The 110991-nt window shown below is 63.8% G+C and carries 111 protein-coding genes and 1 other RNA gene (2 of these 112 cut by a window edge); 49 read left to right on the forward strand and 63 right to left on the reverse strand.

What is annotated here, in order from left to right; translation table 11 throughout:
- The 8 genes from OA2633_RS15205 to fliQ form a co-directional block, all read right to left on the reverse strand.
- Nucleotides 1–57: the beginning of a hypothetical protein gene (locus OA2633_RS15205; RefSeq protein WP_009801355.1), read on the reverse strand. The gene continues 867 nt to the left of window position 1, outside the view; 57 of the gene's 924 nt are visible here — the first part of the coding sequence; its start codon is at nucleotides 55–57; the stop codon falls past the left edge of the window.
- 66 nt (nucleotides 58–123) lie between these two features.
- Nucleotides 124–564: a nuclear transport factor 2 family protein gene (locus tag OA2633_RS04775; protein ID WP_009801356.1), complete on the reverse strand. Its 441-nt coding sequence runs from the start codon at nucleotides 562–564 to the stop codon at nucleotides 124–126.
- On the reverse strand, nucleotides 564–3224 hold the full coding sequence (alaS, locus tag OA2633_RS04780) for an alanine--tRNA ligase (protein ID WP_009801357.1): 2661 nt from the start codon (nucleotides 3222–3224) through the stop codon (nucleotides 564–566). Before alaS ends, OA2633_RS04775 begins: the two co-directional genes overlap by 1 nt.
- Nucleotides 3225–3394: 170 nt before the next feature.
- A complete protein-coding gene (gene recA / locus OA2633_RS04785; protein ID WP_009801358.1) occupies nucleotides 3395–4477 on the reverse strand; it encodes a recombinase RecA in 1083 nt (360 codons plus the stop codon).
- Nucleotides 4478–4609: 132 nt separating this feature from the next.
- The gene (locus OA2633_RS04790) at nucleotides 4610–7213 is read right to left on the reverse strand and encodes a PAS domain-containing sensor histidine kinase (protein WP_009801359.1); all 2604 of its coding nucleotides are present in this window, start codon (nucleotides 7211–7213) and stop codon (nucleotides 4610–4612) included.
- 139 nt (nucleotides 7214–7352) lie between these two features.
- Nucleotides 7353–8429 carry a flagellar biosynthesis protein FlhB gene (gene flhB / locus OA2633_RS04795; RefSeq protein WP_009801360.1) on the reverse strand — a complete coding sequence of 359 codons (1077 nt, stop codon included), beginning with the start codon at nucleotides 8427–8429 and terminating at the stop codon, nucleotides 7353–7355.
- A 10-nt stretch (nucleotides 8430–8439) separates the two neighbouring features.
- Complete coding sequence (gene fliR / locus OA2633_RS04800; protein WP_009801361.1) at nucleotides 8440–9198, reverse strand: flagellar biosynthetic protein FliR; 759 nt, start codon at nucleotides 9196–9198, stop codon at nucleotides 8440–8442.
- A 5-nt stretch (nucleotides 9199–9203) separates the two neighbouring features.
- The gene (fliQ, locus tag OA2633_RS04805) at nucleotides 9204–9467 is read right to left on the reverse strand and encodes a flagellar biosynthesis protein FliQ (RefSeq protein WP_009801362.1); all 264 of its coding nucleotides are present in this window, start codon (nucleotides 9465–9467) and stop codon (nucleotides 9204–9206) included.
- 204 nt (nucleotides 9468–9671) lie between these two features.
- Here fliQ and OA2633_RS04810 point away from each other — a divergent pair, with 204 nt between their 5' ends.
- Nucleotides 9672–11552 carry a DUF885 family protein gene (locus OA2633_RS04810; protein WP_193371800.1) on the forward strand — a complete coding sequence of 627 codons (1881 nt, stop codon included), beginning with the start codon at nucleotides 9672–9674 and terminating at the stop codon, nucleotides 11550–11552.
- Nucleotides 11553–11773: 221 nt separating this feature from the next.
- On the forward strand, nucleotides 11774–14872 hold the full coding sequence (locus OA2633_RS04815) for a TonB-dependent siderophore receptor (protein WP_009801364.1): 3099 nt from the start codon (nucleotides 11774–11776) through the stop codon (nucleotides 14870–14872).
- A 98-nt stretch (nucleotides 14873–14970) separates the two neighbouring features.
- On the opposite strand, the gene fliE is transcribed toward OA2633_RS04815, so the two are convergent.
- Genes fliE through OA2633_RS04830 form a run of 3 tightly spaced genes read right to left on the reverse strand, consistent with a single transcriptional unit; the run spans nucleotide 14971 to nucleotide 16186 of the window.
- Nucleotides 14971–15285: a flagellar hook-basal body complex protein FliE gene (gene fliE / locus OA2633_RS04820; protein ID WP_009801365.1), complete on the reverse strand. Its 315-nt coding sequence runs from the start codon at nucleotides 15283–15285 to the stop codon at nucleotides 14971–14973.
- Nucleotides 15286–15322: 37 nt separating this feature from the next.
- Nucleotides 15323–15739: a flagellar basal body rod protein FlgC gene (gene flgC, locus OA2633_RS04825; RefSeq protein ID WP_009801366.1), complete on the reverse strand. Its 417-nt coding sequence runs from the start codon at nucleotides 15737–15739 to the stop codon at nucleotides 15323–15325.
- Between the two features lie 30 nt (nucleotides 15740–15769).
- On the reverse strand, nucleotides 15770–16186 hold the full coding sequence (locus OA2633_RS04830) for a flagellar basal body protein (RefSeq protein WP_009801367.1): 417 nt from the start codon (nucleotides 16184–16186) through the stop codon (nucleotides 15770–15772).
- Nucleotides 16187–16302: 116 nt separating this feature from the next.
- On the opposite strand from OA2633_RS04830, the gene OA2633_RS16240 reads away from it, so the two are divergent.
- On the forward strand, nucleotides 16303–16713 hold the full coding sequence (locus OA2633_RS16240) for a flagellar biosynthetic protein FliO (RefSeq protein WP_050752850.1): 411 nt from the start codon (nucleotides 16303–16305) through the stop codon (nucleotides 16711–16713).
- Entirely contained in the window at nucleotides 16710–17486 is a 777-nt protein-coding gene (gene fliP, locus OA2633_RS04840) for a flagellar type III secretion system pore protein FliP (RefSeq protein ID WP_009801369.1), read from the forward strand. Before OA2633_RS16240 ends, fliP begins: the two co-directional genes overlap by 4 nt.
- A 7-nt stretch (nucleotides 17487–17493) precedes the next feature.
- On the opposite strand, the gene OA2633_RS04845 is transcribed toward fliP, so the two are convergent.
- From OA2633_RS04845 to fliL, 5 genes are all read right to left on the reverse strand, one after another.
- Nucleotides 17494–20829, reverse strand: a complete 3336-nt coding sequence (locus OA2633_RS04845; RefSeq protein WP_009801370.1) for a hypothetical protein — start codon at nucleotides 20827–20829, stop codon at nucleotides 17494–17496.
- Nucleotides 20813–21541 carry a MotE family protein gene (locus tag OA2633_RS04850; protein WP_040612481.1) on the reverse strand — a complete coding sequence of 243 codons (729 nt, stop codon included), beginning with the start codon at nucleotides 21539–21541 and terminating at the stop codon, nucleotides 20813–20815. Before OA2633_RS04850 ends, OA2633_RS04845 begins: the two co-directional genes overlap by 17 nt.
- Before the next feature lie 2 nt (nucleotides 21542–21543).
- Nucleotides 21544–21942: a DUF6468 domain-containing protein gene (locus OA2633_RS04855; protein ID WP_009801372.1), complete on the reverse strand. Its 399-nt coding sequence runs from the start codon at nucleotides 21940–21942 to the stop codon at nucleotides 21544–21546.
- On the reverse strand, nucleotides 21939–22973 hold the full coding sequence (fliM, locus tag OA2633_RS04860) for a flagellar motor switch protein FliM (RefSeq protein WP_371262344.1): 1035 nt from the start codon (nucleotides 22971–22973) through the stop codon (nucleotides 21939–21941). The genes OA2633_RS04855 and fliM overlap by 4 nt, the downstream gene beginning before the upstream one ends.
- 136 nt (nucleotides 22974–23109) lie before the next feature.
- Nucleotides 23110–23706 (reverse strand): flagellar basal body-associated protein FliL, encoded by a 597-nt coding sequence (gene fliL / locus OA2633_RS04865; protein WP_009801374.1) that lies wholly within the window; start codon nucleotides 23704–23706, stop codon nucleotides 23110–23112.
- A gap of 264 nt (nucleotides 23707–23970) precedes the next feature.
- On the opposite strand from fliL, the gene flgF reads away from it, so the two are divergent.
- The 6 genes from flgF to OA2633_RS04895 all read left to right on the forward strand — a co-directional run bounded on the left by flgF (nucleotide 23971) and on the right by OA2633_RS04895 (nucleotide 28293).
- Nucleotides 23971–24705, forward strand: a complete 735-nt coding sequence (gene flgF, locus OA2633_RS04870) for a flagellar basal-body rod protein FlgF (protein WP_009801375.1) — start codon at nucleotides 23971–23973, stop codon at nucleotides 24703–24705.
- A 27-nt stretch (nucleotides 24706–24732) separates the two neighbouring features.
- Entirely contained in the window at nucleotides 24733–25518 is a 786-nt protein-coding gene (gene flgG / locus OA2633_RS04875) for a flagellar basal-body rod protein FlgG (RefSeq protein WP_009801376.1), read from the forward strand.
- 14 nt (nucleotides 25519–25532) lie between these two features.
- Nucleotides 25533–26480, forward strand: a complete 948-nt coding sequence (gene flgA, locus OA2633_RS04880) for a flagellar basal body P-ring formation chaperone FlgA (protein ID WP_009801377.1) — start codon at nucleotides 25533–25535, stop codon at nucleotides 26478–26480.
- A 3-nt stretch (nucleotides 26481–26483) separates the two neighbouring features.
- A complete protein-coding gene (gene flgH / locus OA2633_RS04885) occupies nucleotides 26484–27284 on the forward strand; it encodes a flagellar basal body L-ring protein FlgH (protein ID WP_009801378.1) in 801 nt (266 codons plus the stop codon).
- Nucleotides 27285–27292: 8 nt separating this feature from the next.
- On the forward strand, nucleotides 27293–27724 hold the full coding sequence (locus tag OA2633_RS04890) for a hypothetical protein (protein WP_009801379.1): 432 nt from the start codon (nucleotides 27293–27295) through the stop codon (nucleotides 27722–27724).
- A gap of 170 nt (nucleotides 27725–27894) precedes the next feature.
- A complete protein-coding gene (locus OA2633_RS04895) occupies nucleotides 27895–28293 on the forward strand; it encodes a hypothetical protein (RefSeq protein ID WP_156776110.1) in 399 nt (132 codons plus the stop codon).
- 5 nt (nucleotides 28294–28298) lie between these two features.
- Here the strand turns inward: OA2633_RS04895 and dksA are convergent, their stop codons facing one another.
- Together dksA and OA2633_RS04905 are read right to left on the reverse strand one after the other, a co-directional pair.
- Nucleotides 28299–28721: an RNA polymerase-binding protein DksA gene (dksA, locus tag OA2633_RS04900; RefSeq protein WP_009801381.1), complete on the reverse strand. Its 423-nt coding sequence runs from the start codon at nucleotides 28719–28721 to the stop codon at nucleotides 28299–28301.
- A 162-nt stretch (nucleotides 28722–28883) separates the two neighbouring features.
- Nucleotides 28884–29303: a flagellar assembly protein FliX gene (locus tag OA2633_RS04905; RefSeq protein ID WP_009801382.1), complete on the reverse strand. Its 420-nt coding sequence runs from the start codon at nucleotides 29301–29303 to the stop codon at nucleotides 28884–28886.
- 231 nt (nucleotides 29304–29534) lie between these two features.
- On the opposite strand from OA2633_RS04905, the gene OA2633_RS04910 reads away from it, so the two are divergent.
- From OA2633_RS04910 to OA2633_RS04920, 3 genes are read left to right on the forward strand one after another with little or no spacing between them, the layout of a single operon-like run.
- Nucleotides 29535–30638 (forward strand): flagellar basal body P-ring protein FlgI, encoded by a 1104-nt coding sequence (locus tag OA2633_RS04910; protein WP_009801383.1) that lies wholly within the window; start codon nucleotides 29535–29537, stop codon nucleotides 30636–30638.
- A complete protein-coding gene (locus OA2633_RS04915; RefSeq protein WP_009801384.1) occupies nucleotides 30638–30964 on the forward strand; it encodes a rod-binding protein in 327 nt (108 codons plus the stop codon). The genes OA2633_RS04910 and OA2633_RS04915 overlap by 1 nt, the downstream gene beginning before the upstream one ends.
- On the forward strand, nucleotides 30961–31398 hold the full coding sequence (locus OA2633_RS04920; protein ID WP_009801385.1) for a hypothetical protein: 438 nt from the start codon (nucleotides 30961–30963) through the stop codon (nucleotides 31396–31398). Before OA2633_RS04915 ends, OA2633_RS04920 begins: the two co-directional genes overlap by 4 nt.
- A 72-nt stretch (nucleotides 31399–31470) precedes the next feature.
- Here OA2633_RS04920 and OA2633_RS04925 read toward each other — a convergent pair whose 3' ends face one another.
- Nucleotides 31471–34239 (reverse strand): hypothetical protein, encoded by a 2769-nt coding sequence (locus OA2633_RS04925; RefSeq protein WP_009801386.1) that lies wholly within the window; start codon nucleotides 34237–34239, stop codon nucleotides 31471–31473.
- Nucleotides 34240–34351: 112 nt separating this feature from the next.
- Nucleotides 34352–35140 (reverse strand): glycosyltransferase family protein, encoded by a 789-nt coding sequence (locus OA2633_RS04930; RefSeq protein ID WP_009801387.1) that lies wholly within the window; start codon nucleotides 35138–35140, stop codon nucleotides 34352–34354.
- A gap of 131 nt (nucleotides 35141–35271) precedes the next feature.
- Between OA2633_RS04930 and pseB the strand changes: the two genes are divergently transcribed.
- The gene (gene pseB / locus OA2633_RS04935) at nucleotides 35272–36363 is read left to right on the forward strand and encodes a UDP-N-acetylglucosamine 4,6-dehydratase (inverting) (protein WP_009801388.1); all 1092 of its coding nucleotides are present in this window, start codon (nucleotides 35272–35274) and stop codon (nucleotides 36361–36363) included.
- A 3-nt stretch (nucleotides 36364–36366) separates the two neighbouring features.
- Entirely contained in the window at nucleotides 36367–36996 is a 630-nt protein-coding gene (locus OA2633_RS04940) for a pseudaminic acid biosynthesis-associated methylase (RefSeq protein WP_009801389.1), read from the forward strand.
- Here OA2633_RS04940 and pseC read toward each other — a convergent pair.
- The 9 genes from pseC to flbT form a co-directional block, all read right to left on the reverse strand.
- Complete coding sequence (gene pseC / locus OA2633_RS04945; RefSeq protein WP_009801390.1) at nucleotides 36993–38168, reverse strand: UDP-4-amino-4,6-dideoxy-N-acetyl-beta-L-altrosamine transaminase; 1176 nt, start codon at nucleotides 38166–38168, stop codon at nucleotides 36993–36995. The two genes, OA2633_RS04940 and pseC, sit on opposite strands and share 4 nt — an antisense overlap.
- A 123-nt stretch (nucleotides 38169–38291) precedes the next feature.
- Nucleotides 38292–39125, reverse strand: coding sequence for a flagellin (locus OA2633_RS04950; RefSeq protein ID WP_009801391.1), 834 nt, complete (start codon nucleotides 39123–39125; stop codon nucleotides 38292–38294).
- Nucleotides 39126–39328: 203 nt separating this feature from the next.
- Nucleotides 39329–39712: a flagellar protein FlaG gene (locus OA2633_RS04955; RefSeq protein WP_009801392.1), complete on the reverse strand. Its 384-nt coding sequence runs from the start codon at nucleotides 39710–39712 to the stop codon at nucleotides 39329–39331.
- A gap of 127 nt (nucleotides 39713–39839) precedes the next feature.
- Entirely contained in the window at nucleotides 39840–40667 is an 828-nt protein-coding gene (locus OA2633_RS04960; protein WP_009801393.1) for a flagellin, read from the reverse strand.
- Nucleotides 40668–40774: 107 nt separating this feature from the next.
- Nucleotides 40775–41599 carry a flagellin gene (locus tag OA2633_RS04965; protein WP_009801394.1) on the reverse strand — a complete coding sequence of 275 codons (825 nt, stop codon included), beginning with the start codon at nucleotides 41597–41599 and terminating at the stop codon, nucleotides 40775–40777.
- Nucleotides 41600–41710: 111 nt separating this feature from the next.
- A complete protein-coding gene (locus tag OA2633_RS04970) occupies nucleotides 41711–42535 on the reverse strand; it encodes a flagellin (protein ID WP_009801395.1) in 825 nt (274 codons plus the stop codon).
- A gap of 338 nt (nucleotides 42536–42873) precedes the next feature.
- Nucleotides 42874–43701: a flagellin gene (locus tag OA2633_RS04975; RefSeq protein ID WP_009801396.1), complete on the reverse strand. Its 828-nt coding sequence runs from the start codon at nucleotides 43699–43701 to the stop codon at nucleotides 42874–42876.
- 218 nt (nucleotides 43702–43919) lie between these two features.
- Nucleotides 43920–44276, reverse strand: a complete 357-nt coding sequence (gene flaF, locus OA2633_RS04980) for a flagellar biosynthesis regulator FlaF (RefSeq protein WP_009801397.1) — start codon at nucleotides 44274–44276, stop codon at nucleotides 43920–43922.
- A 15-nt stretch (nucleotides 44277–44291) separates the two neighbouring features.
- The gene (flbT, locus tag OA2633_RS04985; protein WP_009801398.1) at nucleotides 44292–44693 is read right to left on the reverse strand and encodes a flagellar biosynthesis repressor FlbT; all 402 of its coding nucleotides are present in this window, start codon (nucleotides 44691–44693) and stop codon (nucleotides 44292–44294) included.
- Nucleotides 44694–44859: 166 nt separating this feature from the next.
- On the opposite strand from flbT, the gene OA2633_RS04990 reads away from it, so the two are divergent.
- Complete coding sequence (locus OA2633_RS04990) at nucleotides 44860–46662, forward strand: tetratricopeptide repeat protein (protein ID WP_009801399.1); 1803 nt, start codon at nucleotides 44860–44862, stop codon at nucleotides 46660–46662.
- On the opposite strand, the gene OA2633_RS04995 is transcribed toward OA2633_RS04990, so the two are convergent.
- A complete protein-coding gene (locus tag OA2633_RS04995) occupies nucleotides 46659–47306 on the reverse strand; it encodes a class I SAM-dependent methyltransferase (RefSeq protein ID WP_009801400.1) in 648 nt (215 codons plus the stop codon). The two genes, OA2633_RS04990 and OA2633_RS04995, sit on opposite strands and share 4 nt — an antisense overlap.
- An 89-nt stretch (nucleotides 47307–47395) precedes the next feature.
- Here OA2633_RS04995 and pseI point away from each other — a divergent pair, with 89 nt between their 5' ends.
- Genes pseI through hisF form a run of 5 tightly spaced genes read left to right on the forward strand, consistent with a single transcriptional unit; the run spans nucleotide 47396 to nucleotide 51945 of the window.
- Nucleotides 47396–48457, forward strand: coding sequence for a pseudaminic acid synthase (gene pseI, locus OA2633_RS05000; RefSeq protein WP_009801401.1), 1062 nt, complete (start codon nucleotides 47396–47398; stop codon nucleotides 48455–48457).
- Nucleotides 48454–49536 (forward strand): DegT/DnrJ/EryC1/StrS family aminotransferase, encoded by a 1083-nt coding sequence (locus tag OA2633_RS05005; protein ID WP_009801402.1) that lies wholly within the window; start codon nucleotides 48454–48456, stop codon nucleotides 49534–49536. Before pseI ends, OA2633_RS05005 begins: the two co-directional genes overlap by 4 nt.
- Nucleotides 49533–50531 carry a spore coat polysaccharide synthesis gene (locus OA2633_RS05010; RefSeq protein WP_009801403.1) on the forward strand — a complete coding sequence of 333 codons (999 nt, stop codon included), beginning with the start codon at nucleotides 49533–49535 and terminating at the stop codon, nucleotides 50529–50531. The genes OA2633_RS05005 and OA2633_RS05010 overlap by 4 nt, the downstream gene beginning before the upstream one ends.
- Before the next feature lie 2 nt (nucleotides 50532–50533).
- On the forward strand, nucleotides 50534–51166 hold the full coding sequence (gene hisH / locus OA2633_RS05015; protein ID WP_009801404.1) for an imidazole glycerol phosphate synthase subunit HisH: 633 nt from the start codon (nucleotides 50534–50536) through the stop codon (nucleotides 51164–51166).
- On the forward strand, nucleotides 51160–51945 hold the full coding sequence (gene hisF, locus OA2633_RS05020; protein WP_009801405.1) for an imidazole glycerol phosphate synthase subunit HisF: 786 nt from the start codon (nucleotides 51160–51162) through the stop codon (nucleotides 51943–51945). The genes hisH and hisF overlap by 7 nt, the downstream gene beginning before the upstream one ends.
- A gap of 331 nt (nucleotides 51946–52276) precedes the next feature.
- On the opposite strand, the gene OA2633_RS05025 is transcribed toward hisF, so the two are convergent.
- On the reverse strand, nucleotides 52277–53008 hold the full coding sequence (locus tag OA2633_RS05025) for a WbqC family protein (protein ID WP_009801406.1): 732 nt from the start codon (nucleotides 53006–53008) through the stop codon (nucleotides 52277–52279).
- 120 nt (nucleotides 53009–53128) lie between these two features.
- Here OA2633_RS05025 and OA2633_RS05030 point away from each other — a divergent pair, with 120 nt between their 5' ends.
- The 6 genes from OA2633_RS05030 (at nucleotide 53129) to OA2633_RS05055 (ending at nucleotide 59297) form a co-directional block, all read left to right on the forward strand.
- Complete coding sequence (locus tag OA2633_RS05030) at nucleotides 53129–54361, forward strand: N-acetyl sugar amidotransferase (protein WP_009801407.1); 1233 nt, start codon at nucleotides 53129–53131, stop codon at nucleotides 54359–54361.
- Nucleotides 54358–55581, forward strand: a complete 1224-nt coding sequence (locus OA2633_RS05035; protein ID WP_009801408.1) for a DUF4915 domain-containing protein — start codon at nucleotides 54358–54360, stop codon at nucleotides 55579–55581. The genes OA2633_RS05030 and OA2633_RS05035 overlap by 4 nt, the downstream gene beginning before the upstream one ends.
- A 2-nt stretch (nucleotides 55582–55583) precedes the next feature.
- Nucleotides 55584–56297, forward strand: coding sequence for a pseudaminic acid cytidylyltransferase (gene pseF, locus OA2633_RS05040; protein WP_009801409.1), 714 nt, complete (start codon nucleotides 55584–55586; stop codon nucleotides 56295–56297).
- Nucleotides 56298–56388: 91 nt separating this feature from the next.
- Nucleotides 56389–57231, forward strand: a complete 843-nt coding sequence (locus OA2633_RS05045) for a MoxR family ATPase (RefSeq protein WP_009801410.1) — start codon at nucleotides 56389–56391, stop codon at nucleotides 57229–57231.
- Between the two features lie 51 nt (nucleotides 57232–57282).
- The gene (locus OA2633_RS05050; protein WP_009801411.1) at nucleotides 57283–58107 is read left to right on the forward strand and encodes a hypothetical protein; all 825 of its coding nucleotides are present in this window, start codon (nucleotides 57283–57285) and stop codon (nucleotides 58105–58107) included.
- Between the two features lie 2 nt (nucleotides 58108–58109).
- Nucleotides 58110–59297 (forward strand): VWA domain-containing protein, encoded by a 1188-nt coding sequence (locus tag OA2633_RS05055; protein ID WP_009801412.1) that lies wholly within the window; start codon nucleotides 58110–58112, stop codon nucleotides 59295–59297.
- A 54-nt stretch (nucleotides 59298–59351) separates the two neighbouring features.
- Here the strand turns inward: OA2633_RS05055 and OA2633_RS05060 are convergent, their stop codons facing one another.
- Nucleotides 59352–59975: a glutathione S-transferase family protein gene (locus OA2633_RS05060; RefSeq protein ID WP_009801413.1), complete on the reverse strand. Its 624-nt coding sequence runs from the start codon at nucleotides 59973–59975 to the stop codon at nucleotides 59352–59354.
- A 102-nt stretch (nucleotides 59976–60077) separates the two neighbouring features.
- Between OA2633_RS05060 and OA2633_RS05065 the strand changes: the two genes are divergently transcribed.
- A complete protein-coding gene (locus OA2633_RS05065) occupies nucleotides 60078–60422 on the forward strand; it encodes a chorismate mutase (RefSeq protein WP_009801414.1) in 345 nt (114 codons plus the stop codon).
- Here OA2633_RS05065 and OA2633_RS05070 read toward each other — a convergent pair.
- Entirely contained in the window at nucleotides 60419–60733 is a 315-nt protein-coding gene (locus OA2633_RS05070; RefSeq protein ID WP_009801415.1) for an Hpt domain-containing protein, read from the reverse strand. The genes OA2633_RS05065 and OA2633_RS05070 overlap by 4 nt on opposite strands.
- A 146-nt stretch (nucleotides 60734–60879) precedes the next feature.
- Here OA2633_RS05070 and OA2633_RS05075 point away from each other — a divergent pair, with 146 nt between their 5' ends.
- Together OA2633_RS05075 and OA2633_RS05080 are read left to right on the forward strand one after the other, a co-directional pair.
- Nucleotides 60880–61146 (forward strand): hypothetical protein, encoded by a 267-nt coding sequence (locus OA2633_RS05075; RefSeq protein ID WP_009801416.1) that lies wholly within the window; start codon nucleotides 60880–60882, stop codon nucleotides 61144–61146.
- A 24-nt stretch (nucleotides 61147–61170) separates the two neighbouring features.
- Nucleotides 61171–61623: a MaoC family dehydratase gene (locus tag OA2633_RS05080; protein WP_009801417.1), complete on the forward strand. Its 453-nt coding sequence runs from the start codon at nucleotides 61171–61173 to the stop codon at nucleotides 61621–61623.
- A gap of 98 nt (nucleotides 61624–61721) precedes the next feature.
- On the opposite strand, the gene OA2633_RS05085 is transcribed toward OA2633_RS05080, so the two are convergent.
- Together OA2633_RS05085 and hppD are read right to left on the reverse strand one after the other, a co-directional pair.
- Complete coding sequence (locus OA2633_RS05085; protein ID WP_009801418.1) at nucleotides 61722–62216, reverse strand: MarR family winged helix-turn-helix transcriptional regulator; 495 nt, start codon at nucleotides 62214–62216, stop codon at nucleotides 61722–61724.
- A gap of 4 nt (nucleotides 62217–62220) precedes the next feature.
- Nucleotides 62221–63285: a 4-hydroxyphenylpyruvate dioxygenase gene (hppD, locus tag OA2633_RS05090; protein WP_009801419.1), complete on the reverse strand. Its 1065-nt coding sequence runs from the start codon at nucleotides 63283–63285 to the stop codon at nucleotides 62221–62223.
- Nucleotides 63286–63436: 151 nt separating this feature from the next.
- Between hppD and maiA the strand changes: the two genes are divergently transcribed.
- On the forward strand, nucleotides 63437–64081 hold the full coding sequence (gene maiA, locus OA2633_RS05095) for a maleylacetoacetate isomerase (protein ID WP_009801420.1): 645 nt from the start codon (nucleotides 63437–63439) through the stop codon (nucleotides 64079–64081).
- Here maiA and OA2633_RS05100 read toward each other — a convergent pair.
- Nucleotides 64078–64467, reverse strand: a complete 390-nt coding sequence (locus OA2633_RS05100) for a gamma-glutamylcyclotransferase (protein WP_009801421.1) — start codon at nucleotides 64465–64467, stop codon at nucleotides 64078–64080. The two genes, maiA and OA2633_RS05100, sit on opposite strands and share 4 nt — an antisense overlap.
- A complete protein-coding gene (locus OA2633_RS05105) occupies nucleotides 64464–65678 on the reverse strand; it encodes a DUF418 domain-containing protein (protein ID WP_040612485.1) in 1215 nt (404 codons plus the stop codon). Before OA2633_RS05105 ends, OA2633_RS05100 begins: the two co-directional genes overlap by 4 nt.
- A gap of 183 nt (nucleotides 65679–65861) precedes the next feature.
- On the opposite strand from OA2633_RS05105, the gene OA2633_RS05110 reads away from it, so the two are divergent.
- The gene (locus OA2633_RS05110) at nucleotides 65862–66182 is read left to right on the forward strand and encodes a hypothetical protein (RefSeq protein WP_009801423.1); all 321 of its coding nucleotides are present in this window, start codon (nucleotides 65862–65864) and stop codon (nucleotides 66180–66182) included.
- 128 nt (nucleotides 66183–66310) lie between these two features.
- Nucleotides 66311–68416 (forward strand): hypothetical protein, encoded by a 2106-nt coding sequence (locus OA2633_RS05115; protein ID WP_009801424.1) that lies wholly within the window; start codon nucleotides 66311–66313, stop codon nucleotides 68414–68416.
- Between the two features lie 76 nt (nucleotides 68417–68492).
- On the opposite strand, the gene OA2633_RS15215 is transcribed toward OA2633_RS05115, so the two are convergent.
- The 5 genes from OA2633_RS15215 to OA2633_RS05140 are packed head-to-tail and all read right to left on the reverse strand — an operon-like array spanning nucleotide 68493 to nucleotide 73243.
- The gene (locus tag OA2633_RS15215; RefSeq protein WP_009801425.1) at nucleotides 68493–69128 is read right to left on the reverse strand and encodes an ABC-type transport auxiliary lipoprotein family protein; all 636 of its coding nucleotides are present in this window, start codon (nucleotides 69126–69128) and stop codon (nucleotides 68493–68495) included.
- Entirely contained in the window at nucleotides 69125–70081 is a 957-nt protein-coding gene (locus tag OA2633_RS05125; protein WP_009801426.1) for an MlaD family protein, read from the reverse strand. The genes OA2633_RS15215 and OA2633_RS05125 overlap by 4 nt, the downstream gene beginning before the upstream one ends.
- Nucleotides 70082–70089: 8 nt before the next feature.
- Entirely contained in the window at nucleotides 70090–70866 is a 777-nt protein-coding gene (locus OA2633_RS05130; protein ID WP_009801427.1) for an ABC transporter ATP-binding protein, read from the reverse strand.
- Complete coding sequence (locus tag OA2633_RS05135) at nucleotides 70863–72017, reverse strand: ABC transporter permease (protein WP_009801428.1); 1155 nt, start codon at nucleotides 72015–72017, stop codon at nucleotides 70863–70865. The genes OA2633_RS05130 and OA2633_RS05135 overlap by 4 nt, the downstream gene beginning before the upstream one ends.
- 50 nt (nucleotides 72018–72067) lie before the next feature.
- Nucleotides 72068–73243: an MFS transporter gene (locus OA2633_RS05140; RefSeq protein WP_009801429.1), complete on the reverse strand. Its 1176-nt coding sequence runs from the start codon at nucleotides 73241–73243 to the stop codon at nucleotides 72068–72070.
- 107 nt (nucleotides 73244–73350) lie between these two features.
- On the opposite strand from OA2633_RS05140, the gene OA2633_RS05145 reads away from it, so the two are divergent.
- From OA2633_RS05145 to OA2633_RS05155, 3 genes are read left to right on the forward strand one after another with little or no spacing between them, the layout of a single operon-like run.
- On the forward strand, nucleotides 73351–74652 hold the full coding sequence (locus OA2633_RS05145; protein ID WP_009801430.1) for a glycosyltransferase family 4 protein: 1302 nt from the start codon (nucleotides 73351–73353) through the stop codon (nucleotides 74650–74652).
- Nucleotides 74649–75371 carry a class I SAM-dependent methyltransferase gene (locus tag OA2633_RS05150; RefSeq protein WP_009801431.1) on the forward strand — a complete coding sequence of 241 codons (723 nt, stop codon included), beginning with the start codon at nucleotides 74649–74651 and terminating at the stop codon, nucleotides 75369–75371. The genes OA2633_RS05145 and OA2633_RS05150 overlap by 4 nt, the downstream gene beginning before the upstream one ends.
- Entirely contained in the window at nucleotides 75368–76471 is a 1104-nt protein-coding gene (locus tag OA2633_RS05155; RefSeq protein WP_009801432.1) for a hypothetical protein, read from the forward strand. Before OA2633_RS05150 ends, OA2633_RS05155 begins: the two co-directional genes overlap by 4 nt.
- Here the strand turns inward: OA2633_RS05155 and OA2633_RS05160 are convergent.
- The gene (locus OA2633_RS05160) at nucleotides 76440–77072 is read right to left on the reverse strand and encodes a class I SAM-dependent methyltransferase (protein ID WP_009801433.1); all 633 of its coding nucleotides are present in this window, start codon (nucleotides 77070–77072) and stop codon (nucleotides 76440–76442) included. The genes OA2633_RS05155 and OA2633_RS05160 overlap by 32 nt on opposite strands.
- Nucleotides 77072–77728 (reverse strand): hypothetical protein, encoded by a 657-nt coding sequence (locus tag OA2633_RS05165; RefSeq protein ID WP_009801434.1) that lies wholly within the window; start codon nucleotides 77726–77728, stop codon nucleotides 77072–77074. Before OA2633_RS05165 ends, OA2633_RS05160 begins: the two co-directional genes overlap by 1 nt.
- Nucleotides 77729–77834: 106 nt before the next feature.
- Here OA2633_RS05165 and pip point away from each other — a divergent pair, with 106 nt between their 5' ends.
- A complete protein-coding gene (pip, locus tag OA2633_RS05170) occupies nucleotides 77835–78809 on the forward strand; it encodes a prolyl aminopeptidase (protein WP_009801435.1) in 975 nt (324 codons plus the stop codon).
- Nucleotides 78810–78880: 71 nt separating this feature from the next.
- On the opposite strand, the gene OA2633_RS05175 is transcribed toward pip, so the two are convergent.
- The 14 genes from OA2633_RS05175 to OA2633_RS05240 form a co-directional block, all read right to left on the reverse strand.
- Nucleotides 78881–80236: a sodium-dependent transporter gene (locus OA2633_RS05175; RefSeq protein ID WP_009801436.1), complete on the reverse strand. Its 1356-nt coding sequence runs from the start codon at nucleotides 80234–80236 to the stop codon at nucleotides 78881–78883.
- 125 nt (nucleotides 80237–80361) lie between these two features.
- Nucleotides 80362–81507 carry a rod shape-determining protein RodA gene (gene rodA, locus OA2633_RS05180; protein ID WP_009801437.1) on the reverse strand — a complete coding sequence of 382 codons (1146 nt, stop codon included), beginning with the start codon at nucleotides 81505–81507 and terminating at the stop codon, nucleotides 80362–80364.
- Nucleotides 81508–81510: 3 nt separating this feature from the next.
- A complete protein-coding gene (gene mrdA / locus OA2633_RS05185; protein ID WP_009801438.1) occupies nucleotides 81511–83388 on the reverse strand; it encodes a penicillin-binding protein 2 in 1878 nt (625 codons plus the stop codon).
- 26 nt (nucleotides 83389–83414) lie between these two features.
- Nucleotides 83415–83921 carry a hypothetical protein gene (locus OA2633_RS05190; RefSeq protein WP_009801439.1) on the reverse strand — a complete coding sequence of 169 codons (507 nt, stop codon included), beginning with the start codon at nucleotides 83919–83921 and terminating at the stop codon, nucleotides 83415–83417.
- Nucleotides 83921–84766, reverse strand: coding sequence for a rod shape-determining protein MreC (gene mreC, locus OA2633_RS05195; protein WP_009801440.1), 846 nt, complete (start codon nucleotides 84764–84766; stop codon nucleotides 83921–83923). The genes OA2633_RS05190 and mreC overlap by 1 nt, the downstream gene beginning before the upstream one ends.
- 78 nt (nucleotides 84767–84844) lie before the next feature.
- Nucleotides 84845–85885 (reverse strand): rod shape-determining protein, encoded by a 1041-nt coding sequence (locus OA2633_RS05200; protein ID WP_009801441.1) that lies wholly within the window; start codon nucleotides 85883–85885, stop codon nucleotides 84845–84847.
- 56 nt (nucleotides 85886–85941) lie between these two features.
- Nucleotides 85942–86733: a TVP38/TMEM64 family protein gene (locus OA2633_RS05205; protein WP_156776114.1), complete on the reverse strand. Its 792-nt coding sequence runs from the start codon at nucleotides 86731–86733 to the stop codon at nucleotides 85942–85944.
- 128 nt (nucleotides 86734–86861) lie between these two features.
- Entirely contained in the window at nucleotides 86862–87851 is a 990-nt protein-coding gene (gene ilvC / locus OA2633_RS05210) for a ketol-acid reductoisomerase (RefSeq protein WP_009801443.1), read from the reverse strand.
- A complete protein-coding gene (gene miaA, locus OA2633_RS05215) occupies nucleotides 87851–88795 on the reverse strand; it encodes a tRNA (adenosine(37)-N6)-dimethylallyltransferase MiaA (protein ID WP_009801444.1) in 945 nt (314 codons plus the stop codon). The genes ilvC and miaA overlap by 1 nt, the downstream gene beginning before the upstream one ends.
- A 9-nt stretch (nucleotides 88796–88804) precedes the next feature.
- Nucleotides 88805–90205 carry a trypsin-like peptidase domain-containing protein gene (locus OA2633_RS05220; protein WP_040613083.1) on the reverse strand — a complete coding sequence of 467 codons (1401 nt, stop codon included), beginning with the start codon at nucleotides 90203–90205 and terminating at the stop codon, nucleotides 88805–88807.
- 159 nt (nucleotides 90206–90364) lie between these two features.
- Nucleotides 90365–91246: a protease modulator HflC gene (hflC, locus tag OA2633_RS05225; protein ID WP_009801446.1), complete on the reverse strand. Its 882-nt coding sequence runs from the start codon at nucleotides 91244–91246 to the stop codon at nucleotides 90365–90367.
- A gap of 3 nt (nucleotides 91247–91249) precedes the next feature.
- Nucleotides 91250–92404: an FtsH protease activity modulator HflK gene (hflK, locus tag OA2633_RS05230; protein ID WP_009801447.1), complete on the reverse strand. Its 1155-nt coding sequence runs from the start codon at nucleotides 92402–92404 to the stop codon at nucleotides 91250–91252.
- 102 nt (nucleotides 92405–92506) lie between these two features.
- Nucleotides 92507–93028 (reverse strand): dihydrofolate reductase, encoded by a 522-nt coding sequence (locus OA2633_RS05235; RefSeq protein ID WP_009801448.1) that lies wholly within the window; start codon nucleotides 93026–93028, stop codon nucleotides 92507–92509.
- A 2-nt stretch (nucleotides 93029–93030) separates the two neighbouring features.
- Nucleotides 93031–93870 carry a thymidylate synthase gene (locus OA2633_RS05240; RefSeq protein ID WP_009801449.1) on the reverse strand — a complete coding sequence of 280 codons (840 nt, stop codon included), beginning with the start codon at nucleotides 93868–93870 and terminating at the stop codon, nucleotides 93031–93033.
- 162 nt (nucleotides 93871–94032) lie between these two features.
- Between OA2633_RS05240 and OA2633_RS05245 the strand changes: the two genes are divergently transcribed.
- Nucleotides 94033–96288: a heavy metal translocating P-type ATPase gene (locus tag OA2633_RS05245; protein WP_156776121.1), complete on the forward strand. Its 2256-nt coding sequence runs from the start codon at nucleotides 94033–94035 to the stop codon at nucleotides 96286–96288.
- A 92-nt stretch (nucleotides 96289–96380) separates the two neighbouring features.
- The gene (locus OA2633_RS05250; protein WP_009801451.1) at nucleotides 96381–96758 is read left to right on the forward strand and encodes a VOC family protein; all 378 of its coding nucleotides are present in this window, start codon (nucleotides 96381–96383) and stop codon (nucleotides 96756–96758) included.
- On the opposite strand, the gene OA2633_RS05255 is transcribed toward OA2633_RS05250, so the two are convergent.
- A complete protein-coding gene (locus OA2633_RS05255; protein WP_009801452.1) occupies nucleotides 96742–97329 on the reverse strand; it encodes a hypothetical protein in 588 nt (195 codons plus the stop codon). The two genes, OA2633_RS05250 and OA2633_RS05255, sit on opposite strands and share 17 nt — an antisense overlap.
- Entirely contained in the window at nucleotides 97329–97658 is a 330-nt protein-coding gene (locus OA2633_RS05260) for a PadR family transcriptional regulator (RefSeq protein WP_009801453.1), read from the reverse strand. The genes OA2633_RS05255 and OA2633_RS05260 overlap by 1 nt, the downstream gene beginning before the upstream one ends.
- Nucleotides 97659–97770: 112 nt before the next feature.
- On the opposite strand from OA2633_RS05260, the gene OA2633_RS15220 reads away from it, so the two are divergent.
- The 3 genes from OA2633_RS15220 (at nucleotide 97771) to OA2633_RS05270 (ending at nucleotide 100434) form a co-directional block, all read left to right on the forward strand.
- Entirely contained in the window at nucleotides 97771–98505 is a 735-nt protein-coding gene (locus OA2633_RS15220; protein ID WP_156776123.1) for a DUF6624 domain-containing protein, read from the forward strand.
- Between the two features lie 31 nt (nucleotides 98506–98536).
- Nucleotides 98537–98893, forward strand: a transfer-messenger RNA (tmRNA) gene (ssrA, locus tag OA2633_RS15765).
- A gap of 212 nt (nucleotides 98894–99105) precedes the next feature.
- Nucleotides 99106–100434, forward strand: a complete 1329-nt coding sequence (locus tag OA2633_RS05270) for a methyl-accepting chemotaxis protein (protein ID WP_162010967.1) — start codon at nucleotides 99106–99108, stop codon at nucleotides 100432–100434.
- Here the strand turns inward: OA2633_RS05270 and OA2633_RS05275 are convergent.
- Nucleotides 100431–102197, reverse strand: a complete 1767-nt coding sequence (locus OA2633_RS05275) for an ATP-binding protein (protein ID WP_083783204.1) — start codon at nucleotides 102195–102197, stop codon at nucleotides 100431–100433. The two genes, OA2633_RS05270 and OA2633_RS05275, sit on opposite strands and share 4 nt — an antisense overlap.
- A gap of 252 nt (nucleotides 102198–102449) precedes the next feature.
- Here OA2633_RS05275 and OA2633_RS05280 point away from each other — a divergent pair, with 252 nt between their 5' ends.
- The 6 genes from OA2633_RS05280 (at nucleotide 102450) to OA2633_RS05305 (ending at nucleotide 108588) form a co-directional block, all read left to right on the forward strand.
- On the forward strand, nucleotides 102450–102908 hold the full coding sequence (locus tag OA2633_RS05280; protein ID WP_009801457.1) for an SspB family protein: 459 nt from the start codon (nucleotides 102450–102452) through the stop codon (nucleotides 102906–102908).
- Nucleotides 102905–103348, forward strand: a complete 444-nt coding sequence (locus tag OA2633_RS05285) for a PaaI family thioesterase (protein ID WP_009801458.1) — start codon at nucleotides 102905–102907, stop codon at nucleotides 103346–103348. The genes OA2633_RS05280 and OA2633_RS05285 overlap by 4 nt, the downstream gene beginning before the upstream one ends.
- Nucleotides 103341–104552, forward strand: a complete 1212-nt coding sequence (locus OA2633_RS05290; RefSeq protein ID WP_009801459.1) for an MFS transporter — start codon at nucleotides 103341–103343, stop codon at nucleotides 104550–104552. The genes OA2633_RS05285 and OA2633_RS05290 overlap by 8 nt, the downstream gene beginning before the upstream one ends.
- A gap of 121 nt (nucleotides 104553–104673) precedes the next feature.
- On the forward strand, nucleotides 104674–106347 hold the full coding sequence (locus tag OA2633_RS05295; RefSeq protein WP_009801460.1) for a methyl-accepting chemotaxis protein: 1674 nt from the start codon (nucleotides 104674–104676) through the stop codon (nucleotides 106345–106347).
- Nucleotides 106348–106541: 194 nt separating this feature from the next.
- Nucleotides 106542–107195: a hypothetical protein gene (locus OA2633_RS05300; RefSeq protein WP_156776126.1), complete on the forward strand. Its 654-nt coding sequence runs from the start codon at nucleotides 106542–106544 to the stop codon at nucleotides 107193–107195.
- A gap of 178 nt (nucleotides 107196–107373) precedes the next feature.
- Complete coding sequence (locus tag OA2633_RS05305; protein WP_009801462.1) at nucleotides 107374–108588, forward strand: hypothetical protein; 1215 nt, start codon at nucleotides 107374–107376, stop codon at nucleotides 108586–108588.
- 74 nt (nucleotides 108589–108662) lie between these two features.
- Here OA2633_RS05305 and OA2633_RS05310 read toward each other — a convergent pair whose 3' ends face one another.
- Nucleotides 108663–109022, reverse strand: a complete 360-nt coding sequence (locus OA2633_RS05310) for a RusA family crossover junction endodeoxyribonuclease (RefSeq protein ID WP_009801463.1) — start codon at nucleotides 109020–109022, stop codon at nucleotides 108663–108665.
- 85 nt (nucleotides 109023–109107) lie between these two features.
- Entirely contained in the window at nucleotides 109108–109665 is a 558-nt protein-coding gene (locus OA2633_RS05315; RefSeq protein ID WP_156776130.1) for a DUF6653 family protein, read from the reverse strand.
- A gap of 169 nt (nucleotides 109666–109834) precedes the next feature.
- Between OA2633_RS05315 and fumC the strand changes: the two genes are divergently transcribed.
- A protein-coding gene (gene fumC / locus OA2633_RS05320) for a class II fumarate hydratase (protein WP_009801465.1) crosses the window boundary here: on the forward strand, nucleotides 109835–110991 show its 5' portion. Its footprint extends 235 nt past the window's final position; 1157 of the gene's 1392 nt are visible here — the first part of the coding sequence; it begins with the start codon at nucleotides 109835–109837; the stop codon falls past the right edge of the window.

The following is a 110991-nucleotide window of genomic DNA, read 5'->3' on the forward strand; positions in this document are numbered from 1 at the left end:
CAGCCCGGTGGCGATCAGGACCAGGGCGCAGGCGTAAACGATCAGTCGTGCAATCATGTCAGTCTCCCTTTGCTGGAAGACTTGACGGATGACTGCTCCCTGATGTGACGGACGGGCTGTGATTTATCCGCGCTTGAGCGTCACGAAGACTTCCGACGCGATGCGCCAGCCATCGCCATCCAGACGCCATTTGGCAAAGTAGCGGCCCGAATAGCGCACGTGGACGCCGTGCGCGGACCAATCGCCCTTCCAGCGGCCGGTCTCGGCGGCCAACAGACCGTCCTCGCCCACATCGATGCGCATGGGCGTGCGCAGATAGCTGACATTGGGCGCCTGATTGATGATGGAGCGCCAGGCGTCCAGCTGGACGTCGCGCCCGGCCATCAGCTCGGCGTCATCGCCGGGCACGAGCGTGCAATCCTCGCACAGGGCCGCCTCGATGGCGCTGAAATCCCGCTCGGACAGCGCCTGATTGAAGGCGGCGCGGGCGGCGGCGATCTGTTTCGCCGCCGCCTTGTCGCCTGTCAGCTGGATATCGGCGCCGGGTTTGGCTCGCTTGACCATCAGCCCGCCAGAACCTGACGAATGGCCGCCAAGGCATCTTCAGCCTTGTCGCCATCCGGGCCGCCCGCCTGGGCGAAGTCCGGACGGCCGCCGCCGCCCTTGCCGCCCACTGCGGCGGAGCCGGCGCGGACGAAATCAACCGCGCTCATCGAGCCTGTGAGGTCGTCGGTCAGGCCCACGGCCAGCGCGGCCTTGCCGTCATTGACGCCCACAAAGGCCGCGATACCCGAGCCCATCTGCTTGCGCGCCTCGTCCACGAGACCGCGCAGATCCTTGCCGCCAACGCCTTCGACCACACGGGCGATCAGCTTGATCCCGTTGATCTCTTCAGGACCGGCCGGCGCCGCGCCGCCGCCCCCGCCCCCGCCCATGGCGAGCTGTTTCTTGGCTTCGGCGAGTTGGCGTTCCAGCGTCTTGCGCTCGGCCTGCAGCGCCTCGATGCGCTCCACCAGCTCCACGGTCGGCACTTTCAGCGCCGCAGCCGCATCCTTCGCCTTGTTCGCCTCGGCTTCCAGCCATTGACGCGCGGCCTCGCCGGTCACGGCCTCAAGACGGCGCACGCCCGCCGCGGCGGAGCTTTCACCCACGATCTTGAACAGAGCGATGTCGCCCGTGCGATTGACGTGGATGCCGCCGCACAGCTCGACCGAATAGGCCTTGTCGTCGGATTTGAGCGAGTCGCCCATGGCCAGCACGCGCACCGTCTCGCCATACTTCTCGCCAAACAGCGCCAGCGCGCCGGCCTCAATCGCCTTCTCGGGCGTCATCTCGGCGGTTTTCGCCTCGGCGTTCTGCCGGATCACCGCATTGACCTGCGCCTCGATGGCGGCGGTCTCGGCCTCGGTCAGCGCCTTGGCGTGGGAGAAGTCAAACCGCAACCGGTCCGGGCCCACATAGGAGCCTTTCTGGGTGACGTGCGGGCCGAGCACATCGCGCAAGGCGGCGTGCAAAAGGTGGGTGGCGGAGTGATTGGCGCGCACCTTGGTGCGGCGCTCGGCGTCCACAGACTGGGATGCGGCGTCCCCGATCTTGATCCCGCCCTCTTCCAGCACGCCGATATGGGCGTAGATGGAGCCCGCGCGTTTCTGCACGTCAGAGACGATGAACCTGGCGCCATTGTCGAAGGTGATGACGCCCGCATCGCCGATCTGGCCGCCGCCTTCGGCATAGAAGGGCGTGGACTTGAAGATCAGCTCGGCGCCCTGGCCTGCAGAGAGTTCAGACTGCTCGGCGCCATCGGAGACAATGGCGGTGAGCTCAGACTGACCGTCATGGGTGTGATAGCCGACGAAGTCGGTCGCGCCGAGACGATCACGGACCGAGAACCAGAGCGCTTCGGGCGCCGCCTGGCCAGACCCGGTCCAGCTGGCGCGCGCGTCGGCGCGCTGGCGCTCCATGGCGGCGTCAAACCCGGCATGATCAACGCTCAGTCCGCGCGTGCGCAGCGCGTCTTCGGTCAGATCGAGCGGGAAGCCATAGGTGTCGTAAAGCTTGAACGCGGTCTCGCCCGGCAGCGCATCGCCTTCCTTCAGATTGGCGGTCGCTTCATCGAGCAGGGTCAGACCGCGACCCAGCGTGCGCTGGAAGCGTTCCTCCTCGCCGCGCAGGGTCTCCTCGATCACCGGCAGGGCGCGCGGCAGTTCGGGGAAAGCCTCGCCCATCTCGTCAGACAGGGTCTTCGCCAGACCGAACAGCACCGGCTCATTGGCGCCCAGAAGGTGCGCATGGCGCATGGCGCGGCGCATGATCCGGCGCAGCACATAGCCCCGGCCTTCATTGGACGGCGTGACGCCGTCGGCGATCAGGAAGGAGGTTGAGCGCAGATGGTCCGCGATGACCCGGTGGCTCGCCAGCGCATCCCCCTCGGCCTTCACCTTCAGCGCCTCTTCAGAGGCGTTGATCAGGGTCTTGAACAGATCGACGTCATAATTGTTGTGAACGCCCTGCAGTACGGCCGCGATGCGCTCGAGCCCCATGCCCGTATCGATGGAGGGCTTGGGCAGGTTGATGCGTTCGCCGCCCGCCTGCTGCTCGAACTGCATGAAGACGAGGTTCCAGATCTCGATGAAGCGGTCACCGTCCTCTTCCGGCGTGCCGGGAGGGCCGCCCCAGATGTCCGGGCCGTGATCAAAGAAGATTTCCGAGCACGGACCGCACGGGCCGGTATCGCCCATGGACCAGAAATTGTCCGAGGTGGAAATGCGGATGATCCTGTCGTCAGACAGGCCCGCAATCTTGCGCCACAGCGCCGCCGCCTCATCATCCTCGGAATAGACCGTGACCAGCAGCTTGTCCTTGGGCAGGCCGAACTCCTGGGTCACCATCTTCCAGGCGAACTCGATGGCGTTGTCCTTGAAATAGTCGCCGAAGGAAAAATTCCCCAGCATTTCAAAGAAGGTGTGGTGGCGGGCGGTATAGCCCACATTATCGAGATCGTTGTGCTTGCCGCCCGCGCGCACGCATTTCTGCGAGCTCGTGGCGCGCACATAGTCGCGACGCTCGGCGCCTGTGAACACGTTCTTGAACGGCACCATGCCGGCGTTCACGAACAACAGGGTGGGATCATCCTGGGGCACCAGCGGCGCCGACTGGACGATCTCATGGCCTTCTTTGGCGAAGAAATCGAGAAACTGGCTTCGGATATCGCGCAAGGCGGTCATGGGGCACTCCGGGCGCTGGCGCGCGGCGTTTGAGAGGATGGCCGCCTGCTGGTGCGGCGGCCCTTGGGTGTCGGTTCTCCCCCATATACGAACGGGCGCCCGGTCAAGCCAAGCGCCCGTTGTATATTCATCACCGAAATCAGGGGTGATGCGGCAGTTTCAACGCAGCCCTAGCCGGTGGCTTCGTCGTCCAGATCATCATCCTCGCCCGGACCGACCAGCAATTCGTCAGCGATCAGGCCGGCATTCTTGCGCACTTGCGCCTCGATCCGGTCGGCGATCTCGGGATTGTCGAGCAGGAACTGGCGCGCATTCTCCCGACCCTGACCGATGCGCTCGGAGTCGTGGGAATACCAGGAGCCGGATTTCTCGATGATATTGCCCTTCACCCCGAGATCGAGCAGTTCGCCGGTCTTGGAGATGCCTTCGCCATAGAGAATGTCGAACTCGACCTCGCGGAAGGGCGGCGCGACCTTGTTTTTCACGACCTTGACGCGGGTCTGGTTGCCGATCACCTCGTCGCGGTTCTTGATCGCGCCGATACGGCGAATGTCGAGACGCACAGAGGAGTAGAATTTCAGCGCATTACCGCCGGTCGTGGTTTCGGGCGAACCGAACATCACGCCGATCTTCATGCGGATCTGGTTGATGAAGATCACCAGGCATTTGGACTTGGAGATCGAAGCGGTCAGCTTGCGCAGCGCCTGGCTCATCAGGCGGGCCTGAAGACCGGGCAGGGAATCGCCCATATCGCCTTCCAGCTCCGCCCGCGGGGTCAGCGCCGCCACGGAGTCGATCACCAGCACGTCAATGGCGCCGGAGCGCACCAGCGTGTCGGCGATCTCGAGCGCCTGTTCGCCGGCGTCCGGCTGGGAGACCAGAAGCTCGCTCACATCCACGCCCAGCTTGCGGGCATAGACCGGGTCCAGCGCATGCTCGGCGTCCACGAAGGCCGCCGTGCCGCCGCTTTTCTGGCATTCCGCCACGGTGTGCAAAGCGAGCGTGGTCTTGCCCGAGCTTTCCGGGCCGTAGATCTCCACGATCCGGCCCTTGGGCAGACCGCCCACGCCCAGCGCGATATCCAGGCCCAAGGAGCCGGTGGAAATCGCCTGAATATCCTGGTCCGGCTTGGCGCCCAGCTTCATCACCGAGCCCTTGCCGAAGGCGCGATCGATTTGAGTCAGGGCCGCTTCAAGCGCTTTTTGTTTATCCATGTCGCCGTCTTTCACCACGCGCAGATTTGACTGTGCCATCAGGTCGGCCCTCCTTATTTCACGCCCGACCGAGTCGGGCAATGAAGCCAACCGTACTTATTTTGTTCCGGGAACGCAACAGGAACATATTCCGCGGTGGAACACCCGCTTCCGCCCAGCGCAATCAGCGTCTTAGGCCCGCTGGCGCGCCGCGAGCTCTTCCTTCACGCGCTCGGCGAGCTGCTGGATGTCGAACGGCTTGGGCAGGAAGGAAATCTCGAGATCGTCCGACAGCGTGTCGGAAAACTCTTCCTTGGCGTAGCCGGAAATGAAGACGATTCGCGCATTGCCCAGGAGATGCCGCGCCTCCTTCAGAAGGCCCGGACCATCCAGCCCCGGCATCACCACGTCGGAAATCAGAAGATCAAAGCTCTCGGGCTCTTCCTCGAGGATTTCCAGCGCTTCCTCGCCATCACAGGCCTCGACGACCTCATAGCCCCGCCGCACCAGCGTCTTGGCGGCGATGGCGCGCACGGCGTCCTCGTCCTCCACGAACAGGATACGCCCCTTGCCGGCGAGATCGGACGGCACGGGTTCGGCGGTCTTGGCCGCTTCCTCGCGCGCCAGCTCGGTCTGCTCTTCCTCGCTCGGCACATGGCCGGGCAGGTAGATGTGGAAGGTCGTCCCCTTGCCAACCTCGGAGTCCACGAACAGGAAGCCGCCCGATTGCTTGACCACCCCATAGACGGTCGCAAGCCCCAGCCCTGTGCCCTGCCCGGCTTCCTTGGTGGTGAAGAACGGTTCGAAGATCTTCTTCAGCGTCGCCTCATCCATGCCGGCGCCGGTATCGGACACATGGATCGCGGCCCAGTCGCCATCCTTGGGGTTCGGCGCCCCGGCGCGGGCCACATCCTCGGCGGAGACCGCTGCGGTGGTGATGGTCAGCACGCCGCCGCCTTGGGACTTCATGGCGTCGCGGGCATTGGTGGCGAGGTTCACGAGCACATTGTCGATCTGGTTGCGATCCGCGCGCACCAGCGGCAGGTCGCGGCCATGCTTGATATCGAGCCGCACGGTCTCTTCCAGGATCTGGCCCAGCATGATCGAGCAGTCCGACAACACATCTGAAATATCGAACACGGTGTTGCGGAAGGTCTGCTTGCGCGAGAACGCCAGAAGCTTGCGCACCAGCCCTGCCTGACGGGTGACGGTGGAGTTGATCTGCTGCAAGTCCTGATAGGACGGATCGCCCACCGGGTGCCGGTTCAGGAGCTCGCCGACATTCAGGCGGATCGCGGTGAGCATGTTGTTGAAATCATGCGCCACGCCGCTGGCGAGCTGGCCCACCGCCTGCATCTTGCCGGCCTGGGCGACCTGTTGCTCGAGCGCCTTCCAGGACGAGATATCGACCACATAGGCGACCCGCTTGCCCTCACGCGACGGCGACAGGAAGACCTGCACCGCGCGCTCGCCATCCTCGCCCGCCTTCAGGCGCACTTCGCTGGGCTCGCCGCGGCCCGCGAGCGCGGAGGCGAGCACATTGTCGATCCGGCCATCCCCGCCGATTTCGAACAGGGATTCAAAGGTCGCGCCGGGCACCGCCGCGCCGCCCGAGAGCTTGAGAAGCGCCGGATTGGCGTCCTCGATCACCGCCACGGCGGGATCGGCGTCATCCAGTCGCGCCACGCCGAACGGCGCAGTGGCGAACATTTCATCAAAGGACCCGCCCGCAAGCGAGGTTCCGACCGGAGAGGCTTCCTGCACGGCGTGCGGAACCGCCACGCCCGGAGGCGCGCCTGTGACGGAAAGCTCATAAACCACCGCGCGCGCCTTGGCGGGGCGGTCGTCATTCCAGCTGACGCAGATGACCACAGGGCTTTCCTCGCCATCGAAATGCCTGAGCCGCGCATCCAGGCGCGTCACCCCGTCGGCGCCGCGCGATTGGGCAAAGGCGGAGGCGGTGTCGCCCGACGTGATGTCCTGCAGCTTCAGCACGGCTTCCTCGCTGACGCCGAGCCAGCGACGCAAGGTGGCGTTCGCTGCGAGGATCCGGCCTTCGGCGTCCGCGCTGAACAGACCGGCCGGCGCATGATCGGCCCAGTCGGGCGTGTCCTCGGCCTCAAGCGGCCCCTCGTCGCGCAGCTCGGAAAAGCGCCAGAGCACGCCGCCATCCTCCAGCACGGAGACATCGGCGGCATAGACCACGCTCTCTCCGCCCCCCAGCGGAATGCGTCCAACCACTTCACGCGCCCGTTCGCCTGCACTCGCAGCCCGATTGAGACGATAGACGGCCCCCGCCCCGGCGCCGCTGAACAGGCGTTCGGGCGCGGCCGGCGTCTTGTCGGCGCCGACTCCCGCCAGCGCCTCGGCCAGCTTCACATAGGCGGCGTTCGCCCAGGCGACCCGCCCCTGGGGGTCGGTAATCAGCACGGGGTCCGGCCAGACCGCCATGGCGTGCGCCGCCTGGCCGCCCGCAGCGCGTTTGCGTTCCGTCGGTTCGATCAGGGACCGGCCCGCCGTCTCGCCCGCCGCCAGCGCATACATCAGCAAGAGCGCCACCGATGCGATGCCGGACAGCAGGATCACGCCATTCCATCCCGCTCCGGCGCCTGCAAAGATCGCGACCGCCGCCGCAATCAGCGCGCCCAGACTCGCGGTCCAGAAGATCAGCCGGGTCAGCGGTCGGGTCAGAGGGCTCTCGGCGGGGGCGGACTCGGCCTCCCGCCCGATCTCGGCGGAGGGCGAGGCCTCCGAAGCGGACGGAGCGCGTTGAGCGGAAAGCGGGAGGTCTGACATGACAGGCTCCGAAGGGTTCAGGCCGGGGTTGGCGCGGTGGCGAGTCCACGATTCGAACGCGCATCATCACAGGTTAAAGTTAACCATACTTCAGCGTCAGGGTCCGCAAACGCCCGTCGCGCGCATTCGAGCGCTGCGGTCAGGATTTGGGTCCCTTGCCCGCCAGCATCAGAACATACCCGATAATCTTCGCCACCGCAGTGAAGTGTTCGGGCGGGATGACTTCCTCCAGCTCGACGCTGGCGAACAGGCCGCGCGCCAGAGGCGGATCCTCGACAATGGGTATGTCGTGCTCTTCCGCCAGCGCCCGGATGCGCAGCGCCACCTCGTCCGTCCCCTTCGCGACGCAGATCGGGGCGGGCGTCCGGCCCTGCTCATATTCAAGCGCCACGGCGTAGTGGGTCGGGTTCGTGATCACCACGGCCGCGTCCGGCACCCGCGCCATCATCCGGCGCTGCGCCCGCTCCTGCCGGATCTGGCGCAGCTTGGCGCGGATCATCGGATCACCTTCGGTGTCCTTCATCTCGTCGCGGATTTCCTTCCGGCTCATCTTGTGCCGGTCGATGTACTGCTTGCGCTGGAACAGGAAATCGAGGACGGCGATGGCGGTGTAGGCGATCAGGGCCGCGATCATAAGCTGGATGGCGGCGGAATAGACCTCTTGCAGAATGCCGATCGGCGCCACGCCCGGCAGCACCGCGAGCTCGTTGCGCCGGGGCCAGAGCACGGCGGCGATGGCGAGACCGACAATGGTCATCTTGCCGACGCCCTTGAAGAAATTCATCCAGCCCTCGGGCCCGAACATGCGGGTCAGCCCCTTGATCGGATCGAGCTTGTCGAGCTTGGGCGCGATCTTCTTGGGGGTGAACATCACGCCGGTCTGCACCAGATTTCCGAAGATCGCCGCGACCAGAAGGGTGGCGAAGGCCAGTCCCACCACCAGCACCAGACGCATGGCGGTCGCCGCCGCCAACGTCACCGCCCCGGTCGGGTCCACCGCCAGCTCGTGGGGCTGGGCCAGAAACACCAGAAGCATTTCGGCCAGATTGGTCACCATCCCCGGCGCCAGGAAGGCCAGCATGGCCAGCCCCGCGGTCAGGGTGAACCAGCCCGACACTTCCTGGGATTTGGGAACATCGCCTTCTTCCCGCGCCTGTCGCAGCTTGCGGTCTGTCGGTTCTTCGGTCTTTTCTGACTTGTCCTCGCCTTCGGCCATCGCGCCCGCCTCAGTTCAGCGTCGAGGCGAACCGCTCGTAGCGATCCGTCCACAGCATCACCATGGCGCCCAGCGACATGGCCATGATGGAAAAGCCGATCAGGATGTTGAGCGGCATGGCGATGAAGAAGATCTGCGCCTGCGGCATCAGACGCGAGAGCACGCCCAGCCCCAGATAGAAGACCAGACCAAAGACGATCAGCGGGCTGGCGATCTGGACCCCGATGACGAAGGCGTCGATGAAAAGCTCCAGCGCCCAGTAGGCGGCGTCGCCCCACATGGGCGGCTGCCCCGCCGGCATCAGCTCATATGACCCCGCCGCCGCCAGCAGCATCTCCTGGTGCAGCGGCGTCACCAGAACGATGACAATGAAGATGAGGTTCAGGAACTGGGCGGGCAGCACGCCGGCCTGCCCCTGTGCGGGGTCAAACGATTGCGCCATGGCGAGGCCGGTCTGATAGCCGATGATCTGGCCGGCAATGGCGCCCGCCGTCAGAAGGATGCGCGAGGCCGCGCCGATCATCACGCCGATCAGGGTTTCCAGGCCGACCGTGATGGCGACCCCGGCGAGCGTATCCGGCGGCGCGGGAAGCGACGGCGCGACGATCGGACCGATGACGAAGGAAAAGGCCAGGGCGAAGGCCAGACGCAGGCGCACGGGAATCGAGGTTTCGCCAATGCCCGGCATCAGCATCAGGATGCCGCCCATGCGGGCGAACACCATGGCGGCGGCGAAGATGGTCAGGGAGAGGTCAAAACCGGCCAGCATGGCCGTCAGCCTGCGACGATTCGGTCGGCGATGGTTTGCATGAAGCCGTTCAGGAGCGCGCCCATCATGGGCAGGAAGATCAGCAGCGCCAGAAAGATGACGATGATCTTCGGCACGAAGACCAGCGTCATTTCCTGCACTTGCGTCAGCGCCTGGAACAGGGCGATCAGAACGCCCACCGCCAGCCCGATCAGCATGACGGGGGCCGCCATGCCCAGCATGACCCAGATGGCCTCTGCGCCGATATCAAGGACTTCGCCCGCGGTCATCCTGCGCTTCCTTCTGATGCGCGCTCACTTGTGGGACCTTCATGCACGGATTCTATGAAAAAACGCAAAGGCGGAACGCGCCGCGCCGCGTTGGCGCTTGCCGGTTAAAGTATTTGTCATGTTCGCTCTCATTGGCGCGCGCACCGCAAAGGTGCAGCATGACGCCAACCACGCGGTCCGGGGGCCGCCCAAGGGGAGACCATGATGATCAAGCTTCTTCTTTGCAGTGCGGCCTCAGCCGCGCTCATGACCGCCGCAGGCCACGCCCATGACGGCGCGCACATGGCCGCGAACGCCGCCAGCGTCAGCAGCGCCGCCGCGCAGGCCGAAACCCAGGCCGAACAGACCGAAACCGAGCGTCTCTACGCCTACTTCCAGCAAGTCTTCATGGACGAGGTGGCCCGCTCGCCCGAAACCCAGACCTATCTGGGCATGATTGAGGACACCGAAGCATACGGCCGCTGGGACGATCGCTCGGACTCCGCCCAGATCGAGAATTACGAACGCGGCCAGCGCCAGACCGAGGAGATGCAGGCCCGCTTTGACCGCGAGGCGCTCACCGACGCCGGCAAGGTGTCCTATGATTTCGCCATCCAGCTGTCGGAAAACGATGCGCGCCAGTTCGCTGTCCGCGACAGCCGCTATGTCTTCTCCCCGATGGGGGATTCGGTCTCGGAACTGACGACCTTCCTGATCAACAATCACCGGGTCGGCTCCCAAGCCCATGCCGAAGCCTATGTGTCTCGCCTGGAAGGCATTGGCGAAGTCATCGACACGCTCACCTCTCAGGCCGAGGCGCGCGCCGCCAACGGCGTCACCCTGCCGCTCTTCGCCTATCCGCGTCTGACGGCGTCCGCCCGGTCCCAGCTCACCGGCGCGCCGTTCGAGGAAGGCGCCGAGGACAGCGCGCTGTTCGCCGACTTCAAGAGCAAGGTCGACGCGCTGGAGATCGATGACGCCGCCAAGGCGGATCTGATCATGCGCGCCGAGGACGCCCTTTTGAACGTCTATGTTCCCGCCATGGAACGGTATCTGGCCGCGCTGGATCGCATGGAAGCGATCTCAGATGATCGCGCCGGGGTCTGGAAGCTGCCCAACGGCGAAGCCGCCTACGCCGCCTCCCTGGCGCAGTTCACCACCATTCCGGACATGACCGCGGAGCAGATCCACGAACGCGGCCTCGCCGAAGTGGAGCGAATCCATGGCGAGATGCGCGAGATCATGGCCGAAGTGGGCTTTGAAGGCTCGGTGCAGGACTTCTTCGCCTATATGCGCACCGCAGAGCAGTTCCAGCTGCCCAACACGCCGGAAGGCCGCCAGGAATATCTCGATCGCGCCACGGCGGTGATCGACCATGTGATGGAGGTCGCCCCCGCCTATTTCGACACCCTGCCGGAAGCGCCGCTGGAAGTACGTGCGGTGGAAGCCTGGCGTGAAGCGACCGCAACCGGCGCTTTCTACAACCAGCCGGCGCTCGACGGTTCCCGTCCCGGCTATTACTATGTCAACCTGTCGCAAATGCAGGACAATCCGACCTATCTGCTGGAAAGCCTCTCCCTGCATGAAGGCGCGCCGGGCCACCATTTCCAGATCGCCCTGACCCAGGAACTCGAGGATGTGCCGATGTTCCAGCGCTTTGCCTGGAACTCCGCCTATGGCGAGGGCTGGGCGCTCTACACCGAATGGCTGGGCAAGGAGATGGGCTTTTACGAGGATCCGTATTCGGACTTCGGTCGCCTGTCCTATGAGGTGTTCCGCGCGGCGCGCCTGGTGGTGGATACCGGCATTCACCACTATCAGTGGACGCGTGAGCAAGCCATTGACTACATGCTGGAAAGCACCCCAATGACGGAAGGTGACATCACGCCGGAAGTCGAGCGTTACATCGTCTGGCCCGGCCAGGCGGTATCGTACAAGACCGGCATGATGTTCATCCAGGACCTCCTGTTCCACGCTCAGGAAGAACTCGGCGATGAGTTCACCTGGGGCGGCTTCCACGACGCGGTTCTGACCGCCGGGCCGCTCCCGCTTCCCATGCTGGAAGAGCGAGTGAACGCCTGGATCGCGACGGTGAAAGCGGGCTAGCCCCCTCAAACCAGCCTGCTTTCGCACAGAAGCCCCGCAAGGACTGCAGCCTTGCGGGGTTTTTCATGCCCGGTTGTCGCGCAATGGCGCCCCACCATGAGGCACCCCGAATACCCCCATACGTTCGGACAATTTTGGCCTTGCCGACCCTTCCCTAACCTGTCCAAAGTTTCACTTTGGCCTGAAGTTTAACGAAACCGGGCCCAAATGGGGAAAGACTTATGACTGAATTTACCAAGAGCCGAGGCCTTCGGGCCCTCGCCCTGGCCGGGGCTTCCTTGAGTGCGCTCATCGCAGCGCCAGCCTTTGCGCAATCTGCGGAAGACGAGACTGCAGATGAGGCCCAATCCCGTGACACCATTGTGATTACGGGTTCGCGCATCCAGAGCGATGGCACCCTGGAGGCGCCGAGCCCGGTTGTCGCTGTCGGGGGCGACGATATCCGGACGTCGGGCCAGATCGACATTACCGCCTTGCTGCGCGAATCACCCCAGCTGCAGGCTTCGCTGCCGGGCACCTTCTCCGCCTTCAACGGCACGCCGCTGGGCGCCTCGCTGCTCAACCTGCGCAATCTGGGCACCACGCGGACGCTGGTCATCGAGAATGGTCGCCGCCATGTGGCCGGCATTGAAGGCACGTCCTCGGTGGATGTGAACACCATCTCCACCGCGCTTCTGAGCCGTGTTGAGGTGCTGACGGGCGGCGCTTCGGCCGTCTATGGCGCCGACGCCGTGACCGGGGTCGTGAACTTCATCATGCGTGACGGCGCCTCGTTTGACGGCATGGAAGTCCGCACCCAGGCCGGCATTTCGAGCGAAAGCGACGCGGAAGAGTACTTCATCTCGCTGGCCAACGGTTTCGAAAGCGCGGACGGCCGCGCCGACATCGTGTTTGCGGCGGAATATCAATCCACCGAATCCATCGAGGCGGGGGATCGCGATTTTGGCGGCACAGGCCTCTTCTCGCTGGTGCCCAACGGCCCTGCGACCGGCATTGATCCGCGCTTCTCCAATGTCTGGCTGCCCAATTACCGGCTGCCGATCTCGAGCCATTACGGCATCATCGCCCTGGGCGATGGCGGCGCCAGCGCCTTTGTCGAAGCGGTCTCCAGCGGCGGCGTGCCCGGCTGTGACACCCTCGGCCTCGCCGGCATCCCGACCTGCCAGATCGTTGACGAGACCGGCACGCTGCGTCCGTACAATCCGGGCGATATCTTCATCGACGGCTTCAACGCAAGCGGCGGCGACGGCGTCTTCGCCGAGCCCGATGACGAGCTTCTGCTGCCCCAGACCGACCGCTTCCTGTTCCAGACCGCATTCAGCTATGAGCTGACCGAGAATGTCGAGTTCTTCGCGGACGCCAAATACGTGTTCACGGAAACGATCGAGAGCAATCAGGTCAACGGCTTCAACGACGATATTCCGATCTCCGAGGACAACCCCTTCATTCCGGCCGCCCTGCGCGCCCAGCTCGCCACCTTGCGGGCGGAAGGCATTGACCCGGTGATCGCGATTTCCCGCGATGTTCTGGACACCACCACCCGCTCCAACCCTGTGGCGGAGCGCAAGACCATGCGCGGCGTGGCCGGGTTCCGCGGCTTCATCCCGCAGCTCGGGTTTGATTGGGAAATGTCCTACACCTACGGTCGGACCGATGCGGACATCACCTCGCGTCTGCGTCTTGAAGACCGTTACTTCGCCGCCATTGACGCAGTGATCGATCCGTCGACCGGCGACATCGTCTGCCGTTCCGACATCGATCCCACGGCGAACGTGCCGCCGTCCTCGCCCTATCCTGCGCAGAACGCCGGCTTCCAGATCACGACCTTCACGCCGGGCGACGGCCAGTGCGTGCCGATCAACATCATGGGCGCGAACTCGATCAGCCAGGAAGCGGCGGACTTCATCTTCCAGCCCGCAACCGCGCAGAACGAGATCGAACAACGTGACTTCCTGGCGACCCTGTCGGGCACGTCCGAGCAGTTCTTCTCCCTGCCCGCCGGCCCGATCGGCTTCGCTCTAGGCTATGAGTACCGCAAGGAAGAAAGCGCCTTCACGCCGGACGCCTACAGCGCGGCAGGCCTGACGTTCGGCACCATCAACTCCAATGGCGGTCCGACCAATGCGTCTTCGGGCCTCATCGAAGTGTCCGAATTCTTCGGCGAGCTTCAGGTTCCGATCATCTCCGATGTCCCGTTCATCCAGGACTTCGAGCTGAACGGTGCCTATCGCTATTCCGACTATGACACATTTGGCGAGACCGACACCTGGTCGGTCGGCGCACGCTGGACGATCATCGACTCACTGACTGTCCGGTCGACCCTGTCCCGCGCCGTCCGGATCCCGAACATCACCGAGGCCTTCTCGCCGAACTTCACGGTGTCGCTGGGCGCCAGCAACGACCCCTGCAACCCGCAGTTCATCGATGCAGGCAGCCAGTTCCGCCGGGCGAACTGTGAGGCGCTGATCGGCATTCCGATCGACACCTACAATTCCACCGATTACGTCTCCGCGCGTATTCCGGGCCAGAGCGGCGGCAACCCGGACCTCGAGCCGGAAGAAGCCGACAGCTTCACCCTGGGCGCGATCTGGCGTCCGGTGGAGGATTTCGGCGGCCTGTTCGACGGTCTGACCGTCACGGTCGACTACTACAAGATCGAGATCGACGGGCTGATCGACCAGCTCGGCGCGTTCGACATCGCCCAGAACTGCGTGGACGCTCCCACGATCAACAACCAGTTCTGCGCCGCGATCGACCGTGATCCGACCATCGGCTTCATCACCGGCTTCCGTTCGGGCTTCGTGAACCTTGCGGCGGTTGAGACCAGCGGCATTGACTGGCGCATCGAGTATGCGTTCGACATGCCCTCGATCCTCGGCCTTGAGGACGCCGGCGAACTGCGCCTGTCCTCGCTGGGCACCAACTTCCTCTCCAATGAGGAAACCCGCGATGTGTCCGCGCCGGATGAAATCACCGACGTGCTGACGACGATGAGCCGTCCGGAATGGATCTTCAATCTCAACGCCACCTGGGCGATCGGCGATCTGTCGCTGGGCTGGAAGGGTCGTTACGAATCCGAACAGCTGCTGGGCGGCATTGAGCTCGATGACCTCGAGAGCGATCCGAACTTCGCCAACATCACCCATGCCGACGGCGCCTGGGTGCATGATTTCTCGATCTCCTACTTCCTCAAGGACGAGCTGGAGATCTATGGCGGCATCAACAACGCCTTTGATGAAGAACCCTATCTGGGTCAGTACTCGCGTCCCGCCGGGCCGCGTGGCCGCTTCTTCTACGCTGGCGTTAACGCCACCTTCTAGGCGGCGCTGCATCCAAAAAGAGACCCCCGGAGCCTGGCTCCGGGGGTTTTCTTTTGCACACGCTGCCGGGAAAGTCCGGCTGGCTCCGCCAGACGCCTCTAGATCGGCATGCGCAGGATTTCCTGGTAGGCGCGGATCACCTGGTCGCGGACAGCGACCACGCTCTCCAGCTGCACCTCGGCGGCGGCGACTGCGGTCACGACGTCCACAAGCTCCGCCTGGCCGGTGGCGGCCTGCGCCGTCAGGGTTTCAGACTGCTGCAGCGTCTGCTGAACAGATTCCACCGCATTCATGACCATATCGCCGAAATCGCCGCCCTGGGCTTCATTGACGGGATTGGTCTGGGATGCAGGTTGTACGCCGGCAGCCTGTTGAGCGGCGGCGGTATAGGCGCGGATGGCGGCGAGATCCATGGGTCAGCCCCTTTCTAGAGCCCGAATGACCGGAAACTTATCGGCGCAGCAGGTCGAGCGTGCGCTCGAGCATGCGACGGGTGCCCTCCACCATGGTCAGATTCGCCTCGTAGGACCGCTGTGCATCGCGCATGTCCATCAGCTCCACGAGCGAGGAGACATTGGGGTATTTCACATAGCCCTCGCCGTCCGCCGCCGGATGGCCCGGCTCGTAGACCATGCGGAAATCGGACTCATCAAGCGCCACATCATTCATGCGCACCAGCTCGGTTCCGACCTGACGGTCGAACTCGGATTCAAACACCGGGATCTGACGCTGATAGGGGTTTTCCTCGGGCGTGCGCGCGGTGGATTCCGCGTTCGCCACGTTCTCGGCGATGACCCGCATGCGCGAGGATTGCGCGCGCAGGCCGGCCGCAGAGATCTGCAGGGTTTCAGAGACGCGATCAACCATAGCCGTTTGCCTTTCTGGCGTTGCTTAGGATCACTGACCCGGCGAGCGGCTCGCCATGCGGATCATGTTCAGGCTTTTCTGATAGAGGCTCAGCGCCGTCTCGAACCGCATCCGGTTCTCGTTGGCGTCCACCATCTGCTCCTCGATGACGACCGAGTTGCCGTTGACGGTGGTTTCACTGTCCGGCGCGCGTTCGGTGCGGAACTGCGCCGACCCGCCGCCCGTCTCACCGCCATAGTGCTGGGCGTGCGTGGTGCGCAGACCGACGGCGCCCAGCCCCTGCTGTCCGGCGAGCACCCGCTCGAATTCACTGCGAGGAATGTCGTTCGGCGTGTATCCGGGCGTATTGGCGTTGGCCACGTTTTCAGCAATCACGCGCTGACGGGCGCCATGATAGCCCATCGTGTCGCGCAGCATGGCCAAGAGCGGTATGTCATCCGGGCGCATTGGCGCCTCCGCCAGAGTTAACTTTGCATTCATCACCCTGCGCTGCGCCGGTTAAGGAGAGCTTAACTCCCCCGCCGACTCCCGTTAGGGCTTGTAGGCTCAGGAGACGCGCCTGCGTGTCCGGACCTCGCGAACAGGACGAAGCGACTTTGGACCAGCTTGATATCATTCGCTATTTCGCCGCCCTGATCCTCGTCTTGGGACTTCTAGGCGGATTCGCGGTGCTCGCCAGACGCGCGGGCTGGACCGGCGCGCTGCCAGCCCTGGATCGCTGGTCGCCGCAGGCGCGCAAGCGACGCCTGTCCGTCACCGAGACGCTGATCCTGGATCCGCGGCGCAAGGTGGTGATCGTCAGGGTCGACGACACCGAGCATGTGCTGCTGCTGGGCGGGGAGCGCGAACAGGTGCTCGAACGCGGCCCCGCTCCTGCAGAGCCTGTGTTCGAACCCGTGGCGCCTGATCATGATGAAGCAGAGGACGACGACACTCAGATCGCCTCCGTGACACGGCTGGGAGGCGGGCAATGATCCGCCTGCGCTGGCTGCAGATCGGAAGCGCTGTCCTGATCGGCCTTCTGGCGCTTCTGCTCGCGCCGGACGCGCACGCCGCCGCCACCGGGCCGGGCCTGTCGATCTCGCTGGGCGGCAATGACACCGCCCTGACCGAGCGCGTGCTGCAGATGATCGCGCTGCTGACCGTGCTCAGCCTGGCGCCCTCCATCCTTATCATGACCACGAGCTTTATCCGGATCGTGGTCGTACTCTCCCTGCTCAGGACCGCGATGGGCCTGCAGCAGAGCCCGCCCAATGCGGTGCTGATCTCGCTGTCGCTGTTCCTGACCGCCTTCATCATGGCGCCGGTGTTCACCCAGGCCTATCAGGATGGCGTGGAGCCGCTCCTGTCGGGCCAGCTGAGCAATCAGGAAGCCTTCAGCGCCGCGGCGCAACCGGTGAAGACCTTCATGCTGGCCCATACCCGGGAGGAGGATCTGGGCCTGTTCCTGAACATTTCCGGAGAAGAGCCCGAGACGGCGCAGGACACCCCGGTGCATGTGGTGGCGCCCGCCTTCATGATCTCTGAATTGCGGCGCGCCTTCGAGATCGGCTTCCTGCTATTCATCCCCTTCCTGATCATTGACCTCGTCGTGGCGAGCATTCTGATGTCGATGGGGATGATGATGCTGCCGCCCGTGATCATCTCGTTGCCGTTCAAGCTCATCTTCTTCGTGCTTGTGGACGGGTGGTCGCTCGTGATCGGCTCGCTGGTGCAAAGCTTCGAGCGAATGCCTCCGCCCGGCTAGGTCTCGCCTAGCTTTCGGGGCCAGCCTCGTCATAGCGGCCAAAGCCCGCCATCAGCGCATCGGTCCTCTGCACATTCGCGATCTGGCCCACCAGAGCGCTGAGGCGGCTGTCGCCCGGCGGCACGCTGCGATTGGCGACCGTGCTGAACGCTGCGGCGTGCTCGGTCTGCCCCATGGCCTGGCCGTAGCGCGCGACGACCCGGTCCATGCCGGCCTCGTCCTGGACCAGGGCGTAGGCGATCAAAGCCCGCAGCACGTCATGGGCCTCTGCCGGGTCGAGAGGACGGTCGCTGCGCCAGCGATCGCCCAGCAGGGTCTCCATCAGACGCCCGGCCTCGGACCAGTTGCGGCCGTCCCAGGCAATGTCAGCGCGAAGGCGATCCGCCTCCGGCCCCTGATCATAGGCGACCAGCTCTAGGGCGTGCTCGGTTCGTCCCAGCGCCGCAAGCGCACGCGCCTGCAGGACCCGGCGCTCATCCACAAGATCGGTCGGCAAGCCGGCGATCCGCGTGCTGTCGAGCGCGCGCAGGGCGTCCGCCGCCCGATTGTCGATCAGATAGACCCGCGCCAGATCCGCCGCCACCTGGGCGCGGGCCAGAGCGGTCATGGTGATGTTGCGCTCGAACACCTGGTGCGCCAGCAGCTCGGAGGCCGGCTCGAGAAGATCCACCTCCACCAGCCGCGCCGCGATCCGGCGCGCCATGCGCAAACCGTCCGGCCCTGGCGGGGTCAGGTCCTGATGCTCGTACCAGAGCGCCAGCGCCTCCATCGGGTCCATCCGATCGCCATCGCCGTTCAGGAAGATATCCCGGAACAGGGTTTCCAGACGCACGCTCAGACGGCGCGCCTCGGGCGTGTTGGAAAAGCGCGACAGGGCGTTGGTCATGGTGTCGAGCGCCTCGGCGTAACGGCCCGCCTCGGCATACACCTCGCCCAGCATGGTGGAGGCTTCCACTTCCACGTCATCGCCGCGCCAGCGGAACCGCAGGCTTTCAAGCATCTCGACCGCTTCATCGAGCGGGATGCGCTCATCAGCGACTTCAAGCCGGACCTTTTCCAGCAGCGCCCGCGCATGCGCAGGGCGCCAGTCAGACCGGCTGAGTTCATCGTAGAGCGCAATCGCCTGGTCGATATTGCCGGAGGCGGCCGCCAGGCCCGCTTCAACCAGCCCCGCCTCCGCACGCGCCTCGGGATCGTAATCCTCGGCGATGACCACGTTCAGCAAGGGTTCGACCGCGCCCAGATCATTGGTCTTGAGCGCGGACATGGCGTGAAGCGCCGTCAGACGCGCGCGCCAGACCGGATCCATGAAATAGATGGCTTCCCGCCCCTGCTCGAAGCGGCGGCGCGCCAATGGCCAATCGCCCAGCTGGGCGGCCGTCGCCCCCCGCCAGGGCTGGGCGGCCGGGTCGTTCACCAGGACCGGGTTGGAGAAATACCGCTCCGCATCCTCATAGCGCCCCATCATGTAGCTCGCCACGCCCCGCAAGGCGGCGATCTCCGGGGTCGCATCCAGCGAGGGGTTCTCCTCGACCGCCAGTTCGACCAGGCCCAGCGCCTCGGCCGAGAGCTGCCAGCCCAGCTGGAAGCGCGCGAGATTGAGAATGGCTTCCGGGTCCAGACTGGACGCCCGTCTCTGCAGCATCACCTTGCCGTCACGATACGGGCGCTCGCCGCGATAGCTGGCCAGGTCCAGAAAACCGGGCGTGACCGGACGGTCGAGCGAGCCCGAAAGCCCCGGGCTGGCCGCCCGCGTCAGAGCGAGACCCCCGGGCCGGGTCAGATCGGCGCCGCCGGGACGCACCGTGAATTCCAGATCATCGGCCAGGGGTTGCAGCGCCACGCCCTGGGTGGAGGGCAACATGATGGCTTCCACATACTGACGCGGTGAGATGACCCCGTATTTCTCGCCATCACTGGTGAGCACCAGAAGCGTGTCGCCGACGACCGGATCCGTCACTTCGCGCACGCTGCGCGCTCCGTTGAAATTGAAGCGCAGGCGGGCGGGCCGGTTCACGCCGGTTTCGCGCAGCACGCGGATGGGCGCAGGCGGCTGATCCACGGTTTCGCCAAAGGTCAGAACCCAGCTTGTTCCCACCGGACGCACATCGGTCTGGGTGGAAGTCGGCGCCTCGATCCGGATCGCGGTGTAGTCCGGCCCTCTCAGCACGTCAAAGCTGCGGATGTGCCGCCCCGCGAGGGCGGACAATTCGCCCACGTCCAGATCCGCCGCAGCGTCAAAGACCACCCAGATCGCCGCGCCGCGCCGGAACACCGCCGCGCCGGGAAGCGACTCCCAGGGGACGCTGAGCACGACATCGGTTCCGTTGCGCCGCGCCTCAAGCGGCACGACGCCCGAGGCTGGAACCGGGTCAACGCGATCCTCGATGACGGGCGCGCCCTCATCGCCTAGTCCCTCTGCAGGGTCTTCCGCGATGGACGGATCGTCCTCGCTCTCGCTCTGAGACGCCTGAGTCGACTGCGCCTCCATCTGGTCTGCATAGTCCGACAGGGCGGCAAGAACGGATTCCGCACCGCCTGCCGCGCCCACAGACACGTCAAACACCACGCGGCCCGGCTCATCAGACCAGACCCGCGCCTCTGCGCCCGGAGACAGCAGGAAGGACAGTGACAGGGATTCCGCATCCCTTTGAGTGACCGCATCAATGAAACGCGGCGGAGACGCCGTGAGCTCAGACAGATTGATCTCGGCGGCGCGTGAAAAGGTCAGCACGGCCCGGTCATCGCCCTGTTCGAGCGAATAGGTGACCTCTTGCGGCCACTGGAAGACCAGTCTCGTGTACTCCGTCGCCTCCCCGACCCGCAGATCGACCGGCAAGGCCGGCGGCGGAGCCGCAGCGGCGGCCGCAGCCGCGGCGGCGCGCGCCTGCGCCTGCCGTTCGCGCTCCCTCTGGGCCAGCTCATAGGGGCTGACGACATCCGGCAGGGGGGTCGCGCCAGGCGGGGCGATATCGATGGCGATGATGTTGTGTGACACCGAGACCCGGCCTTCCAGCGTGCGGTTCAGCGCCAGACGCAGGGTCCGGCCATCGGGATCAAGCCGCGCCATGGCGACATAATCCGGCAAGGCGCTCGTGATCTCGGCCGTGTCCGCCTCAATGGCCTCGGACAGACGCGCCACGAGCACCGCGCCGGCGGCGACCTCGGCATTGGCGGTCAGGCCTTCGCCCTCGCTTTCGGGCAGACTTATCTGAACGCGCGCGGTCGGCCCCTGACGCGACACGTCGATGCGCGCCGGCGCCTGAGCCAGCGCAGACGCGGACATCACGACGCCCAGCGCCGCTCCGGCAAGCAGCTGGAGCCGGTTATCCCGCCGCCGCATCAAGGCGGGCCTCCGCTTCCGCGGTGGTTTCTGGCGGTTCGGCGCGCATGCGCAGCATGTAGGTCAGCTCGGCGGCGAAGCTGGGCTGCATCTCCGCCATGATGGCTGCGAATTTCCGCGCATTGGTGTTCTGAAGCTGCTCGGCGACCAGCAACAAGGTGGTCTGATCGGTTTCCCGCATGGAGGTGAGGATGTCGGCAGCAGCAGGCGGTTCGAGCTGGGAATACACCGCCACGATCGCGTCGATCTGTTCCTGGCGACGCTCGTCCAGCATGCCCAGCAGGCCGCGGACCTCGTCGCGCAGCGCTTCAAGTTCGCTCACCCGGTCATCCACGCGCTGCTCGGCCACGGTCAGCAACTGCTCACGGGTATCAAGCTCGGCCTCGCGCTGGTCCAGAGACCGGCGACGCTCCGCCAGACGACGCTCAAGGCCCAGCTGGGCCGTGGTCGGCGCGGCGCGCAAGGCCGGATTGGCCGAGGGCGGCGGCGCAGCAGGCGGCGCCGGGCCTTCATCAACCTCTTCAGCAGGCTCATCCGCGCCATGTGCGTCATCCCCGCCGCCGCCATGGCCGTCATCGGCCGGCGGCGCGCTCGCCGCTTCGGCGCGTTCGGAAATCAGCGTCGCCGCCTCATCCGCCAGCGACAGGGCCTTCAGGCCCAGCAATCCGCCCAGAACGACGGTCAGCAACATGAGTGGACGAACAGCGGTCATGATCAGCGCAGCGCCTTCAACGCATTCAGCCGACGGCGGGACCGAGTGGCTTCCGGGTCATCGTCCTGGGGCTGCGGCGCCTCACGCCGAGGACGCTGCGTCAGCCGTTCCGCGCTGAGTTCCGCCTCGCCGGACAGGAAGCGCAGCTCATCAGCCAGCTTGCGCGCCCGATCGACCTCCTCGCGCAGACTCTCGCCGCCGTCCCGCGTGGCGCGATCCAGCGCGCTCAGCGTGGCGCGGGCGCGCTCAACCGCATCATTGAGACCCGTGATCGTGCCAACCAGCCCGTCCTGACCGCTGCGCAGGGCGCGCAGGCGCCGGTCCACGCGCCAGCACATGATGACGGCCATCAAGAGTAGAACACAGACAAGCGCCTCAAAGGCGAGACCGGCGAGCGTCATGAGAACCCCATCAAACTTTTCTTCGCCGTCGCGCTGAGCGGACGGTCGAGGCGAACGCCTATGTTGTGCCCGATTCGGCCCATATGGCCGTGCGCCAGGGGAACCGTGCCGCAGCGCAGCTCGATCAGGCCGTCCGGACCGGCGTCCAGCATCAGCGTATCCCCGACCTTGAGCTGCATCACTTCGCCCAAGGGCTTCTGCATCTCGTCGAGCACCGCGCTGACTTCCATCTTGGTGGACCAGAGCTCGGTCGCGAGGTGGCTTTCCCAGATATTGTCGCGGCCGAACTTCTCACCCATGAACTGCTGCAGCAGCATTTTCCGGATGGGTTCGAGCGTGGCGTAGGGCAGCAGCAATTCGATGCGCCCGCCCCGGTCCTCCATGTCGATGCGCAGCTTCACCAGGATCGCGGCGTTCGCCGGGCGTGCAATGGCGGCGAAGCGCGGATTGGTCTCGACGCGGTCGAGGTCGAAATCCACTTCCGTCAGCGGCGCGAACGCCTGGCGCGCATCGGCCAGCACCACCTCGATCATCCGCTGCACAAGCGTGCGTTCGATCGTGGTGTAGGGACGGCCTTCAACCCGCATGGCCGAGGTGCCGCGGCGACCGCCCAGCAGCACGTCCACGATCGAGTAGATCAGGTTGGAGTCCACCGTCAGCAGGCCATAATTGTCCAGCTGCTTGGCGCGGAACACCGCCAGAATGGCCGGCAGCGGAATGGAGTTCAGATAATCCCCGAACCGGATGGAGGAGATGTTGTCCAGACTCACCTCCACGTTGTCGGACGTGAAGTTTCGCAAGCTGGTCGTCATCAACCGCACAAGGCGGTCAAAGACGATCTCCAGCATCGGCAGGCGCTCATAGGAGACCAGCGCGGAGTTGATGATCGCCCGGATGCCCGAGCGCTCATTGGCGTCGTCATCAGAAACCGAGAAGCCCAGAAGGGAGTCGATCTCTTCCTGATTGAGGATGCGCTCGGGGCCGGAAGACTGGTGCTGGGGCAGGAAGGTCTCGCCGTCCCCGTCGACCATGGCCTCCCATTCGGACGCCAGATCATCGCCGTCATCGCCCAAGGAGTCGAAGTCAGGCTGTTCGCCCGCAGCAGCGGCCTCCCATTCAGCCGCCATCGCATCCTGATCGATTTCGTCGCTCAATTCCGGTCTCCGATTATTGCTGCATCACGAAACTGGGCAGTAGCACGCCGTCCACAGTTTTCGGGGCCAGCACCAGATTGGTGCGGCGGATCAACTCCATCCGAATGCGGTGTGATCCGGTCGATCCGTCAATGTCTTCCACCCGCAAGGCCCGGAAGAATTCCACATATTCGTCGCGCAGGAGCATCTGGACGTCCTCGCGGTGCAGCATCTCGCCCACTTCCGGATCGGAAAAGGCCAGCGCGATGCGCACTTCCAGTAGAACCGAACGATTGTCCGGACCGGACATGTCCACGATCAGCGGCTCTTCAAACTGGAAAAGCTCCGCCAGATGCGGGGCCTCATGACCGTCGCCGCCGCCATGGCCATCGCCATGACCGTCAGCGGAGGCCTCGCCATGCGCCTCGCCATGCTCGCCCTCGGCCGCGGCTTCCTCATCGCCGCCGCCCAGGAAGAACAACGCGCCCGCCACCCCGGCCAGGATGACGAGGATCACCGGCAAGCCGATGAAAAGGATCATTTTCTTGAGGCCGCCTTTCTTGGCGCCCTCTTCACCTTCTTCGCCTTCGACGCCGTCTTCGCGGGTCTCGTCTTCGGTGTCTTCAGCCATGAAGCTGATTCCCTTGGCTTGCGGATTTGCACTGTTCCGCCAACGATTAATCAGTGCTGCGGTTAACGATCCGTTTGGAAACGGCTTCGCTGGGCAGATTTTTCCCACGCCCTGCAGTCAGACAGGCAAGGCTCGCCGCCCAAAGCGCCTGATCTCCCAATCACATGTATATTTTTCAATGCGTTAACCATGGCACGGTGTTTGCCATGAGTCTGGTGTCGCTGCCAGAAGCCGCAGCAATCGCGTTCAGAAGGACTACAGGCGATGGACAACACCATGCTGATCGGACTGACCCGCCAGCTGACCCTGCGTCGGCAGATGGATGTGGTCGCCAACAATATCGCCAACGCCAACACCCAGGGCTTCAAGGCCGAGCGCATGATGCTCGAGCCCGACACCTCCATGCGCGCCCGTCACCAGGATGGCCCCAACCGCGCCCGGTTCGTAGATGAATGGGCGATGGGCCGCGATTTCAGCCAGGGCGCCCTCACCCATACCAGCCGCCCGCTTGACCTGGCGCTGCAGGGCGACGGCTTCTTCATGCTGGAAACGGATGCGGGCGAACGCTTCACCCGCGACGGCGCCTTCACGCTGAGCCCGCAGGGCGAACTCGTCGCAGGCGATGGCGCCCGCGTTCTGGATGCAGGCGGCGCGCCGATCATTCTGGATCCGGCGGCCGGTCAGATTTCAATCGGCGAAACCGGGATCGTCACCCAGAACGGCCAGCAGATCGCCCAGGTAGGCGTCGTCCGCTTCGCCGATCAGGGCGTTCTGAACAAGACCGGCGACAATCGCTATGTCGCCCCTGAAGACGCCGAACGCGTGATCGAGGACCTTCCGCAGGTCAAGCAGGGCTTTCTGGAAAGCTCCAATGTGCGACCGATGCTCGAAATCACGTCCATGATGGAAGTGAGCCGGGCCTACGCTTCGGTCAGCCGCATGATCAAAGACACCGACGAGCTTAGCCGCAAGGCGATCGATCGCCTCGGCCGGCCATAATTTTCTGTTCTGAAGGAGGGCGCTCACATGCGCGCACTGTCTACCGCCGCCACCGGGATGGAAGCCCAGTCACTGGCCGTCGAGGTGATTTCCCACAACCTGGCCAACATGAACACGATCGCGTTCAAACGGCAGCGCGCCGAGTTCGAGGATCTGCTCTACCAGACGATCTCCCAACCGGGCGCCAACTCCTCGAACGCCGGCACCATCGTGCCCACGGGCGTTCAGGTCGGCCTCGGGGTGAACGCCGGTTCGGTCTACCGCATTACCGAACAGGGCGGGATGAGCGAAACCAACAACCCCTATGACGTTGCGATTTCCGGCCAGGGGTATTTCCGGGTTCAGCTGCCGGACGGCAATGACGCCTATACCCGCGCCGGCAATTTCTCCCTCAGCCCCAATGGCGAAATCGTCACCGCAGACGGCTATGCGGTCATGCCCGGCATCGTCATTCCCGCTGAGGCGCGGCAGGTGGTGATCAACAATCAGGGGCAGGTCCAGGTCCTTCTGGACGGCCAGCCCCAGCCTCAGGTCGTGGGCCAGTTCGAGCTCGCCACCTTCCCCAACGAGGCGGGCCTGGAGCAGATTGGCGACAACCTGCTTCTGGAAAGCGCGGCCTCGGGCGCGCCCAATCTTGGCGCCCCGACCGATCCGGGGTTTGGCTCCTTGCGCCAGCGCTTTGTGGAAGTCTCCAACGTGGATGCGGTGACCGAGATCACCTCTCTCATCCAGGCGCAACGCGCCTATGAGATGAATGCCCGCGTGATCACGGCGGCGGACGAGATGCTCGCCACCTCCTCCAACCTGCGCTGAGGACGCGATAGGTCATGCTCCGCACACTCACCCTTATTCTGGCGCTCTCGGCGGGCGCCGCGCAGGCGCAGGAGGTCGCAACGCCCGTGGTGCTCAAGGAGCGCCTGGTCAGCGCCGACGGCGTCATCACCCTGTCCGACCTTTTCGACAATGCCGGCGTCGCCGGCGACGTGCTGCTCGCCCGCGCCCCGGCGCCGGGCCGGTCGATTTCTCTGGACCCCAATTTCGTGCGCGATGTCGCCGCCCGTCAGGGGCTGCAATGGGCGAATGCGGGCGGCGTGCTGCGCGTCACCGTGGAACGAGAGGCCAGGACGGTCAGCGTTTCGGAAATCACCGCGATGATCGAGGAAGCCCTCTTTGTGGAGACCGGGCATGTGCATGCGGTCAACCTGTCCAGTCTGAGGCAGGATCTGTTTGCGCCCGTGGACACGCTTGGCGGACCGGAACTGGTCAGCTTTGACCATGACGCCGGCACCAACCTGTTCCGCGCCCAGATCGCGCCCTATCCCGGCGGTGATCCGCTGACGGTTTCAGGCCGGGCGCAGCGTGTGGCCGATGTGCCGGTGCTGAACCGGACGATCGCCCGCGGCGACACCATCACCGCCGCCGATGTGGACTGGGTTCGCCTGCCTGAGAATCAGGTCCGTGGTGAAATCATCCTGGCGGAAACTGGCCTTGTGGGCATGACGGCGCGACGCGCGCTGACGGCTGATCGTCCGGTGCGCAGCTACGATGTGGAGCCTCCCGTCGTGGTGGAGCGCGGCGAGCTGGTCTCGCTGGTCTATCAGGTCGGCCCGCTGACCCTGAGCGCGCAGGCGCGCGCCCTGGAGAATGGCGGCGAAGGCCAGTTCATCCGTTTCGTGAACCTTCAATCGAACCGCACGGTCGAAGCCTGGGTCGAAGGCCCGGGCCGCGCGAGCGTTCTCGGCGGCCGGTCCGGCGCGTCATCCGTGGAGTCCTGAGCCATGACCTTCAAACGCATTCTTCTCGGCGGCGCCGTCATTCTGGGCGCGTTTTCACTGACCGCCTGCGCCACAACCGACCGGCTCTCCTATGTGGGCCAGACACCGCCGATGCACGATATCGACAATGCGGCGGCGCTGACAGGACAAGCAGGGGCCAATGGCCCGACCGCGGGTCAGGCGGAAGCCGCACGCCTCGCGCGCGCCCGCGCTATTGCGGAAGCCCGCGCCCAGAGCAACAATCCCAATTCGCTCTGGCGCGCCGCCAATTCCACCACCTTCTTCGGGGATCCGCGCGCCGCGCATGTGGGCGACATCCTGACGGTGAACATCGACATCTCGGACAGCGCCCAGGTCTCCAACCAGACGACCCGTTCGCGCACCACATCCGAGGATTCGAACCTGACGAGTTTCTTCGGCGGAGAAGCAGCGCTCGACCAGTTCTTCAATGACGCGGTCGACCCGGCGAGCCTCGCCAGCTTCGGTTCGGCCTCCTCCACCCAGGGCGCAGGCAATATCAACCGCTCCGAGAGCATCACGCTGACCGCCGCGGCCATCGTGGTCGACGTCCTGTGGAACGGCAATCTGGTCATCCATGGCCGCCAGGAAGTGCGCATCAACAACGAGGTGCGCGAACTCCTGATCTCCGGCATCGTGCGTCCCCAGGACATTGCCGCGGACAATACCATCGACCATCAGCAGATCGCCGAAGCGCGGATCTCCTATGGCGGCCGGGGACATATTTCCGAAATGCAGCGTCCGCCGGTGGGCCAGGAGCTCTACAATCTCCTCTGGCCTTTCTAGGTGCGCTGATGAGTCTGTCAGTTGAACGGACCGAATATGCTGAAGGCCGCGTGCTGGGCATCCACATGCAAGGCCTGAACAAGGCCGAACACAGCCTCATCAACGCGCCCAAACTGTGCGAGCGCGTCAGGACCCATGGGTATGAAGGCCTGATCATGAACTATCAGGGCTGCCGGTTTGATCACACCGTCAGCCAGTTCGCCAAGGTCGCCGAGATACTGAGCTCAGGCATGCCGCCCGCCCTGCGCATCGCCTATGTCTATGACGAGACGAACCTGATGCATGCCGCCTACATCACCCGGCTGATGAAATCAGCCGGCCTGAACGCCAGGGCGCTTGGCGGCTTTGAAGATGCGCTGGCCTTCGCATCCGGGGAGGCGGATGACACGTCCGAGACTGTGAAGGCTCAAGGCCCGACCAAGCCCAACCTGCTTCCCTGAGTCCGCCAGAAGCGCTCAGGCCCCCGCACAAGGCGTGCCCCTCCCTGGTCACGCTTTTTTTGTGCAAGCCCTGGTCGATCCTCGCTAATCCCATTCACTGTAAGGCTTTATCAAGGACGTATGCGTTAGAATTCCATAGCGTCCCAGTCATCAGACAGGCAATTCCAAGCATGACACCTCACGGCCTCGAACGCATAGAAATGCCGGAGATCGGAGTATTGCGGTACAATATCACCGGGCTGGAAACCAACGCCGAGACCGAACCCGGACTGGTCAATATCTGCCGTCGCCTGGAAGCGGAACCTCAATGGACGGGCGTCCTGTTCGACCACAGCCAGTCCCAGATCAGTTACACGCTCGCTGAATTCAGCGAGCGCGTGGACTACGCGATCAAGCATTTTCCGCGACGCGTCAAAATCGCTTACGTCTTCAATCCGCAGACCTTCGTGGTCTCGGCGCGGGCGTCCAAGCTGCTCTCGAGCTCCGGCATACAGGCGCAAGCCTTCCCGAACGCCAAGGATGCGCTGGACTATCTCGTGTCGACGGAAAACTGGGTCAGACGGGCCTGACAGCCCTAGTCGTCGCGATGGACGCGCTCTGAACGCTCGTGACGTTCCTGGGCTTCAAGGCTCAGCGTCGCTACCGGACGCGCATCCAGACGCGCCAGGGAGATCGGCTCACCCGTCTCCTCGCAATAGCCGTACTCGTCTTCCTCAATACGGCGCAGGGCTGCTTCAATCTTCGAGATCAGCTTGCGCTGACGGTCCCGGGCCCGCAGCTCCAGAGCGCGATCGGTCTCGGTCGAGGCGCGATCCGCAAGATCGGGCAGAGCGCCGATATCTTCCTGAAGGTTTGATAGGGTCGAACGGCTTTCGCGGAGGATCTCCTCCTTCCAAGCCAGAAGCTTACGCCGGAAATATTCTTTCTGGCGTTCATTCATGAAGGGTTCGGACTCGCTGGGACGGTAGCCCGTCGGCAGCTCAATGCTTGAATCCATAACACTCATGAGACCGTCTCCGTATGCAGCCCCCGCCGGCCTGAGCGCGGCGGAGAATATCGACCGTCAAGGTCAAGTCAATCTGCTCATACGGTTGCAACGTTAATTCAGCAGCGTCATGAACAAGCTGTGACAGACGTATTGACCTTTGTCACAAGGGGATCAGGAGCTTAGCTTGGCCAGCTCGACCGCTGCACGGATCTCCACCTCATCGAGCGCTGCTTCCAGACGCGGGTCATGAGTCGCATCGCGGCGCGATTGCAGGGTCTCCATCAGCTTGACCAGGGTCTCGCGCGGCAGGACGCCGTCGAGCAAGGCCAGCTTGAGATCATCAAGAATATCCAGCAATGAGAAGGCCCGCTGCGTGGCCTGGCGCTTGCCGGACAGGGCGTCGCCTGCGCCCTGAAGCGCGAGCAAGGCGTCAACCGAGCCGATGGCCGAAGCGCTGCTGAGCGCGGTCGTGGAGACCGGCCCGCCAGAAGAGGCTGCGCCTTCGGGCGCAAATGCGCTGGCGCTGGACGCGGAATCCTTCCGCTTCGCGCTGGATGCGCCCTGCAGGGGTCGGGAGGAATTGACCTTCATGATGCCCTTCGAGTCCTCTCAAAGCATGCGGACAGTGTGCTTAATCAAACTTAACGACTGCTTAAACCGAGCCATGGGCAGGTATTGCCCACCCCGGACAAGCTGGAGGCTGGGCGGCAAGGTTTTCCCACTCCTGGTCATTAAAGATCAAATACTTACGGGCGCCCAAACTGGCATGTTTCTAGCAACAGGATCGATGTAGAAATTTTCTTGTCGGAGAACTCCGCCAGCATGACCCGGCTTTTCGTAACGCTTGCCCTGCTCTTTTGCCTCGCCGCCCCGGTCGCCGAGGCGAATCCGCGAATCAAGGATATCGCGGATGTGGAAGGGGTTCGTGACAACCAGCTGGTGGGTTACGGCCTGGTGGTGGGCCTCGACGGCTCCGGCGATACGCTGCGCAATGCGGTGTTCACCCGTCAGGCGCTGAACTCCATGCTGGAGCGTTTCAACATCAATGTGCGTGAAGCCGACCTGCGCACGGGCAATGTGGCGGCGGTGATCGTCACCGCAGAGCTGCCGCCTTTCGCCATGCAGGGCTCTCGCGTGGACGTCACGGTCTCCGCCCTGGGCGATGCGGACAGCCTGCAGGGCGGCGTGCTGATCGCCACCCCGCTGATGGCGGCCAATGGCGATGTCTATGCGGTCGCCCAGGGGTCCCTTGCTGTCGGCGGCTTCTCTGCAGAGGGTGACGGCGCCTCCATCACCCGCGGCGTGCCCACCAATGGCCGCATCGCCAATGGCGGCGTGATCGAACGCGAGCTCGAATGGGATCTGGCCGGCCAGGCGCAGATCCGCCTGGCCCTGCGCAATCCTGATTTCACTACGGCGCGTCGCATGGCGCAGACCATCAACGCCTATCTGGGCGCGGACGCCGCGGCGGCGCAGAACCCTTCCACAGTCGCGCTGACCCGCCCGCTCTATTTTGACGGCGACATGGTCGCCCTCCTCGCCGAAGTCGAGCAGCTGCGCGTCGAGACCGACATGCGCGCCCGCGTCGTCATCGATGAATCCACCGGCACCATCGTGATGGGCGAGGATGTCCGCGTCTCCACAGTGGCCATTGCCCAGGGCGGTCTGACCATCACGGTGACGGAAAGCCCGGAGGTCAGTCAGGCCCTGCCCTTCGCCGATGGCGGTCAGACGATCGAGGTGCCCCGCACCAATGTCACCGCCGAGGAAGAGCTGCGCGAGTTCGGCGTGCTCAACGGCACGGTCAGCCTGCGCGAGCTTGTGGATGGTCTGAATGCGCTCGGGGTCAGCCCGCGCGACATGATCACCATCCTGCAAAGCATCAAGGCGGCGGGCGCGCTGCAAGCTGAAATCGAGGTGCTGTAATGGACGGACTTCTCGACGCCCAGATGCAGAACGCCATGCTCGCCGCGCGCGGCACGGCGTCCACTTCCCGCCCGAACGGTGCGCAATCGCCCGAACAGATGCGCAAGACCGCCGAGGACTTCGAAGCGGTCTTCCTCGCGCAGATGATGGAGCACATGTTGGGCGAGACGACAGAGTCCACTTTTGGCGGCGGCCCCGGCGAGAGCGCCTTCAAATCCATGCTCAATGAAGAATACGCCAAGGTGATGGCCAAGGCTGGCGGCATCGGCCTGGCTGACTCCGTCATGCGTGAAATGCTGGCCCTGCAAGAAGGAGGCGCAGAATGACCGAACTCGCGGCCGCCAACCCGACCGAACGCGCCCAGGCGCTGATCCAGCTGACGGGACGCCTGACCGAACTGCTCGAGCAGGAAACCGAACTGTTTGAAGCCCACATGCCCCACAAGGCGGTGGAGTTTCAGGCCGAGAAGACCAAGCTCGCCACGCTCTATCGCACCGAGACCAAGCTTGCGAGCAAGGACCGTTCGCGGCTGTCCGGCCTTGCCCCCGAGCTGAAGGCGCGCCTGAAAGCCTCCACCCAGACTTTTGAAGCCGCTCTCGCCCGCAATGGCGATGCGGTGGAAGCGCTCAAAACGCTGACCGAAGGCCTGGTGAAGGCCATCGCGGATGAAGCTGCGCGCCAGCAGCAAACAGCCGCCGGGTACGGCCCGGGCGCAAAGAGCGCTGGCGTTTCGGCCCTCGCCTACAACCAGACTGTCTGACCCAGAGACCGGACAGACAAAAGCCCCGGAGCCTGGCTCCGGGGCTTTTTCATGTCTGCAGACGTCTTCGGATCAGAACAGGCCGAGCGTGGATCCGCCGCCGCCGCCCAGCAGACGGTCCAGACCCGCCTGATAGTTCTGGACCTGCGCCGTCAGATAGGAGGGCACGGCTCCGCCGCGCTTGCCCGCTTGCGGCCCGTCCAGAAGCGCTTTCAGGGCCGGGTCCGTCGTCAGGTCGCGATAGGCGCGCTGGATGACCGATTGCGCCTTGGTGAGGGCCTCGAGCGCCTTGGTCGCGGCGTCCTTGCTGGAGATGGACATCGAGGTCGGCAGCTCCATGGCGAAGATTTCGGGGGCGTCAGACGTGCTCTCATCCTTGTCCAGAAGCGAGCCCTTGCCAATGATCGACCCCTCAGGCAGGCCAAGGCCGGACAGCGCGTCACGGCCCTGATCGCCTGCGAAGAGTTCGATCTTCACGCCCTCACGCGGCTTGATGCGCAGCATGTCGCCATTGGCCGAACGGCGCACGTCAGACGTGCCGTCGAGCACCAGAACCGCATTCAGCTTGAAGGTCAGAGACCGCATGGTCTCATCCGCATCAATGGTGATCTTCTTCTTCCGGCCGCCATCCACGGAAATATAGAAATGGTCGCCTTCGCGCACGCTGGAGCGCGCCGTGATCACGCGACTGTCGGCATAGCGCACTTCGCCCGTCGGGAAGCCCAGCTTGTCGAGCGCGTTATCGCCGGTGGGATCCACCACAACCGCATTCGCCTCGGCCAGACCGCCGCGACCTGACAGCTGCTGGGTGAAGGTCACCGCGCCGCTGGTGGTGTCGAACCCGGCCACAAAAGCGTTCCGGTCCCCGGTCTGGGTCTGCCCAGGCAATGCGCCTGAGGTCTTGCCCGACACATAGGCGACGCCATTGCTGACCGTGACAGAGCTGGCGGAATTGTCTTCGGCCGAGCCCAGGAAGGTGGTGAAATCCACGCTGGCGCTCGGGCCGTCGGAAATCTTCATCAGGAAGGCGTCGCGTCCGCCGGCATTGGCCGTCAGGGGAGCCGAAGGCGCAAAGCCCGCGCCCGCGGCGCCCGCCAGATAGATCGCGCCATCATCGCCCACGGTGACTTCGCCAATGCGACCGCCATCCAGATCGCCCAGGTCCATGGACCACACCGCAGCGCCCGTTCCGTCATCGCCAGCGGCATACTTTGTCAGGACCGCGCGGCCTTCAACCTCGCTGGCGATGATAAGGCCGCCATCGGCCGCCTGGGCGATGGACTGGGCGCTGTCTTCCCCCGCGCTGGCGCCTGCCGCACGCGTATAGATGACATTGCCGTCGCCATCGATGGCGCGCAGATAGCCGTCGGACTTGCCCGCATTGACCACGCCGCCCAGGGGGGCGTCGGTCTGACCCGCGACATAGATGGTCCCGTCTGCGCCGACGCTGACCGCCGTCGCGCTGTCATCCTGATTGCCGCCAAAACGCTTGGTCCATTGCTCGACGCCATCGGCGGAGAATTTGGACACCAGCGAGTCCGAACCGCCCAGCTGGGTCGTGTCGCCCAGCTCGCCCTCGATGGACCCGGCGACGACGACATTGCCATTGGCGTCCAGTGCAATGGACGCGCCTTCCGCGCTGCCCGCAGCGCCCAGCGTCCGGGCCCAGACCTGCTTGCCGGTCGTGTCATAGCGCATCAGGATCAGATCCTGTTCGCCCTTGATCGTCTGACCGGCCACGCCATTGGAGGCATAGCCCACCACATACAGGCCGCCATCTGCGCCCTGCACGGAATCAAGGATGCGCAAGGGATTGGATTCGGTCTTGGTGCGGGTCTCGGTTTCGCCCTCTTCGCCGCCCGGCACCGCCACATCTTTCGTCGTGACGCTGCCTTCGGCCTCGATGCGACGCATGAACGCCGCCTCGCCGCCATTGGCGATATCGACATACTTGGTCAGCTGTCCGCCCGCGCCCTCGCGGTCGCCGGACACCCCGACCATATAGACCGCCGGATTGCCGCTGGCGGGCTCAAAACTCAGGGTCTCCGTCAGAATACCCTTGATCTTGAAGCCGAAATCATTGCCGGGAATGATTCCGTTCTCGTCCTTCTCACCAATCTTTACCCGCTCGATCCGGCTCAGCATGCCGGCGGCTTCAAGCTCGGTATTGATGTAATCGGCGACATTGTCGAGCGTGCGCGGGGTCGCGCCCATATTCGCCAGATCAATGGCGACAGGGGTGCTGACGCCGGACTTCTTCACATTGATGGTGAAGGAGACATCGCCCTGGAAATTGTCCACTTCCGCATCAAATGCGCCCGAGTGGACAATACCGGTCGTGTATTCGGAAACGCCGCGGGAAATGGCGAGCGTGCTCTCCGCCTTGGACAATTCCTCACCCTTGAGGACAGTCACGCCTTCAAGATCGAGTTCGCCAAAGAAACTGTTGAGCTGCTCAAGCCCTTCCTGGAACCGGCGGTTCAGGAAATCACGGCGCGTGTCGGTGGTCGTCTTCTCGGTCGCTTCCGCCCCGAGCGCCTGCAAACGACGCAGGCCCTGATACATGGCGAAGAGCTGTTTTTCGTCCTCGCCGACATCGAGCTTGGCGAAATCACCCAGCTTCTTGTCAAAGAAGACGCCGTTTGCGAGGGCGCTGCGCTTGAGCACATCCAGCGCCTCGATCTCGCCGCGGGCATCCCAGGGCGGCAACACCTCGCTCGACCGGGACTGGCTGGCGTTCTGGGCATTGGACGCAGAGGAGGAGAACGCTGTCGTCCGCGACAGCGCCACTGCACTCTGCGCGCCATACCAGGCGCTGAGAAGGTTGGACGAAATGACCATCGTCTACAGCCTGAATCCCGAACGAACGACGCACCTTTTGCATCGAAAGGCAGATTACGCCCCGACGAGCAAACAAATCGTTAGGATTTAGAGTAAACGCCCCGGCAAGCCTTTATGCGGCGAAGGGAAACCGCATGGGGCGGGTTTCAACGCTGGCGCGCTCAGAGGACACCAGGCGCGCATAATCCACCCGGTCGGCATTGAGCTCGCTCAGATCGGGGCGCCGCAGGCAGAGCGCCGCGATTTCCGCTGCGCTCGCCATCAGGGCCTTGCCTCCCAGCTCGGCGAACAGCGCCTGCAGGAAGGCGGCGTCCTCCGGCGTCTCAAGCATCCAGCGCAAATGCTCCAGCCCGCCGCCCGGCCCGGTCAGGTTGGCGCGGGTCAATCCGTGATGGCGGCGGATCCAGCCGGTCACCGAGCGGCGTTCGGCCAGCGTATCGGCCTTGCGATCGGCTTCCGCCAGGAGAATCGCTGAAAACGCTTCACAATCAAGTCCATGGGGAAAACGCGCCGGCATGGTGTTGGAGGCGTAATCCGCGCTGGCGTCAGTCAGAAGCGCCAGAACGCCTCCAGCGATCACCGGATCGATCAGCGGGCACTGGCTGGTGATGCGCACCACGGTTTGCGCTTCCGCCTCCCGCGCCGCCTGAGCCATCAGTCCCAGAGGGTCAGCCGCAGGGCCGCGCACGACCATGACGGCGCAATCTGCGGCCTCTTCAGCGACAAGATCATGGTCCCGATCATCCGGCGCCGCACAGACGACAAGGTCTACGCCGGGAATGCGGCGAGCGCGCTCCAGCGTGCAGGCCAGTGCAGAGCGGTCGCCCAGGAAGACAAGCTCGCGGTCGGGCAATGCGTTAAGGCCGCCCCCCGCCTGTACGATCACTGTCGCGCCCATCATGTCCCCCGAGGCTGGAAAGCTGTCGCTTCCTTCGAATCCCAGTATCAGTTTTACCCGCCTAACGGGCCGTTAACCGACACCACTGATCGTGGCCTGAATACTTGATCCATGAATGATGGAAAGTCGTCTCGATGAGCCAGCCGCCGAATAGCCCGAAACGCGCGTCTGATGACGTGGATCGCCTGTTTCTCGGGCGCGACTTTCGCAGCCCCCGCATCGACCTGAATGGCAAGACCATCCTCATCACGGGGGGCACGGGTTCTTTCGGGCATCATTTCGTCCAGACCGTCATCAACGAGTACAAGCCAAAAAAGCTGATCGTGTTCTCGCGCGACGAGCTCAAGCAGTACGAGATGGCCCAGCGCTTCAATCCCGAAGAGCACCGCTTCATGCGCTATTTCATCGGCGATGTGCGCGATGAGGGCCGGCTCGACATGGCCATGCGCGGCGTGGATGTCGTGGTTCACGCGGCTGCGCTGAAACACGTGCCGATCGCCGAGTACAATCCGTTTGAATGCATGCGCACCAATGTGTTCGGCGCCGAGAATGTCGTCCGCGCGGCGATCAAGCGCGGCGTGAAGCATGTGTGCGCCCTGTCCACCGACAAGGCGGCGAGCCCGATCAATCTGTATGGCGCGTCCAAGCTGGCGTCTGACAAGATCTTCACCGCGGCCCAGCATATGGGCGGGGAAGACGGCCCGACCTTCTCGGTCGTGCGCTATGGCAATGTGGTCGGCTCACGCGGGTCGGTCGTGCCCTTCTTCAAGAAGCTGGTGGCCGAAGGCGCAGACCATCTGCCCATCACCGATCCGCGCATGACGCGCTTCTGGATCACGCTCGAGCAGGGCGTGAACTTCGTGCTGTCCGCGCTGGAAATGGCCAAGGGCGGCGAGGTCTTCGTGCCCAAGATCCCGTCCATGAGCACGGTGGATCTGGCTCGCTCCATCGCGCCGAACCTGCCGCACAAGATGGTTGGCATCCGCCCCGGCGAGAAGCTGCACGAGGTCATGGTGCCGGCGGACGATTCCCGCGCCACGGTGGAGCTGGAGGATCGCTATGTGATCCTGCCGCACAATTCAGAACGCCTGCGGGCGGAATGGTTCGCTGACGGCGCCGTGCCGGTGCCCGAAGGTTTTGAATACCAGTCCGATTCCAACCCCGAGCGCCTCGATGCGCGGGCGCTGCAAAGCATCCTCAACGAAAAACTCGCCCTGAAGGCCTGATCCATGTCCCATGATCCCGTGAACACCTGGTCGGGCGAATTCGGCGACGAATACACCCAGCGCTGCAGCCCGGAGGAATTCCGCATCCGGGCGCGCACGCGTCTGTGGTCGCGCTGGCTGGACGCCTTTGGCACGCGTGAACCGCAGACCATTTGCGAAGTCGGTTGCAATCTGGGGCTCAATCAACGCGCCCTGCAGCGCCTGTGCGACGCCGAGCTGTTCGCGATCGAGCCCAATGACAGCGCCCGCGAAACCGTGATCAAGGATGGCGTGCTGCCCGAGAGCCATATCCGCGCTGGCCGCGGCGAGGATCTGCCCTTTGACGACGCGAGCATGGATCTGGTCTTCACCAATGGCGTGCTTATCCATGTCCATCCCGACAATCTCGGTCAGGTCGCCGACGAGATGTATCGCGTCTCCAGGCGTTTCATCCTGGTGTCGGAATATTTCAATCCGGATCCCGTCGAGCTCGTCTATCGCGGCATGACCGACCATTTGTGGAAGCGCGACTTTGCAGGCTTCTTCCTGGACCGGTTCAAGGACCTTGAAGTGGTGGCTGACGGCTTTGCCTGGAAACGCACCAGCGGTCTGGACAACCCCACCTGGGCGCTGATGGAAAAGCGTCCCGCCTAAAGCCCCAGAACGACCTTCAGCGCTGAAACCACCCGCTCCGGGTCTTCGTCCGCCATCATCGGATAGAGCGGCAAAGACAGCGTGCGCGCGTAATGATGCTCGGCTCCCGGCAATGTCCGCTCCCCGTTCAGCCGCACATAATAGGGGTGCTGGTGCACAGGGATGTAGTGAACCTGGGTCCCGATACCCTGCTCGCGCAGCTCGGTCATCACCTGGGCGCGCGGCTTGCCGAGGGCCTGAAAATCGATCCGGATATTGTAGAGATGCCGGCAGGGATCAACGCCAGCGCGCCCGGCAGACGGCGCTAGGTGCGCCCCCTGCCCCTCCAGCAAATCGTCATAGGCGCGCGCCAGCTGGCGTCGGCGGGACGCGAACAGCTCCAGCTTGTTGAGCTGGGACAGTCCGAGCGCCGCATTGATGTCGGGCATGCGGTAGTTCCAGCCCAGCGCCTGCATCTCGTACCACCAGGGCTCGTCCGCGCGTGCGGACCGTTCGAACCGGTCAGCCTCGCGCACAATGCCGTGAGAGCGCGCCAGCGCCATGCGTTCGGCCAGCGCCGCATCCCGTGTCGTCACCATGCCCCCCTCCCCGCACGCCAGCGTCTTGACCGGGTGGAAGGAGAACACGGCAGCGTCCGAATGCGGGCAGGCGCCAGTGGGCGAGCCGGCCTCATCCAGACTGCCGACCGCGTGGGAGGCGTCCTCGACAACCGACAGGCCGTGCGCCCGCGCCAGCGCTGCGAGTGCGGGCATGTCACAAGGCACGCCGGCCAGATGGACCGGCGCGACCAGGCCCGGACGGCCCTCCAGTTGCTTCAGCGCCTCAGACAGCGTGTCCGGCGTCATCAGTCCGTTATCGGGATCCACGTCGCACACGATGACATCCGCACCGCAATACCGTGCGGCGTTGGCGGTGGCGACAAAGGTGATCGCGGGCACGATGGCGCACTGGCCCGGCCCCAGCCCCAGCGCGTCATAAGCCAGGTGCAAACCAGCCGTGGCCGAGTGACAGCTCACGGCGTGGGGCGCCTGAACGACAGTCGCGAACGCGCGCTCGAAAGCGGAGACGGCAGGTCCCGTCGTCAGATAGTCCGACTTGAGGCAGGTCGTGACGGCTTCGATATCCGCGTCGTCAATCCACTGGCGTCCGTAAGGCAGAAAGCCGTCGCTCATTCCATCCGCTCCCTGAGGCTTCGCATCAGAGTGTGCTGAGTCCGCCCCGCCCTGAAAACAACAAACCGCCCGACATCGGGAGAAGTCGGACGGCTCGCCGTGGTGGTGATGTCAGAAAGGCGATTAGCCGCCGAAAAGATTGAGGATTATCTGAGGCTCGGAGTTGGCGATCGACAGCGCCTGAACGCCCAGCTGCTGCTTGACCTGAAGGGCCTGCAAGCGTGCGGATTCCTTGGCGAGATCGGCGTCCACCAGATTGCCCACGCCTTCGGTCAGACTGTCAGTCAGCTTGCCCACAAAGGTGCGGTGGGCTTCCATCTTCTTGAGGTCTGAGCCCAGATTGGCCAGCGCCTGGTTCACATTGTCGAGGCTGGTCTGGATGGCGCTGACCACATTGCCCGCCAGCGTGACGGTCCCGAGGCTGGCGTTATTGGCCAGGGTGATGATCGCGCCGGAAATGGACAGGTTCTGGCCTTCAAGCGTCACGGACCGCGTCGCGTCCGCATCGGCAAGGAAGGCAATGCCGTTCGTCAGGGAGCCATTGAGCAGGTTCGCGCCGTCGAATTCGGCGTTGGTCAGGATGACCTGCACCTGATCCAGCAGCTCCTTGAAGTCGCTGTCATAGGCCTGACGGGAGAAGGTGTCGATTGAAGGGTCCAGCGCCGCGGTCGCCTTCTCCCGCATCTGGATGAGAAGGTCTGAGATGGACTCCCCGGCCGCGATGGCCACGTCGCCGATCGAGACCGCCCGGTCGAGCGAGGACTTCACAGAGCCCAGTGCGCCGATATCCGAGCGCATGCCCTGCGCCACAGCGTACACCGAGGAATTGTCCTTCGCGCCCGCAACGCGCAGGCCGGTGTTGATCTTGTTCTGAACGCCCTGGATGTCCTCATTGGTCTTGTTGAGGTTCTGCAGGGCGATCATCGCCGAGGTGTTGGTGTGGACGCTGAGCGCCATTGGTCTTCTCCCGATTGCAATTCTGCGCCGCATTCGACGGCCGCTCATCACAGTTAGGAGCAATCCATGGGCCAATTCGGCCAGAGCGCTCAAGTCGCAATTAAAACAATGCTTTGAATCAAAATCTCGTCGAGCCGCGATCCGCAGCCGACGACCTGCATGGTTAATTTTTGCCGATGCGCCGGTTCAAATCTGCCGACAGGTCAGACCCGCTCATCCACCACGCCGCCCTGCTGGTCCTTCAGGAAGGCGATCAGGTCGAGATACTTCTCTGGCGGCCAGCGCCGCATGACCTCGCCGGTCTCCGGATCGAACAGGCGGTAGATGAATTTACCGCTCTCTTCTTCGCGATCGATCTGCAAACGGGTCCGAAGGCTCGCATTCACACGATCGCGCAGCGACTCGATGCGTTCGAGGTCTGCGGATTTCTGAACCACGGCCGAGCCCTGCTCGGCGACCGACTTGTCGGTCTCTTCTCCGCCGATCTGGCCCCGTTTCGACAGCGAGGCGACAGCCTTCTCTGACGGATCAGGTTCAGGGGCGACGCCCTGGGCGTTGGTAACCGGTAAGATGTTGCCGATATTCATGTTCTTCTCGTCGACGCTTTGGCGGCGTCGGCGCCTCCTACTTTCTCCCTATGCTCTCTGACATGTCACCTGGGAAAGTCGGCCGGGGCGGAACCCCACGTTACACCCCGGCCGATTTCACTATGGATTACCGGAAGTAACCCAGGATGTTGCTCGGCGCAGAGTTCGCGATCGAGAGCGCCTGGGTACCCAGCTGCTGCTTGACCTGCAGCGACTGGAGACGGGCGGATTCTTTCGCCAGGTCTGCGTCGACCAGGTTGCCGATGCCTTTTTCCAGAGAGTCAGACAGTTTGCCCACGAAGGTCTTGTGGACTTCCAGAGACTTCGAGCCGGTGCCCAACTTGGCCAGAGCCGTGTTGAGGTTGTCCAGCGAGGTTTCAATGGTGGCAACCAGACCGGAGGCCGCCGCGGCCGTGGTGAACGACGCCGTCGCCGCCACAGTCACGTTGGTGCCGCCCAGCGACATGATTTCCTGACCCACATTGAGGGTGTTGGAGCCGTCAGCATTGGCCAGAGCCGAGATGCCGCCGGTTTGCGTGCCGTTGATCAGGTTGGTGCCATTGAATTCGGCATTCGCCACGATGGTGCCGATCTGGTCACGCAGCGCCTTGAAGTCTTCGTTCAGGGCATTGCGCGATGCGGTATCCAGAGAGGAGTCCGCGCCAGCCAGCGCCTTTTCCTTCATTTCCACCAGAAGATCGGAGATCGCTTCACCTGCAGCCAGAGCCACGTCCACAGTGGACTGCGCCAGGTCGAGAGACTGACCCACCGCTTTGTAGCCCGCCACGTCGGCGCGCATCGACTGGGCGATGGCGAACACGCCGCCATTGTCCTTGGCCGAGCTGATCGCCAGGCCGGTGTTGATGCGCTGTTGAACCTGCTGCAGATCCTTGTTGGTCTGGTTCAGGTTCTGGAGGGCGACCATGGCCCCCGGGTTGGTATTGATCGTCGCCATTTCTTGGCTCCTTCAAAATTTCCGTTTCTACGGGTACGACGCACTTTTTGTGCGACACTTCCGAAGGCGGGCCATTTTCTATGAGCCCGCCTCCGAAGCCTTAGGGATTACCGGAAGTAACCCAGGATCGAGCTCGGCGCAGAGTTCGCGATCGAGAGCGCCTGCGTGCCCAGCTGCTGCTTGACCTGCAGCGACTGAAGACGGGCGGATTCTTTCGCCAGGTCTGCGTCGACCAGGTTGCCGATACCGCGCTCCAGTGCGTCAGACAGTTTGTTGACGAACGTGGAGTGGATCTCCAGAGACTTCGAGCCGGTGCCGAGGCGGGCCAGCGCGGAGTTCAGATTGTCCAGAGAGGTCTCGATCGCAGACACCGCAGCATTCGCCAGGGTGGTCGTGTTGATCTGGGAACCCGCCGTCAGCGTGATCGTGGTGCCGGTCAGGCTGAGGTCTTCCGCACCGATGGTGATGGTGTTGGAGCCGTCAGCATTGGCCAGCGCCGTGATGTCGGTCGCGCCATTCTGGATGAGGTTGGTGCCGTTGAACTCCGCGTTCGCCACGATGGTGCCGATCTGGTCACGCAGCGCGGTGAAGTCTTCGTTCAGGGCATTGCGGGACGCGGTGTCCAGCGAGGTGTCTGCAGACGCCAGCGCCTTCTCTTTCATTTCGACCAGCAGGTCGGAGATGGCTTCGCCGGCGGCCAGCGCCACGTCCGTGGTGGACTGGGCCAGATCCAGCGACTGGTTGACGGCCTTGTAGCCCGCCACGTCTGCACGCATCGACTGGGCGATGGCGAACACGCCGCCATTGTCCTTGGCCGAGCTGATCGCCAGGCCGGTGTTGATGCGCTGTTGAACCTGCTGCAGATCCTTGTTGGTCTGGTTCAGGTTCTGGAGGGCGATCATGGCCCCCGGGTTGGTATTGATCGTCGCCATTTCTTGGCTCCTTCAAGTGTCCGTTTCTACGGGTGAGACGCGCTTTTTGCGCGCCGGAGATCCGGCGACCGCGCCATCTTCTATGACGCCGCCGCCGAAACTGGGTTTGAATTACCGGAAGTAACTCAGGATCGAGCTCGGCGCGGAGTTCGCAATCGAGAGCGCCTGCGTGCCCAGCTGCTGCTTGACCTGCAGCGACTGGAGACGGGCGGATTCCTTGGCGAGGTCCGCGTCGACCAGGTTGCCGATGCCCTTCTCGAGAGCGTCAGACAGCTTGGTGACAAAGGTGGAGTGGATTTCCAGAGACTTCGAGCCGGTGCCCAGGCGCGCCAGCGCCGAATTGAGCGTATCCAGACCCGCTTCGATCGCCGCCACAGCAGTGCTAGCGGCCGCCACGGAGTTGATCTCGGTCGCCGTGCCGATGGACAGGGTGCCGCCGGTCAGGCTGAGGTCTTCCGCACCAATGGTGATGGTGTTGGAGCCGTCCGCATTGGCCAGCGCCGTGATGTCGGAGGCGCCGTTGGCGATCAGGTTGGTCCCGTTGAATTCCGCGTTGGCGACAATGGTGCCGATCTGGTCGCGCAGCGCCTTGAAGTCTTCGTTCAGCGCATTGCGGGACGCCGTGTCCAGAGACGCATCCTTGGAGGCCAGAGCCTTTTCTTTCATCTCGACCATCAGGTCGGAGATGGCCTCACCCGCCGCCAGAGCGACGTCGACCGTCGACTGGGCCAGGTCCAGCGATTGCGACACGGCGCTGTAGCCGGCCACGTCAGCACGCATGGACTGGGCGATGGCGAACACGCCGCCATTGTCTTTGGCAGAGGAGATCGCAAGACCCGTATTGATCCGTTGCTGGACCTGCTGGAGGTCCATGTTGGTCTTGTTCAGGTTTTGCAGGGCGATCATCGCGCCCGGATTGGTATTAATCGTCGCCATTTCTTGGCTCCTGTAACGTTTCTACGTTTGATGTGACGTGCTTTTTGCGCGTCAGACCTTCTGGTCCGCGTACTAAGGAGCAAAGCTGGGGCCAGATTCACCCTTTGCTGCAGGATCGCCCCCTAAGCCATTGATTGTTCGTCGAGCGGCACATGGAAATCCGTTTACCCTACGCGTGCAGCGCGGCAGTTCTTGCCGGTTCGAGCAGGCAAATATTGCCGGGCGCGGCACTTTTTGCCGAGAGAGGCGCGTCGCCAGACGTTTGATTTGGTTAATGAAATATTGAAGCAAAGAAAAAGCCGGGATTGCGGCAGCAATCCCGGCCCGATCCGTTCGCCCTAGCCGAAATAGGACAGAATCGACTGCGGCTGCTGGTTGGCGATCGAAAGCGCCTGAGTGCCCAGCTGCTGCTTGACCTGCAGCGCCTGCAATTCAGCAGACTCCTTGGCCAGATCCGCATCGACAAGATTGCCGATCCCGACTTCCAGAGCGTCGGAAAGTTTTGTGACAAACGTGGAGTGGATCTCCAGCGACTTGGATTTGGTGCCCAGACGCGCGAGCGCCGAGTTCACCGAATCCAGCGTGGTGCCGATCTGAGAGGCGATATTGCTGGCCTGGGTGGCGGTCGCGAACGACGCCGTGGCCGACAGGGACACGATCGAGCCGGAGAGCGACATGTTTTCCGCACTCACGGTGATGGTGTTCGAGCCGTCCTGATTGGCCAGCGCCACGAATGAGTTGGTCGAACCATCGATGAGGTTCACGCCGTTGAACTCGGCATTGCTGACGATCGTGGAAATCTGCTGACGCAGAGCTTTGAAGTCTTCATTCAAAGCACTGCGGCTCGCCGTATCCAGGGATGCGTCTGACGCCGCCAAGGCCTTCTCATTCATCTCGATCAACAGATCCGAGATCGCTTCGCCGGCGGCAAGCGCAACGTCGAGCGTCGCTTCGCCCCGGTCCAGAATCTGACCGACAACCCCATAGCCTGAAACCTGGGAGCGCATGCGCTGGGCGATGGCGTAGATGCCGCCATTGTCCTTTGCGCTGGACACTTCCAGACCGGTGTTGATCCGGTTCTGTGTGGTTTGCAGGTCCATATTGGTCTTGTTCAGATTTTGGAGCGCGATCATGGCTCCAGAGTTGGTGTTCACAGAAACGATCATTGTGGGGTTCCTCCGTTCTGGAAGCGAACGGCCTGTTCTTGGCCGGCGGACATTTTGTCCCGCTCTAGCCAGAGCAATCCCCATGCCGCGCACTGCGCGGGTGCGGCATAAATTACGGTATATTTTTCAGATGCTTGAAATTAGCCCACGCAGGCGCGAAGCCCTTGCACCCCGATCGGCCCGGCAATTTCGACCGGCTGGGTAAAAATGCCGCTCAATCAGCCCCCCGAGGGGGAAAGGCCCTGCATGATGGTGCGGTTGATATCGATCAGCGTTTCGACATCGGTCTCGCCGCGCATCGCAGCGCTCGTCTCTTTGGAGACAAAAATGGACAGCGAGATGATCCCGGCGCGCAAGGAGTCGGGCAGATTATTGTGAGAGCTTGCGCAATCCGCCGCAAAGGCGGACCAGACCCGCCGGTTCCGGTCCAGCGCTGCAACGCGCTGGCGAATCTCGGACTTGGGCGCATCCCGCACTTCCATGAGCCCGCGCGTCACCTCGCCCAGCAGGCGGTATTCCGTCTGACGCGGATCTTCTGTGCGCGAAGATGCGGTTTTATAGGCCTGGTACGACATGAACGCTTCGCCTCTTTAAGCCCCGTCCGGTCCAGCCAGAAGCTTGGCTTCGTACTGGATCAGCTTCCGGCAACGCAGCAACGCCTTGTAGAACTCCCCCGCCATGACCTCGCGGCTTACTGACACGCATTCGGACAGGACTTCCGACGAGCCCACGGCGTTCATGAACTCTGTCATACGCAGGACGAACTCGTCATATAATCCGTCCTGACTGGTTGATGAGAGGTACATCATCATGACCGGGAAATAGATGCGCTTGGCCGGGGTATCGACTTCATGCTCCTGCATGATGTCCTTTTCCCGCAGGACGCTGGCCTTGTTCTGCAGCACCAGGGTCGCCCGGCGGTCCCCGTTTTCAACGACGGCGCCGTTCAGAACGAACTTCTCACCCGGCTTCAAAGAAAGCTTTAGCGGCATGGCTGGTCTGACCCTTCATCGTCGGCGCGGCCCGACGGTCACCGACCTCGCCACTCAAGCAGGACAGAATGAAGAAACCGTTGCTGAGCCGCAGTCGCTCATTATTAGCACAACCTTAATCGAACCATCCGTTGCTGGCCTCGTAAACTGCAAGGGATAATGCGTGATGAGCGAATTGCTCGATCTTGAAGCTGAGCTGGCGGCTGGAGAAGAAGAGGCCGTCCGCATCATTCAGGGCCGGCGCGACGAAGCCGCCTCCACAGAAGTTCAGCGCGCCCTGTCCTCGGCCAAGAGCAAGGACGACAATCTGCCCCCCAAGGCGATCGGCCTGCTCAAGCGCGCCATGAAGATTGTCGATGATGATCGCGCCGCAGCGGCGAAAGCCGCCAAGCTGTGTCTGGATGCGGTGGATATTGCGCCGGAAAGCTCTCTGGCGAACCATGCGCTCGCAATCTGTCTGGAAAGACTCGGGCGCCTGGCCAAGGCGCTGCAATTTTACGAACGCGCCTGGCAGTTCAATCCGCACAATTCGGAGATTTATCTCAACCTGGCCATGCTGGCGTGGAAGCTGGACATGCTGCCGGCGGCGGAAAAATTCCTGAGGCTGTTCGTGCAGATGGCGCCCAACCACCCTGCGGGGGTGATCAATCTGTCCGGCGTCCTGCGAGATCAGGGCAAGTTCGAGGATTCCATCGAGATTCTGCGCGCCGCGATCTACGCCAATCCCGAGGAGAAGGATTTCTGGAATTCTCTCGGCACGACGCTGCTCGAAAAGGGCGAACCCGATCAGGCCCTGACCTTCTATGCCGAAGCGTTGCGTCTGCAGCCCGACTTCGCGCGCGCCCACCATAACACCGCCTTCGCCTATGAGCTCCTGGGCGAACCGGAAAAGTCCGCCCATCATTTCCGCGAGGCCCTGAAGACCGCCGCCTCCCAGAAGGACGTGATCATCATGTCCCATGGCCTGGCCCAGTCCCTGCTGGCGCTCGGCGAGCTTGAAGAGGGCTGGGAGCTCTACAAGAGCCGGCTGGAGCCCGAATACTCCCAGGTCACCCATTTCCTGATCGACGCCCCCCGCTGGGATGGCGATGACGTCGATGCATTGCGCGGCAAGAAGGTGCTGTGGGTCGGCGAACAGGGGCTGGGCGACGAGATCCTGTTCCTGCAGCTCGGTCGGGACCTCATCGACGCCATCGGCCCGGACGGCCAGCTTTACATCGCCGTCGAAAAGCGACTGATGAGCATGGTTCAGGCTACCTATCCCGAAGCCATCGTCGGCTCCCACCGCACCATCAAGCGCGAAGGCAAGGATTTGCGCGGCGTGACGGGCTTTGAAGACGGGCTGAAGTTCGATTTCTGGACGCCCTTCGGTCAGCCCGCACGCGCGTTTCGGACCTCGCTGGACTCTTTCGCCAAGACGCCGACGCTTCACCCGCCGCAAGCCGACGTGGATCACTGGCGTGAAAAGCTGGCGGAACTGCCCGAAGGCCTCAAGGTCGGGATTCTGTGGAAGTCGCTGAAGATGGACGCCAAGCGCTCCAAGCACTTCTCGGCCTTCGAACTGTGGAAGCCTGTCCTCAAAACGCCCGGCGTCACCTTCGTGAACCTGCAGTACGGGGATGCGGAAGAGGATATCGCCTTCGCCAGGTCAAAGTTCGGCGTGGATGTGCACACGCTGGACGGCATCGATCTGAAGAATGACCTCGATCAGGTCACGGCGCTGGCAAAGGCCTGCGACATCGTCATCGGCCCCACCAATGCCACCACCTCGCTCGGCGCCGCGGCCGGCGGCAATATCTGGTATATCCACCCCCATGGCCGCATCTGGAGCCATATGGGCGCCGGCCGTTCGCCCTGGTTCCCCACGGCGCGATCCTTCTTCGGCAAGGGCTATGCGGACTGGATCGCGATCCTCAAACAGGTCGCGCGTGCGCTGGCTGAGGAAGTCGAAGCCGCAAGAGCCGCCTAGGCCGGCTTTGTCAGGTGAAGCTGAAAGGCCGCTTCGTCATAGACGGGGCGGCCATTTTGCAGCTCGGCCCCAGCCACGCGAACCCTGCGGCGGTCAAAGACCTGATCAATATCGAAGCCCTTGAACAGCGCCTTCAGTTCTTCCAGATCGTAGAAAACGCGATGGCCGAAGACCGGATCCTCCGAGCCGTCCCCCATCCGGGCATAGCCGTGATCAGTGCTGGCGATTTCGAAGAAGGCCCGCCCGCCCGGTTTGAGCGCTGTGAGCATTTCCTGCACATAGGCCGCCGCCAGAGCTTTCGGAATATGCTGCAGCGTAGCGCGCTCGATGATGACGTCGATGGATTGCGGGGCGAGCGCCAGCGCATCTCCGCTGACAAACAGGCCCAGACGCCCATAGGTCTGACGCCCCTTGATCAGGGCCTGCTCGGACACATCGCATCCCAGAAGCGCCGCATCCGGATACAACCCGCGCAGGAAGCCGAGATTCTGGGCATTGCCGCAGCCGAACTCGAACACGACGGCGTCCGGATTTCGCGCCAGCGCAATCAGGGCGAAGACCGTGGCGTCCGTATAGGGCACGCGCGTCTGGGAGGTCTTGTAAAACGCATCCCATTGACGGGCATTGTGGGCGCTCAGGCTCATCTGACGCGGTCTCCATCTGGCTTCATTCTTAATGAACCAAGACTCCCCATAACAGTAAACAAGCCCCCTCAACTGGCAGGAGCGTTGTCATGGCCGCCCCCTCTTCCGTGTTTGACCAGATCGAGGATACGAGCCGCCCGCCCGTCATCGTGGCGGAATTGTCGGCCAATCACAGCGGGGATCTGTCACGCGCGCTCGAGATCATCGATGCCTGCGCCGAAGCCGGCGCGGATGCAGTGAAGCTTCAGACTTACACCGCCGACACCATCACGCTCGACCATGACGGGCCGGGCTTTGTGCTGACAGGCGGGCTGTGGGACGGGCGCAAGCTGCACGATCTCTACGAGGAGGCGCACACGCCCTGGGACTGGCATGCCGCCCTGTTCGAGCGCGGTCGCAAGCACGGCATGGAGGTGTTCTCCTCCCCGTTCGACTTCACCGCGGTCGACTTTCTCGAACAGTTCGAACCGCCCGCCTACAAGATCGCATCCTTTGAGCTGATCGATCTGCCATTGATCACATGCGCCGCCCAGACCGGCCGTCCGCTGGTCATGTCCACCGGAATGGCGACCTGGGACGAGATCATCGAAGCGGTGCTGACCGCGCGCCAGGCCGGGTGCGAGCGCCTGTGCATCCTGCATTGCACCTCGGGCTATCCGACCCCGATCGAACAGGCGGATCTGAGATCCATACCGGACCTGATCGCCCGTCTGCAGCTTCCCATTGGACTCAGCGACCATACCCCCGGCATTGCGGCCCCTGTCGCCGCGACCGCGCTCGGCGCCCGGATGATCGAAAAGCACGTTACAATGCGTCGCTCGGATGGCGGACCGGACGCCGCCTTCTCGCTGGAGCCGGACGAGTTGGCGAGCCTTGTGAAAGAAACCCGCAACGCCCATGCCGCGCTTGGCGGCGTGCGCAAGGGTCTCGCCCAATCCGAAGTCGGTTCACGCACTGTGCGCCGCTCGCTCTATGTCACGCGCGACATCAAGGCGGGCGAGACCCTGACGGAAGACAATATCCGCTCGGTGCGTCCGGGCGGCGGTCTGCACCCGCGCGAATGGACCAGAGTTCTGGGCCGGACGGCGACCCGCGATCTCAAATTCGGCGATCCGCTGGACTGGTCAATGATTTCTGACAGAACCGCATGACAGAGCGCGCAGAGCAAGCCCTCGCCCAGGCGTTTGACGGCGGACAGGCCATCCTGTTCGGACGCGCGCGCTCGGCCCATCTGGCGCTCTTTGAAGCGCTCGGCCTGCATGGCCGCTCCTGCATTCTGATCCCCTCAAACGCCTGCCCCAGCCTTCTGGCTTGCGCCTGGGCCAGCGGCGCTGAGGTCCGTCTGGCGCCCGTCAGCGCCGAGACCGGCGTGAACGCGGACGCGGCCCTCGCCAGACAGCTTCGCATCCTGTCCCGACCGGGGCGGAGGGGCGCGGTGCTTCTGACCCATCTTTACGGTTTCCGGCTCGACTTCACGCAGACCCGCAAGGCCGCGCAGGAACTGGGCTGGATCGCCATAGAGAACGATGCGAACGCCTCAAGCTTTGCGCCGAAGACGAAACTCGAGGATGCCGCGCGAATAGTCAGCTTTGGTCCCGGCAAGGTGCTGGACGCAGGCTCCGGCGGCGCCGTGATCACGCGTGACGCCAGGCTGGCCGAAGAACTCAGACGGATCGCCTCGCGCTATCCGGCTCTGGATGACTGGGCCGAGCGTGACGAGGAGAGGCTGATGCTCGATCGCCGCGCCCTGCGCAATGCCGGGCGATCTACAGAGATCGAGGCCACCCTCGTCCGGGAACTGCGCCAGCTTCGCTTCGGCTTCGACCCGGAGGCGGAAGAGCCGCTTCTGGGCGCCCTTGCCCACTTGCCGACCCGGCTGGCGGAACGTCAGGAACGGCGAGAGGCCTGGATCGAGGCGCTGAGCGGTCTGGAGCCCCAGCTTCAAATCGTTGACCTGAATCAGACCGCGCCCTGGCGATTGATCGTACGGGCCAACCCGAAGGTGAGAGACCCCGTGGTGAACGCCCTGCGCAAGGCCGGCATCGATGCGGGAACCAATTACCCGTCGCTTTCCCATTCTTTCCCTATGCTGACCCGAGAGGACGCGCATCCTGATGCGGACGCCTGGAGCCGGTCAGCCATCAATCTCTGGCTCGATGCGCGGTATGATGCGGCGAGAATCAACACGGCGCGCACCGTGATCGAGACCGAACTGGAGGCGCTGACATGACTTCGCTGATCATCCGCGTGGACGCCCTGCACGAGACCGGACTGGCTCACGCAGCGCGCTGTTCGCGGCTGCTGGAGCTCCTGCCCCAGCGCCCGACGGTTCATGTGCTGGGCCAGGGAGAAGCGCTGTCGGACTTCTTCCCCTATGACAAGATCGTACCGCTCAAGGGGCCGGTGGATGTCTTCCTCAAGGCGCTAGTTATTGAAACCGAGGCCCAGGCCGTCCTCGTCGACCAGCCGACGAAAGACCCGCTCCTGTGGTCCGCGCTCGAGGCTATGCCACAGCTCAAGCGCATACTGATTGATGATTTCGGGTCGGATGCGCCGGCAGACCTCGCCATAAACGGCACGGTCATTTCCGATTATCACGCCTATCCCAATCTGCGGGACGGCGGACAGGCGCTGTGTGGCGGAGACTACGCCCTGATCGCGCCGGTCTTCGCCAAATCCCGTCACGATGCGCCCCGCAAAGGCCCCGTCATTGCGGTGTGCGGCGGCGGCGAACGCGCGACAGATTGGGCGATGATGCTGGCGGAACACGGCCCGGCGCTCGCAAAGCCCCATCCCTTCATCATCATCGTAGGATCGAGCTTTCCCGACTTTGAGGCGCTCCGTCAGATGGCGGTCTATAATGGCGGCATCGCCAAGCAGGGTTTGCCGGTTCACCAGCTCGCCAGCCATCTGGCCCGCGCGCCGGTCGCGATCATGACCGGCGGGATGGTTGTCTACGAGGCCCTGGCCGCCGGAACGCCCGCCCTCGTCTTCCCGCAGCTTGAAAACCTGATCCCCGAAATCGACTGGTTCGCGGACCATGGCGCCCTGATCAATCTCGGGCATGAGAGCGGGGACAATCTCGAACAGCTCTCCTCGCACCTCAACAGCTTGCTCAAGAATGAAGACGCCATTCAGGCGCTCAGTCACAAAGGGCCCGAACTGATTGACGGGCTGGGCATGAGCCGCGCCGCCGAGGCGATCAGCGCCTTGCTCGAGAGTTAGTCATGACCATTGCGATCATCGACTATGGCATGGGCAATCTGACCTCTGTCCGGAACGCGTTGGCCCATCTCGGCGCGGATGTTGTGATCAGCCATGATCCGGGCGTGTTGCGCGCCGCGAAGGGCGTGGTCCTGCCCGGCGTCGGAGCGTTTGGCGAAGGCATGGCGCACCTGCAGGAGCTGGGTCTTGCTGCGCTTCTCAGAGACGAGATCGCAGGCCAGCACCGACCGCTTCTGGGCATTTGCCTCGGCATGCAGCTCCTGCTCGATGAGAGCTTCGAGCATGGCCAGCATCAGGGTCTGGGCATCCTGCCCGGCAAGGTGCGCCGTCTGGCTCCGCCGCCCCATGATCCGCCCTATCGCGTGCCGCATGTGGGCTGGAACCATGTGGAGGCGTCAAAGACCGACGGCCTGTTCAAGGGCCTGCCCGAGAACGAAGCCTTCTACTTCGTGCATTCCTTTGTCTGCGAGCCTGAACGGTCAGACGACGCTGCAGGCTGGTCCGAGCATGGCGAGCGCTTTGTCTGCGCGCTGGAGCACGGCTCGGTCTGGGCGGCGCAGTTTCATCCCGAAAAAAGCCACAAGGCCGGCCTGGCCCTGCTGACCAACTGGCTGGAGTTCGTCGCCTCATGCTGATGCCGCGTCTGATCCCGGTTCTCTTGCTGATGAACGGCCAGCTGGTCCGCTCTGAAACATTCACCACCCACCAGATCATCGGCGATCCGCTGCACGAGGTGGCGCGCTTCAACGAGTGGAAGGTGGACGAGCTCATTTATCTCGACATCTCCCGCACCGCCGGACTGGCGCAGGGCCGCCGGGATGCCGGCAATCGCGCCTATGCCGACGCGATGGACGTGCTCGAAGCGGTCGCCAGCCATTGCTTCATGCCTTTGACCTGGGGCGGGCATGTGACCTCCCTCGATCAGGTGCGCGACATCTTCAAGCGCGGCGCCGACAAGGTCGCGATCAACACCGCCGCCTATGAAACGCCCGATCTCATCACCCAGGTCTCCAAACGCTTTGGCGCGCAGGCCATGGTCGTCAGCATCGACGCGCGCCAGATCGAGAATGGCTATGAGGTGATGACCCAGGGCGGACGCACCGCGACAGGTCGTGATCCGGTGAGCTGGGCGAAAGAGGCGGAAGACCGCGGCGCGGGCGAGATCCTCCTGCAGAGCCTAGACCGTGATGGACGCGGCACGGGCTATGACACCACCCTGATCGAGCAGGTCTCACAGGCTGTGACCATCCCCGTCATCGCCTGTTCCGGCGTCGGGGTTTACGAGCATTACGCCAAAGGCCTGAAGGCGGGCGCGGACGCGGTCGCCGCCGCCAATATCTGGCACTTCAAGGAACTGGCCGACCGCGGCGGCAAGCGCGCTTTGCAACGCGCCGGGTTCGATGTGCGGATGTAAACGCCTTTACCCCTCTCAAAGCGTCATTCACCGGTTTATCCGGTGAACCCATGCCGTGACCTATAATACGACCAACCGGCATGGATCCCCCGCATGAAGCGGAGGATGACAGGCTGAGGACATTTAAAAATGTTCTCTTTCCCGGCTAAGGCCGGGACCCAGCGATCATGGAACGCCACATATCCGTCTCTGGGTCCCCGCCTGCGCGGGGAAAGAGGTAAAATGACACGCCCTCGTCATCCTGACGAACGTCAGGACCCAGGGGATGGCAGGGCGTCGTATTTCCGGCTCTGGGTCCCGGATCAAGTCCGGGATGACGAGAAAGAGTTCTCTAGCCAGACGCCAAAGCCGCCTGCGCCACGCCCAGATCCCGTGTCATCTCTCCGCACCCGCGCACGAGCTTCGCCGTGTCCGGGCCCAGATTGAACAGGGCGTCAACGATGGACAGGTTGGGGATGAAGGCCTTGCCCTGGCTGTATTCAGGCGGCGTGAACGCCTGCCAGTAATGGGTGACGCCCTTGGCGGAAAAACCCGCCTCATCCACATAGCTCGCAGCCCCCACATTGGAGACATAGGCGTCGGCGTTGGCCGCATGACACAGGGAAATGAGCCGGTCCTGGCCCTCGCCCTCATGGTTCAGCTCGGCGCTGTCGATAATCTGCGCCTCAAGCTCCAGGACGGCGCAGACATGCCGGATCAGCGCACAGTTGAGGTCTGACAGGTTTTCGTACTCCGCCTCGATCAGCGCCTCGATGGCGGGAAAATACCCGTCGAAATGCGGGCGCTTTCCATAGACCTGTTTCAGCGTGGTCAGATGCTTCTTGCGCCAGGGCTCCTCGGCGATTTCGGTCTGGCGGATCGTGCGGCTGAGATCGCCGGATTTCTTCACCGGCACTGACAGGAAGATCGCGTCCTTGCCGTTCCGGACCCGGTTGCGCTGCTGCCAGCTATGGCGCTGGAACTGCACGTCCGGCAGCAGCACGAACACATCGCTCAGGGCGATCTTGTGAAACAGGATCAGCCCCGGCAGGTAGACCGGCTGGTGTGCGCTTAGGATCCGCAACGCCGCATCCTTCCCCTTTGTGGTGCATCGCTTGGGCTAAACTTAACGATTGAGGCGTTTTGTTACCCTTAAGCACGGCGATGATTCGCCGCCGCGATCGACCCAGCCAAGGGAAGCGCCATGAGTGTCCAGTTCTGCAAGACCTGTTTTTACCCCAGCTCCTCAGCCGCGCCGCTGACCTTTGACGAGAACGGGGTGTGTTCAGGCTGCCGGGTGGCGGGCCAGACAGTGGATATCGACTGGGACGAGCGCTGGACCATGCTCGAAGAGCTGGTCGCCGATTACCGCAACCCCAAAGGCTATGATTGCGTCATTCCCGTGGGCGGCGGCAAGGACAGCTATTACCAGACCCATCTGGCGGTTAAAAAGCTGGGCCTGCGCCCGCTATTGGTCACCTATCATGGCAACAACTTCCTGCCTGAGGGCGAGTATAATCTCCAGCTGATGCGCGAGGCGTTCGGCGCCGATCACATCATCTATCGCCCCGGCCTTGATACGCTGATCAAGATGAACCTTCTGGGGTTCAAGCTGCATGGCGACATGAACTGGCACAACCATGCCGGCATCAAGACCTATCCGATCAAGCAGGCCGTGCTGCACAATATCCCGCTGATGCTGTGGGGTGATCATGGCTGGGTCGATCTGGGCGGCATGTTCTCTTATTCAGACTTCCCCGAGTTTACCGCCAAGACCCGTAAAGAGCATGATCTGCACGGGCTGGATTGGGATGACTTCACCGATGAAGGGCTGGAGCGCCATGGCCGCCCGGACCTGAAAATGGGGCTGACCGAGAAAGAGCTCGACTTTGCGATCTACCCCTCTGACGAGGAGATTGACCGGGTCGGCGTGCGCGGCGTGTATCTGGGCTTTTACGAAAAGTGGAACGGCAACAAGTGCGCCGCCGTGGCCGAAGCCGAATATGGCTGGAAGAAAGCCGAATACCCGTTCGAGCGCACCTATCGGAAGATCTCCAATCTCGACGACATGCACGAGAACGGGATTCACGACTATCTGAAGTTCATCAAATTCGGCTATGGCCGCGCCACCGATCATGCCAGCCAGGACGTGCGGCTGGGGATCATGGACTACAAGACCGGGCTCGAAATGGTCAGAAAGCATGACCATGTGAAACCGCGCCGCGATCTCGAACGCTGGCTGAACTACGTCGATATGAGCGAGGCCGAGTTCGACCGGATCTGCGACACCTTTCGTGATCCGCGCGTCTGGCGCATCGAGAACGATCAATGGGTCAAGGATGATGTCTGGGGCGGCGCGTCGAGCTATGGCCCGGTGCATCTTGAGCCCAATGATCCGCGTCGCGAGCAGTACATGGTCAAGGGCGCCGAGGTATGAGCCGCACGACGACAGCCGAGTTCACCAGTTTCGCCGATGTGAATGTGCGCGGCCGGGGGCGCCCCATCGTGCTGGCGGGCGCCGGCAATATCGCCGACAAGACCCTGCGCCGCATCAAAGGCGTGACGGGGATCGTCGACAACAATCCGAACCTTCATGGCGAGACCCAGGCCGGTCTGACCATCGCAACGCCCGACAGCCTGAATGGCGCGACGCCACGCCCCTTTGTCGTGATCTGCACGACTTCCTTTGTGGAAGTGGGCGAACAGCTGGCGAGCTTCGGCCTCACCCCGGGGCAGGACTTTGTCGTCAGCCCGGTGCTCAATGATCTGCGCATCATCGCGGAGATGGAGGGCCTGGAAGAAACCGTGCTCTTCACCTGCGGCCTGCCGCCGCTCGATGATCCCGAAGCCGGCGGCGGTCTTTATGAGCTGACGATCTCCGGCGCGCGGCACAGCTTCCGCAAGGTCTTCAAGGGCAATTTCCACGGCCTGCGCCCCCATGGCGAACATTTCATCGCCATTGATGACGAGCGCGGCCTGATCACCTTTGATCGCGACTACAATATCCTCAGAGCCTTCGCCCTGCCCCAGGGCGCGCGCTGTCATGGCGTGAGCTGGTCGGAAGAGAAGCGGCGATACTTCATCGCCTGCTCCTATCTTGATGCGATCCTCGTCTATTCAGAAGATGGCGACGAGATCGACCGCATCCCGATCAGCCCCAAACAGGCGCGCTCCGGCTCGGCGCAACACCATTGCAATGACATTCTGGTGCTGGGCGACAGCGTGTACCTGTCCATGTTCTCCGCCACCGGCAACTGGAAGCGGGACGTGTTTGACGGCGTGGTGCTGGAATACGATCTGGCCGATCGACGCTGGGTCGGACCGGTGATCTCGGACCTCTGGATGCCGCACTCGATCGACTTTGTGGACGGCTCGCTGGTGGTGCTCGATTCCCTGCGTGGCCGCCTTCTGAAGAACAACGCCCAGAGCGTGGGGCAATTTCCGGGCTTCGCCCGCGGCCTCGCCCATGACGGCGCGCGCTTCTTCATCGGTCAGAGCCGGAACCGGAACTATTCCGCCGCCATGGGCGTGAGCCAGAACATCGCCATCGACACCGCCATCACCGTGTTTGACGAGCACACCAAGGTGTCCAAGAGCTTTCACCTGCCCTCCACGGTGTCGGAAATCCACGGCATCGCGCTGAACACAAAGCGCTGAGCATGAAGATCGCGGTCATCCCGGCGCGCGGCGGCTCCAAACGCATTCCGCGCAAGAATGTGCGCCCCTTCCACGGCCGTCCCATGATCAACTGGCCGATCTCGGCCGCGCTGGAGACGGGCCTGTTTGATCATGTGGTGGTCAGCACCGATGATCCTGAAATCGCCGAGGTCGCAAAGGCCGCCGGCGCCAGCGCGCCCTTCCTGCGTCCGGCGGAGCTTGCGGATGACTTTACCGGCGTCATCCCGGTGATCGCCCACGCCATGGCGGCGATGGAAGAGGTCACCGGCCAGGCGCCGGAGCTGGTCTGCGCGATCTACGCCACCGCTCCGTTTCTGAGCCCGACGGACCTGGCGCGCGGACATAACGCTCTGGTTGAAGCGCCAGAGCAGGATTACGCCATCTCGGTCACCCCCTTCGCCTTCCCGGTGCAGCGCGCGCTGAAAGCTGTCCACAGCAAAACCGGGCCCGGTCTTGCGCCCATGTATCCTGAATTCATCAGCTCACGGTCGCAGGATCTCGAAGAGGCCTTCCACGACGCCGCACAGTTTTTCTGGTGCCGCCCCAAGGCCTTGAGCAATCAGGCTCCGGTCTTTTCACCTCGCTCCATACCGATCATGATTGCACCTGAACGCGTTCAGGATATTGATACCGAGTATGACTGGCGCCGCGCCGAGCTTATGTTCGAGGCGCTGCGCAAGGATGACGCGCGCTAGACCCACCGCTAGAGTGCACACGAATGCGCTGCAACCGGTCGTGGGGGACGACCGGACGAGAGAGAACACAAAACAGGGAAAACACCCGATCATGCGTTTTGAAGGCACCAAGGATTATGTGGCCACCGAAGAGCTGGCCGCTGCAGTAAACGCCGCCATCATTCTCGAACGCCCGCTGCTGGTGAAGGGCGAGCCGGGCACCGGCAAGACCGAGCTGGCGCGTCAGGTCGCGGCCTCGCTCGGCGCGCCGCTGATCGAGTGGCACATCAAGTCCACCACCAAGGCGCATCAGGGCCTTTACGAGTATGACGCCGTGGCGCGCCTGCGCGACTCCCAGCTGGGAGACGACAAGGTCCACGACGTCAAAAACTATATCCGCAAGGGCAAGCTGTGGGAGGCGTTTGATTCCGATGTCCGCCCGGTCCTGCTGATCGACGAGATCGACAAGGCCGATATCGAATTCCCCAACGACCTCCTGCAGGAGCTCGATCGGATGGAATTCTACGTCTACGAGACCGGCGAAACGATCAAGGCCGAGCAGCGTCCCATCGTGATCATCTCGTCCAATAACGAAAAAGAACTGCCGGACGCCTTCCTGCGTCGCTGCTTCTTCCACTTCATCGCCTTCCCGGACGAGGAGACGATGGAGCAGATCGTCAATGTCCACTTCCCGGGCATCAAGGGCGATCTTCTGGCCGAGGCTCTGGAGATGTTCTTCGAGGTGCGCAGCGCGCCGGGCCTGAAGAAGAAGCCCTCCACCTCCGAACTGCTGGACTGGCTCAAGCTGCTGCTCGCCGAGGATATTGATCCCGCCATCCTGCGCGAACGCGACACCCGCAAGCTGATCCCGCCGCTCCACGGCGCCCTGTTAAAAAACGAACAGGATGTTCAACTCTTCGAGCGCCTGGCTTTCATGACGCGTCGGGAAGGGTAAGGCTCGGATCATCAGAGCCTTTTCCGAGTTCCCCGACTGAAAGCCATGTTTATGAAGCCTCTCCTCCTCGCCGCCGCCCTGAGCCTGTCAACGCAGCCGGACCCCAGCTTCATGGAGCCCCTGCGCGGCGCCATGCAGGCGATGTTCGCCAGCCAGTACGAACAGGCTGAGGAACAGGCCCTGCTAGCGCTGGATGCGGCGCCGGACGCGCTGTCGCAATACCGGGTCCGGCACATGCTGACCGATATCAATGCGCGTCAGTCCGATTGGGAAGAGGCCGCGATGCACGCAGCCGCCGGCCGGGACATCCTGAGCGAAATGGGGGAGCTGCCGCCTCCTCTCGCGGCCAACCCCGCCCATCTCGCCGCCGAGCAATGGCGCGGCGTGGCCATGGCCGGCGGAGACGGGACGGCGCTGACCGCGCAATTCGTCAGCCTGCATCCCGAGAATGCGGGTTGGCATGCGGACGCCAATACGGCGGTGCATGACCAGCTCAGCTGCGCGATGATGGAGGACGGCTTCCTGCTGTTCGACATCTACGAAGCGCCGGGCTGCCAGTACTGGTCTCTCGATGATTTCGGCCTGCGGGTGCAGTTTGTGGACGCTGACGACAGCCCCGACGCAATGGACGCCCTTCTGAACGCCATTCCCGAGGCGCGCCGCGAGAGCTGGACCGAGCTTGAAAGCGCGGATGGCGTCAACATGTATGAGCGCGTGTTCGAACATCCCGCGCCGACCGGCGTGCAACGGGTGGTTCTGGGGACGCGCACCCATGACGGCGCCCTGGCCGCGTATATGATGCGCTATCCGGCAGCAGACCAGGACGCGGCGCGCGCCGATCTGTTCGCCCTCGTGGACACCTTGCTCGCGGAGTAGCCATGGCTCTTTTCCACCGCTTCTTCACCGATCTGCGCGCCGCCAAGATTCCGGTCTCCACCCGGGAATATCTCACCCTGCTCGAAGCCCTGAAAAAGGGCGCGATCGAGCAGGAGGTGGACAGCTTCTATGCCGTCAGCCGGGCGGCGCTGGTCAAGGATGAGCGGAATTTCGACAGGTTCGACAAGGTCTTCGCCCATCATTTCGAAGGCATCGAGGCCCTGGGGGATCTCTTCAAGTCTGACGAGATCCCCGAGGACTGGTTGACCGCCCAGATGAAGCGCCATCTCACGAAAGAGGAAATGGAAGCGCTTCAGGAAATGGACTTCGACCAGCTCATGAAGACGCTCCAGGAGCGCCTGAAAGAGCAGGAGAAGCGCCATGAGGGCGGCAATAAATGGATCGGCACCGGCGGCACCAGCCCCTATGGCAATTCAGCCTGGAGCCCGAACGGGGTGCGCATCGGCGGCAAGTCCAAGAACAAGAAGGCCAGCAAGGTCTGGGAGAACCGCCGCTTCAAGGACCTTGATTCCGAGCGTGAGCTGGGCACCCGCAATCTGAAGGTGGCCTTGCGCCGTCTGCGCCAGTTCGCCCGTGACGGGGCCGAGGAAGAGCTCGATCTTGAGGGCACCATCCGGGCCACCGCCAACAAGGGTTATCTGGACGTCCAGATGCGGCCCGAGCGGCGCAATGCCGTGAAGGTGCTGGTGTTCTTTGATGTGGGCGGGTCCATGGACCCCTATATCGACCTGACCGAACGCCTGTTTTCGGCGGCGCGGGGCGTGTTCAAGAATCTTGAGTATTTCTACTTCCACAACTGCATCTATGAGGGCGTGTGGAAGTCCAATCTGCGCCGCCGCACCGAAACCCGCTCCATGTGGGACGTGCTGCACAAATACCCCAGCGACTACAAGGTCGTGATCGTGGGCGACGCCGCCATGTCGCCCACCGAGATCACCCATCCGGGCGGGTCTGTCGAGCACTGGAACGAGGAAGCCGGCGGGGTCTGGCTGCGGCGGATCAAGGAAACCTATCCGCACATGGTGTGGCTGAATCCCACGCCCGAAGGCTGGTGGCCGCATACCTATTCGGTTCAGCTGGTGCGCGAGATCATCGGTGATGAGCGCATGTTCCCGCTCACCCTGTCCGGCGTCGACAAGGCGATGAAGGAACTGGCCAAGCGGCGCTAGACACAAGAAAGGGGCGATTGAACCGCCCCTTTTTCAATGCCCGTTCAGCTCGCCCTATTCGGGGTCGCCATGCACGGCCGCCTGACCGTGCTCGATCCCCAGCGCGCTCTCCACCCGGCGCACCCAGCCGTTCACGGCCGGAAACTCCGAGAGGTCAAAGCCGCCCTCATCGGCGACGCGGGTATAGGCCACCAGCGCAATGTCGGCCGCGGTCATTTCCTCGCCCACCATGAAGCTCTGCGAGATCAGGTTCATCTCCATCACCCCGAGCGCGCGGCGCCCCTTGGCATAAAGATCCGGATCAAGATCGGCCTCGTTCGCGCCCTTGAAGCGCAGGGCGCTGCGACGCACCGCGATATAGGGCTCGTGGGAGTATTGCTCCCAGAACAGCCATTGCATCATCACCGCGCGCTTGAACGGATCGGACGGGATCAGTGCAGTGCCATCCAGCAGGTAGAGCAGAATGGCGTTGGACTGCGCCAGGGTGCGGCCGTCCTCATGGCGCAGCACCGGCACCTGACCGGCCGGATTCAGCGCCAGGAATGAGTCGCTGCGCGTCTCTCCGCCGAAAATGTCCACTTCAACCCACTCATGGGGCACGCTGGCGATCTTCGCCGCCCACAGGGTCTTCAGACAATTGCCGCTTTCGATGTTGCCATAAAGGGTGACGGGCTGCATGACGCTCTCCAGAAAACCTGATCCCGTTTTAGCTGCACCCTCGCGCGATGCAATGCGACGAAGGGGTTTGGAGCGCTGGAAGTTCAGCCTATAAACGCCGCCATGACCTCACAGACGCCCCCTCATTTCGATCTCGATGACCTCAATGCCCGCACGGCGCCGGAAGCCTGCGAGACCATGATCGAGGTGCGCGATGGCGTGGACCGCATGGACCGGGCGCTGGTCGCTCTGATCGCCGAGCGCTCGCGCTACATGCAGGCCGCCGCCCGGATCAAACCCAGCCGGGATGTCGTCCGTGATGAAGACCGGATCGAGGATGTGGTCGCCAAGGTGCTGAAAGCGGCGGACGCCGCGGGCCTTCCCGCCGAGATCGCCGAGCCGGTCTGGCGCGAGATGGTCGAGCAGTCGATCGCCTACGAATTCAGGGTCTGGGACAAGACGCGCTAGCCGCGCACCGCCGCCATGGCGTTGCTGGCGCGGTCCGCTGCGGTCTCGACCGCCTGCATCGCCTCCGCATCCTTGTAACGCCCTTCGGCCAGCTCACACGCCTCGCCGAGCTCCATGGCGCCGACCCCGCGTGACGCGCCCTTCAGCGTATGCGCCGCTGTGCGCCACTCCGCCTCGCTCGTCGCCGCCTTCATGGCGCTGATGCAGGCTTCCATCTGGCTGGACAGAAGGCCGAAGAGCTCTGCTTCAAGCGCGGTGTCACCGGCGGTGTATTGTTCGAGATGGTCTCGATCCAGTACGGGTGCGCTCATGACGCCCAGGCCCTCCTTCCAGTCAGTGACGCCAGCCTAGGCGGAGGGCCGTTAACAGACTTTCACGCAGCAGTGAGGCTTGTTCAGCGTCTGTCAGGGCAGTAAGGCCAGTCCGGACCGCCATTCGTGCAAGAGGACGCCCTTTCATGACGCTGACAGACATCATCGGACTGATGGGCGTGGCGTGCGTGCTGTCGGGCTATTTCCTGCTGCAGATCGAGAAGGTGAAAAGCGATGGTCTCGGCTATCTGCTGCTCAATCTGTGCGGCGCGCTCCTGCTGATCGTCTCGTTGATGGTGACGTTCAATCTCGCCAGTTTCGTGATCGAGGTCTGCTGGCTGTCCATTTCCATATTCGGTCTTGTGAAATGGGCGCTGAAGCGGCGCCGGAGCCAACAGTCTCTTGACGGTTAAGGGCTTTAGCGTTCAAGTGACGCCATGAGCTTGCTAGACACATACAAGGCCCGCGTGGGCCAATCGCACTCGTCGGACTGGTTTGAGGTGACTCAGGATCAGGTCAACGCCTTTGCGGACGTGACCAGGGACCACCAGTTCATCCATGTGGACCCGGAACGCGCCCGGACGGAAAGCCCCTTTGGCGGACCGATCGCCCACGGCTTCCTGACCTTGTCCATGCTCAGCCATTTCGCCGAGCAGGCGCTGCCGCCTTTCGCCGAAGGCGTGATCGGCATCAATTACGGCTTCGAGAAGGTGCGCTTCCTGACCCCCGTGCGGGTCGGTTCAAAGGTGCGCGGCACGTTCACGCTGGCCAGCGTCACCGAACGCAAGCCCGGCCAGCTTCAGCTGGTTCAGGACGCCGTTGTGGAGATTGAAGGGTCCGAGAGCCCGGCTCTGATCGCCCAATGGCTCAGCCTGGTCGCTCAGGGCTAAAGCCTTTCCAGCGAGAGCGGGACCCGGCTTCGCGGTTCGGAGGCCCTGCCCTCAAGGCCTGTAGCCTGTCAGGTCGAATAAGATCGACCAGGGCGGCTTTATCGGTCGAACGCCTGCCCGACTTCATCCAGTTGCGCTTCCAGCTTGTCGAGCAGACTCATGAGCTGGTCGCGCTCCGCATCGGTAAAGGCTTCGAGCAGCTTCTTTTCATAGTTCAGGGCCAGAGGGGCGACTTCAGCGTAGATCGCCTGTCCCTCCGCGGTCAGCGACACATCGCTGGCGCGCCGGTCCTGCTTGTTGCGGATACGCATAACAAGTCCGCGCTCATCCAGCGCCCGGATCGCGCGACTGACGCTCACCTTGTCCATGGCGGTCGCCTCGCAAACCGCCTGAGCCGTCATCGCGGCCCCTTCGCCCAGCACCGCAATCACCCGCCACTCCCAGATCGTCAGTCCGAACCGGGCCTGATAGGCCTTGGCGATCAGGCTCGACGCCTTGTTGGACGTCACCGACAGGCGGTAGGGCACATAGGACGGCAGGCGAAGGCTTGCGCCCTCGCCTGCGTCCGGGGTTATGCGGGCGTCTTCCGCCAAGTGCTTATTGCGCCGGCTCGGTCTTGATCACGCCGCGGCGGATCTGGTCGAGCTCGATGGATTCAAACAGGGCTTTGAAATTGCCCTCGCCGAAGCCTTCATTGCCCTTGCGCTGGATGATCTCGAAGAAGATCGGACCGATATTGGTCGTGGTGAAGATCTGCAGCAGCAGGCCATCGCCGGTTTCGGGATTGCCGTCCACCAGGATGGAGTTCTTCTTCAGACGTGCGAGATCCTCGCCATGGTTCGGCACGCGCTCGTCCACCAGCTCGTAATAGGTCTCCGGGGTCGACTGGAACACCACGCCATTTTCGCGCAGCTTCTCGACAGTCTCGTAGATGTTCGGCGTGGTCAGGGCGATGTGCTGGATGCCTTCGCCATTGTATTCACGCAGATATTCGGAAATCTGGGACTGGTCGTCGGAGCTTTCGTTCAGCGGAATCTTCAGCTTGCCGCACGGGCCGGTCATGGCGCGCGACAGAAGGCCGGTATGCTGGCCCTTGATGTCGAAATAACGGATTTCGCGGAAGTTGAAGACGTTCTCGTAGAAGCTCGCCCACTTGTTCATATTGCCGTTGATGACGTTGTGGGTCAGGTGGTCGAGCACCTCAAGGCCCACGCCGCCGGTGTCCTCGGCGCCCGGGAGAGCTTCGAACAGATCGTCATAGATCGTTTTCTCGCCATAGGTGTCGACCAGATAGAGGACCGAGCCGCCGATGCCGACGATCGCCGGGATTTCATCAGTCCAGACACCGTCGCCAAACGGCTCCGCGCCGCGCTCGATGGCGTCGGCATAGGCCTTCTTGGCGTCCTGCACACGGAACGCCATGGCGTTCGCGCTCGGGCCGTGCGCCTTGCGGAAATCCGCCGCCTGGCCGGTCTCTTCCTTGTTCACAAGGAAGGTAATGTCGCCCTGCTTGTAGCGGATGATGTTCTTGGTCTTGTGCTTGGCCACGGCGGTGAAGCCGAGGCTCTCAAACAGCGCTTCGAGCTTTTCCGGTTCCGGGCTCGTATACTCGACGAACTCGAAGCCGTCGGTGCCCAGCGGGTTCTCAAACAGATCGGCCATGGGGCGCTCCCTTAAATCAATCGTGATGCGCCGACAGGCTTGATCAGCCCGGTTTCGGCGCGCATCGTCGTGTGGCGGAAGATAGTATCATTTGCAACTAAATTCACCCCCTATCTCAGCGAACAGCCCCCAAACTGCGGAGAATTGATCCATGAAACTGGTCCTGCACGGTTATTTTCGCTCCGGCACCAGCTATCGCACGCGCCTTGCGCTGAACTGGAAGGGCGTCCCGTATGAGTATGTGGGCGTGAATCTGGTGGAGGGCGAACAGCATTCGGACGCCTACAAGGCCAAGAATCCGCAAGGTCTCGTCCCAGCGCTCGAAGTGGATGGGGAGATCCTGACCCAGTCGGTGGCGATTCTTGAATGGATCGAGGAGACCTTCCCTGACCGCCCGCTGCTGCCCTCTGATCCGATCAAGCGTGCGAAAGTTCGCGCCTTCGCAGCCGCCATCGGCTGTGACATTCATCCGCTGCAGAACCTGCGCATCCTGAAAAAGGCGCGCGAACTGGCTGGTGATGATCCCGAAGCCGGCCCCGCCTGGGCGCGTCACTGGATCAGCCTCGGGTTTGAGGCTCTCGAAAAGCTGGCGGAACAGGGGGATGGCCAGAACGGCTTCCTCTTTGGCGACGGGCCGACGCTGGCGGAAATCTATCTCTTGCCGCAAATGTTCAACGCCCGCCGCTTTGGCGTCGACCTCACGCCCTATCCTCGGCTCGTCGCCGCGGACGAGGCTGCGCGCGCCCAGCCCGAATTCGAGCGCGCCGCGCCCGAGAACCAGCCCGACGCGGTCTAGCGTTTGAACCAGTCCCCGCTCTCGATCAGCCGGGCGCCCTCGACGCCCAGCACCCAGACATAGACCCAGGCGTCCCGGTCCGGCTCGATGAGCCGGACCTTGCGCCGCTCATAACGGGAGCGGGCCGGATCCTCGGGCCAGTAATCCTCGAACGCGTCCACGCGCGGCATCACCGACGGATCCCGGACCTCGAAGATTTCACCGATCACCTGCCCCTGACCTTCCACAAGGCCGGGATAGGCGCCCAGATCATAGAGCTGGCCGCGCAGGGTGCAGGGACCGAGCGGGGCGAAGGCCTCTTCCAGTCCGAATTGTGCGAAGCCGCTTTCCCCCGCCCTCAACAGGCCATAGACCGCGAAGGCGTCCCCGGTCCGGACGCTGTTCATGCCTCGGATTTCTTCATGAAGGGCTGGAGCTTGCCATAGCTGAGGCTCCGCCACAGCCACTCGAACGGACCAAAGCGGAACACGCTGAGCCAGATCGGCGAGACGATGAGCTGGATGATCCAGATCAGGATGACCAGCCGCGCCTGGTCAACGCGCTCAAGCTGGCCGAACAGGCCCAGGCCAACGCCGCCCACCGTCAGGAAGACCATGGTGATCGTCTGAGTGAGATAGTTGGTGAAGGCCATGCGCCCCGCCGCAGCCAGCGGCAGGCGCGCCAGCTTCAGCCAGGGCGCCTTGCAGGCGAGATTGATCAGCGCCGCATAGCCGAAGGCGACAAGCAGGCTGCCGGCGTAATTGGTGGCGGTGTGAAGCCAGAGCGTGTCCAGGGCGAAGTCATGGGCGATCGCCTGTTGTCCGCCCCAGGCGACGATGGGCAGGCCGACGCCCAGACCGATGGCGGCTGCGATGACGTAATTTCGAACGCTCCACCGGCCGAGCAGAAAGCCGAGCTTGAAGAGCGCCATGCCGACCAGCATCACGCCGACAATCCGGCCGCCGAAGAACCCGAACATCAGGATATTGCCCAGGCCATTCAAGGCGTTGGGAATACGGCTCTGCAGATAGCCGCTCTGATAGGCGTTCACGAGATCGGCCAGCTGCTCATCGGTATAGGCCATGCCCACATCCACCGCTGTCATGTTTTCGGGCAGCAGGACGAAGCTGGCGAAAATCGCCACCATCAGGAGCCCTGACAGCGTAATCCAGAACAGGCCCCAACCGATCAGCTTGGCGGGCGACATGCGCCTGAAGAAGACGATGATGAACCCGGCCAGCGCGTAGGTGACGAGGATATCGCCGAACCACAGCCCGAACATGTGGATGAGACCGATCACAAGCAGCCAGGTCATGCGCGAGAAGTGCAGCTTGCGTGAGGCGTCCGGCTCATCGCCCACCATCAGCATCACCCCAGCGCCGAACAGGGCCGAGAAGATGGTGATGAACTTCATCTCGAAGAAGACGTGCGTGAGAAACCAGACGGTCAGATTGGCGCCGGACACATCCATGTGCGCCGGCGGATAGACATAGGCGTTGGACGCCATGGTGAAGGCCTGGACATTGACCATCAGGATCCCCAGCACGGCGAGGCCGCGCAGGACATCAAGGCTTTCAAAGCGGTCCTTAACGGCCACTGGTGCTGTATGCTGGTTCACGACGCCCCCCGTCTTCCTGTTCAGAGCCCTCAAGCTCGACGCATTTTGACCGATGCGCAAGACTGTTATCCGCCCCGAACCGGGCTTGCTTACCAAGAGTTCATGAAAATCCCGACCCTGTGAACTTGTATCCCGGAGGCGCTCGGCGCATAGATTTTTTGCGCATACATATCCGGTTCTGTCATGACGCTTCTGGTCGACATCGCACACATGATCCTCGCCGCGACCCTGTCCTTTCTCGGACTGGGATATGAGCGCGCGCAGGACGCCCATGCCGTCCAGGTGTCCCCCAAGGAAATCCGACAGGACATGGAAGGCGCCTTGCTCTCGCCGGCGACGTTGTCTGTCACGATCCAGAACGCCCAGAGCCTGTGCAGCCCGAACCTCGTGATCCAGGCCGACGCCGCCTGTTCACAGGAGCGTCCCCTGAACGCCACGGCGCAATTCATTATTCTTAATGATTGCGAAACCATACCGAGCCGACCGGCGCTTCCCACGCTTTGAACGACTCAGCATCTGGCTTTAAACACGAGGTCTGAACAAACAGGCCTGCAGAGCTGCGCGTTTCTGTTAGGATAGCCAATTCACGGCGGTATCCGCATGTGCGAACGCGCCAAACCAGACGAGACGTCATGGCTGCCAACGACTCGAAAGAGACTGAAAAGCTTGAGGAAAGCGTGATCACCGAAGCGTCCGGCGGCATGCTGGACACGGTTAACCGCAAACCCCTCGCTCCCTTGATGGATGCGCCAGCACCGAAGACCGAAGGCGGCGGATGGCTGGCCTTTGGCGGCGCGGCCTTTGGTCTTTTGTGGTTTGGCGGCGCCGCGGCCTATCTGGCCGGCTATACGGACCTGACGGCGCTGAGTCCGGCGCAGCTGGCCGGCCTGTCGGTCTTCGCCGCCGCGCCGGCTCTGTTGTTCGTACTGGCGGGGCTTCTGGGGCGTGAAGTCTCGCGCGCCGGGTCCCGCGCCCGGCGGCTGGACGCCGCCGTCCTGCGCCTGGCAACCCCGACCGAGCATGCCGAAGAGGACGCCTCGCGCCTCGCAGACGCCATCACCATGCAGGTCGATCGGGTCAACAAGGCGATGGAAAGCGCCCTGGCGCGTCTTGCGGCCATGGAAGAGGTGATCACCCACCATGCCGAAAGCCTGGAGGACGGCTCCACCCGCGCCCGTGAGCGCGCCGAGCAGCTGACCCGGGAACTGCGCGAGGAACGCCTGCGCCTCAATGACGTCTCCGAGGGGCTCGATGACAAGGCGGCGATGATCGCCGCCGCCATTCAGGACCAGTCCAAGATGGTCGCCGCCGCCGCAGAACTGGCCGACGCCAAGGCGGCTGCGGGCGAACGCCTGATCAAATCGGGCGCCGAACGCCTGAGCGCCGCAGGCCAGGCCGCCGAGGAGGCTGGCGACCGCGTGGCGCTGTCGCTGGATGCCCGGGCGACCGAATTGCGCGATTTCTCCGACATGCTGCGCAACCGCACGGACGGTCTGGAAGAGGCCTATCTCAAGCATCGCGACCGCTTGCAGGACGTGACCGAAACCCTGCGCAAGGAGCAGGAGAAGATCGGCGCGGCGCTCGACTTCCACAAGGCCGAGCTGGAAACCATGACGCGCAAGGCGCGCGATGGCGCCGAAATCCTTGAAAGCACCGCCAAGAATTCCGGAGAGGTCTTCCTGGACGCAGTCGACAAGGCGCTCGGCCAGGCCAAGGATCTGGCCAATTCCCTGTCTGAACGAAGCGAGGAGGCCGCCCGCGCCCAGGAGCGCGCGCTGGACCGCATGCGCGACGCCGCCCGGGCCGCACGTGAAGCCGCCGAGGAAGCGGGCGAGAGCCTCAAGAAACAGGCTGATGACGCAGAAGCGGCGCTGGAGCGCGTCAGCGAAAGCGGGTTTGAAGTGGCCCGACGCTCGGACGAGGCCTATCAGGCGCGTCTGCGAGAGGCCGAGGATCTGACCGCGCGAGCGGAGAAGGCCGCCGAGGAAGCCGCCGAGGCTGTGCGCAAACAGCTCTCTGAAACCCTCGACGCCGCGCGCCGCGAAAGCCGGCGCATCGAGGACGAGCTGTCCGGCCTGCGCAGCAAGCTTGAAGACGCGCCGGATGCGGCCCGCGACGCCGCCAAGGCCATGCAGCGCACACTGGAAGACGGACTGGCGCAGCTCAATGAGACCGCCCAGACCGCATCCGACCAGGCGCGCGATATTGATGCGCTCTTCCAGTCGCGCATTCGCCAGAACTATGAGCTTCTAAGCGACTTCATCCTGCGTATGGGCGCCGTGGCGGGCGGACACAAACCGCTGGATCTCAACATCAATGAGCTGCCCGATCCGCTGAGTGCGCGTCGCAAGGACGAGGATGCGCCCAGAAAGGACGGCATCGACAAGAAACCGACCTCCAAACGTCTCGAGAGCGAGAAGCGCGACGAGGACTGGGAGGCGGCCAAGGTCGAGGAGCGCAAGGCCGAACGCGCTCGCCGCAAGGATGAGACCAAACCGGCGCTTCGTTCGATTGAACCGGATCGCAGTCGCGAGGATGAAGAGAGTGAAGAGGCCGACTTCGTCGATGACGAGGACGATCCCGTGCGCGACAGCATCCGTGACGGCGTCGCCAAGGCGCGCAAGGAAGCCAGCTGGCGCTGGCGCGACCTGCTGGCGAACATGGATTCAGACTCAGGCGACACGCCGCCCGCCAACAAGAATGGCGACAAGCGCAATCGCGGCGGTCGGGACAACTAGAGCCCACTTCAGCAGGCACAAGAAGGCCGGCTTCCATCAAAGCCGGCCTTCTTCGTTTAAGATCAGGCTCCGGGCGTCAGCAGCCGCTGTCGGCGCACACCACTTCGGCGGACCACTGCGCCAGGGAACGCGCGGTATCATTGGTCGCTTCGCTGAAGGCGGCGATCAGTGCGCTCTGACGGTTGTCGCTGGCCCGCACGCTGACATCAAACCGCCGCGCCGCCGCAAGCGTCCGCTCTTCGCGATCGATCAGACGCGCCATCACGCGCATCTGGATGACCGGCGCCCGGCTCGGCCCCTGATCATATTCAGCCTCGAACCGGCGCAGTTCGATCTGCAGGCGATAGCGCGCATCCACGCCGTCTTCGGTGCGCGCGGGGATCAGCTCCGGCGTTTCGCTCTGCAAGACGTCCAGGATGCGGTCCTGAACCATCACCGGCGCCGGCGACAGCCAGGCCGCGCCCGCCATATAGGCCAGCTCGCCCTCACGCAGCAGCGCGACCCGGTCCACGGCCAGCCCGCGCGGCGCCGTGATGCGCTCGATCACCAGCGTCTGGGCGTTCGCGGACGGCGCCTGTTCCTCATCCACCAGAGCGTTGAGGCGATAGAGCGAAACCGGTTCGCTTTCCGGCAGCAGGGAAATACAGCCCGGCGTCGCCACTAGGCTGATCGCCGCGAGCGCGCCCAGCGCGTATTTGCTCATCGTGCTCATCGCGGCACCTCCACTTCAGCGCCTTCAGGTTCGGCGATAAATCCGGCCGGATCCGCCTCCAGCTCCAGGGCGACGCGTTCCAGCGCAGCCACCAGAGAGCGCAGATCCCGCAAGGTCGCGGTCAGCTGGGTCAGACCGTCTTCGGAAAACTCTTCCACGCCGGGCCGGATCGCTGTGAGTGCGTCATAGGTTTCCTGCGCGGTGCGATCCACTTCCTGGGCCGCCGCTGCGGTATCCAGCGTCGCGGGGGTCAGGTCATTGACCACATAGCGCTCGGTCACTTCGGCGAATTGCTGCATGGCGCTGGCGGCGACGGACACATCATCTCCAGCCTGGCGGATGGAGTGAAGCGCGGCGCGGGCCTCAGACATCAGCAGCTCCCGCTCGGCCAGATTGCCGGTGATCGTCTCGATATGATTGAGCGTGTTCGTCAGGCTTTCGAGATTTTCGTCGCTCAGCAGGCGGCTCACCCGAACAAAGCTGAGCTGGGCGGATTCCAGAAGGCTTTCGCCCCCTTCCACCAGTTGATCGATCTGGGCCTGTGTGGCGTAGATGCGCGGCGCGCGATCGCCCTGCCGGCTTTCCAGCCGGGCGGCGTCCGGCGAGCCTGCGGAAATCTGGATGTAGGACAGACCGGTCAGCCCCTGGGGTTCAAGCTGGGCTTCGGAGTCCGACTTCACCGGGGTTTCCACATTCACACGGATGCGCGCAATGACCTGGCCCGGATTGTCCGGATTCAGTCCCAGTTCGGTCACCTCGCCGACCTGGATGCCGTTGAAGCGCACTTCGGACGCCGGTCGCAGACCGCGCACGGCGCCATCAAAGACGACATCGTACTCGCGGAACTCCTTGTCGAGCGACGCGCCCGAGAGCCAGAGCGTGAGCATCACCCCCGACACCGTCAGGAAGACGACGAAGAAACCGACAATCGCGTGATGGGCTTTGGTTTCCATGACCTGTCCTAGTCCTCGGCCGCTTGTCTTAACACGGCGCGTCCGCGCGGACCGCCAAAATATTCCTGGATCCAGGGGTGCTCATTGCGGGTCAGCTCCGACAATGGCGCATTTGCAATCACGCGCTTGTCCGCCAGCACCGCCACCCGGTCGCAGATCGCATGCAGGCTATCAAGGTCATGAGTGATCATCACCACGGTCAGCCTGAGCGTGTCCGAGAGCTCCTTGATCAGACTGTCAAACGCGCTCGCGCCGATCGGATCAAGCCCGGCGGTCGGCTCGTCCAGGAACAGGATGTCCGGGTCGAGCGCCAGCGCCCGGGCCAGGCCGGCGCGCTTCTTCATGCCCCCAGACAGCTCGGCCGGGAACTTGCCGCCCGCCTCGCCAGCCAGGCCGACAAGTCCGATCTTCAGGTCGGCGAGCTCCTTCATCAGGCTCGCCGGCATGCGCAAATGCTCCCGCATCGGCGCCATGACGTTCTCCTGCACGGTCAGCGATGAAAACAGCGCGCCCGACTGGAACAGGACGCCCCAGCGTTTTTCCAGCGCCAGCCGGTCCTTGCCGCTGAGCCGGGACATGGCCTGGCCGCGAAAGTAGATCTCGCCGGCGTCAGGTTTCTTCAGACCCAGTATGGTGTTGACGAGCACGGACTTGCCGGTGCCGGATCCGCCGACAATGCCCAGAATCTCGCCCTGACGCACTTCAAGGTCGAGATTGTCGTGAACCACATGGGAGCCGAACTGGCTGCGCAGGCCGCGCACTTCGATCAGGGGAGCATCGGTCATATGTCGAGCTCCAGATACATCATGGCGAACAGGGCATCGATGACAATGACGGCGAAGATCGCCTGCACCACCGAGGTGGTGACGCGTTTGCCCAGGCTTTCGACATCGCCGCCCACCTGCAGGCCATGACGACAGCCCACAATGGCGATGACCAGACCGAAGACCGGCGCCTTGGACATGCCCACGAGGAAATGCTTGAGGTCGATCGTGTCGTTGAGGCGCGTCAGGAAAAAATTGGGCGAGATGTCCAGCGTCATCCAGCTCACCAGCATCCCGCCGAACACGCCCGCCACCATGGCCGACAGCGTCAGCAGCGGCGCCATCACCACACAGGCGATCACGCGCGGCAGGACGAGCACTTCATAGGGGTCGAGCCCCATCACCTTCATGGCGTCGATTTCCTGCTGCATCTTCATCGAGCCGATGGCGGCGGTGAAGGCGGAATCTGATCGCCCAGCCAGCAGGATGGCGGTGATGATGACGCCAAACTCGCGCAGCACCGCAATGCCCACCAGATCCACGGTGAACACCGAGGCGCCGAAGGTCTCCAGAAGGCTCGCGCCCATGAAGGCGACCACCGCGCCGATGAAGAAGCTGAGCACGGAGATGATGGGCAGGGCGTCCACGCCCGCCGTCTCCATCAGATGGATCGTGGAGGTCCAGCGCATCTTGGTGGGATTCACCAGCACGCTCAGACCGGTGGTGAAGGTGCGCCCGAAGAAGGCGAAGGACTCAACCGTTTCCTTCAGCCCGTCCTCGACGCCCTGTCCGATCCGCGCCAGCGTGCTGATCACGCCCCGCGGCTGGATCTCGTCCTCGGGACAGTCGGCGAGACGCTGCAGCATTTCGCCCATCATCCGGCGGGCGGTCTGATGCTCGCCGATGAAATGGCGGTCTGCATCGGGTTCACGGCATCGGCTCAGGGTCCGGCCCAGCACATAGGCCCCGGCCGTATCGATGCGGCCCAGCCCGGACAGGTCAATGACCAGATCCTTGGGGTCTGTCTCGCTCTCGATGCGACGCAGGCGACGATCAAATCGTCCCACAGCCTCCATCAGCCAGTCGCCCTTGGGCTCGACGATCAGACGGGCGCCGTCCTGACGCGTGGTCAGCTCCGCCGGCTGACGCTCCTGGGCGATCGCTGCTGTCATGGTCCCCGTCTTCCCCTGCATCCCTGACGATAACCGGGAGTATGGCCCCATTATGTCTGTGTTCGCGACGATTGCACGAGCCAGAGTGCGAAGATCAATCCCAGACCGGAGGGAAGGGCCATGAGGGCGAACCCGCCCACGCCAAACGCCTTGAACGCAAAGCCGGAGGCATAGGCCGCCAACGCCAGCACCAGACCGCCTGAAAACGCCGAGTTGATCGCCTGGGCCATGGAGGCGAACCGTTGCGGACTGTGGTCTGCCGCGTATCGCAGGAACCCCAGATAAGTTGCGCTGAAGCTGAGCGCATGCAGCAGCTGCAGGGGGAAGAGGAGCCAGAGCGGCGGTGAGGCCGCAAGCGCGAGCCAGCGCAGGATCGAGGCCGCGCCTCCGAGCGCCAGCATGAGAGCCGGACTGAGCCGCCCGAGAAGCCGTCCTGAAAAGGTCAGGAACACGATTTCAGCGCCCACCCCGGTCGCCCAGAGCAAGCCCACTGCGCTTGAGGGCACGCCTTCGGCGCGCCAGGCGACTGCGGAAAACCCGTAATAGAAGCCATGGGCGCCCTGGATCAGGGCCGAAGCGGCGAAGGCCAGCGGCAGACCGTTCGAGATCATCGCGCGCAGCACGCCATGGGACTCGTCCGGGGCTAGCAGGCGATGATGGGGCTGGTTGCGTCCGACGGGCAGCATCAACGCCGTGAGCACCGCGAGCGCCGACCCGACCAGCGTCCAGCCCAGGGCCGCCTCGCCGCCCAGCTGTCCGATCAGCCAGCCTGCGCCCACATTGCCCAGGATGAAGGTCGCCGAACCAAACGCGCGGGGCGGCCCGAAAGCGAACTTCTTGCGAGTGGATTGCTGGATCGCGAAGGCGTCGATGATCGGCATGATGCCGGTGAAGGCGCCCCCGGCGATGCCCGCCAGCACAATGATGGCCCAGGGGTTTGTCGCAGGCACGAAAGCGGCGAAGGCGAAGAAGGAGACAAGGGTATAGGTCAGCACCGCCCATTGCTTCTTCGGCGCCCGATCCGCCAGCATCGCGCCGAGCGGCGCTGCGATCATGCGCCCCGCCATGGACGCCGCCGCGGCCGCGCCGATCATTTCCGGACTCAGCCCCCGCGCTTCATACCAGACGGGCATGTACGGCAGGTAGGCGCCGAACCCCAGATAGAAGGCGCCATAGAACAGCGCGAAGCGCACGGGGCGCGGAATCTGGACCGGCAATGCGAACATGGACTTGGCTTACCCTGAGCGCGGACAAGAAGAAAGCATGCAAGACGGTGGAGTGAACACTGTTTGCTCTTGGTTTCCGGCGCGGCTGGCGATAGCTTCGCGCACTCATGAGAGACGCCGTCCCAGATCCGACCCAGACCCGCTCCGCGCGCCTGCGCGTGCTGGTCTCCAGTTATCGCTCTGCGCCCCATGTGGGCGGTCAGGGCGTATATGTCCGCGCCCTGTCGCGCGCCCTCGCCGATCAGGGTTGCGAGGTGTCGGTGATTTCCGGCCCGCCCTATCCCGATCTTGACCCGGATATCGGACTGATCGAACTGCCATCTCTGGATTTGTTCAGCGTCGATAACGCCTTCCTGCAATTGCGCTGGAAGACGCTGTTCGACCGGGCGGACCGCACCGAATGGCTGTCACACAATACCGGCGCCTTCGCCGAGATGATCAGCTACGCCATCCGGCTCGAAGCCTGGGTCGCCCAGCATGGCGACCAGTTCGACGTGATCCATGACAACCAGACCCTGGCTCTGGCCATGGCGGGCGTGGACCAGTACCTGCCGGTCATCACCACCTTGCATCACCCCATCGCCATTGACCGCGACTTCGCGGTGGCAGGAGCGGCGAACTGGTGGCGGCGCGCCCTGACCCGGCGCTGGCATTCCTTTGTGGATCATCAGGCGAAAGCCGCGCGGGCCCTGCCGCGCTTCCTGGCGGTGTCGGACGCAGCGCGACAATCCTACGCCCGGCATTGCGGCGTTGATCCTGACAAGGTGCGCGTGGCGTTCAACGGGCTCGACCTGGACAGCTTCAAACCCGATCCGACCGTCGAACGGGATGCGGACCATGTCCTGGCCCTCGCCAGCGCCGATGTGCCCATCAAGGGGCTCGATGTTCTGATCGATGCGATGGCCAAGCTGAAGGCCCGCGGCCGCACGCCCCGACTGACGGTCATTGGCCAGCTGCGCGACGGGCCTACCAAGCGCGCCCTGGTCGAAACCGGTCTTCTGGACAGCGTCGAGTTCGTCTCGGGACTGAGCCTTGATGAAATCGTCGCGCTCTATCGCAAGGCGACGGTGTTCGTCTCCGCGTCCCGTTTTGAAGGCTTCGGCTTTCCGGCAGCGGAGGCGATGGCCTGTGGCGCCCCGGTGATCGTCTCGCGCGGCGGCGCCCTGCCCGAAGTCGCGGGCGAGGCCGGGATCGTCACCGAAGTCGAGGACGCGGACGGACTCGCAGACGCGCTGGAGCGCGTGCTGTCGGATCCCGAGCTGCAACAGCAGATGAGCGCGGCCTGCGCGGCGCGCGCCCATAGCGCCTTTCGCTGGGACGAGCATGCGCGCGCCAGCCTTGATCTTTACTACGACGCGCTCTCCGAGCGCGGACGCCTGCCGGATGTGACGGAGCTTGCCGCCCAATGATGGTGACGCTGGACCTTGATGCGCTGGACCTTCAGGACGGTCAGCGTGTCCTTGACCTGGGCTGTGGCCGGGGCCGCCACAGCCATGCCTTCTACTGGCATGACAAGGCGCTCGACGTGACCATGCTCGATCTCAGCCTTGAGGATCTCAAGAGCGCCGTCGACGGCTTTTTCGAGCTGCCCCCGCCCCCGCAGACCCCGCCGCGCAGCGCGGTCTGGTGCGTCGGCGATGCGGGCCGCCTGCCCTTTGCCGATAACAGCTTTGAGGTGGTGATCTGCTCTGAAGTGCTCGAGCATCTGCCCGATGTGGATGCGGCGCTCGATGAGATCACCCGCATTGTCAAACCGGGCGGGCGCTTTGCGCTGTCCGTGCCGCGCTACTGGCCGGAGAAGATCTGCTGGGCCCTGTCTGAAGGCTATCAGAACACCCCCGGCGGACATGTGCGCATCTTCCGCGATCATGAGCTTCGCGACCGGGTCGCGAGCCGCGGCTACCGCCCCTACAAGCGACACTGGGCGCACGCCCTGCACTCGCCCTATTGGTGGCTGCGCTGCGCCAAATGGGAACGCCAGGAAGAGAGCCGCACGGTCAACGCCTTCCGCAAGCTGCTGGAATGGGATCTGATGGAAAAGCCGCGCCTGACGCGCTGGACCGAAGCCGCGCTCAACCCGATCATGGGCAAGTCCGTCGCGCTTTATTTCCAGAAGGACGCGGCATGAGCCATCGCCCGCAATCCATCGGCGTCGACATCGCCGCCTGCGCCGACCGGATCGAGGACCTGCAATTGCGCGACGGCGCGATCCCCTGGATCGAGACCGGCGTCTGGGACCCCTGGAACCATGGTGAAAGCGCCATGGCGCTGGCGGTCGCAGGACGCGAGACGGCGGTGCACGCCGCCCTTGATGCGCTGGCCGAGCGTCAGCATGAAGACGGCTCTTGGCTGGGTGAGCTGGGCGCTGGCGTGCCCATGGATGAAAGCGGGGACCGTATCGCCCCGCCTGAAAACCCGGTCACCGCCCGTGACACCAATTTCACCGGCTATGCCGCGGTCACCGTGCTGCGCTGTGCGCTGGCGCTCGATGAGCCGCGCCTGATCGCCCGCCATGCCGGGATGATCACGAGGGCGCTCGACTGGGTGGTCAGCCACCAGACGCCCCATGGCGATGTGGTCTGGCGCAAGCCCGATGACGGCCAGCCGCTCGAAGACGTGGACTCGCTCAAGGCCGGCAACGCCTCGCTCTACAAGAGTCTCGAGTGCGGATTGCGCATTGCCGATGCGCTCGATCAGTCCCGCCCCGACTGGGCGCGCGCCCGCAAGACAATCGCTCAGACCTTCACGGACCGGCCACACCGGTTTGATCGGCTGGGCGAGGATCGCTCCCGCTACGCCATGGACTGGTATTATCCGGTTCTGTCCGGCGTTCTGACCGGTCTGGGCGCCAAGGCGCACCTGCACGCAGGCTGGGACAAGTTCGTGGTCGAGGACCTGGGCTGCCGCTGCGTCAGCGAGGAGCCCTGGATCACCGCCGCCGAAACGGCCGAACTGGCGCTGGCCTGTCTGAGCATTGGCGAAACCGTGCGGGCGCAACGTCTCCTGGGCGCGCTGGCGCCTCTGGCGCGGGATGGTCTGGGCTACTGGATGGGCTGGCAGTTCGAGCTGGGCCAGGTCTGGCCCAAAGAACGCCCCAGCTGGACGGCGGGCGCGGTCGTACTGGCCGCTGACGCCCTTTACGGGCTCAGCAATGGATCAGACCTTCTGATCCGTCACGCCCGGCCGGACGCCTGGCTCAAAGGCGACGCAGAATCTCGAGCGTATTGATCCGCTCGACCGGCTCGAACAGGCCCGACGCGACCGCGAGCTTCCAGATTTCATAGGGCGGGCGTCCCCCGTCCTCGGGATTGGGGAAGACGTCATGGATGGCCAGCAGGCCGCCACGCGCCACATGTCCCGCCCAAGCGCGATAATCGGCCAATGCCGTATCCATGGCGTGACCGCCATCAATGAACACAAAGCTCAGGGGCGCGGACCAGTGTGCGCCAATGACAGCAGACGGCCCGACAACCGGAACCACGTTCTGCTCAAGATCGGCGAGCGCGATCGTGCGGCGAAGCGCCGGCAGGGTGTCGACCCGGCCCAGTTCGGCGTCAAACAGGTCGGGATCGTGATAGCCCTCGCCCGGCTGATGCTCTTCAGAACCGCGATGATGGTCGATGGCGAACAGCACACGGCCCGCCTCCCGCGCAGCGCGGCCCAGATAGACGCTGGAGCGACCACACCAGCTGCCGATCTCGACAAAGGCGCCTGGCGCAGTGTGTGACGCACGGATTGCATGACGGGCCAAGGCCTGGCCCTCGTCATCGGCGAGGAAGCCCTTGACGGTTTGAGGGTCGAGCGCATCGCCCGGAAGAGTCTCTGACATCAGCTGGACAGGCCCTGACTGGATTGCGCCGCCCAGCGCCGTTCAGCCAGCGCGTCGGCGGCATCGGCAAGGCGGGTCTTCTCCGCCGCAAGCAAGGAGAGCGCTTGCGCAATCTGCGCTTCGTCCGCGTCCGGACCAAAGCCTTCGGAGACAGCCTTGAAGAAGTCCTCTGCGCGACGCACTGCGCCCAGCGCGCCTTCAGCAGACGCAAGATCCTGTGTCAGCGTCGCCTGGCCGAGACCCTGAGCGCTCTCGCTGACATTGTCGGCGGCGTCCGCCACCCCCTGCGCCAGAGTGGTCAGTTGAGCGATATCCTCATGGAAGGCGAGCACAACATTGGCGCCCTGGGCTTCTACATAGAGGCTGACAGGATCCGATTGCGCGTCAGCGTCCTCGCCGCCATTGATCAGGCGGGAAAAGAATTGTCGCGCGGCGTCTGCAGGTCCGGCCGTGAGGGTCCAGCCCTCCTCGTCCACCAGCGCGCTCAGTCGCGCCGCCTGTGAACGCAGACGCGCCTCCGCCTCGATGTCCGCCTGGGAGTCCGCGCCCAGGGTGATCGGTTGACTGGCGCATCCGGCCGCAAGGCTGCAGGTGCATAAACCGACTACCAGGCCCAGAGTCCTGAAGACCGTGTGCATGTCGAAGCGATCCTTCATACAGAGACCAACTCCCCCTCGCGAAGCTGGTTCCACATAGTGATAAAACGACATAGTCTCACGGTAAACAGACTTGAAAGTTAATCCGCTGATTAGCACGGAAAAAATGGACACAGCACGCTCTCATCGCCGTCTTGGGCTGTATCCGCCCCTGACCCCGGTCCACACCGGATTTCTGGACGTGGGTCAGGGTCACAGCCTGTATTACGAGGACTGCGGACGCCCGGACGGCGTGCCCGTCATCACCCTGCATGGCGGGCCGGGAGGCGGCGCGGCCCCCGCCATGCGGCGCTTCTTTGATCCGCGCCGCTACCGCATCATTGTCTTTGATCAGCGCGGTTGCGGACGCTCCCGTCCCTATTCCTCGCTGGAACACAATACCACCGCCCATCTCGTCAACGACATCGAGCAATTGCGCGTCCATCTGGGCGTGGACAAATGGCTCGCCTTTGGCGGGTCCTGGGGCGCGACGCTAGCGCTCGCCTATGCCCGCGCCTGTCCGGACCGCGTTCTGGGCCTGGTGTTGCGCGGCGTGTTCACCTGCACCCGTCATGAACTGAACTGGTTCTACCGTGATGGCGCCAACCGTCTCTTCCCCGACGCCTGGGCCCGGCTGACCGATCGGCTGGCGCCGGATGAGCGCGAGGATGTCATTGCCGCCTACTACACGCGGCTGACCTCGGGCGCGAGCATGGACCAGCGTCGCGATGACGCGCTGGCCTGGTCAAGCTGGGAAAGCGCGCTGATCTCGATGGGCACGACGCCCGATCATGTGAACCCTGATCCGCACCGCTCCGATGCGCTGGCGCGCATTGAGTCCCACTATTTCCATCATGGCGGCTTCTTTGAACGTGAAGGCGTCCTGCTGGAGGATACCAACCATCTCAGGGAGATCCCCGGCGTCATCGTGCAGGGGCGGTATGACATGGTCACCCCGCCGCGCACGGCCTGGGAATTGTCGCGCGTCTGGCCCGGGGTGCAGCTGAATTTCGTCGCGGATGCGGGCCATGCCGCCGGCGAGCCCGGAATTGTGGACGGGCTGGTGCGCGCTACCGACATGTTCGCCCGCCGCTTCGGCTAGGCCCGGCGTCATGCAACTACAAAAAAGCCCCGGTCATCAGACCGGGGCTTTTGTTTGAGTTGGATCAGGCCCTAGCCGATGAAGGGCAGGCTGATGCCGAACATGCTGGCGAGACCCGTGACGATGATCAGGCCCACCGCCACCGGCGCCAGCCAGCGGATGGTGAAGCGCCAATAGGCGAAGAACTTCTCGCCGGCATGCGGCAGCTCTTTCTGCATGAGCGACTTGGACACGACCCAGCCGGTGAACAGAGCGATCAGAAGACCGCCCAGCGGCAGCAGGATCGTGCCGGACACCTTGTCGAGAATATCGAAGAAATCGCCCGAGAAGGCCGCGGCGACGCCGAACATGTAGATGATCGCGCCAAAGAACAGCGCCGAGCCCACACGGCCGAAATCGGTGTGCTCCTCGCCAAAGGCGACGATCACCTGCAGCAGCGAGATCGAGCTCGTCAGGGCCGCGATGAGGGCCAGGAAGAAGAAGGCGGCGCCCACCCACTGGCCGCCCGGCATTTGCGAGAACGCTGCCGGCAGGGTCTGGAAGAACAGGCCCGGACCCGCATCGGGGCTGAGGCCGAAGGCGAAGACGAACGGGAAGATCGCCAGACCTGCAATGATCGCCACCAGCGTATCTGACCCCGCGATGATGCCGGCCGATTGCGGCAGGTTGTCGTCGCGCGACAGATAGGAGCCATAGGTGATCATGATGGCCGACCCCACGCTCATCGAGAAGAAGGCCTGGCCCAGCGCTTCCAGGAAGGTCTGCGCGGTGATCTTGGAGAAGTCCGGCGCGAACAGATAGTTGATCGCGGCGCCCATATCGGCGGTCAGGCCGGCATAGATCACCATGCCCACCAGCATCAGGAAGAAGAGCGGCATCAGGATCGACACCGTGCGCTCGATCCCCTTGATCACGCCGAAGCACACGATGGCCATGGTCACGCCCATGAACAGGGTATGCCACAGGATCACGGTGCTGGTGTCGCCCACCAGCTGGCCGAAGACGCTGGACACCTCGGTCGGATCCATGCCGACCATGGCGCCGGTGAACATCTTGTAGACATAGGACGCCACCCAGCCCGCCACGACCGAGTAGAAGCACAGGATCATCACGCCGCCGGCCATGCCGACCCAGCCGGCGATGGACCACAACTCGGACGCGCCGGCGTCAAACGCCATCTTGCGGGTGGACCCCACCGCCGAACGCCGGGCATGACGGCCCACGCTGAGTTCCGCCATCAGGATCGGAAAGCCGATCAGCGCCACGCAGGCAAGGTAGATCAGAACGAAGGCCGCGCCGCCATTCTCACCCGCCGTATACGGAAACCGCCAGAAATTCCCCAATCCGACAGACGAGCCGATCGCCGCCATCAGAAAGCCGAAACGGCTGCTCCAAGTCCCGTGCGCGCTCGCGCCGCCCATCGCCATTGATGAAGTCTCCTCCCCTCAGCCACGCCTCTGGGCGCGCGCTATAAATCCGATACCGTCCTGCGACGGTTTGGCGCGGGAGGTTGGTCGATCCGCGCCCTGCGGTCAAGTTGGGCAATGCGGCGTTAACCGAACAATCCTGCACCTTTCGGCGGTTCGGTGTCGCGGTGCACGTGCGCGCCCAGGATCAGCCCGAGCCCGATCAGAACCGTCATCATCACGGTGCCGCCATAGGAGATCATCGGCAGGGGCACGCCCACCACCGGCAGCATTCCCATGACCATGCCCACATTGATGAAGACGTAGAGCGAGAAGGTCGTGGCCACGCCCATCACGACAAGCCGCAGGAAGACCGAACGGCAGGACGTCGCGATCATGATGCAGTTGGCGAGGATCAGCGCGTACAGCGACAGCACCACCAGCCCGCCGATGAAGCCGAACTCCTCGCCCAGCATCGTGAAGATGAAGTCGGTCTGCTTCTCGGGCAGGAAGTTCAGGTGCGCCTGGGTGCCTTCCATGTAGCCCTTGCCGGTCATCCCGCCCGATCCGAGCGCGATCTTGGACTGCAGGATGTGATAGCCCGCGCCCATCGGGTCCTCTTCCGGATTGAGGAAGGTCATGATCCGGCGACGCTGATAATCCTGCAGCCCGTACTGGAAGAAGAAGCCGCCCGCGATGCCGCCCAGCACGCCCGAGCCTATGATCACCTTCCAGCTCAACCCAGCGAGGAACACGATCACCACCCCGGTCGCCGCCAGCAAGAGCGACGTGCCCAGATCGGGCTGCTTGATGATCAATCCCATGGGCACGGCGATCATCAAAGCCGGAATGATCAGCCCGCCCAGCGACGAGACCTTCTCCTCGGGCAGATCGTGATAATAGCGCGCCAGCGCCAGCACGAGGGCGATCTTCATGATCTCCGAGGGCTGCATGCGGATCGGACCGATATCGATCCAGCGCTGCGCGCCCATGGCGGTGGTGCCGATCAGCTCCACACCGATCAGCAGGACCAGCGCGCCCAGAAAGGCGGGATAGGCGATGCCCATCCAGAACCGCGGCGGAAACAGCGCGATCACCACCATGGCGATCAGGCCGACCCCCAGCCTGAGGGCGTGGCGGGAGGCGTAAGGATTCCATGCCCCGCCCTCGACGGAATACAGCATGCCGACGCCGATGAGGCCGACCAGCAGGATCAGGAGGACAAAGGCCCAGTTGATCTCGAACAGCTTGCCCCGGAAACCGCGCGGCGCGGACTGGGTGAAAACGCCCATGTCCTAGCCCTCCGTCACGGGACGGGCTGCGGACGCATACATGTCCGGCCGGGTGTTTGACGGATCGCGACGCACCAGATCACGCAGAATGGCCTGAGCGGGGACAGCGGCGCGCGTGCCGCCAATGCCATGCTCGAGCACCACCGTGACGGCGTAGCGCGGCGCGGCGACCGGCGCATAGCAAACAAACAGGCCGTGATTGCGCAATCGCCACGGCAGGTCTTCCTGATCCCGCAAGCCAGCGGCGCGCTCCTCGGCGCTGATGGAATAGACCTGGGAGGTGCCGGTCTTGCCCGCCATCTGTATGCCCTCAAGGTCGATGCCCCGGGTCTGCAGCGGCCAGTAGGCGGAGCCGCCCGGCTCATTGACGACGCCGGACATGGCGCGATTTACCTCGGACAGGTGTTCCGCCGTCCATCCCATGGATTCAAATTCAGGCGGCGCACCGGACACCGGCGACAATGTCGGGATGACACGACGTCCCGTGGCGATGCGCGCCGTCATCACCGCCAGTTGCAGCGGTGAACTCAGCAACGCGCCCTGACCGATGCCCACATTGAAGGTGTCCCCGGTCGTCCAGGGTTCATTGCGGCGCGCCCGTTTCCAGGCCGGGCCGGGCACTAGCCCTTCCGCGCGTCGCGGATAGGGCAGACCAATGTCGAAGAACTGACCCAGACCGCAGCTTTCGAGCATCTCGTTATAGCGCTCTATGCCCAGCCGGTTGGCCATTTCGTAGAAATAGACATCGCATGAGCCCTTCACGGCTTCATGCATATTGACCCGGCCATGGCCCTGCCGACGCCAGCAGTGGAAGTCGCGATTGCCCAGTCGTGTGTGACCGCCGCAATAGATGGTCTCTTCAGGATCCACCACGCCATGCTCGAGCGCGGCCAGGGACGACATCACCTTCACGGTGGACGCTGGCGCGTACAGCCCCGTCGTCGCCTTGTTGAACAGGGGGCGGTAGGGATTGTTGTTGAGCGAGGCGAAGGCGTCCTGGCCAATGCCCAGCACGAAGGCATTGGGATCAAAGCTGGGCGTTGAGGCGAGCACCAGGATTTCTCCCGTGATCACATCCAGGCCGATCGCCGCTCCGCTCTGATCGCCCAGCGCTTCCATGGCGGTGCGTTGCGCGCGGGCGTCGAGCGTCAGCGTGACGTCGCGGCCCGGCACGGACGGAATGGACTGCTCGGGTATCTCGCGCATGACCCGGCCGGTGGCGTTCACCTCCACCTTCAGCTGGCCGGCCGAGCCCCGCAGCTCGTCCTCATGTTGCAGCTCGGCGCCGGTCCGACCAATGCGGAAGCCCGGGTGCAGCAGGAGCGGATCATCATTGGCCGCTTCCGGCGGCGCGGCCTGCACATAGCCCGTCACATGGGCGAAGTCATAGGGGCGCGGATAGGTGCGCACCTCGCCCACATCCGGCGTGATGCCCGGCAGATCCGGCAGATGCAGGTTGATGCGCGCGAAGGTCTCCCAATCGAGATCCTCGGCCACGGTGACCGGCGTGAAGCGCGAGGTGCGCGCCACGGCGCGCAATATGCGGTCAATGCGGGTTTCGCTCAAAGGCATGTAGCGCGACAGGCGCTCCAGCGCCGCGCGTGGATCGCCGGCCTGATCACGCACGATCATCAGCCGGTAGCTCTCCCGGTTTTCCGCCAGCGGTTCACCGAACCGGTCGAGAAGCCGTCCGCGCGCAGGCGGCTGAAGTCGGAAGTTGAACTGGTTCTGTTCCGACAGCAGGCGATAGGCGTCCTGCTCGAGCACCTGCAGCCCGTACATGCGCGCGCCCAGCGCGGCGAACGCGCCCGCCCCGAGGCCCGACAACAGAAGCGAGCGACGGTTGAACTGGGCCTGGGCTTCCTGCTTGTCGCGACGCATGCGCGCTCTTTCTCGGGTCTGCTGCGTTAGGAGAAGGTGCTGCGTTCCTTCCGCCGGGCGAACAGCCAGGCGAAGATCGGAAACAGAAGGATGGTCAGAACCGCTTCAGTAATCAACGGTCCTGGCGCCACAGGGGCGCCAATCGCGAAGGACCCCGCCCCCCAGGCCACGCCGAAAGCCGCGCAGGCGGTCAGGGTGAAGCGGAGCGCAAGCGGGCCGACTTCACCGGCGCCGTCCGTTTCTCGCAGGCGCAGTACGCTGAAGGCCACGAGGAAAGACAGAGCCCAGACGCCCATGGGCGCGCCCGCCAGCAGATCCTGTGCGACGCCGACCAGAAGCAGGACAGGCGGTGAAATGAACCAGGGCTGCCTGACCGACCAGATGAATAGCGCGATCAGCGGGAAGGCCGGGGCCAGATCGGGACCGCTGCCCAGACGACTGGGCAGGGCGTGCAGGATCAAGGCGATCAGCATGGTCACGATGAACATGACCAGATCGGCGCCGCCATTGCCACGTTCAACCGAAGGCCGCATCAGTTCGCCCCCTCCTGGAACAGGTCTTCAGGAACCGGATCGGCTTCCGGCGCCTGGACCGGCTCGAACGGCCAGATCCAGATCAGATCGATGGGCGCGGTGCGGCTGAACAACGCCACGCGCCAGCGCCCATCCCGATCCCGGACCGCCTGCCCCACCGGCACGCCTCGAGGCATGACATTGTCGTCGCCCGAAGTGACGATGCGATCGCCTTCCTGCAGGTCCGGCTCGGCGCCCAGATACTCCAGACGCGGAAACTCGGTGTTGTCGCCCACGAGAAGCGCACGGGCGTTCGAGCGGTCCGCCATCACCGCCACGCGGGAATTGATGTCCGTCAGAAGCAGAACGCGGGTCGAGCTGCGGCCCACTTCCACGGTCCGGCCCACAAGGCCATAGACATTCACCGCCGGATAGCCCGGGCGAACGCCGTCATCATAGCCGGCGTCGATCAGGCGTGAGCGCACGAAAGCGTTGGAGCGATCGGCCACGGTCCAGGCGCTGATCCGGTCCTCGGCGGCGTCCGCCTGCAGATTGAGGGCTTCACGATAGCGCGCATTGCGTTCCTGCAGCGAGAGCGCGGCGTCGCGCCAGGCCCGCATTTCAGCCGCCTGCATGCGCAGGGCGCGGTTCTCTTCCGCCAGTTCGAACTGGCGTTTCCACCACGGACCGATATTGGCGAATCCCCGGAAAGGCCGCACGCTGAGATCAAGAACCGGCGTGGCGAGATCATTGAAGCCCGCACGCAGACCGGTCAGGGCCTGGGGCCGGCTCTCGGGGCGATCCAGATAAATCAGAATGCAGCTGACAAAGATGCAAACGATGAAGAGCAGCGTGGGAAACCGCACGCCCTCATCATTTCGCCGTCTGGAACTCCGCCTCTGAGCCAAGCTGGAAGTCCCCCCTCACAGGCTCGCCTGTCCCGGTTAAACCGCTTCCGCGAGGATCGGGCGCCACAGGCGCAGATTCTCGACCGCCTTGCCGCAACCCAGCACAACGCAGGAGAGCGGCTCGTCCGCCAGGCTCACCGGCAGGCCGGTCCGATCACGCAGTTCGGTGTCGAGATTGCGCAGCAGGGCGCCGCCGCCGGTCAGCACGATGCCCTTGTCCACGATGTCCGCCGCCAGTTCCGGCGGGGTCGCTTCCAGCGCCTGCTTGACCGCTTCCACGATCTGCTCGACCGGCTCGGACAGGGCGTCGGCGATCATCGCCTCGGTCACCACGATCTCGCGCGGCACGCCGTTCATGAGGTCACGGCCCTTGATGTCCAGCGTCAGGCCCTCGCCTTTCTGCGGCGGGGTCGCGGAGCCGATTTCCTTCTTGATCCGCTCACCGGAGGTTTCACCGATCAGAAGGTTCGCCGAACGACGGATATAGTTGATGATGGCTTCGTCCATCTTGTCGCCGCCGACGCGCACCGAGCGCGAATAGACAATACCCGACAGCGACATCACGGCCACCTCGGTGGTGCCGCCGCCAATATCGACGATCATGGAGCCGGTCGGCTCGTCGATCGGCAGGCCCGCGCCCACGGCGGCCGCCATCGGTTCGTCGATCAGGTAAACCTTGCGCGCGCCCGCGCCCACGGCGCTCTCGTGAATGGCGCGGCGCTCCACGGCGGTGGCGCCGGACGGCACGCAGATCACGACCTGCGGGCTAACGAAGGTCTGACGATTATGCACCTTCCGAATGAAGTGCTTGATCATTTCCTCGGCCACGTCGAAGTCGGCGATCACGCCGTCGCGCATGGGCCGGATGGCTTCCACATTGCCCGGAGTCTTGCCCAGCATGAGTTTGGCTTCGGCGCCGACGGCCTGCACGTGCTTGCGGCCCTTGTCGACCTTGTAGGCCACGACAGAGGGCTCGTTCAGAACGACGCCACGGCCTTTGACGTAGACCAGTGTGTTCGCCGTCCCCAAATCGATGGCGATATCCGCGGAAAGGAGACCGAACACGCTGGAGAACATTCTCTGCCTCTTTGTCTGTCAGGCGCAGCAGGCGAGTCGCCGCGCTAGGGCAAGTATCATGACTCCTTGTGCGATGGCGCGTCACTGATTGCAAGCCGCTCACCCGCCTCAGCTTCAGCGCCGGTTGAGTCTTCCACGGGATTTTTCAACTCTGTTGCTGGCCCGCGCAGCCAGCGGCGCGCCATCAGCATGAACACGATCCAGACCGCGACAATCCCTATGAGCGCAAGGATTGCGGGCCATCCGCCCCCGGACAGAAGCGACATCAGCCCTCCGCCTGCAAACACCACAAGCGCGGTTTTGGGCAGGACCCCCACCGCCAGTCCGCCGATGAATGCAAAATAGCTCATACGCGAAACACCGGCCGCCATATTGACCACGATGAAGGGCGCGCTCGGAACGATTCGCACGATCATGGAGGCGAAAAAGCCGTTGCGGCCGACAAACTCGGAGATGCGATTGACGGTCTGGCCGCCATACCGGCGCACGGCGTCAGCCCCTGCGAGACGGCCTGCATAGAAGGTCACGGTCGCCGAACAGATCGTCGCGATCCACGAATAGGCGAACCCCATCACCGGACCGAAGGCGAACACGGCCGCGCCGATGAGCGCGAATTGCGGCGCGCCGACAAAGGCCAGAACGGTAAAGATCAGAATGGTCGCCGGCAGGGCGTACCACTGGTCCGCCGCGCTCTCGAACCAGGTCCCGATCTGGCCCGGCTCGATATCGAGCACGAACTTGCCCGTGAGAAAGATGGCGAGCACCAGCGCAAACAGACCCAGCGAGATATAGATCGCGCGGGCGGCGCGGGCGTCCATCCGGGTGAAGAAGCGAACAAGGGGGTTCATGGCGGTCATATCCGGCAACAGGGGCCCCTCGCCCCCGGACAGTCATCCATCCGGCGCGAGGCGGCGGTACGCATACGCCTTTTTACACCGCAGGCAATCGGGCGCCGCAATGATTTCGCTTAAGACCCTCAGTCTCCGAAGCTGGACGACCGGCGGATAAGCCTGCCCGTGTCTTCCAGCGGATGCTCTGACGCCTTGTCGCGCATGGCCTTCAGCCCGGCCCGCCCCTGTTCGTAGTCCGCCACCCAGCGTCGGGCGAAATCGCCCGCGGTGACGTCCTTGACGATGGCTTCAAACACCGGGCGCACGGCCTCCCGGATCGGGCCTTCCACCTCATGCGCGCCAAATTCGGCGGTATCCGAAATGGCCTCATACATGCCTGCAATGCCGCGGGACTGGATCAGATCGGCGATGTATTTGATCTCGTGTACGGTATCGATATAGGCCATGATCGGACTGATCCCGGCGGCGACAAGCTGTTCATAGCCCTCGCGCGCCAGCGCGCAAACGCCGCCCACAAGCACCGCCTGCTCGCCCAGAATGTCGGCCAGCGCTTCCTCGCCGAACGTGGTCGTGTAGACGCCCGCGCGTCCGCAGCCGAGCCCGCCCAGATAGGCTTTCGCCCGGGCCTCGGCCTTGCCTGTGACGTCCTGGTGCACGGCCCAGAAACCGATCAGCGAGCCGCCCTTCTCAAAGCTCGAGCGCACCGCCCCGCCCGGTCCCTTGGCGGCCGCCAACACCACATCGATGTCGTCAGCCGGTTCGATCACGCCGTATTCAATGGAAAAGCCGTGGCACAGCAGCAGCGTCATGCCCGGGCGATAGTACGGGGCGATATGCTCGCGCCAGATCTCGCCATGGGCTTCATCCGCCGCCAGAAGCGACAGCATGTCGGCGCGCCGGGCCGCCTCGGCCATGGAGACGACGTCAAACCCGTCCGCTTCCGCCTTTGCGCGTGACGGCGAGCCCTCCCGCAGCGCGATCAGGACTCTCTCCGCCCCCATATCGCGAAGATTGAGCGCGTGGGCGCGGCCATGATTGCCATAGCCGATGATCGCGATGGTCTCGGTCTTGAGCGGCCCGAGATCGAGATCGTTCTGGTAAAGCGGTTCAGCCATCATGCGGCTCCGAAGAAAGGCGTCAGAAGAATCTGGTCCAGCTCGGCCCTGGCCGTCACAGGATCAAGCGAGTTTACCCGCACCCAGTCCGGATGCTGATTGGAGAACCAGGTGAACTGGCGCTTGGCGTATCGGCGCGTATCACGCTTGGCGAGCGCGATGGCTTCGTCAAGGTCGAGCCGTCCCTGGACATGGGCGATCAGGGGCGGCAAGCCGACCGCCTTCATGGCGGGCAAATCCGCCGCCAGCCGCCGCTCGGCGATGGCGCGGGCTTCCTCCAATGCGCCATGCGACACCATCTGGTCAAAACGGGCTTCGATCCGGCCATACAGCCCGTCCCGGTCCGGAGCGATCACCACGCCCACAGCGCGGTCCGGCTCGATCAGGGGACGCGTCTCGGCCTGGATCTCCGACAGCGGGCGACCGCTGGTCCTGGCCACGGCGATCAGACGCATCAGGCGCTGGCGATCGCCTGCCTCGATCCGGGCCGCGCCGACCGGGTCGAGCGCGTGCGCCGCTTCACGCAGCGCGTCCAGACCGCCGCGCGCATAGAGCGCATTGACCTCCGATATGACGGCCTCCGGGACGTCTGGCGTCGGTGCGAGCCCGTCGACCAGCGCCTTGAAATACAACCCTGTTCCGCCCACCAGTATCGCGCGCTTGCCGCGACCGGTGACATCGCTGATGGCTTCGAGCGCCAGCTTCGCCCAGCGCCCGACCGAGCAGCGCTCTGATGGATCGATGACGCCGAAGAGGTGATGAGGAACTCCCCCCATCTCATGAGATTCGGGACGCGCGGTGATCACCCCCAGCCCGTCATAGACCTGCATGGAATCCGCATTGATGACTTCGCCATCGAGCGCCCGCGCCGCATGCAGGGACAAGGCGCTCTTGCCGGACGCCGTCGGCCCGGCGAGGAACAGGATATCAGGCTTGGACCCCACTAGAATGCTCTAGCGGCGCAGGGTTTCAAGCACGTACTGACCCTGACGGTTCAGGCTGAACAGCACAGGCGCGCCGTCTGCGCCGGCGCGGGCCGCCAGCTCCCGCGCCTGGGCAAGACCTTCAACCCGGGTCCAGGCAATCTCCTCGACCACATCGCCCGGACGCACCTTGCCTGCTGCATCGCTGTTGGGATCAACTTCGGTGACCACGAGCCCGCTGGCGTCAGTGGGAATGCGATAACGGCGGCGAAGGGCGTCAGAGATGGGCTCCAGCGTCATGCCGAAGAGATCACCCTCGATCGCCGCCGCGGCGCTGTCCTCATCCAGCTCGGCGCCGGCGGGCGGTGTGGGGCGATTGTCTTCCTCCAGCCGCTCCACATTCAAGGGCAGGGTCAGGGCCTCTCCGCGGCGGAACACTTCCACATCCACACGCGATCCCGGTTCGGTTTCGGCCACGATGCGCGGCAGGACACGGTCATCGGCGACAGGACGCCCGTCAAAGGCGAGGATGACGTCGCCTTCCTCCAATCCGCTGTCCGCTGCAGGGCCTTCAGGATCAATGCGTGTCAGAAGCGCGCCGCGCGGCTCGTTCAGGCCCATGGCCTGGGCCATGTCGCGGGTCACTTCGAGCACATTGACGCCGATCCAGCCGCGGCGCGTCTCGCCATACTCGATCAGCTGATCAATGACCGGCACGGCGATGGCGCTCGGCACGGAGAAGGAGATGCCCACAGACGTGCCGGTGGGGGAGAAGATCGCCGTGTTCACGCCAATCACATCGCCGTCCATGTTGAACAGCGGACCGCCGGAATTGCCGCGGTTGATGGCGACATCGGTCTGCAGGTAATCGTCATAGGCGCCGCCGATCTCGCGCCCGCGCGCCGAGATCACGCCGGCAGTCAATGACCCGCCCAGACCGAACGGGTTGCCGATCGCAACCACCCATTCGCCAACGCGCGCGCGCTCACTGTCGCCGAACTGCACGACGGGCAGCGGTTCTTCCGGGTCAACGCGCAGGACCGCGATATCCGTCGCCGGATCGCTGCCCACGATCCGGGCGTCCAGCACCAGACCGTTCTGCAGGACGACCTCCACCTCGTCCGCACCGGCGATGACGTGGTGATTGGTGATGACGATGCCCTCTGCATCAATGATGAAGCCCGACCCCAGCGAACGTTGCATGCGTAGCCGATTGCCCGACAGGTCGTTATAGCGCTCAAGCGGAGTGCCCGGCGCAAACAGGGGCGAGCCTTCTTCGCCGCCCACACGCTGGGCGGTGGCGATATTGACCACGGCCGGGCTCAAGCGGTCATTGAGATCCGCAAAGCCGTCATTGGGCTGCGCTGCAGCCATCGCCGCCGACGCCAGCGCCAGGCCCAGAGCAAAGATCGCAGCGGCAAGCACGCGCATGAACATTCCCCGTGGTCAGAAGTCTCTTGTATCTGGCCACAACTCTTAACGGCGCCGCCCCTACCCCGCCAAGCGCAGACCTGACATTGAAGCCCAAAAAGTGAAACGGCCGGGCGTTTTGCGCCCGGCCGATCCCTGAATTCAACTCTCAACAGGTCGTTAACGACCGTCCTGGGAGCCGAAATAGTCAAAGAAGGCGCTATCGGGCGCCACCACGATGGGCGTGCCGTCACGCAGAGCCGTCTCATAGGCGATCATCGAGCGATAGAAGCGGAAGAATTCCGCATCACGGCCATAGGCCGCCGCATAGATGGCGTTCCGCTGGGCGTCGCCTTCACCGCGGATACGGTCCGCATCAGCGCGGGCGTTCGCCAGGATGACCGTCTGTTCGCGATCCGCAGAGGCGCGGATCTGACGGGCGCGTTCCTCACCTTCAGCGCGGATGCGGGCTGCTTCCTGCTGACGCTCCGAGCGCATGCGCTGGAAGACCCGCTCCTCGACCTCATTGGGAAGGTCGGCGCGCAGGATGCGCACATCGATGACCTCGATGCCGAGATCGGCGCGGGTCACCGCGGCGTCCACGGACCGCTCCACCCGGTCCATCAGCTCGGCGCGCTGGCCGGAGATGACGTCCTGAGAGGAAATCGAGCCGACCACGGCGCGCAGCGCGTCTTCCATGATCGAACCCAGACGGGCATTGGCGCCCGCCTCATTGCGCACAGTCTGGTAATAGCGCAGCGGATTGACGATCCGATAGCGCAGGAAGGCGTCCACTTCGAGACGCTCTTGGTCGCCGGCCTGCAGCTGTTGCGGACGCATGTCGAACTCGACATTGCGGCGATCGAACTGCAGCACCTCTTCCCAGGGGAGCTTGAAGTGAAGGCCGGCTTCATCGTCGCCGATCTCGTTGATGACCCGGACCGGATCACCAAAGCGCAGCACCAGCACGGAGCGGCGTTCGTTGACTGTATAGGTGGCGGTGGCCGCGGCGATCAGGACTGCGACCAGAATGACGCCAAAGGCGATCGTGAGAAATCTCATGGCTTAGCCTCCCTGACCCGAACCTGCGGCGCGATTGGCGTCGCCCCGATTGCGACCGAGCTGATCGAGCGGCAGATAGGGCACCGCCCCGTTGCCGTTCTGATCGAGGATCAGCAGCTCCGAACGACCGAGCACCCGTTCCATGGTCTCCAGATACATCCGCTCGCGGGTGACATCCGGCGCCTGGGCGTATTCGTCATAGATCGCATTGAAGCGATCAGCCTGACCTTGCGCCTCGGCAACCACCTGATCGCGATAACCGCGCGCTTCTTCCAGAAGGCGCACGGCGTCACCGCGGGCTTCAGGCACGATGCGGTTGGCGTAGGCGGTGGCTTGCAGGGCGTTCGCTTCAGCATCCTGTTCGGCGCTGATGACGTCCTGGAAGGCGGCGATCACATCTTCCGGCGGCGCGGATTCCTGCAATTGCAGACCCACCACCTGGATGCCGGCTTCGTAAAGATCGAGCGTGTCCTGAATGATCTCTTCGGCGCGCTGAGCGACCTCGCCCCGGCCCGTACCGATGATCGGCTGCAGATCCGAGGTGCCGACCACTTCGCGCATGGCGCTTTCCGAGACGGCCTGAACCATCGCGCGCTGGTCACGGACATTGAAGACGTAATCACGCACGCGGGTCGGATCGACCTGCCACTGCACCGTGAAGGACAGATCCACGATGTTCTCGTCGCGGGTGACCATCAGGGCTTCCTGCGGCGTGGTGCCGATCGTGATCGAGCGGATTTCGGTGACATTCACCGTCTCAACAGTCTCGATCGGATAGGGCAACTTCACACGAAGGCCCGCGCCGGCGGTGCGGACATATTCGCCAAAGCGCTGAACCACGCCCGCTTCACCAGGACCGACCTGATAGACCGAGGCTGCGGTGATAACGCCCACGACGATGAGGGCGCCCACGACGCCGACCACGCCGCCACCGGATCCGCCCTTGCCGGAACCCCCGCGACCGCCGCCGCGCGGACCCTTGCCGCCCAGCCATTGCTGGAACCGGCGCACCAGTTCCTCAAGATCAGGTTCCTGACCCCCGCCGTTCGGGCCGCGACCCGGACCGTTGGGGCCGCGCCCCCAGGGGTTGTTGTTATTCTGACCGCCGCCGCCGGAGCCCCAAGGGCCGCCGCCGCCTGCATTGTCGTTCCAGGGCATGAATCTCCCCGCTGGTTATAAGGTTTCGTGTTTTATTCGGTATATGAGTATTTGGCGGGTCCGCGCCTCCGGTTCAAGTAAAACCGGTATCGGGATGCTGCGCTATGACGCCCGGACGCGATCCAGCACCCGTAGCGTAAAGCCCGCATCATCGCCTTCAGCCGCCTCGACCGTCTCCGCACTCACCTCGCGCCACTCTTCGGGCGACAGATCGGGAAAGCCTGCATCGCCCTCAGGCTCGAGATCCACCTCGGTGAGATAGATCCGGTCCACCTTCGGCAACAGATCGGCGTAGAGCTGCGCCCCGCCGATCAGGCAGACCTCATCCACCCCCGCCTCGACCGCCGCGCCGCGCGCTTCCTCAAGACAGGCCTCAACATCGGCGAAGACATAAGCGCCCGCTGCGGCCGTCACAGACCGGCTGATGACGAAGTTTGCTCGCCCCGGCAGGGGCTTGCGCGGCAGGCTGTCCCAGGTCTTGCGCCCCATGACGACCGGCTTGCCCAGCGTGACTTGCTTGAAGCGCTTGAGGTCGGACGGGATGCGCCAGGGCAGATCGCCGTCCCGGCCAATAACGCCGTTCTTTGCAACCGCGACCACAATTGCGAGCTTGATGTGGGTCATGCCTACACCGCTACCGGCGCCGAGATGCGCGCGTGAGGGTCGTAGCCTTCGAGCGTGATGTCCTCGTACTCAAAGGCGAAGAGGTCGGTAATCTCTGGGTTGAGCTTCAGCGTCGGCAGAGGACGCGGATCGCGCGAGAGCTGTTCGCGCACCTGATCGAAATGGTTTGAATAGATGTGGGCGTCGCCGAAGGTATGCACATACTCGCCCGGCTCATAGCCGGTCGCCTGCGCGACCATGGCGAGCAGCAGAGCGTAGCTTGCGATATTGAACGGCACGCCCAGGAACATGTCCGCGCTGCGCTGATAGAGCTGCAGGTGCAGGCGCCCGCCCAGCACCTTGAATTGGAACAGCGTATGGCAGGGGGGCAGCGCCATGGAGGGTACGTCGGCGGGGTTCCAGGCGCTGATGATGTGGCGGCGGCTGTCCGGGCTTTGCCTGATCTGCTCGATCAGGCCCGCCAGCTGGTCGATCTCACGCCCATCCGGGCCTTCCCAGCGGCGCCATTGCTTGCCGTAGACCGGGCCGAGCTCACCATTTTCGTCCGCCCATTCATCCCAGATCGAGACGCCGCGCTCCTGCAGCCATTTGACGTTGGTGATGCCCTTGATGAACCACAGAAGCTCCACCGCGATGGACTTGAAATGGACCTTCTTGGTGGTCAGGAGCGGAAAGCCGTCGCTGAGATCACAGCGGATCTGACGCCCGAACACGCCCCGCGTGCCGGTGCCGGTGCGGTCGGTCTGGTCCTCGCCCGTTTCCATGATCTCGTGCAGGAGATCGAGATAGGCGCGCTCGATCGGAGAGCCGAGATAAGGCTTGGGCGTGTCTGCGAGCACCATGGCGATCTCCTTCGGTCCGGGGTCGGGTCGAAGTCTAACCCGGCTGATGATTCGATAAAGGCCGCGCTGACAGGCCGGACCGCGCTCTTGCGCGGATAAACCGCAGCCAGTCTTCATCTTGAAGCACTTGCATTGGATGCCGCGAGCAACGATCTGATCGGCATGACCCAGACACCCACCCCTTCCGCTCTCACCCTGTCTCTCTCCGGCCTCAGCTGCGCAGGCTGCGTGCGAAAGGTGGAGACGGCTCTGACCAAGGCCGAAGGCGTCGAGCGGGCCAATGTGAACTTCGCCACCTCCCGCGCCCAGATAACGGGCGACCATCTGGATGAAGCCGAACTGATCGCGGCGGTCGAGAGCGTCGGCTTCAAGGCCGAGCGCTATGATCCGGCCCCCGATCGCGCCGCCCGCGAGGAAGCGGAAAAAGCCGCAGCACAAGCTGATCTAAAGCGTCAGCTCATCCTAGCCGTTCTGCTGACGCTGCCGGTCTTCGTGCTGGAGATGGGCGGGCACATGATCCCCGGCTTCCATCATCTCATCATGTCCACGCTGGGACAGACCTTGAGCTGGTCGATCCAGTTCGTGCTGACCTCTCTGGTGCTCGCCTTCCCCGGGCGTCGGTTCTTCACGCTTGGCGGCCAGGCGCTGTTGCGCCGGGCGCCCGAAATGAACTCGCTCGTCGCGCTGGGCGCTGGCGCCGCGTGGGCCTATTCCACGCTTGTCCTGCTGGCGCCGGAGCTGTTCCCGGTCGATGCGCGCCATGTCTATTTCGAAGCCGCCGCGATGATCACGACGCTGATCCTTGCAGGCCGGTACATGGAGGCGCGCGCCAAGGGCCGCACCAGCGCTGCGATCAGGAAGCTGATCGGCCTGCGCCCGCAAACCGCTCGCGTGGATCGGGACGGATCGACTGTCGAGCTGTCCCTGGATGAGGTGGCGCCGGGCGATCTTGTCCATGTGCGCCCCGGCGAACGTCTGCCCGTGGATGGCGAAGTGGAAAGCGGCCAGTCCTATGTGGACGAATCCATGCTGACCGGCGAACCCATCCCGGTTCATAAATCCAAGGGTGATGCGGTGGTCGGCGGGTCGATGAACGCCGAAGGCGCCCTTGTCATCCGCACCGGCCGGACTGGCGCGGATACGGTGCTCAGCCAGATCATCGCCATGGTGGAGCAGGCTCAGGGCGCCAAACTGCCCATCCAGTCCCTGGTGGATCGCGTGACGGGATATTTCGTGCCCGCCGTCATCGCCATCGCGCTCGTCACCTTCTTCGCCTGGCTGACGCTGGCGCCCGAAGCAGGTCTGAGCGAAGCGCTGGTCAAGGCGGTCGCCGTGCTGATCATCGCCTGTCCCTGCGCCATGGGGCTCGCCACCCCCACCTCCATCATGGTGGGCGCAGGACGCGGCGCAGAGCTGGGCGTTCTATTCCGCCAGGGTGAGGCGCTGCAAGGCCTGTCCGATGTGCGCGTGACGGCGTTCGACAAGACCGGCACCCTGACCGAGGGCAAGCCCGCGCTGACCGCGATTCATACGATCGGGACCGTGAACGAAGAGGCGGCGCTATCCCTCGCCGCCGCTCTGGAACGCACCAGTGAACACCCGATTGCGCGCGCCATTCTGGGCGCCGCCGAAGAGAAATCCCTTTCACTGCCCACGCTCGAGAACTGGACCGCGGAATCCGGCTACGGGGTCAAGGCGGAGCTGGATGGCGAGCCCGTCTACCTGGGCTCCAAACGCTTCATGCGCCGGCTTGGCGTCGAGCTTGACCCGCTCGCCGACGCGATCACCGCGCTCGATGAACACGGAGTGACCGTGATTGTCCTGGCTCGCGGCCAGAACCTTCAGGCCGCTTTCGGCGTCTCCGACCCGATCCGAAAGGGCGCGTTCGATGCGCTGAACAGCCTGCGTGAACACGGCCTGACCCTGGCCATGATCACGGGCGACGCCGATGCGCCGGCGCGCGCTGTCGGTCAGGCGCTGGGCGTCGAGGATGTCCGGGCCGAGACCCCGCCGGATGAGAAGTATCAGGCCGTCGCCTCACTGCGCAAAGCCTATGGCCCGGTCGCCTTCGTCGGAGACGGCATCAATGACGCCGCCGCGCTGGCCGAGGCGGATGTGGGCATAGCCATGGGCTCAGGCTCGGACATTGCGCTTGAAAGCGCGGACGTCGTCCTGATGCGCGATGATCCGGCCGCGGTGGCGGTCGCCTTGGGCCTGAGCCGCGCAACGCTGAACAACATCAAGCAGAACCTGGTCTGGGCCTTCGGTTACAATGCGCTGCTGATCCCGCTGGCGGCAGGCGTTTTCACCCCTGTCTTCGGCTGGTCGCTCTCCCCCATCTTCGCCGCCGCCGCCATGGCCGCGTCCAGCGTCTGCGTGCTGGCCAACGCCCTGAGACTGCGCGGCTTCAGGGGATAGCCGCGTTTTTTCCATGCATGAGCATGCGAATTAACTTGCCGAACGAACGGGCGCGTGGTTCCCTCCACTATCGAACAAATGGGGAACGCACCATGATTGGCTATGTGACGATCGGGACAAATGATCTTGAGAAAAGCGCGGTCTTCTATGACCGCATTGCAGCGCTGCTGGATACGCCGCGCATGATGGAGGATCCGGGCAATTTCATCGCCTGGGGCAAGCCTGATGGCGGCGCCGGGATTGGCCTGACCAAGCCCTTCAATGGCGAGCCCGCCACGGTTGGCAATGGCGTCATGGTGGCTCTGGCGGCCCGTGACGAGGCGCATGTGGACGAGATCTACAAGACCGCGCTTGAACTGGGCGGAACATGTGAAGGCGAGCCGGGCTGGCGCGGCGACCAGTTCTACGCCGCCTATTTCCGCGATCTCGACGGCAACAAGCTCAACGCCTTCATCATGAAGATGGGCTGACGCCTCGTTTTTTGCGCCATGACATAATGGCGCTCCAGAGGCCCAGACCGGCGCTGGCCCCCATCATGAGGGCCAGCGCCAGGGCCAGGGCGACCGGAATCGTCCAAGCGCCCAACACGTCCTGCTCGACATTCTGGTTGTTGGCCGTGCCGAGAAGCCAGACGCCGTCAGAGAGCCTGAACACCCCCACGGACTGCGGATCGCTCATGCGCGCCAGAGCGGCCGCCAGCATCAGCATGGCCAGAATTCCGGATGCTCCGCGCGCCAGACTGGCCGCAAAACGGACCATCTTTCTGCGGGCGCCCCCGGACGGCGCTTCAAGAGGCGCTTCGCTCCATTCAGCCGCGATCTCTTCGGGCACGCCCAAACGCGCAAGGGCTTCATCCACACGCTGAACACTGGCTTGCGGGTCCGACTCCAGCGCCTCGATCAGATGGCTCTCGAGCTGATCTCGGGCATTGTCGCGCGCGACTGCGTCTCCGACATAGGCTTTTGCGAAGCGATCAAACCAGTCCCGTGCATGAACACGCGCTGCTTTGTCAGCAAGGTCCTGAACTCTGACAAGGTTCATCAAAATCCCTCCTGAATGGCGTCGGCCAAGTGTGCGAAGCGCGTCCCGAGACGCTGTAGCGCCTCCCGGCCAGACTCCGTGATCTTGTAGACCTTGCGGGCGGGTCCGGGCCGTGAGGTATCCCATTCGGTTCCGACCCACCCCTCCGCCTCAAACCCCGACAGCAGAGGGTAGAGCGTGCCTTCAGGTATCGAGGCGCCGAAAACGGCATGAAGCGATTGCGCGAGGGCATAGCCGTGCTGCGGCGAACCCGCGAGCGCAGACAGGGCAGCCAGACCCAGCAACCCCTTGCGCATTTGCCGGTCCAGCTTGGCCTCACTGTCTGTCATGGCGGTTGGTTCATCCCGTGTCAGTCCCCGTCCCGAATAGCATTTAAATCGAAAACTTGAATACCTTGTATTTCGAGGCATTGTCTTTTTCAGGTTAAATCTGGAGGTCGAAATGAGGTCGTTTTCACGCTTGTCGCTCGCCATGCTGATCGGATTGTCAGTGCTTGTCGGCGCATGTTCAGCACGCGCGGATCCAGGAGCGGATGGCCCGCCGACGGCGGATGCCCTGTTTGACGCCTATCTGGAGGAGGATCGAGCGCTCGAAGCCGAGCTCAGAGCCCTTGCCCCCGAGGCGACGCTGGAGATCCTGCAACAGCGCACGGCGCGGGATCAGCGTGTCCGCTTTCTGATGCTTGAGATGCTCGAGACGCCAGGCGCAGGGCCGAATGAGGCCACGCTGACCTGGCTGCGTCTGATGCGGCACATGAACGGCATTGATCGCGAAAACGCGAACTGGCTCAAAGACCAGCTGTCTCAGATCGTCTGGTTCACGCGTTCGGATTATGGCGAGGAAGCGGACAATAACGCATTCCTGATCGTCCAGCACGCCACTCATGACCCCGACTTCATGAGAGATGTTCATGTGCGGTTTGCGCGTCTGGCCGAGAGCGGAGAGATTGCGCCTGACAACTATGCCCTCCTGACCGATCGACTGGCCGTCATGGACAACGCGCCTCAACCCTATGGGTCGCAGTTTGAATGCGTCGACGGCGAGCAGCGTCTGCAAACGCCGCTGGCAGACCCGGAAGCCGTGGTTGATGCCCGGCGCGCTGAGGTGGGGCTGCCGCCATTGGCGGATTACATGGCCGTACTGCCAGACTGCAGCTCGCTTCCGGGCGGCGGATAGGCTTTGAGAGGCAGGAGTGTGATGCGCCCGCCCTCTTTAACCCAGTGGGCGCATCACCTATATTCATGATGTTCGCTTCGGCGGACTATGGCGATAAACGCGCGTGTAATAACCAGGCTGGACCCGGGTGCGAATCCCGGCGGCTCCACCAATCCTCTTCCGCACGTTGGGCGGCGAGCATGGGGCCGAATAGGATCGACAGATGGCTAAAGACGTGGCTTTCGCCCGAATGGGCTTCGTTACCAGCCCATATTTAGTAGTTGCCAACGACAACTATGCTGAAGAGGTCGCTCTCGCTGCATAGCAGCGCGGGTATCTCGCACTTAAGTCCTGACCTCTAGCAAGGTCAGGCGGGGCTCGGGGGCGCCTGGCAACAGAAGCCCCCACTTTCCCGCCCTTTCGACGAAGGTCGCATAGCCCAACCCGACATGCGGAAGGTTTTGTTAATCGATCCGCGCCGAAGCTTGAGCGACAGATTCGATCCGTTTGGGGACCGGCATGTCATCCCGACCTGACCCCGCCGACTCTTTTGCAAGCCCAGAAACGTCTGAACCCGCTGAGGCGTCCCGTTCAGATGCGCTCTCCGCCTTCGGCGTGTCCATGGCCGACGTCTCTGGCCTGATCGATGAAACCTCCCAGGCCATTCTCGGACTGAAAGACGCCTTCGCGGCTCTGGGCCAGGACGCCGAACAAACACTGGGACAGAGCCGATCCATCCTGTCCGTGACGGAAGAGACAGAGACCCATGCCCGCTCCGCCGCATCCGCGATGGCTGAAGCGCAGGGTGCGCTGAACCGGACGGGAGAGGACATCTCCACGCTCGTTTCGACGGTCAGCGCCATGCAGGATCAGGTCAGGGTTCTTCTGGATGCGCTCAACCGGGTCGGGGACATGTCCGACGCCATCGAACGCATCGCCAGCCAGACCAATCTTCTGGCTCTGAACGCCACGATCGAGGCTGCACGCGCCGGAGAGGCTGGCCGCGGCTTCGCCGTGGTCGCCGGCGAGGTGAAGGCGCTGGCCGGCGAAACCGCCAATGCGACGCTCACGATCCAGGGCCTTCTTACGGAAATCCGCGGCGAAAGCGACGCCCTGGTCAATCTGGGGCGGACCGCGGCGGGCGCCGGAGATCAGGTCAGCGAATCCACCACGCAGCTGAGCGCCCTGGTCAACGGCATGTCCGACTCCGTCTCGGGGATGTCCGCCTCCAGCGCAGCCGCGGCGAGCGATGCACGCGCCATTCAGGATCGCACGGCGGATCTGACCAGCAAGGTGCGAGACCTGAACAGCGTCGTCAGCCGCTCGAGCGAAGCGCTCGACCAATCCGCCAGTCGGATCAGCACCACTGTCGACGAGGCCGACGCCATGGTCGTGCGCGCCGCCATGTCCGGCGCACAAACGCGCGACAGCGCTTTCATTCGCACGCTTCTGGACGCCCGTGCGAAGATCGAGACGGCCTTTTCAGAAGCCATTGCGAACGCAGAGGCGCAGCTGGAGGACTTCTTTGACGATCGGTACCGCCCGATCGAGGGAACGAATCCCCAGCAATTCATGACCCGGTTCACGCCGATCACCGACCGCCTGCTTCCCCCGATTCAGGAAGCCGTGGCGGAGAGCCATCCCGATATCGTGTTCTGCGCGGCGGTGGATCAGAACGGGTATCTTCCAACCCATAACCTGAAATTTTCCAGACCCCAGGGCGATGACCCGGACTGGAATGCGGCCCATTGCAGGAACCGGCGCATCTTCAATGACCGCGTCGGTTTGCGCGCCGGTCAGAACACCGAGCCTGTCCTGCTTCAGACCTATCGTCGGGATATGGGCGCGGGCCGCTTCGTGATGATGAAGGACATCAGCGCCCCCATTCATATCGGCGGCAGGCACTGGGGCGGCTTGCGCCTTGCCTATCTGTCGGAAGCCTCGGCCTAGGCGGTTCGCACCGATGCCGACGCCTTGAGTCCCCGCCCCGCTTCCGACACGGCGTCCGACACCGCCTGAACCAGCACATCCTGGCGCAGGGGTTTGGCCAGCGTATCCACAAAGCCGGCCTCGATGTAGCTTTCCACCTGATGGGCCATGATATTGGCGGTCATCGCGATCACCGGCGGCATGTCACGACCGTCCGCCTTGCGGGCGGTCTGCAGATCGCCCAGCACCGCCACGCCGTCCCGTCCCGGCATGCGGATATCCATCAGAACCAGGTCGAAGTCGGCTTTTGTACAAAGGTCGAGCGCCGTCTGGGCGTCACCGGCCAGGCTCACTTCGACGTCACAGGCCCGCAACAGGCCCGCCGCGACGGTCTGGTTGGTCTCGCAATCATCGACCACCAGAATTCTCAGCCCGTGCGGCAGGGTGTCGGCACAATCACAGGACGGCTTCACGATGACGTCCGCATCCCCGCTGCCGACCGGACGGAAGGGCAGGTAGACGGTGAACAGCGTGCCCACATCAGGCTCGCTCTCCACATCGATGCGTCCCTTCATGACTTCCAGCAGACGCTTGACGATCGAAAGGCCGAGCCCCGTTCCGCCATATTCACGCGAGGTGGAGGCGTCCGCCTGCGTGAACGGCATGAAGACCCGTTCGAGCTGATCGACCGTCATGCCGCAGCCCGTGTCACGGACCCGCAGGATCAGCTCTTCGGTGTCCTCATCCTGAGCGAAGCTGAGCCGGACTCCGCCCTTGCGGGTGAACTTCAACGCATTCGAGACCAGATTGTGCACGATCTGGCTAAGCCGCGTCGGGTCGCCGACCCGCAGACTGTGCGCGCTGACCCCCTGCTCGTAGCGCAGTGAAAAACTCAGTCCAGCCTTCTCGGCCTGGGGCGCGTACAGGGCTTCGATCTGCTCCGCGACATCGCCCAGCACGAACTCGACGGTCTCCACATCCATCTGGCCGGCATCGATCTTGGCGAGGTCCAGAATGTCATTCAGGGTCGACAGCAAATGGTCGCCGGACATCCGGATCACCTCGACCGCCTTGCGTTGGCGCTCATCGAGTTTGGACAGGGCCAGCACCGCGGTCATCCCCAGAACCCCGTTCAGGGGCGTCCGGATCTCGTGACTCATATTGGCCAGGAATTGCGACTTGGCCTGATTGGCCTGCTCGGCCTTGGCCTTCTCGGCGGCGAGCGCCTTGACGGCCGCCATCATGTTGAAGCGGAAAAAGGCCGCCGAGACATATACGAAGATCTGCGAGAGGATCAGCCCCGCCAGCAAGGTTTCCAGAGATGACGGCGCGGCGCCGCCTGCCCGGCTCATGAAATAGGTCGCCAGATAGACCCCGATGCTGAACAGCACGATCATCAGGCCATCTGACACGCCCAGCACCAGACAGAAGGTCAGAACCGCCGGGATCAGACCCAGATTGCAGACATTGGTCAGGTTGCCATTGATCAGCGACAGCAGGCCGAGAACCCCCACCACCGTCAGGCCGATCACCCGAACGCGAAGATTGAAGTTCGAGCGCCCGTTGATGAGGTAGGGCGCGATCAGCAACAGCGCCGATACGGCGAAACCCGTTCCGACCTCGGCTGCGTAATCGGGCAAGAAGCGGGTATTGATGATGTTGACGCACAGACCGCTCAACCCCGCAAGGATGCAGAAAACGGTCAGCAAACGCTCGGAAGCGACCCCCATGCGGTCCTGACTGCCCGAGACGGGCCAGTATCGATCGAGTACAGAACGCATCATCCGCCTCCCCGGGGCTGCAAGCCGCGTCCATCCCCGGCGCCCCGCTCCACCCCAGCTCGATACACCACAGACCTTAGGGTTTCGTTGCCAGAATCCTACACAAATGGCGCGATGTCACCTTTTACGATTGCCGAGAGCCGAATTTCTCCCGATCGACGAAATCGCACAGGTGCGCACAGCGGCCACGATCGATTGACGCCTCGCAGGGAACAAGTACCCTTCCCTCCAGATTGCCGTGGCTGGGAAAGGGCGATGCAGGTGGCCAAAGACCTGATGCAATATGAACAGCTCGCGCAGGAAGCTCTGCGCGATGTTGTTCGGAAGTCTCTGGAACGGGCGGCGGGCGACGGCCTGCCGGGCGCGCACCATTTCTACATCACGTTTCGCACCTCCGATCCGGGATGCGATATCGATGAATCCCTCGCCAGCGCCTACCCCGAGGAAATGACGATCGTACTGGAACATCAGTTCTGGGATCTCGAGGTCGATGACGCAGGCTTTGAAGTCACGCTGAAATTCGGCGGCGTGCCGAAATATCTCAAGGTGCCGTGGCGCGCGGTGACCCGCTTTCATGATCCCAGCGTCGGCTTCCGTCTGCACTTTGATTACGCCGCCCCCTCGCCGGACGACACTCCGGGCCAGGGCGATGGCGACGACCAGGTCAATGAGGGCACGGTCGTCAGCCTTGAAGCGTTCCGGAACAAAGAGTGAGTTCGTCGCCGTCACGCAGGGATGAACTGGTCGCGCTGTTTTCCGATCCGGACCATTTGCCGGCGGCCACGCGCCATTTCGGCTTTTCGCTGATCGATCTTGATCCCGAGGCGAACTGGGTGGAAGCCTGGTTCGAGGCGCGCCCCGATTTTCTCAATCCCAACGGCTCCATCCAGGGCGGCATCGTGACCGGTTTTCTGGATGAGGCGATGAGTCTGTCGGCTTTCGTCGCCGGCGATTTGAAAGCGGCTGTGCCGACACTTGAAATGAAAACCAGCTTCCTGCGCCCCCTGATGACTGATCGCGCCCGGGCGCGTGGCCAGGTCGTGCGGCTGGGCTCCAGCGTCATTTTCACTGAAGGCTGGCTGTGGAACACCGAAGGCGTGCTGTGCGCCACCGCCAGCGCGACCGCCGCGCGACGCCCGTTCGGGGATGACTGAGCTTCCAGGCAAAGCGCGCCATCTGGCGCTCATCGCCCTGTCCCAGGTTCTGGCCCTGTCTGTCTGGTTTGCAGGCGCAGCCGCGCTGCCCGGGCTGCAGGACACGGGCGCGCTTTCCACATTCGACGGCGCCGCACTCTCCAGCGCCGTCCAGCTGGGCTTCGTGCTCGGGGCGCTTGCCAGCGCCAGTCTCGGCGTGGCGGACCGGTTTGACGCCCGCAAGGTCTTTGCGAGCGGAGCCTTGCTGGCAGGCCTCATGAGCCTGTGCGCCCTGCTGACGCCGCCGGGATCCCTGCTCATGCCGTTCAGTCGGATGATCGCCGGCGCCGCACTCGCCTTTGTCTATCCGGTCGGCATGAAGCTCGCGGCCAGCTGGGCGAAAGGCGATACGGGCCTCCTGATCGGCCTGCTTGTCGGCGCGCTGACCCTGGGCTCCGCCAGCCCGCATCTGGCGCCGCTCCTGACCGACGGACTGGACTGGCGCGCGCCATTCGCCGTGTCGGGTCTGGCGGCCCTGGCCAGCGCCGCCCTGATCCTGAGCTCGAGGGCCGGTCCGGCTTTTCGACGCGCTCCGGGTTTTGACCCCCGGGCCATACGCCTGACCCTGAGGGACCCGGGATTGGCGCGCGTCAATCTGGGGTATCTGGGCCATATGTGGGAGCTCTACGCCTTCTGGGCTTGGGTCGGGGTGTTTGTTGCGATGTGGACGCAGGAGCGTCAGCTCGCCCAGAGCATCTCGGGGCCAGGGCTGACCTTCGCGATCGTCGCCATAGGCGCGGTCGGCTCGCTGGGCGCAGGCTGGCTGGCGGATCGGGCAGGCCGCACCCTTGTCACGAGTCTCGCCATGACGCTTAGCGGAAGCTGCGCCCTGCTGAGCGCCTGGGCCTGGTCAGCGCCCGCCCTCGTCATGATCGTCCTGCTGCTGATCTACGGAATCACGGTCATTGCGGACTCGGCCCAGTTTTCCGCGGCGGCCGCCGAGCTCGCCCCCCCAGACAAGGCAGGCTCCATACTCACCCTGCAGACCGCGATGGGCTTTGCCCTGACCCTGGTCACGGTGCAGCTGCTGCCGGTCTGGGCGGAGCATATCGGCTGGCGATTCGCCTTCTGGCCGCTGGCGCTTGGGCCGATCGTCGGGGTCTGGGCCATGCTCAGCCTGAGACGCCGGCCGGAATCCCGGGCGCTGGCTGACGGACGTCGGTGAACGCCTTTAGTGCAAACATATATTAACCGGCGAAGCGCACACCATGGTTAAGGATTGCGCTGTCCCTGCCTGAAAGTCTGACACGAGCTGCGCAATCGAGCAGAAAGACAGGGGTCGAACCATGATCAACAAGCTGGATCAGTTCTCGCTGACAGCGCGTCTTCGCATGATTGCGGGGGCGTCCATCATCCTGATGCTGGCCTATGTCGGCGCCAACTTCCTGATGGGCACGGTCAGCCAGCGCGTGGATGACCGCGCGACCAAGGCGACCGAGAACCTTGTTGCAGCCAGCGGACTTGAGAAGGACCTCACCTCTCTGCTGCGCGACACCTACCTCATGGCCAGCGCGCCGACGCCGGAACGCCGCGACGCCGCCCTGGGCAATCTGGCGGACTTCGAAACATCGCTGAGCGATGTCGAGGCCATCGTGACAGATCCTGTCTTCCGCGCCGCGCTCGCCGAGATCCGCGCCGACGTCCCGGGCCTCAATCAGCTGATCGAGACGGCGGCGGCGAACATCTCGACCTATTCCGATGTCGAGATGCAGCGCTTTATCGACGCCCTTGCGGTGTATGACGACCGGATGGACACGAATATCGAGGTGGTCCGGGATGGCGAACGCGCCCTTCTGGACGAGGCCTGGGCCGCTCGCGACAGTGTTGCGGCGACCTCTCAATGGGTCAGCCTGGTCGCCCTGGTGCTGACCGCTGCGGGTCTGATGGCCATGACCCAGATCATTGGCGGCAGCATCACCCGCTCCGTCAGCTCGATCCAGTCCCTGGTCGGCAAGCTGGCGGATGGCGAACGCGACATGTCGATTGACGAAACCCGCCGCAAGGATGTGTTTGGCGATCTCGGCCGCGCGATCGCCACGCTTCAGTCCGCACTGAGCAACGCCGACGAGGTTCATGCGAACCAGACCCGGGAGGCCGCCCAGCGTCTGGAGCGCCAGAAAGAGATCGAGAGCGCCGTGGTGCGCTTCGAGAGCAGCTCCACCGAGCTTCTGAACTCGGTCATGGCCGCCTCCCAGCAGCTTTCCTCCTCGGCCTCGCAAATGCAAAGCTCTTCCAGCGAGGCTTCGGGCCTCTCCCGGGATGCCCAGACCGCGTCGGGCGCGGCCGCATCCGGCATTCAGGCCGTCGCCGCCGCCTCCGAGGAGCTCGCCGCCTCAATCCGGGAAGTGTCCGAGCAGGTCACCCGGACGTCAGAACTGTCGCGTGAAGCCGGCGACGAGACCGAACAGAGCTCTACGGTCGTGACCCAGCTGTCCGAGGCCGCACAGGCGATCGGCGAGATTGTCACGCTGATCGAAACCATCGCTGACCAGACCAATCTGCTGGCCCTGAACGCCACCATCGAGGCGGCCCGCGCGGGTGAAGCCGGCAAGGGCTTCGCGGTTGTCGCGAGCGAAGTGAAGGAACTGGCCGAGCAGACCAGCAACGCCACCCAACAGATATCCGCCCAGATCACCGCGATCCAGTCCGCCTCCGAGAAGACGGCCGCCTCGACGGACCGCACCCTTCAGGCGGTGCGCCAGCTGGGCGAACTGGCCACCAGCTGCGCTGCGGCGATCGACCAGCAACGCGTGGCCACCACCGAGATCGCAGAATCCGCCCAACGCGCCGATTCCGGATCCAGCGACGCTGCATCAAGCGTCGCCAAAGTGGTGGAGTTCACCCACCAGACTGACGAGATTTCCAAATCGGTGCTGTCCGCAGCCCAGGAAATGGCGGATCGTCATGAAGCCTGGAAGGAAGAGTTCGAGAGCTTCGTGCAAACAATGCGCGCCTCCTGAACCCGTCTCACATCATGCAAAAAGGGGCGCACAGCGCCCCTTTTTTTGTGTCGCGTCACTCGCGCCTGACGGCGCAACCGAAAAAGACAACAACCCTAGGGCAAGACTAATTTAATAACCGGCCGCTCAGGATCGGGAGAATGTTGGCGCGTGATTCTCTTTTAACGGGAACACATCTGATGCTGGAGACCCTCATGTCGAACTGGACGTCTGCTCTCTCGCCGTTTTCCCGTCAGGGGCTTCCGACCCTGCCTCTCCTCCTCCTGCTTGTGTACGCAGTGACGAGCTCGCTGCTGGGGGCCTCCATCCGTCATCTGGAAAACCAGTCCCGTGACAGCGTGGAGCTGACCTACGCCGCTTCCACTCTGGGCAAGGACCAGGCGTCCCTGATGCGCGACGCCCAGGCCATGATCGGCGCGCCCAGCCAGCTGCGCATGCAGGCGCTCCTCATCAATTTGGAAGAATATGAAGCGGCCCTAGACGCGGTCAGGCTCAGGACCGATCGGGACAGCGCGCTCCAGGCGCCTCTGGATGAGCTGGAAGCCGCACTGCCGGCCATTCGCAGCGTCATGCTCCAGGCCGCCCGGATGGATGCGGACCGGGCGGACGCGGCGATCCAGGCACAGGTCATGGAGCTGACGCGCCTTGATGAGGCAATGCAAGGCCAGCTTGCGCAGCTCGACACCCGACTCACCAGCACGCCCGGTTATGCAGAGCCCTTGGCCAATCAGCTTCGTCGGCTGTCCTGGATCGTGCATCTGCTCGCCATTCTTTTGGTGGGCGGTCTGATTTTCGGAGCCATAAGGTCGTCCAGGCCTCAGGATCTGAGCGCGCAGATCGCAGACTGAATACGCCTCCCAGATGCGCATAACCCCATCCAGTTGATCTGGATGGGGTTTTCGCGTTCGGTCATGCTGAACACCTGACTAACCAAACTTGAAGCATTTCAGTCCGTAATGCCTGCAGTATCGGGTGGCCTGTTGGGGGCGTCCGGTTTGGCATTGTCTCCAACCGAAGAGGCTGGACATGAAATCTTACAAACTCTCCCTGCTGCTGGGGGCAGGCGCCGCGCTTCTCCCTCAGGCGGCGCTGGCGCAGTCGGCGGAGGTTTTCGGCGACTTCCGGGGCCGCTATGAATCCGTGGAGCAGACCGGCAAGCTGGAAGCGGAGTCCCTGACCCTGCGCAGCCGGGTCGGCGTACGCTTCAAACCGGCGGATACGCGCTTCTCCTTCCTTGCGGAAATTGAAAACAACATCACGCTGGCCGGCGACGAGGATCGCAACACCTCGCTTGATCCGTTGCCGCAATACGCCACGATCAACGATCCGGATTTCACCGAGCTCAACCGCGCTCAGCTGGGCTTCAAGCCCAACGAGGACTGGTCCTTTACGGTGGGCCGTCAATATCTGGGCTTTGATGGCAATCGCATCATCGGCTCACCGGGCCACCGCCAGGACAAGAACTCGCACGACGCCGCCATGGCGACCTTCGGACGCGGCGCCTTTGAAGCCAGCTATGTCTATCACTGGCAGCTCAATCGTGGTCCGGGCGATGACGTCAACTGGGAAACCGACGCGCATCTGTTCCATGCGAGCTATGACGTCAATGACGCGCTGAAACTGTCCGGCTTCGTCTACCTGATCGACATTCCCGAACCGGGTCGCGAGAACCTGTCCAACACCACCTATGGCGCTCGCCTGACCGGCTCGACCACCTTGGGCGAAGTCGGCGTCAGCTATGATCTGCTGGTGGCGGCGCAGAACGACTCCGGATCCGCCACCGCGGACTTCGACAACACGCTGATCGATTCCGGCGTCGCCTTCTCGCGCAACGGCGCTCGTCTCGCTCTCGGTTATGATGTGGTGTCCGGCGATGGAACCTACGCATTCGCCAACCCGTTCGCGGCCAATCACGGCACCGCAGGTTGGGCGGACGTGTTCCATGGCGGCGGCCGGGCAGCTCCGGCGAACGGTCTTGAGGACTTTCATGTGGAAGTCAGCTATGGCGCGAGCGTCGAGGCGTCCGCGATCGAGAGCTGGCGCGCCGGCCTGATCTGGCATGAGTTCGAGGCGGAAAACACCAGCGACGATCTGGGTCAGGAACTGGACCTGTTCGTCAGCTTCAGTTTCGCCAATGATGTCAGCCTGTCGTTTGAAATGGCCGATTATGACGGCCCGGACGCCGCCTATGCGCCAGCGGACCGGACCAAATACTGGGTCACGCTGGGTTACAAGTTCTAGACCGAGCCAGACCGCCAACAAAAAACGCCAAGGCCCCGGCCCTGGCGTTTTTTCTTGTCTGCACCTGTCGCGGATCAGGCGGCGTCAGCCTGGTCCTTGTGGGTCAACTCGCCGATGGGGCGCGCGCGGACCTTCACCCGTGCGCGTTCGCCCAGAACCTTCTCCACATGCAGGCGCTGGACCTGGCTGTCATCGTGGAAGACGACGCCCGTCAGCGCATCCAGAATGGCTTTCGCCACATTGTCCACGTCATGCACGGGGCTGTTCTCGGTGCGCTCGATCTCGATGATCACCTCGAACGGCCCGTATTTCGGGCGCACGCGCTTGAACTCGGTGCGAAAGAAGGCGGCGATCAGCTCCTTGAACTTGCGCGTCTGTGAGGTCAGCGCATCCACACGCACATTCAGAGATCCATCAATGGCGGAGGCTTGCACCTTCCCTCTCCCGGTCCAGTCGAGTTGATCCCAGTACTCCGGCGGCAATGACGTGAAGCGCGGCATGGGACCTTGTTCGTTCTTCCTATGACGATTCGGCTGTCTCGCCCGCCTCGTCAAGCGTGGCGCTCCAGTCGCCCGCCAGCCAGGCGGCATAGACAGGATGGCGGTCCTGCATGGTTTCGGCAAGCAGCGCCATCCGGTCCACGAACCAGTATTTCGCGACCGCCGACCCATGCCAGGCCAGGGCCGCCGCCAGCACCTCCAGCCGGATATAGGCGATGACGAAACCGATCATGAAAAGGCCGGACAGGGTCGAGGTCAGCAATGCCGCACGCTTATAGCCCTCGGGCACCGGAACCGCCTTGCGGTTGATGAAGATGCGCTCTCCGATGACGCCCTTGCTCGCCCAGCTGCGCCCGGTCTTCGGCGGCGGGGTCAGGCGCGGATTGAGCCACATCCAGAGGATCGCCATCCCGATCAGCCCCACGCCATACCAGCCGATCCAGACCGGACTCCACAGGCATATGAAGATCAAAGGCGCCGCCAGCATGCGGCTCCATACGCTGAGCGGATGGGCGTGCCTGGCCCAGATGGCGTCGCTCATCCCGATGAGGCGCGCCGCACCCTGAAAGGCATCCATCTGCATCTCCCCTGGCTGCCGGTACGCCCTTCAGGTGCGCCCTGACGGGCATCCGGTTCAATCAAGGTGCAGATCACGCTCATTGCGACCAAGGCGCGGCTTGCCTGTCTTTGCCCTGCAGGCCTATAGACGCCCCATACAAGGCCCACGCCGTACTGGAGAAAGACCCATGACCGAGATGCGCGTTGAAACCGATTCCTTCGGCCCCCTCGAAGTCCCGTCCGACAAGCTCTGGGGCGCCCAGACCGCGCGCTCGCTGATGAACTTCAAGATCGGCGGCCAGACCCAGCCCCTGCCGCTTGTGCGCGCGCTGGGCGTGGTCAAGCATTGCGCCGCAAAGGCCAACATGGCGCTCGACAATCTCGAGCCCAAGCTGGGCGACGCCATCGCCGCCGCGGCGCTCGAAGTCGCCGAAGGCAAGCTCAACGACCATTTCCCGCTGGTGGTCTGGCAGACGGGCTCCGGCACCCAGTCGAACATGAACGCCAACGAGGTCATCTCCAACCGCGCCATCCAGATCCTGGGCGGTGAAGTCGGCTCCAAGGACCCGGTCCACCCCAACGACCATGTGAACCGCTCCCAGTCGTCCAACGACACCTTCCCCACCGCCATGCACATTGCGGCGGCGGAAGTGTTCAAGCACGATCTGGTCCCGGCGCTGCAGACCCTGCGCAATGCGCTCAATGACAAGTCCGAAGCCTTCAAGGACATCATCAAGATCGGCCGCACGCACCTGATGGATGCGACCCCGCTGACGCTGGGTCAGGAATTCTCCGCCTATGTGCACATGATCGACAACGCCATCCGTCGCGTCGAGGCGGCCCTGCCGGCGCTGTACGAGCTCGCCCAGGGCGGCACCGCGGTCGGCACCGGCCTGAACGCCAAGATCGGCTTTGCCGAGAAGTTCGCCGAGGAAGTGGCGAACCTCACCAAGCTGCCCTTCGTGACCGCGCCCAACAAGTTCGAGGCGCTGTCCACCAAGGACGCCATGGTGGAAGCGCATGGCGCGCTAAATTCGGCGGCGGTGTCGCTGTTCAAGATCGCCAACGACATCCGCCTGCTGGGGTCCGGCCCGCGTTGCGGCATCGGCGAGATCGCCCTGCCGGCGAACGAGCCGGGCAGCTCCATCATGCCGGGCAAGGTGAACCCGACCCAGTGCGAAGCCATGACCATGGTCTGCGCCCAGGTGATGGGCAACAACTCCGCCGTCAGCTTTGCGGGCAGCCAGGGTCAGTTCCAGCTCAACGTCTTCAAGCCGATGATGTCCTGGAACGTGCTGACCAGCGCCAAGCTGCTGACGGACGCCTGCCATTCCTTCACCGACAA

The sequence above is a fragment of the Oceanicaulis sp. HTCC2633 genome (assembly GCF_000152745.1).
GTDB lineage: Bacteria > Pseudomonadota > Alphaproteobacteria > Caulobacterales > Maricaulaceae > Oceanicaulis.

What these genes read in the sequence shown, in the direction of transcription:
- ilvC (WP_009801443.1), bottom strand. Translation starts at nt 87,851, where the DNA reads ATGGCTGAACCGCTTTACCAGAACGATCTCGATCTCGGGCCGCTCAAG.
- OA2633_RS05010 (WP_009801403.1), top strand. Translation starts at nt 49,533, where the DNA reads ATGACTTCGCTGATCATCCGCGTGGACGCCCTGCACGAGACCGGACTG.
- OA2633_RS05300 (WP_156776126.1), top strand. Translation starts at nt 106,542, where the DNA reads ATGTCGAACTGGACGTCTGCTCTCTCGCCGTTTTCCCGTCAGGGGCTT.
- OA2633_RS05115 (WP_009801424.1), top strand. Translation starts at nt 66,311, where the DNA reads ATGGCTGCCAACGACTCGAAAGAGACTGAAAAGCTTGAGGAAAGCGTG.
- OA2633_RS04970 (WP_009801395.1), bottom strand. Translation starts at nt 42,535, where the DNA reads ATGGCGACGATTAATACCAATCCGGGCGCGATGATCGCCCTGCAAAAC.
- OA2633_RS05280 (WP_009801457.1), top strand. Translation starts at nt 102,450, where the DNA reads ATGCAGGTGGCCAAAGACCTGATGCAATATGAACAGCTCGCGCAGGAA.
- OA2633_RS05045 (WP_009801410.1), top strand. Translation starts at nt 56,389, where the DNA reads ATGCGTTTTGAAGGCACCAAGGATTATGTGGCCACCGAAGAGCTGGCC.
- OA2633_RS05060 (WP_009801413.1), bottom strand. Translation starts at nt 59,975, where the DNA reads ATGCAGCCCGTCACCCTTTATGGCAACATCGAAAGCGGCAATTGTCTG.
- flgH (WP_009801378.1), top strand. Translation starts at nt 26,484, where the DNA reads ATGACCTTCAAACGCATTCTTCTCGGCGGCGCCGTCATTCTGGGCGCG.
- OA2633_RS04850 (WP_040612481.1), bottom strand. Translation starts at nt 21,541, where the DNA reads ATGACCGCTGTTCGTCCACTCATGTTGCTGACCGTCGTTCTGGGCGGA.
- OA2633_RS05165 (WP_009801434.1), bottom strand. Translation starts at nt 77,728, where the DNA reads ATGAAGGATCGCTTCGACATGCACACGGTCTTCAGGACTCTGGGCCTG.
- fliL (WP_009801374.1), bottom strand. Translation starts at nt 23,706, where the DNA reads ATGGCTGAAGACACCGAAGACGAGACCCGCGAAGACGGCGTCGAAGGC.
- OA2633_RS04975 (WP_009801396.1), bottom strand. Translation starts at nt 43,701, where the DNA reads ATGATCGTTTCTGTGAACACCAACTCTGGAGCCATGATCGCGCTCCAA.
- OA2633_RS05245 (WP_156776121.1), top strand. Translation starts at nt 94,033, where the DNA reads ATGACCCAGACACCCACCCCTTCCGCTCTCACCCTGTCTCTCTCCGGC.
- hisF (WP_009801405.1), top strand. Translation starts at nt 51,160, where the DNA reads ATGCTGATGCCGCGTCTGATCCCGGTTCTCTTGCTGATGAACGGCCAG.
- fliQ (WP_009801362.1), bottom strand. Translation starts at nt 9,467, where the DNA reads ATGACCGCGGGCGAAGTCCTTGATATCGGCGCAGAGGCCATCTGGGTC.
- OA2633_RS05035 (WP_009801408.1), top strand. Translation starts at nt 54,358, where the DNA reads ATGAGCCGCACGACGACAGCCGAGTTCACCAGTTTCGCCGATGTGAAT.
- OA2633_RS05005 (WP_009801402.1), top strand. Translation starts at nt 48,454, where the DNA reads ATGACAGAGCGCGCAGAGCAAGCCCTCGCCCAGGCGTTTGACGGCGGA.
- OA2633_RS04925 (WP_009801386.1), bottom strand. Translation starts at nt 34,239, where the DNA reads ATGGTCATTTCGTCCAACCTTCTCAGCGCCTGGTATGGCGCGCAGAGT.
- OA2633_RS04890 (WP_009801379.1), top strand. Translation starts at nt 27,293, where the DNA reads ATGAGTCTGTCAGTTGAACGGACCGAATATGCTGAAGGCCGCGTGCTG.
- OA2633_RS04895 (WP_156776110.1), top strand. Translation starts at nt 27,895, where the DNA reads ATGACACCTCACGGCCTCGAACGCATAGAAATGCCGGAGATCGGAGTA.
- OA2633_RS05235 (WP_009801448.1), bottom strand. Translation starts at nt 93,028, where the DNA reads ATGACCCACATCAAGCTCGCAATTGTGGTCGCGGTTGCAAAGAACGGC.
- OA2633_RS05290 (WP_009801459.1), top strand. Translation starts at nt 103,341, where the DNA reads ATGACTGAGCTTCCAGGCAAAGCGCGCCATCTGGCGCTCATCGCCCTG.
- flaF (WP_009801397.1), bottom strand. Translation starts at nt 44,276, where the DNA reads ATGTCGTACCAGGCCTATAAAACCGCATCTTCGCGCACAGAAGATCCG.
- OA2633_RS04830 (WP_009801367.1), bottom strand. Translation starts at nt 16,186, where the DNA reads ATGCGCCCGGATGACATACCGCTCTTGGCCATGCTGCGCGACACGATG.
- fliP (WP_009801369.1), top strand. Translation starts at nt 16,710, where the DNA reads ATGATCCGCCTGCGCTGGCTGCAGATCGGAAGCGCTGTCCTGATCGGC.
- OA2633_RS05110 (WP_009801423.1), top strand. Translation starts at nt 65,862, where the DNA reads ATGACGCTTCTGGTCGACATCGCACACATGATCCTCGCCGCGACCCTG.
- OA2633_RS04990 (WP_009801399.1), top strand. Translation starts at nt 44,860, where the DNA reads ATGAGCGAATTGCTCGATCTTGAAGCTGAGCTGGCGGCTGGAGAAGAA.
- OA2633_RS04940 (WP_009801389.1), top strand. Translation starts at nt 36,367, where the DNA reads ATGTCCCATGATCCCGTGAACACCTGGTCGGGCGAATTCGGCGACGAA.
- OA2633_RS05270 (WP_162010967.1), top strand. Translation starts at nt 99,106, where the DNA reads ATGGCCGACGTCTCTGGCCTGATCGATGAAACCTCCCAGGCCATTCTC.
- OA2633_RS05260 (WP_009801453.1), bottom strand. Translation starts at nt 97,658, where the DNA reads ATGACAGACAGTGAGGCCAAGCTGGACCGGCAAATGCGCAAGGGGTTG.
- pseF (WP_009801409.1), top strand. Translation starts at nt 55,584, where the DNA reads ATGAAGATCGCGGTCATCCCGGCGCGCGGCGGCTCCAAACGCATTCCG.
- OA2633_RS04965 (WP_009801394.1), bottom strand. Translation starts at nt 41,599, where the DNA reads ATGGCGACGATCAATACCAACCCGGGGGCCATGATCGCCCTCCAGAAC.
- mrdA (WP_009801438.1), bottom strand. Translation starts at nt 83,388, where the DNA reads ATGCGTCGCGACAAGCAGGAAGCCCAGGCCCAGTTCAACCGTCGCTCG.
- OA2633_RS05175 (WP_009801436.1), bottom strand. Translation starts at nt 80,236, where the DNA reads ATGGCGATGGGCGGCGCGAGCGCGCACGGGACTTGGAGCAGCCGTTTC.
- OA2633_RS05140 (WP_009801429.1), bottom strand. Translation starts at nt 73,243, where the DNA reads ATGTTCGCATTGCCGGTCCAGATTCCGCGCCCCGTGCGCTTCGCGCTG.
- OA2633_RS04995 (WP_009801400.1), bottom strand. Translation starts at nt 47,306, where the DNA reads ATGAGCCTGAGCGCCCACAATGCCCGTCAATGGGATGCGTTTTACAAG.
- OA2633_RS04955 (WP_009801392.1), bottom strand. Translation starts at nt 39,712, where the DNA reads ATGAATATCGGCAACATCTTACCGGTTACCAACGCCCAGGGCGTCGCC.
- OA2633_RS04855 (WP_009801372.1), bottom strand. Translation starts at nt 21,942, where the DNA reads ATGACGCTCGCCGGTCTCGCCTTTGAGGCGCTTGTCTGTGTTCTACTC.
- OA2633_RS05080 (WP_009801417.1), top strand. Translation starts at nt 61,171, where the DNA reads ATGAGCTTGCTAGACACATACAAGGCCCGCGTGGGCCAATCGCACTCG.
- alaS (WP_009801357.1), bottom strand. Translation starts at nt 3,224, where the DNA reads ATGACCGCCTTGCGCGATATCCGAAGCCAGTTTCTCGATTTCTTCGCC.
- OA2633_RS05155 (WP_009801432.1), top strand. Translation starts at nt 75,368, where the DNA reads ATGAGCCATCGCCCGCAATCCATCGGCGTCGACATCGCCGCCTGCGCC.
- OA2633_RS05315 (WP_156776130.1), bottom strand. Translation starts at nt 109,665, where the DNA reads ATGGATGCCTTTCAGGGTGCGGCGCGCCTCATCGGGATGAGCGACGCC.
- OA2633_RS05070 (WP_009801415.1), bottom strand. Translation starts at nt 60,733, where the DNA reads ATGAGCGCACCCGTACTGGATCGAGACCATCTCGAACAATACACCGCC.
- OA2633_RS05275 (WP_083783204.1), bottom strand. Translation starts at nt 102,197, where the DNA reads ATGATGCGTTCTGTACTCGATCGATACTGGCCCGTCTCGGGCAGTCAG.
- flgA (WP_009801377.1), top strand. Translation starts at nt 25,533, where the DNA reads ATGCTCCGCACACTCACCCTTATTCTGGCGCTCTCGGCGGGCGCCGCG.
- OA2633_RS04845 (WP_009801370.1), bottom strand. Translation starts at nt 20,829, where the DNA reads ATGCGGCGGCGGGATAACCGGCTCCAGCTGCTTGCCGGAGCGGCGCTG.
- OA2633_RS05075 (WP_009801416.1), top strand. Translation starts at nt 60,880, where the DNA reads ATGACGCTGACAGACATCATCGGACTGATGGGCGTGGCGTGCGTGCTG.
- hflK (WP_009801447.1), bottom strand. Translation starts at nt 92,404, where the DNA reads ATGCCCTGGAACGACAATGCAGGCGGCGGCGGCCCTTGGGGCTCCGGC.
- OA2633_RS05190 (WP_009801439.1), bottom strand. Translation starts at nt 83,921, where the DNA reads ATGCGGCCTTCGGTTGAACGTGGCAATGGCGGCGCCGATCTGGTCATG.
- OA2633_RS15220 (WP_156776123.1), top strand. Translation starts at nt 97,771, where the DNA reads ATGAGGTCGTTTTCACGCTTGTCGCTCGCCATGCTGATCGGATTGTCA.
- OA2633_RS05150 (WP_009801431.1), top strand. Translation starts at nt 74,649, where the DNA reads ATGATGGTGACGCTGGACCTTGATGCGCTGGACCTTCAGGACGGTCAG.
- OA2633_RS05130 (WP_009801427.1), bottom strand. Translation starts at nt 70,866, where the DNA reads ATGACCGATGCTCCCCTGATCGAAGTGCGCGGCCTGCGCAGCCAGTTC.
- hflC (WP_009801446.1), bottom strand. Translation starts at nt 91,246, where the DNA reads ATGAGATTTCTCACGATCGCCTTTGGCGTCATTCTGGTCGCAGTCCTG.
- OA2633_RS04810 (WP_193371800.1), top strand. Translation starts at nt 9,672, where the DNA reads ATGATCAAGCTTCTTCTTTGCAGTGCGGCCTCAGCCGCGCTCATGACC.
- OA2633_RS05145 (WP_009801430.1), top strand. Translation starts at nt 73,351, where the DNA reads ATGAGAGACGCCGTCCCAGATCCGACCCAGACCCGCTCCGCGCGCCTG.
- fliM (WP_371262344.1), bottom strand. Translation starts at nt 22,973, where the DNA reads ATGGTCGACGGGGACGGCGAGACCTTCCTGCCCCAGCACCAGTCTTCC.
- OA2633_RS05255 (WP_009801452.1), bottom strand. Translation starts at nt 97,329, where the DNA reads ATGAACCTTGTCAGAGTTCAGGACCTTGCTGACAAAGCAGCGCGTGTT.
- flhB (WP_009801360.1), bottom strand. Translation starts at nt 8,429, where the DNA reads ATGGCCGAAGGCGAGGACAAGTCAGAAAAGACCGAAGAACCGACAGAC.
- OA2633_RS05100 (WP_009801421.1), bottom strand. Translation starts at nt 64,467, where the DNA reads ATGAACAGCGTCCGGACCGGGGACGCCTTCGCGGTCTATGGCCTGTTG.
- OA2633_RS05160 (WP_009801433.1), bottom strand. Translation starts at nt 77,072, where the DNA reads ATGTCAGAGACTCTTCCGGGCGATGCGCTCGACCCTCAAACCGTCAAG.
- OA2633_RS05205 (WP_156776114.1), bottom strand. Translation starts at nt 86,733, where the DNA reads ATGAACCCCCTTGTTCGCTTCTTCACCCGGATGGACGCCCGCGCCGCC.
- OA2633_RS05250 (WP_009801451.1), top strand. Translation starts at nt 96,381, where the DNA reads ATGATTGGCTATGTGACGATCGGGACAAATGATCTTGAGAAAAGCGCG.
- OA2633_RS15215 (WP_009801425.1), bottom strand. Translation starts at nt 69,128, where the DNA reads ATGAGCACGATGAGCAAATACGCGCTGGGCGCGCTCGCGGCGATCAGC.
- OA2633_RS05200 (WP_009801441.1), bottom strand. Translation starts at nt 85,885, where the DNA reads ATGTTCTCCAGCGTGTTCGGTCTCCTTTCCGCGGATATCGCCATCGAT.
- flgF (WP_009801375.1), top strand. Translation starts at nt 23,971, where the DNA reads ATGGACAACACCATGCTGATCGGACTGACCCGCCAGCTGACCCTGCGT.
- OA2633_RS04915 (WP_009801384.1), top strand. Translation starts at nt 30,638, where the DNA reads ATGGACGGACTTCTCGACGCCCAGATGCAGAACGCCATGCTCGCCGCG.
- pseB (WP_009801388.1), top strand. Translation starts at nt 35,272, where the DNA reads ATGAGCCAGCCGCCGAATAGCCCGAAACGCGCGTCTGATGACGTGGAT.
- hppD (WP_009801419.1), bottom strand. Translation starts at nt 63,285, where the DNA reads ATGGCCGATCTGTTTGAGAACCCGCTGGGCACCGACGGCTTCGAGTTC.
- OA2633_RS05030 (WP_009801407.1), top strand. Translation starts at nt 53,129, where the DNA reads ATGAGTGTCCAGTTCTGCAAGACCTGTTTTTACCCCAGCTCCTCAGCC.
- OA2633_RS05055 (WP_009801412.1), top strand. Translation starts at nt 58,110, where the DNA reads ATGGCTCTTTTCCACCGCTTCTTCACCGATCTGCGCGCCGCCAAGATT.
- OA2633_RS04960 (WP_009801393.1), bottom strand. Translation starts at nt 40,667, where the DNA reads ATGGCGACGATCAATACCAACCCGGGGGCCATGGTCGCCCTCCAGAAC.
- fliE (WP_009801365.1), bottom strand. Translation starts at nt 15,285, where the DNA reads ATGGATCTCGCCGCCATCCGCGCCTATACCGCCGCCGCTCAACAGGCT.
- OA2633_RS05135 (WP_009801428.1), bottom strand. Translation starts at nt 72,017, where the DNA reads ATGACAGCAGCGATCGCCCAGGAGCGTCAGCCGGCGGAGCTGACCACG.
- OA2633_RS04910 (WP_009801383.1), top strand. Translation starts at nt 29,535, where the DNA reads ATGACCCGGCTTTTCGTAACGCTTGCCCTGCTCTTTTGCCTCGCCGCC.
- OA2633_RS05220 (WP_040613083.1), bottom strand. Translation starts at nt 90,205, where the DNA reads ATGCGCGTGCTTGCCGCTGCGATCTTTGCTCTGGGCCTGGCGCTGGCG.
- OA2633_RS04775 (WP_009801356.1), bottom strand. Translation starts at nt 564, where the DNA reads ATGGTCAAGCGAGCCAAACCCGGCGCCGATATCCAGCTGACAGGCGAC.
- fliR (WP_009801361.1), bottom strand. Translation starts at nt 9,198, where the DNA reads ATGCTGGCCGGTTTTGACCTCTCCCTGACCATCTTCGCCGCCGCCATG.
- OA2633_RS05050 (WP_009801411.1), top strand. Translation starts at nt 57,283, where the DNA reads ATGAAGCCTCTCCTCCTCGCCGCCGCCCTGAGCCTGTCAACGCAGCCG.
- OA2633_RS04920 (WP_009801385.1), top strand. Translation starts at nt 30,961, where the DNA reads ATGACCGAACTCGCGGCCGCCAACCCGACCGAACGCGCCCAGGCGCTG.
- OA2633_RS04905 (WP_009801382.1), bottom strand. Translation starts at nt 29,303, where the DNA reads ATGAAGGTCAATTCCTCCCGACCCCTGCAGGGCGCATCCAGCGCGAAG.
- OA2633_RS04790 (WP_009801359.1), bottom strand. Translation starts at nt 7,213, where the DNA reads ATGTCAGACCTCCCGCTTTCCGCTCAACGCGCTCCGTCCGCTTCGGAG.
- maiA (WP_009801420.1), top strand. Translation starts at nt 63,437, where the DNA reads ATGAAACTGGTCCTGCACGGTTATTTTCGCTCCGGCACCAGCTATCGC.
- pip (WP_009801435.1), top strand. Translation starts at nt 77,835, where the DNA reads ATGGACACAGCACGCTCTCATCGCCGTCTTGGGCTGTATCCGCCCCTG.
- OA2633_RS04930 (WP_009801387.1), bottom strand. Translation starts at nt 35,140, where the DNA reads ATGATGGGCGCGACAGTGATCGTACAGGCGGGGGGCGGCCTTAACGCA.
- OA2633_RS05305 (WP_009801462.1), top strand. Translation starts at nt 107,374, where the DNA reads ATGAAATCTTACAAACTCTCCCTGCTGCTGGGGGCAGGCGCCGCGCTT.
- OA2633_RS05125 (WP_009801426.1), bottom strand. Translation starts at nt 70,081, where the DNA reads ATGGAAACCAAAGCCCATCACGCGATTGTCGGTTTCTTCGTCGTCTTC.
- flgC (WP_009801366.1), bottom strand. Translation starts at nt 15,739, where the DNA reads ATGGTTGATCGCGTCTCTGAAACCCTGCAGATCTCTGCGGCCGGCCTG.
- flgG (WP_009801376.1), top strand. Translation starts at nt 24,733, where the DNA reads ATGCGCGCACTGTCTACCGCCGCCACCGGGATGGAAGCCCAGTCACTG.
- hisH (WP_009801404.1), top strand. Translation starts at nt 50,534, where the DNA reads ATGACCATTGCGATCATCGACTATGGCATGGGCAATCTGACCTCTGTC.
- rodA (WP_009801437.1), bottom strand. Translation starts at nt 81,507, where the DNA reads ATGGGCGTTTTCACCCAGTCCGCGCCGCGCGGTTTCCGGGGCAAGCTG.
- OA2633_RS05065 (WP_009801414.1), top strand. Translation starts at nt 60,078, where the DNA reads ATGACCTCACAGACGCCCCCTCATTTCGATCTCGATGACCTCAATGCC.
- pseC (WP_009801390.1), bottom strand. Translation starts at nt 38,168, where the DNA reads ATGAGCGACGGCTTTCTGCCTTACGGACGCCAGTGGATTGACGACGCG.
- pseI (WP_009801401.1), top strand. Translation starts at nt 47,396, where the DNA reads ATGGCCGCCCCCTCTTCCGTGTTTGACCAGATCGAGGATACGAGCCGC.
- flbT (WP_009801398.1), bottom strand. Translation starts at nt 44,693, where the DNA reads ATGCCGCTAAAGCTTTCTTTGAAGCCGGGTGAGAAGTTCGTTCTGAAC.
- OA2633_RS05240 (WP_009801449.1), bottom strand. Translation starts at nt 93,870, where the DNA reads ATGGTGCTCGCAGACACGCCCAAGCCTTATCTCGGCTCTCCGATCGAG.
- OA2633_RS04950 (WP_009801391.1), bottom strand. Translation starts at nt 39,125, where the DNA reads ATGGCGCTCAGCGTCCACACCAACACCTCGGCGATGATCGCCCTGCAG.
- OA2633_RS05295 (WP_009801460.1), top strand. Translation starts at nt 104,674, where the DNA reads ATGATCAACAAGCTGGATCAGTTCTCGCTGACAGCGCGTCTTCGCATG.
- dksA (WP_009801381.1), bottom strand. Translation starts at nt 28,721, where the DNA reads ATGGATTCAAGCATTGAGCTGCCGACGGGCTACCGTCCCAGCGAGTCC.
- recA (WP_009801358.1), bottom strand. Translation starts at nt 4,477, where the DNA reads ATGGCACAGTCAAATCTGCGCGTGGTGAAAGACGGCGACATGGATAAA.
- OA2633_RS04815 (WP_009801364.1), top strand. Translation starts at nt 11,774, where the DNA reads ATGACTGAATTTACCAAGAGCCGAGGCCTTCGGGCCCTCGCCCTGGCC.